Below are 115,343 nucleotides of genomic sequence, written 5' to 3'. Positions count from 1 at the left end.
TGGGGCCACCCGACTTTACGAACGGCGCTCCGCTTCCTGGTCAACTTCTGATCTACGGACGCGACATGTACCGACGGGCGGTTCATGAGACGACGGACTATGAAGGTTTGCGCGACTATGAATTCGCCGTCGGCAACGAAGACACGAATCTTGTTGAAATCGCCTTCCCGGCGTCGGCGACCGTATCGGGCAACTTCCGAGTTTCGCTGACGGCAACGATCAACAGCGGCGGCAATGTCTTTACTCGGACTCTGACGTCGCAAATCGTGACGATCGGTACGTCTACGACGGGCTACGTTGTGGTACCGGTGGCGTCGATCCCGGGTGTGCTAGGCGGCGGCGAGAATCTTGTCAACGTCGAAGTTAATTCAATCAAGATCGCTCGGCTTTACCGCGAAATTACTACGGCGTCGGCTTGGGATCCCAACGAAATCTTCACCTACAAGGTGATTAACCCACTGATTGGTGAGGTGTTGTTTAACCCTGGCCTCTACAATAAATACGAAGAACGAGCAGGCGCGACGCGGCAGCCTTATGTCGCGCGCATCGACTACGACGTCCGCGACTGGCGAATCCTTCACGAAGATTTTCGCGTGAGCTCCAGCAGTCCGGCGGGCCTGCCGAAAGTTCTGAAGCTGGCGGTTCCGTCCATTCGAACCAACTCGGTCAACGGCCCAGACGGTAAGTCGGCCCCCGATCACGATTCGATCGCGGTACCGCCGCCCACGCCGAACCAAGGCATGGAAGACATCTGCTTCGTCAATAACACGCAGGTGCCAGGCGCTAACACAAAGGATGCCGACAACGTTCTGATCATCGATGTAGAGACGGGCGGGCAATTGCTTGAGTCGTACAACGGCAGCCCGACGATGAAGATCGACAAGACGAACGGCTACGTGACGTTGTTCGATATCGATAATGACGACACGAACGGCCTGACCCAGGCAGTCGCGACGGCGGGCGGAACTGTGATGACGAACGTCACTGGTCGTGTACTCCGAATTTTTTACATGGGCCGAGAAGAGTGGGCGGTGCAGATTGCGCGTAACCCGTCGCATTATGACTTCACCTACAATATTCCCGGCGCGGCTCAGTATTACGTTGGCGGATCGTCAGCCTTGGGTGGACTTCCGACTCGTATCTACTTCCCGCCGATGGATGTGAACCGCAAGGTTTCGATCGGCAAAGTTCGATACTACAACGGCGCGACAGCCGAAACGCTTGAGGGGGCGGAATTCATGATCAAGTACCGATCGGGAGACGGCATGGCTCAGCCCTTGCCTTCGATCGACCTGAACGACCGTGTGGCGGCGACCAACATCGCGCAGGATACAAGCAGTCCTGAGTCGATGGCCTATGCGGTCACTGACGTAAAGGGCGTCTCGGTTCTGGCTAAAGTCTTCTACAACATCAACTCCTTCGCTTTGGGTACCGATCCGGTTGTGAACTTGAACACCGGTTTTGGCAACTGGGCGAAAGAGTGGAGTGTCACGACGAAAGAAACCTACCTTCACCGAGGGGATGCAATCCAATGAGAAACCGGCGACAGTACGCTTTCACCCTGATCGAGTTGATCACCGTCATGGCGATCACGGCGATCCTGATGACCATCATCACGATCCCGATGGTTCAGACCTTCAATGCGACGCGAACGGCTCAGGCGTACTCCGACGCGCAAGATAAGGCTCGAATTCTCACCGAAGAGTTGTCCAAGGAAATCGGCGAAGCAGTTGCCGTACGCGATGTGGAAGGGGTCAAGGGCCGAGTTAGTATCGTGGCTCCGATTCCGACCAAGGGCATCGACGACACCGGCGCGGTAGTCACCACTCCGGGCGGCTATGTCAAGATCGGCATGAACTACACCAAGCTCGATCTGGTTCTGCCCCAAAAGGTTGGTCAGCGTGGTCCTGGCGGCGGCTTCATCGATCCTGTCACGGGCAAAGAAGACCCGACGCTTCAGTCGGCCAAGGGGCAAGTCCAGCTTCCTCTCGCGGCGGGAACGACGATCAAGCGCTATTGGATTGGATTGCGCGATCCGTTCAAGAATTACAACAACCCTTACGACGGGCTTCTGATGACCCGCGGCGGCGGACGAGACAACCTTTTCGTTCTCTATTCGGCCGAGGTTCAGCCGGTTGTCATGACCGAGGTGCCTCCGGGAAGCGGAAACTTCATCCCTCAGGTCAATGCTAAGTTCTTCGACGCGACCGACGCAACGAACCGAACCCCGAACCTGGATGATCCCGACTTCTTCCTCGCCACCAATGCAGCAGTTGGCACGCCGGTCAATAACGACTCGAAGGCGATGCGCATTCAGAACTGGCTGAAGGTCGCTAAGGTCGAAACGGAAATGACCCGCTACGACCTGATCCAACCGCAGATCGACAAGGCACAACGGCTCGTAAAGATGACGAATGCGGCGGGCGTATGGTCGCCCCGCATCACTCCTCTAGTGCTCTTCCGTCCGTCGCACGTGGAAGGCGATGGCGTGGATGGTGAAGCTGCGGCAGCGCTGGGTAGCGAATCGGAGAGCGCCGATCAGATCGGCTCCGAGGTCTACGCCGGACAGTTCTCGATGTGGAGCAACGTGGTGGTCCGGTCCTATGGTTCCAACTGGAACAACGGCGGTGGAACCGCTTACCAGGTTGGCCGGACGGACAACGCTAATTTTGCAACGTTCTACGTCGATCCTAATACGTCGGGAATTCCCGATACCACGGCAGGTAGCGGTATCGAGACCTTCGATATCACCGCCTACACAACGGCCTATAAGAGCCACGGATATGATCCGAATAGCCGATACCCGTTCACTGCCGGCCTGAACGCCGCCAACATGGTGAGCGGCTGGCTGAGCTCGGCGAATGCAGACGTATACGCGAAGTTCATGCCGTTCTTCACGAACAACCTTACCGGACGGCTCATCGGCAGCTTCAATAACTGGGAAGTGGGTGATGTCACCAAGGACCCGAACGCCTCGGCGAACCTCTTTAGCCCGCTTGACTTGAACAGCCTGAACCTTCCTCAGGTGCCGGCACAGAGCACGGTCTCGAGCGGATGGGTGAATACAGATACGGGATTGACGCCTTCGACAGATACTGGTCTAGCGACCGGAGTCTTCTCGGACTCCCCGTATTGGGACAACACATTCGGTCGGTTCAATATCAACCGAGTCTTTGACAAGATTTGGGATGACGCTAAGTATGGTCGAAACGGTGTGCCTTCTCAGTTAGGTGAGACGGGTGGCGCCCATCGATTCATCGACCTGCGCACGATTCCGCAGGGCGACGGCTCGATGAGTCCGCTGGCGATGTTCCCGCGAGCCATCATTGTTCCGGGAAGCGAAGAAATCTATGGTCCCGACCAGAATCCTGGCCCGAACAATGGCTTCGAAGTTCGATACCACCGCGTCAACCACGAGCCGGGTCCGAACGAGTACCGCATCAACTATGCAAACATCGCTGAACCGACGCCGGCAGGTTATGCTGCCCTCGGCTTCCCGACTCCGCCGGCCGTGTACGACCGAACGAGCTTGGTTAGCGCGATCTTCCAACCTCGGTTCAAGGTGGGCTACGTGCAACTCTGCTCTGCGCCAGAAGTCCCAATTCCGGCGACTATGAGAATTCCTGGAACAACCAACGACGTTCCCGGTCGAATACGTGTAGCGTACAAATTCCAATTCACGGCGCCCGACGACGTGGTTCGAGTTGAGTACGACACAAGGCAGTTGATGCAGGTCATCATGACGATTCGCAACTATCCGCAATCCGATGTGCCGTTCCCGCAGACTGTCACGATGAAGGCCACTGCCAACGTCCGCAACTTTATAAGGTAATCCCCGATGAAGAGAAGAAACTACCGTCCACGAATGCAGCATGGTCAGACGCTGATCATCGCGCTCTTGGTTCTGTTCGTCCTCTTGATTCTTGGCGCGGCCTTCGCGTCGATCTTGAGCCGAACGATTCGCGGCGCCTCGAATGCGAAAGCTCGTGGTGTAAACAGCGACTTCGCCGAGTCGGGAGTCCGATATGCTCAGTCCCAACTCGTCAATTCGGACCTCGGTGCCGACTGGCGTGGGCAGGCGACGCCGCTGACTCAGCTCGTTCCAGACACCACTCGCGACCCAGACGCTTACTACCTGCGTCCTCCCGCGACGGCTGGCGGTGTTCCTCTGAACTTCCCGGGAACCACTCGAATCGATAACGGAGGCCCGGACGGCCTTGGCCCATTCTTCCGAATCGACTACAAAGGTGGTCGAGCATTGGTGCGCGTGACCTACGCTCCGGGCGACCAAAGCATCTTCTCTAGCACCGGTGTTGGGACATTTTATGATCCCGGTTTGGCTCGAAATTACTTGAAGATCGAATCAATCGGTCGACAAGGCGAGGTGAACGCCAAGGACCCGACGACCGTGGCAGCCAATGCGACAGTTCAATTCCAGAACTTTGCCGACCAAGCGGGGTTTGACGCAGCCTACGCCAAGATGAAGGACTACGACGGCAAGGAAACATCTAGTCGTAAGCTCCTGGCCCTCGCTCAAATCGGCCTGATCGACTACGCCCGGTTCGAAACCAACAAGTATAAGAGCACTCACCCAATCGAGATGGGCTTTGCTACGGACAGTGGCGCGATGTATCGAGAGACTCCGGGTGCCGATGGTACACCGGTTGATGCCCCTCGCCAGGTTGGCGATACGCAGGATGCCTATAACCTTTCTCCGACGGGCGCGGGCGCGGCAATCATGGGACTGCCGAGTGGTGGTTCGATGCGCGTGAATGGCGACCTTCGAGTTTATGGTCCGATGATCGCTGACCTGAACCAGACGATGGGCGACGGAATCGAGGCTTCGGGCGCGATTCAGTCGGCTTCGGGTGGAACCCTCACGGTCAATAAGTCGTGGTGGGATCGAACGACGAACTCCTGGCAGGTGACGTCGGCTAACATGGTCCTCGACAGCTACAATCCGGCCTTTTCGACGTTTGGCGGCGTGTTCCGCGACGGTTTGTCGGATGCAGACGGCTCGAACGATGTTCGAGGCGTTGGCTACCTGACGCCGGCTTCGATGCTCTCAAGCGCGGATGTGGCCGAAAGCGCCAACACCAATCGCTACCTGAAGCTGACAAAGGATTCGGGCATTCTCGGTCCGTCGGGCAACACCGGTCTCTTTGGCCACGGCGAAGGCCCGTACGTCGATAACTCCAGCGACTACCAGGTTCCTGACGACGAACAAGGCCGCCGCATCGCCGGTGGGACTTCCTCTCTCGTCCAGGACTGGCTCAGCTCGTTCGGCGACGCTTCGTCGAGCTCGAACTTCCGAACCGGATGGCACGGACCGTTCTATATTCCGGTCGGCGCGTTCCTGCTCCTCACCAAAGACGGCTTCGTTATTCAACGCAACGCCCACCCCGACCAGGAGCCAGAAGAGCGAACCTGGAAGCGGGCGGACGGTACGGATAGTGGTTTGACCTCGATGCGATACCGAGTGGGTTATGGCAACGATGGTCGAATCCACATTATCAACACCCTCACGCAGGGCATGTCGGCCTCGATCAATGATGCGCTGACGCCGAGCGACTTCAGTCTCGGGCCGGTATTCAACGGTGTTGTGTACTTCGAAGGGAACGTCCGCGTTCGTGGTGTGATTCCCACCGACGTTCAGATGACCGTCGTATCGAACAAGACGGTTTACATCGAGGGCAGCATCCTGAAGGGTGTTCAGGCGAACGATGTCACCGCCGCTTATCCGGCTGTCATCACGAACAACCGCTTGACCCGTCCGAGCCGATCGGCCCTGATGCTGATGGCGAAGGATTACGTTACGCTGAACCCGACCATGTTCGTTGGCCCGTCGTCTGAGACAAATGCTCAGGTCGAACAGGGTGGCATTGGCATCAACGGCTACAGTCCGGATCATCTCAGTTCGCCCGATGGTGAAACCAATCTTCAGGTTGACTTCCCGCTGAGCGACCGCGATCCGGCTAACTCCAATAACACGCTGCCTTACCAGAACTGGCTCCCGGCTCCGCTTTCCTACAAGGAATTCAATCCGGCCAATCCGGCTGATGCAAATGGTACGGGTGTGACGGAGAGCACGAACCTCCTGCTGACCCAGGCGCTGGAGTATTCCAACCCGGGACCCTCGAACTCCTTCTTCAACATCAAGGTGAACCGTGGCAGCCAATTGTTCGGGGGCAACGATCAGTATCAGTTTGAAGTCCTCAATTCGGTCACCAACTCGGCCAAGCTGATTTGGGCGGCCATCAACAACCCAGCACCGCCTCCTGCTTTCGGAGATATTTACGGATTGGGCACCGAGGTCTTCCAACAGTCGCCGAAGTTTGAGTCGGTCGCATTTCCGCTCGTTGACCCGACGGCGGCAACCGCGAGCATCGTCAACAACCGGTTCTTGAACACGTTTAACACGAACAACTACGAAATGTTGATTCAAGGTTCGAACAGCGTTTCGCTTGGCCTGACCCAGTTCGGTACGCAGGCGAGCGGCAACTACCTGTTGGCCCGAGCCGCAGCCGTTCCGCTCGATGTTAAGATCGAGGCCTCAATCTTTGCAGAGGAAGGTTCGTTCTTCGTGATTCCGGGCGACTGGTACAACATGGACCCGAACGATCGCCGAGACACTTTCGAGAATGAGGTCGCCAAATTGATGTCCGGTGGCGCATCGCTGGTCGATGCAAGAAACCAGGCTGCGAAAGATCGACTTGAGAACTACGGCAATATGCCGAATGCACCGTTCTACGGCGAACCGATCGATGTTCGAATCGACATCGTGGGTTCCATCGCCGAGAACCTGCCGCCACCAATCTCAGTTCAAAACGAATGGCTGAAGAAGTGGGGATGGATTCCCACCAAGCAGGCGGGCACCTTCGACGGTTCTACGGGCAATCCGCACTACATTCCTTACAGCCACGTATCGGCTTGGACCAAGGCGAACCCTGCGGCCCGACCCTACACCTCGAACCTGACGATCTCCTACGATCCGACCCTCGCAACTGGTCGAGTAGGTGGCGTGTTTGGTTTCGATTCCACGGTGACGGCGGCCAATCCGGCGAATCCGAATGCGATGATTCGCACGAGCACTGTGAACGGAGTCACTTACCAGTTGCCGCCAATGCCGCGGCTCCCGGTCAGCCCGACTCTGGCCTACTTTGGAGAATCTAAGTAAATGAAGAGACTACTTACAGTCGTCAGCCTAGCGGTCGCGGCGGTTTCCGCCTACGCACAGCAGGCATACGCGAGCCGGAATGTTGACATTCGGGCCGCGTATCTGCATTTGAACGGCGACCATCAGCCGACTGGAGTGGGGCAAAGCTTAACGGGCCCATTCGTCTGGTTCAATTTGGATTCCAACACGTCGGTTAAGCCGGCCGGCTGGAATATCTACAATCCGCTGGCTCCGGGCTGGTTGGATGCAAGCGAAACGGCATTTTTCGCGGCGCGATATAACAACACTCCGGCAGCAGGAAGCGCCGTCAACAAGCGAACCGTACGCTATTGGTGGGTAAACGTCGCAAACATGACGGACGACGACTTTGCCAAGCTGGATGTTGCTCTTTTGCAGGTCACGACTCCGAATTTGGCCGTCAGCCCTTCGGATCGTGAGAAACTGCGACGATTCGTGGACAAGGGCGGTGTGCTGTGGATCGACTACACCTATGGTTGGCTCGACCAAACTCAGGGCGGGCCCATTTCCTTCCAGGTTTACGATCCGCCCCAAGACAGACTGATTGTTCAGGCAGACTTTAACAGCCGATTGGTGCGATATCCGTTCCGTCTTGCGTCATCCGAGGTCGGCATGCTCACGGTGGGGCCGCTTTTCCTGAACCAGCCAATCAATAACATAAGCATGGCGCCAAGCGATCCGGCAAGTGAAGGAGCCGGCGCAGTCGCACCGCTTATGTTGGACATTGTCGGCAATACGAGTTCCTACAGTCGACTTCAACCTGTCACAAGAGCCGGGCAGAATGTACCGCCCACTACTTCTGTCGCCAACATCGGCGACGGCTATGTCGTGGTGACTACTCGCGGTGTTAGCGAAGCGCTCAATCGAGTGGGATCCAATTTGAACCGCGAATACTTCGCCGCCGACCCAGGTGGACAAACGGCAGGGAAGTCAGTGGCTGGCCAGTACGCCACAGCCGCCGCCAAGTTCGCCGTCAACGCTATTTCGCTTGCGAATCAATCGCGTCAGGCTGGTGCTGGATCGCGCCGCAACTATAGTAGCTTCATCGATGAGGGCGCTCCGCTCCTTCAGTCGTGGGCCGCTCCCTACGCAACCCCCTCTTCGTCTGCGACCTACACGGCCCCAGTCGAGGACTATCGACCGCCGGTTATCTATAAGGGAATGTCCTTCTCGGTAGCCGACGACCGAGTCTTTTGTCACGACGTCAACCCGCGGTCCGATGTGGATCGAGACGGCAATCCTGACGATGGATTCCAAGATGCGAACCTCGGAAATGAGGATGACCTAATTTTTGCGACCTCTCCGGTTGCAAGTGGAATTTCGAGCGCGGTGTGCGCCGAGATCCCGAACCCTGCGACTGGCGTGCCGACCGACCAGCTTCTTGTAACAACCGGTGACGGACGACTGTTGGTTTATCCGATCTTTGATCCGGTGACACGCCGCTGTCCGGCAACCGAAGCTCTTACGCCGGTTGCAGCCTTGACTCCAGGTCTGGGCGGTACGGCTGGTCTGGCTCCAGGCGAAGTGCCGAAGGCGCCGACTGTTCACGAAGGTATCGCCTATGTGGTGGATACCGTTTCGACGGCGGGAACCTACATCGGTCGCGTTTGGCAGGTCGACCTGCGCACGCTTCAACTCGTGCGATCGACCTCGGCAAGCTCGAACCCGTTCGTCTTTGGCGGCACCGGCAACGCGATTCAGCGAATCTCTAGTTCGCCGACGGTTGGTTACATTCCGATTTTGGATAACTCCGGTGGTCTGGATAAGGTCATGTACCTCCCGCTCACGCCGCAAGCGTCGCCGAATCTGGCGAATGCAGGAATCATGAGTGTGTGGCTTGGGGCCAAGGGCGAGCATCCTCGTCTGGTCAGCGAAGCTGGCGGAGTGGTGACGATCACGACCCGTGCCTCAGATCAAGGCGGTCTTCCGGTTTACATCGGTAACACCGGCGATCCGCTTTCAGTTCATGTTTCGCTCGTCCGAACGGACGGAACAGTCTACACCGCTGCGCAAATGGCGGCCGTCTTCTCCGGCGCGATATCGCAGAGTCAAGGAACGCTTTCGCTAACCTTGGCACCGGCCGCAACCTGGCCGCCTGCCGATCTCGATCCCGAGAATCCGGTCCGAGTCGATTACACGATCGACTGGGGTGCTGCATTCCCGACCACGATCGGTTCGGTGGAACGAGGACGACTGCAGTTCCCGACTCCCGCGACCGCGCAACGGCATATCGTTGACGGCGTCGCGCTTTCGCCGAACGGCACGATTTACGCAACGTGTAGCACGCAGAATCTTTCTCCGGGAAGCTCTGGTACCAACGATTATCTTGGTTCCTTCTTTGCGCTTCGCGAAGAAGGACGCGGCATCTTCCGAATGGTGTACCGCTGGGATCTCTACCCGCAGCATACGTTTAGCTATAGCGGTGGTACGCAAACGGTTCCGCCCGTCCTGCCCGATAACGATCCGGTTCAATACCTGACTTTTGGCGCCTTGAGCCTGAGCCAGTATCTCGGTGGCAACTTCATTAAGGCTAGCTTCCAGGGTGCTCCGGTTGTTCGCGATGGCAACGTCTTCGTCACGGTCAGCGGCAGCAAGTTCACTCCGGCCGGTCTGACAGTTCCTGCGTCGGCCCTTCTGTGTTTCAAGGACGACACCAGTTCTCGCGAGATCAAGATTGGTCGAAGTGTGAGCTCGAACGCGGCGATCGTCCAACCCGATTTTGCTCGTTCATCCGACCCGACGTTGCCGAACACGTTCAGCGTTCTGCCGCCCGCATCCTTCCGTATTGAGCAGGAAGCAGGTGATGTCGGCTCCACCATTCGAATCGATAACATGATGACGGCTCAGCGTGGCCAGATCATCGATAGTATCAATACGAGTCAGCCCATCATTCTTCGTGAATCGGGTCGACCAGATACGATCATTGACCCCGCCCAACTTGGCGACCGATGGAACCCGCTGAAATGGTACGTCATCCTCCACGGCATGACCGTGCGCAGCAGTGCCTACGCAAGTGGTAACACGGTGTTTGTCAGTGGTTCCTCGATTCTGCCTCAGGCTTTGGAATTTACCGGATCGGTTCCTGGACCGGATGGCTACGTAACGGCTCTCCGAACAGACTTTGATCCGAGCGTGGCGCAGAAGACCAGCCAGACGCACTTCCCGTACGATGCGAATCCGTCCAACTTCGTGCCTGCTCAGATCGTTGCCGATGACAGCCGTCCGTACATGCGACAGGTCATCTCTCTGGACTACCTGCGCGCAGCATCGGGCTGGACTACCACGGAGAACGACTTTACAAACATGTATCCGAACCAGTTGTATGTTTGGCCGCAAGTCCCCAAGAATTCGGCTGAGAACGGACGCACTTCGTTTGACGACTTCAAGATTCGTGTCAACCAATGCACTCTTCGGTCCAGCACCGGCGCTCACGACGCTAGCTACGGCGTGGTTGGCGGCGATGGCGCAGTTTTGGCCTGGAACGATCAGAACGTATTCTGCTTCCGACGCTCCGATATGTGGGTGGCGGATGAAGGACGAATTGCGGCGTTCGACCCAAGTGGCAACGTCATCTATGACAGTTCGCTCCAAACGCTGACCGGGCTCACCGCTGGCGACACTGGAGGGGCCGATCTGACGAAGTTCGACCGCCCGACCCGTGTGTACACAGTTGGCGACAGCAACGACCTCTTGGTGGTGGACAGCAATCAGAATCGTGTCCTCAGGATGAACCCGAACGGCAGCGTAAGCCGAAATATCTCAGAGTTCCAACTGGATGCAAACTTCGTTCCGAGCGGTTACGCAAGCGGCGAATCGCTGAAGCTCGCAAATCCGAGAGATGCGGCAACATTCGTATCTGAAGTTTCCGCTGCCAACAACCCGTTTGCTGTAACTTGGCCAGAGTATTGGGTGCATTACCTGATCGCCGACCAAGGTAACGACCGATTGATCGAAATCGTCGATCGTTATCAAGAAGATCCGGCAACGGGCGATATCGTCAAGCCGCTTGCGGCGGGCGTGTTGCTCTGGCACTCCCCGACGGCAATTTCTGGCAAAGGATTCGCCTATAACTCGCTGTCGAGAATCCAAGTGGGTACCGGTCACTTCGTCGTGGTCGCTGGCGTGGGCGGAAAAGCTCCGTCGCGCATCGACTCGGGTGAACCGAACACCGGAAGCTCGGTGATCGGCGACACGAATCCTGACGATCAGCGCACCTCGAACACTGGAAACGGCGGCGTGGTGATGTTCGATGACACTCTTCCGGGTGGCTACCGAGTCTTTAGCCAGTTCGCTACTCCGGCAGTGGATCACAGTCGAGTCTGGGACTTCAACACCGGCAACTGGTCGACGAGCACGACGGCCGACATCGCTCCGCGCGTCCACGTCATGAACAATCTGCAGTCGGTGACGGCTTCGCTGGTTCCGGCCGCGACTCTCGGAGGCACACCGCAGATGACGATCATGATTACGGACGGAACCGGCGTCTATGAGGTTGTCACGGACCCCACGAACCCAACCGTTCTCACGACTCGGTGGATGTTGCCCAACTGGGCCTTCCAATCGATGCGACGAACCGGCGGAGTACCGACTAGCGATAATCCGCTCCGATTCTTCGCCACGTACGCGCGACGGCTCGACACGGACAATGTCGTCGTAGTGAACGGATACTCTGGCAAGACCCTGTACTACGGCAACAACTACACCGGTGAAGTACTTCAACTCGACGGACGACTGGACCCGGTGAGCGGCCTTCAGGGCGCCGCCTACGTCAGCCAAGGCTTCTCGACCAACATCGTGAACCTTGGATTCAACACCCGCAGCATCAAGCTTCGCTACGGTCCCATCGAAGGAACCCGAGGTTTGAGACTGCCCGTCTTCGCAGATCGACGCTAATGAGCAGCTTGAGGCAAAGCATGCATAGGATGAAATTAATTGTAAGCGCAATCGCACTCGGAGTCGCGACGCTGGCCCTGGGTCAGTCGACCACCGACCACCCGAATTTGAAGAGCAACAATGGCAGAACCGGTGTCAATGGTGATGTCATTAACTCCGATCCTGGACGTTTGACGACGGCTAACGGACTGACGGCGTCTTCTTTGCGCTGGTACCTTCCGTTCGTCTCGAATACGCCGGTTGAATCGCTTCGCCTGAACGAAATCAACCCGATGAAGACGATCATCGACAACACCGATGCCGGTGCAACCATCAACTTGGATGAGTTCGGCAACGATGTTGGTCCATACGATCCGCTGCCGAACGGTGCCGTTGCCTCCACGGGTACCTGGTTCGCGCCGACGACGGATGAAGCCGCACAAGCCACCTATGTTCCGGTCATCCGCCGCAACGCAAATGCGGCGAATGCCGCGCCTTTCCAGGGTCGAAACCCCAACCTTCGATGGCCAGCCCATCTTTGGGCGGCAACCACGTCTTCGCTCGGCGGGGTCGGTGGCGACCCTCGACAGGCGATTGTGCCCGCTAACCTCAGCACGTTCTCCTGGGTTTTCTCTCCGAGGATTTCAACTCTTGTCGCTGGCAACTATGTCGTCACCAACGACGCCACGCCGAAGGGATATGCCCTTTACGTGTGGATTCCTGCCGGCCTGGTATCGCCCGGCGGCGTTTCTCGTCCTCGTCCGCGATACATGTCCTATGAAGTCACGTACGGCATCGGCCAGAAGTATGTCGACGTAGTTGACACCGAAGCGTCTGGCTTTGGTTGGGTACGCCTCGGTAATGGTGGACACCCGACCAACCAGCTCTTCCAATACGCTGGTCTGGACGGACTTGGAAATCCGTATCCAATCACGATCAAGCTTTACAACACCATCGTCCGAAACAGCCTCGATCAGTTGACGGAGACGGTGGATGCGACTCACCCCGACAATCGGTTCTCCGTATTAGCGGATGCAGCCCTGTTCTCGGCCGAGACGGATAGCTATGTCGCGACTCCAACTTCCGCTGGCTTTGGCACGACGGACATTCGAGTCATCGGTGCGCGAAACGAAGTCCAGATCGACCCCAACAGCATTCCGTCGGTGACTTCCACAGACTGGACAGCCAAACCGCTGAGCATTGGTAACGGAGTTGTTCGTAGCTATGACTACAACACCGGCACCGAGCGATGGCGCTACAGCCCACTTGAGGAAGGAACCAACACAACGTCGTTTGAAGACACCAACGTGCGGTTCATCGCTTCCCCAGGATTCACCTCAGCGGCCGATAACGCGAATGCGCGTGGCGGCGAGTATTTGAAGGGAACCGTCGATACGGTAGCTGTATCGCAGAACGTGACGGTCGATCCGCAGACCGATCTCGCCGAAGGTTCTTACGATGTTTACATGTACGTCGGCGGCGATGTGGCGGGCGTCAACTACGCTCAGTCCGCTCAATATGAAATCTTTGAGGGCGGCGTCTCGGCGGGGCAGTTCACACTCGACATGAGCAAGGGTGGCTGGGTCCGCCTTGGTAATCGTCGTTATGTACACTCGGTCGCGAATCCGCTGACCGTCATGATGACGAACCATAGTGCCAACGCTACGGACGCGGGTAAGAGCATCTACGTCGACCAATTCCGCTTTGTGGGAGCCGTCGGTACGCAGATCACTTCGACGCCCGTCGAAGCCGAGGCCTATGTCCGACAGACTCCTGGCGTCGATCCGGTTTTGACGAAGGTGGTCATCGTCGCCGATGAGCGCGGTTACCTCCACTGCCTGGACGCAACCGGCAATGCCGATGGAACGACGACCTGTTACTGGACATACCCCAGCTCCACGGACGCAGCCAATGATCCGAACCTTCAGCCGGGCCAGGATCCGACTGACCCGAACGCGGGCGGCGTGTATCAGAAGTTTGATGGCGAATCCGACACGCTCGAAGCGACGATGCCAACGGACTTCGACCTCAGCACTGCCGTCGTCCAACGCCTTACGGTGACGACGCCCGGTGGACCAATTGACCGTGACTTCCTCATCATCGGAAGCAAGAATGGCCGTATCTACAGCATCGCGATGGAGGGACGTGGCGACTTTTCGGCTACGAACCACACGCCCGGAACAACCTTCCGCTCGTGGACCTATCCCGAGACATTCCCAGCGGCCAGTCCGCAACCGACGCTGCTCGGATCGATCGCATCGGTCGTCTCAGGCACAACAACCGGTGGACAGAACGTCATCTACGTAGCAACCGAACAGGGACGAATCTACTGTCTGGATGCAACGGGTGACTTCAACTATTCAAATGGCAAAGAACTGAAGACGAGCGTCGTATGGCAGTACCCGCCACAGACGTCCGATACGCTTCCGGCGATCTCGGGTGCACCGGTCCTCGACCAGGTGAACCACCGGCTCTTCTTCGGTACGCATTATGTGGACGGCAATCCGTCCCGGTTCATGGCGCTCAACGCCGATACCGGAGCGACCCTGTGGGCGACGACGAATAATTCGATCAACGACGCAATTGGTACTCCGCCAACCCAGCTTGACTGGTTCAGCGGTGCCTGTTACGTTTCGGCGGCTGAGTTGAACACCAATCCCACGGCGGCAGCTCAGGTTATGCCGGACACCGTCTTCGCGATGAACGAGAACGGAAACGTTTACGCCATCAACGCGGGTACGGGTGATGTGCTTTGGCGAACCAACGAACTCCAGTCGGGTGGCCTAGGTTCGATCGTTTACACGAGGATCATTACCTACGACACCACGGGTGCCCCGGCCGAATTCCCGGTCATCATGGTCCCAACCGACAGCGGACGCTTTGCTGCCCTCTTTGCCCGACTGGGTGAAGAGACGCGATTCGGAAACCGCCTGGCGTGGGGCTACGAAATGGATGCCTCCATCCAGGCGACGATGACGGTTTCGAACAAGTGGCTCTTTGGCGCGACTACCAACGGTTACCTCTTGGCTTGGTCTGACCTTGCCAACGCAGGTTCGACGCTGACCGGCCCTGGACCAGGTAACGAAACTGCCGCCGACAACGACCCGGCATACGATGAGTATCGCAACTGCGAAGTCGCGTTCCTCAGCCGAGCTGGATTCGTTGCGTTGCGTCAGAATCTTTCGGGTGCCATTACCGGAACCGAGCCGTATGCAAACGTGATTGATACGGCCCTGCCTTACACGAAGCCGTACGGCCGACTGAAGGCACCGTATAAGAGTACGCACGGAGCTGCGTTCGAATGGGGTGAGACGATCTACCTGATCGCCTACAACTTCCCATACAAGACGCAGGATACGTCGGGTAACGATGTTGCTCCGCCGGTGGTCGAGGCCACGGTTACGACCGAGGGTCGAGCCAGCCGACCGATCGCTGCCGAAGCGCGGCTGTTCTCCGACAAGACTTCCGCCGACTCAGACGGTGGATACGCCATTTTCCAAATCCCGCTGACAGCGGGTGGCGGAACGGCGCAGACTCCGGGCCCTGGTTCGATCCGCGTTCAGCTTCGAACGAGTGCGGTGAATAATAACAACACCCAGCAGTCGATCACGCTGAATCCGGCGCTGACGAACCTCGACTACCAAGTCGCTAATCCGATTGGCATTTCGGTGGAGAACACCTTTACGACATCGGGCACCTCGACCGAGCAGCTTGGCTACACCAATGATCCAACGCGAGAGGATGCTCTGGCCAATGGTTCGCCGAACCTGACGGTTACCGGTGTCGGCTTGGTCAACGGACTGCTCTTCGGCAAGTCGGTCGGTACCACCGCACACGGCTCGGCCAAGAAGACGAACGTTTATGTGTTCGACCGTAGCTTGGTGACCCTCCTTCGTGGCGAGGGCCGAGGCATCGACTTGGTGAAGGTCGATCGTAAGGACCTCCGATGGCAGGGCGGCACGGCCTCGATCTACAAGCCGTTCGCGTTAGTGCCAGGACTCGGCGCTCTCCTCGGTAACTTCGAGGACTTGCCGGTCAACTTCCCGAACAACTCGCTTGACTATCCGGACATCGCTCGCGAAGACGTTCAGGTTCGTAAAGAGCCAAACGGCAACGTGGAGAACCCGGTCTTCAACCCGGTTTCCCTGAAGGGTCCTCTCACCGCATCCGGTATTGGATTTGTGGATGAATCCAACGCGTCTACCCGTGTGATCGTGCCGACGACCTTCGAATTCGAAGTCGACGTGCCGAAGTATCAACCGGCGAACGCAGGCAACATCTCGATCCCGAATCAGAATGGTACGTTCTGGCAGGCGGGCTACGCAGGTCGGTTCACGGTCTACGTGGACAGCGACCAGAGTGGTTCGTTTGGCGGTTCCTCGAGAGAAGCCTATCGAACCTTTAACCTCGGCGCGGCTGTCTCGCCTGACGAGAAGATCACGATCGGCACGCCAAATGTCGATCTAGGCTCGCTGTCTGCGGGTGCTGGATACGATACTCGGCTAACCTACTCGCCAACCTTCCCGTATCGCACGCTCTCGCCAACGACGTTCTTCAGCCCCTACCAGGCCGAGTACTCGAACATGTTCAAGCCGTTCTCTGCCTATAACGATGGCAACGTGAACCTGTGGAATGTCCGACTCGCCAAGGGGACGTACGACGTGACCGGCGGCCTCTACTGGCCGTGGGAAGTCAAGTCGGGCGGCAACAACGACGACATCTGGCTCGATTCTGCGGCGGACGTCCAATCCAATATCGATGGTCGGTTCTCGCCGGTCCTCGGTGGCGGTGTGAACACGATCTTCGCCGCAAAGCCTCGTGTTGGTGATTCAAGCGGAAAGCAGATCTTTGTCAACCCGTCTTCGAGAATCAACTCGAACCTGCCGGGCTCGGGCTTCCCGCTCGTTCCGAACAATGCGAACTCACCGACCATTGTCTCCGTCACGCCTCCGCTGGGTACGCCGATTGGCAAGTACTCGCAGCTGATGCGACTGGTCGAAGATACGCAAGGTACCGGACCTGCGATCGGTGCGAACGACGAAAGTCTTTCGCTTGGATACACGGCCTCGGGTACGGTGGTCCCCTACGAGTCGTTCAGCGACCCGACCTTCATTCTGTCCTTCACCGTGAAGGAGACGCAGATGACAGGTGGTACGAGCGACTACACCGACGCGATTGTCGATAACGGAAACGCCGTCGATGCCGCGCACACATCGCAGTGGGCCGATATGCAGCCGTCCGGTCTCCGCCTGACAAGCGGTAGCCTGATGGTGGCGTTCGCCTCGAACCGACCTTCGTTCTATCCGGCCGCCGGAAACACGACGCCGAATAGCCGCAATACCCACATCTTTGTTGGGCTGGTGGCTGGCGGTCAGTTGGGTGCAAACGACTCGCGTGGCCAAGACTCGCAGATTCGGGACCTCAACAAGTTCGTTCCCGACGATCCGGCTAACCGACGTTGGATGCAGGCTCTTGCGATGTTGCCAACAGTGGCTGACACGACCATCTTCGGCAATACGCTGACGAGCGGTGTCGCTTCTCAGACAAACATCGGCGGAACGCTGACCAGCGACGTCAGCTATGGTAACCCGGTCTTCTCCACGAACGGTGATAAGGACCTTGCGGGACTCTCGCAAGCTCGAACCTACGTGGTGTACACCGGTAAGGCCAAGCGACAGACCGACTCGGGTGTCGTTGACGATTCGCGCATCATCGTCACTCGCATCAACACAAGCGGTCCTCCAGGACAAACCTATGTCCTCGATGCCGATCCGTTCTCGCTGAAGGGGCGACCGACGATGGTGCAGAACGGCAACAACGTCACGATCTTCTACCCAGCGTTCAGCAACGGTGTGTGGTCGATCTATGCGACGTCGTTCAACGAGAGCACTGGATTCACCGTCCCGCAGATGCTGCAGTTCGGAACAGGCTTCGAGACGGTATCCAGCCCGTCGGTCGTTCTCCGCAATGCAGTCCTGAATGGAACGGCGACGACCGAATACGACCTGACCTTCACGGGTCGCCTGCGAAACAGCAACGTCGACGAAGTCTTCATGGCTCGCCTCGATCCGAACCTGAACTACCGAACCTTCGGTACGACGGCAACGAACGGCGCGCTGGTCGAGACTGGAGTCTACGATGCTCGCTATGGCGCTTACCGCGTCCGTGGCGCGGCTTGGAGCGGCGACTTCGACATCACCGTCAACGGCTCCTCGATCATCACGTCGACGCCGGTTGAAGATCGTCAGACTGGAATCCAGGCTGCGACCACGATCTTTGGTGGAAGAGTTGTTGTGGACCCGATGCTGGGAACCGTCAAGCTCACCGGTGCGACCCTACCGAAGTCGGCTCAGCTCCAAGTGACCTACACGCCAACGTTCCTCCGACTCTCGGATACGAGTGTTGCGGGCTACAACAGCACCTCGGCGCTGTTCGACCGACGACTGGAAAGCTCCAACACGGCGGCCAGCTATGCCTTCTGGAAGACGCCATCTGGTAATGACGAGCCGGCAACGAGCGCGAATACCTTCGCGGATCGGCTGGTGGTCTCGGCTGTGCGAAGCGCAACCTCCGCTGCGGCGTCGGCCCAAGTCTCGCGACCGGCCATGTCGACTCTCCGCCTTGGAATCCGGGTCGGACGCTCGATCTTGGTCAACGCAGACGGCAGTCTCGCCGAAAGCGTGACGGTAACCGGTAACACTGGCTCCTACCAGATCGATCCAGCCGCAGGGCGCATCTACTTCACTCGCTACGACGAGGATAAGGTACTGCGTATCCAGTTGGGTGGCGGTGGCTCGGCGGCGGCTGTGGACATTTCGCGACCGGTTACGTTCATTGGAGAATCGGCGGAGAACTTCATCACCATGGACGCTCCTCTGAACGAAAGCAATCTGTTCTTGTTCCTCGATCCGGTGGGTACAACCACCAACCGACGAGGCATGATTTGGATGCTTTGGTCGAGCACTCGAAACGGCGCTCCGTCCATCTTCATGCAAACGATGGCCCGCAAGATCGTCCCAGTCTTGCCACCGAACTAGTCTCAGACTGAAAAAAGCCCGAAAGCCCTAGCATTTCGCTAGGGCTTTCTTGTTGCGGTGGTGTACAATTTTCGCGGCAGTAAAGTTGCTACGAATTGTTTCATTTTCAAGTTGACAGAAGTCAGCGGAGAATGATAACATGAGTCGCCTCTGCAGCGGCAGGTATCTCATCAATGGCTAGTAAGCTCAGTAGTGTTCTCGGGATCGACATCGGGAGCCAAAGCATTAAGGTGTGTGAAGTTAAGGCTTCCGGCGGCAGCGCTACAGTGACTGCCGTTGGCGTCGTTCCGACTCCCGAAGGCGCGGTAGATTACAGTGGTGTCTACAACAGCGAAGCGGTCGGAAATGCCCTTAAGCAGATCATCTCTCAAGTTGGCGCCTCCTCTTCGTCGGCGGTGGTTACCATTGCCGGTCAGCATTCCGTCCTAGTGCGGGTGATCGACGTTCCTCGTATGGACCCGGACAAGGAACTGAAGTCGCATATGGAATGGGAGATCAACAAGAACATTCCGTTCGCAGAAACGACGATCATGTCGGATTACAAGGTGCTTCCCAGTGCCGATCCGAACTCGGCCAACATGGAGGTCGTCATGGCGATGGCTCCCCAGTCGGCGATCGATACGATTTTGGACTGCATCAAGCGGTCCGGCAAGAAGCCGGTCGCAATCGATGTCGAGCCGCTCGGCATTGCGCGATCGGTAGCTGCTAGCTATCCCGAGTTCGCCAATGAGAGTGGTGTCGTAGTGGTCGATATTGGCCATTCTACGACCTGCATCAACGTTTACGAGCGAAACAACCTGGTTCTGCCGCGACCGGTGCCAGGCGGCGGAGAAATGGTCACCAAGGCCATAGCGGACGCTATGCAGACCGGCGTACAGGAAGCCGAGACGTATAAGTGCACCAGTTTCTCTGTTCCGGACTCCGCGACGTCAGGCGGTGGAGGGATGGATCCTTTCTCCGTAGGGGGTGCAACGCAAGCGTTTGATGCCGGATTTGGTGGTACTTACCAAGCTGGTGCTCCGATGGCCGACACCGGCGCTACAACGGGCATGCCGGCTCAGCCTGACTTGGACATCGACCCGGTGACTGGGCTGCCTGTAACGGGGGCTTCACCAGCCTATACAAACGATCCTTTTGCGGTGGCGGATACGCCATCAGCGCCTAACCCGAACGAGACGGTTGCAATGTCGTCCGCTCCGGTTGTGCAGCAGCCAGCGGGCGATCACGTTTTTTCTGCGGTTCAGGGCATTCTTGACGATTTAGTTGCAGAATTACGACGATCTATAGACTATTATAATGGTCGGGGAGGAACGGTTTCGAGAATCGTACTTTGTGGAGGGGGCTCCAAGCTGAAAGGTCTGTCTGGATTCATTCAGCGCTCACTCAACGTACAGTGCGAAGTCTACGATCCGTTGAAGAATCTTGGATTGGCCCCGAAGAAGGTCGGAATTGACTACATTAACGAGTACCGTGAGCAACTCGCAGTGGCAGTCGGCAACGGTCTGCACATCATGTTCGATTGAGGGAATGTATTGAAACTAAATCTTCTACCTAAGATCGTCGATACAACGGGTCGCGCCAAGCGGGCATTCTTTGGCGGCCTTCTCGTTTTTGTCATCTCGTGCGTTGCCTTCTTCTTGATGGTCAGCATTTCAAGCGCTCGGGTTGCAAAAGCGAAGGCATCTGTCGAAGAAGCTCAACCGCTTTACCAAAATGCGGTTAAGGTTGCAAACGACGCCGATGCGATCATGACTCAGCCTGCTGTCAAGCAGCTGGTGGTGAACGCCGCGCTTGCTAAGGCAATGATCAAGGCTAACAACCTTTATCCTGACCTCTACGATTTCGTGAAGCCGTACATCCCGCGCTTCTTCCGCATTACCAGTCTGGCGGCGACTCCGATCGACGATAAGACTTGCTCGGTGAATATGACCGGTGCCGTCAAGGACGCTCAGGAGTACGCCGACCTTCAGTTGGCTCTTCTGCGAATCCCTGGCGCGTCTGGAGTTTCGCGAGCGGGGTATCAGAAGGAAGACATGGTTGTTCCCTCGCTGGAGGCTATCGATAACACTGGTCGGCCACGACTGGAAAGCAAAGGTGCAATCCCCGACGATCCGCTCGATCGCCTGACCTACTTCGAAAACAATGTCGACACCACGGGCACCGGCTTCCTCAACAGTGGTGGCTTCGGTGATACCGAAGTTGGAACCGTGAAGACGGTTCGACCTGGCGAGTCGCTGATTACAGTTTCTGTGATTATTCCGCGTGACATTCAGGTGCCGGACCCGCGTCAAACGATTCAGGGTCTTGCTGGTACTGGTACAAGCACTGCCCCAACTGGAGCACCGGGAATCCCGACTTCGGCCCCGAGTGGAGGGTCGTCGGCTCCTAAAGGACAAGGAGACTAAATGTTTAGAGCGCTCTACCCACGAACGATTTGGCTGATCTTTCTCTCGTTCTCGGCAATCATTCTCTGTTTGGGACTGTTCTGGTACTGGCTCCCGAATCAGGAGGAAGCAAAGTTTAACGTCACACAGGCAAATAGCCTGTACGACGAAGCGAACAAGCTAAAGCAGGCTGTCACCAAAAAGAACAAGGCTATTCAGGCCGTAAAGGATGCGGAAGCTGCTTGGCTTCCAACCGTAGTCAGCCGAACGCCTTCTGAACAGACCGGCAGTGGTGGCATCAATGTTAATGTGAACCCTTACCAACTTCTGCTGGACACTAAGAAGTTCCGCAACGACGTGCAGCGAGCTGTGAACAAGCAGCTTATCTACGGCGGCGTGAAGGTAATTGCTGGTCCTCGTGTCCCGGGTGTCGATGATAACGACGCTCCGAACCAAGTGATGGCGAGCTACTATAACTATCCGGCTATTCCGTTCCCAGTCGTGATCTACGATCTCGGTCAGGTGCAGATTCAAGGCACCTACGAGCAGATCATGAAGAACGTTCGGGCTTGGGCTGGTTTCCCGCACTACCTTGCGGTCACGCACAATCTTCAAATCAACGGTACGGCGCCGCTCTTGTCGGCTACGTACGATCTCTCAGTCGTCGGCTATATCCGATACGATGGAATCTTCGGCCCAGTGCCGGACCTTGGCGGGGCGTCTTCGTCGAGTGGTTCCGGTGGCTTCGGTGCTGGAAAGGCTGGCTTTGCTGCCGGTCTCGGTGCCGCCGGTGGTCGCGGTGGTCCTTCGTTCGGTCCTAGCGGAGGCCCTGGTGGCGCTCCGAGAGGTGGGCCTTCTAATGGCCCTACAGCTTCAGGAATGTCGGGAAGGTAATGAAAAAGAATTCCACAACTCTCTTGATCCTTGGTTCAATCGTCGTTGGCGTCGGAATGGTCGGTTGTGCCGACCCGAATGCTGACCTGGTGACTACAACGCCGAGCGGTGGCAAGATGTCGAAAGACTATGTGCCGATGGCTGCGGCTGGCATCAGTAAGGACATCTCCAAGTCGCAGGATCCCAAGCGATTGGCTACCCTGGTCTCTTCGACGGTTCGCTTCGGTCATCGAACGAATCCCTTTGCTCTCGACGCGGGCGAGGTTGCCTTTGACCAGGCTCAAGCCGCCGAAAAGATCGTCATTGATGGCGGTTCCTTTGGTCAGATGTATCAGTTGCCCGAAGATAAGTTGCCGGAAGGTGCTGGCGTCCCTGTGGAGCCGCAGCCGTACCGACGTCTCTCGGGAATCCTGATCGGCGACTCGGTGCTTGCAATTTTGGAAGAGGAAGGCAAGTCGACCATCATTCGACCGGGCATGCGCATTCCGGATACCGAATGGCGAGTGGTTTCGATCGACCGAGACAAGGCTATCCTTCGACGCGATGGAAACACGCTGCCCAAGGAAGTTGAAGTCCGTCTCGAAGTTGGTCTGCCAGGTGCAAACGGTGTGCCGACCGGACCGGGTCCGTCCCAAGGTGGATTCCCCGGGCCTGGCGGTGGCCGCCCTGGTGGTGGAAAGAAAGGCGGAGGCGTTTCGGCAGGAGCCGACTAGTCCGCTTTTTTCAAAAGCTTCGTAACATTGAGGAAAAGAAACGATTTAATTAGAGGAACGTCCAAATTTTGAGGTCAAAGAACATGAAAATCAAAAACATGATGATGGTAATCGCGCTTGCGATGACAACTGCTTGCATGGCTCCGCTGGCACACGCCCAGGGAGACATTCTTGATCACGAAATCAAGTCTGCTGAATATCAGAACGCTGATCTTCGCGAAGTCCTGAAAACCATCTTTAAGGAAGTGAATGCGAGTTACAGCATTCCGCCGGACATTCAGGGTTCGATTACGCTCAGCATGAAGAACGCGAAGTTTGAACTCGTTCTTCAGAACGTTCTGGGACAGGTCGATGCGACGTACCGATACGAGGGTGGCGTGTTCGTCATCGTGAAGCGAGAATCGACGAATCCGGTACCGACTACGCCGGACGAGAATCTTCCCAACTCGAAAGACAAGGGCAAGATCATTCGAAAGATTTACATCCGATCGGCCGATCCGGCTCTGATCGCGATGCTTCTCTCCAGCAGCAGCCAACAGTACAACGGCAGCCCGGAACCGACGAGCATCTCCCGAATGGGAAGCAGTAGCGGTTTCGGTGGCGGCGGCTTCGGCAGCGGCTCCGGCGGATTTGGAAGCGGCTCCGGCGGCTTCGGCGGTGGCTCTGGCTTCGGTGGCGGCGGCTTTGGCGGCGGCTCCGGTGGCTTCGGCGGCGGCGGCTTCGGCGGCGGCGGCTTTGGTGGCGGCGGCTTCGGCGGCGGCGGTGGCGGCCGTGGAGGATTCGGCGGCTAGTCCGTCGGTCTTCCGATAACTTTAGCGAGGTGATTGTAGGAGTTCAAATGCAAAACATTAAGATGAAGATGGTGGCAATGGCGATGGGCGCAGTTCTGGCTGCATCCTTCGCCTTTGCCCAGGACAAAGATACACGGCTCAATGTGAATCTCAAGGATGCGGATCTCGTGACCGCAACCAAGATGGTCACGGAGAGGACTGGCCTTCAGTTCATTTTCAAGTCGACTAAGTCGTTCAATAAGGTCACCCTTCAACTGAAGGATCAGACCGCCGACGATGTCATTCGGTACATCTGCGACGCAGCGGGTGCCTATGTGACGCGAGACGATAATGGCGTCTACGTGATCACGGACGAGGCTCCCAAGGTCCCGGTTCCAGAAATTACCAACGTCGCCAAGCCAGCGGCCAAGATCTTCCGTAAGATCAAGCTGCTGCACGCTGGTGCCGATGAAGTCTTCGCCCAAGTGGTGCTCAACCGCGTTCTCGACCCGCTGACCAAGCATGCCGAGATGTATCGAGCGCTCAACATGGCCAAGATGATGGTTTCGGGTAGCACCGACTACAATAGCGCGGGACGCTCGACGAGCCAAGTTCTCAACAACTTGAGCACGGTCAACAGCTATCAGCCTTCGTCGACCATTCCCCAGACCAATCAAGAGGTTTCCGGTAATTCGGTCGCCCTTCCCGGAACGGAAAGCGGAAACCAGCGCGGCGGCTTCGGCGGCGGCAACCAGGGTGGCGGTTTCGGCAACCCCGGCGGCGGTCAGGGCGGCGGCAACGGTGGTAACGGCTTTGGCGGTGGTCAGGGCAACGGTGGCACCAACGCTCAGCTCCAGCCTGGTCAAGGTCTTGTTCCGGATACGATCGATCACATTTCGTACGATCCGACGGACAACAGCCTGATCGTTCGAGGTTCGAGCGAAGAAGATATCAACAACTTGCAGAACATCATCGCGCAGTTCGATGTTCGCCCCCGACAGGTGCAGATCAAGGTCGAGTTCATCACGACGACCGAGAACCTGGACCAATCGCTCGGCTACAACATCAACTACACGCGAGGAACGGTCGTCGCCGGTATGTCCGGTTCCGACTTCCTGCGAGCTTCGGACCCGGTCTTCCTCACCTATGCGACGGGCGACGCGGTTCTGCGACTCCGAACGCGCCTTTCCGAAGGTACCGGTCGAGTTGTGACGGCTCCGATTCTGCGAACGATGAACAACACGCCGGCTACGGTTGCAGCGTACACGCTCGACTGGATCCTGACCTCGACCACGGTTGCGACGAACGGCGGCTTCTTGACCACCGTTAACCCGCAGCAACAGGTTCTTGGTACGCAGTTGACGATCACCCCGCGAATCAACGCTGACGATACGATCACGATGGGTCTTACCCCGAACGTTTCGACTCCGGTCGGCACGCGATCGGTCAACTCGTCCAGCGGCACGTCGTTCGATCTTCCGATCAACAGCATCCAGTTCGCTCAGTGCGTCGTCAACGTGAAGAACCGAGACACGATCGTCATCGGCGGTCTCAACTCGGAAAGCACGAACACGACCGTGAACCGAGTTCCGGTTCTCAGCGATCTGCCGATCGTCGGTCAGTTCTTCCGCAAGGTTGTCAAGGGACGATCTGCTAACGAACTGCTGATCTTCGTGACTCCGGTCATCATCGAGGACGACGACACGTCGATCACTCCGTAACCAAACAAACTCCTACAATCACACTGTCGGGTAGCGTTTCCAACGCTACCCGCTTTCATTTCAAACCATGCAAGCTTGGATACTGATCGGAATGATGGGGGCAGGGAAGTCCACGATTGGTAAGCTCCTGGCCCAAGAAACCGGTCGGAGATTCATCGACACCGACCATCTGATCGAGAAGCGTGTCGGGCGCCCCATTGCTCAGTTCTTCAAGCTATATGGTGAAGAAGCGTTTCGCGATCACGAAACGGCCGTTATCGAGTCTCTTGAACCTGCTTCGATCGTGGTGGCTACCGGCGGAGGAGCAATTTTGCGAGACGCAAATTTCAATCACCTTCGCAAAATCGGAAAGGTCATCTACCTAAAGTCGGAACCCGCAGAACTGATCGAACGCCTACAGATGAGCAAGAAAAAGCGACCTTTGCTCCACACCGACGATTGGGAGCAACGCATAGTCGATCTGCTGGAATCCCGAAAAGATCGGTACGAAAGTGCAGACTTCGTTATCGAAGTCGACCAAACTGATCAAAATAGTATTGTCGAAGAAATCGTTCGGCTCATGAGCGACCAAGAATGATCGTCAAGCACGCTACCGGGGAATACGAAATTCGCTTTCAGCGCGTCGAGCTACCCGAAGGCGTCGTGATCACGGACCGAAACGTGGCCGAGGCCCACCCCGATCTTCTCAAATCAAGAGAGGTCATCGTGTTAGAGCCGGGTGAGCAGTCAAAATCCCTCGATGTCTACGGCCAAATGTGCCGCGATCTTATCGGTCGAAAAGTCACCCGCAAATCAACGCTCGTCGCCTTGGGAGGCGGAGTGCTGGGCGATCTGGTTGGGTTCGTCGCCGCAACCTACATGCGCGGTATTCGCTACGTTCAAATTCCGACTACCTTGCTCGCGCAAGTCGATAGCTCCGTCGGAGGCAAAACCGGAATCGACTTGCCCGAAGGCAAGAATCTTGTCGGCGCTTTCTATCCTCCGTCATTAGTGCAGATCGACACCGTCCTGTTGAATACCCTGCCTGAACGTCAGTTCCGTTGCGGCATGGCCGAGGTCATCAAGTACGGGTTCATCCAGAGTCCGTCTCTCACCGACAGCCTGGAAGGAAATGCGCTTCAGCCGGGAGACTTTCGTCTGCAAAGCGTGGTTGAAGAGTGCATAGGGATCAAAGCGCGAATGGTGCAGGAAGATGAGTTCGAAACGCTCGGAATCCGGGCTCAACTTAACTTCGGACACACGGTCGGGCACGCCCTTGAGCAAATGACGAATTACGAAAAGTACACCCATGGCGAGGCAATTTCGGTCGGAATGGTCGTCGAAACTAAGATCGCCGAAAAGCTCGGAATGGCACAAAATGGTCTGACGGAACGCGTTGCCAACTTACTTTTTAAGCACGGTTTGCCTGTCGACGCGGTAGAGTTGAAAGAAATCGATCAGGTGGTTTCGGTCATGAGAAAAGACAAGAAATCATTGCAAGGTGAACTTTCGATGAGTCTCGTGCGCGAGGTGGGGGACTGCGTGTTGGCTTCCAACGTCGAAGAAGGCGTCGTCCGGGAGGTGCTCGGTGAATTTGGCCAAAGTTAGGGTCCTTTTCGGCGTTCTTGTCGCAGCCTTCCTATTCCTTTGCTACGCGGCTTACCTCTTTGCCTACTCTCAGGGCCGACAGGTTCAGTTCGCAGCGCAAATGGACCAACCACCCATCCAAATCTTGTCTCTGCTTTTGCTAGTTGGCATCGTCGCGCTAGCGGCCATAAAGACCGACAGCGAGGAAGGTAGCCCGTGATCGGTCAGACCCTGGCGGTCAAGTACGAAATCCTGGCCCAAGTGTCCGATGGCCCCATTTTCGTGATGTTCGCAGCCAGGGACCGCCTCAGTGGTCGTAACCTCGGTATCCGGCAGGTGAAAATGCCCTTCAATGCCGAGGCAGACTTCATTAACACGCTTGTTGAACTCCTTCCTAACCTCCAGATTTCCCATCCAAACGTCGAATCACTTTACGAAATTGTCGAAGATTCGGGCCAACACTACCTGATCTCCGAGCTCCCAAAGGGCTCGCTTCTCACCGAGCGAATAAAGCGATTCGCTCCCTTTACGGTGCCCGTCTCCCTGGCAACCGTTATCGGAGTCGTCGAGGCGCTCGACGCCATCCACACCCGCGGTATCGCCCACGGCGACGTAGGACCGCACAATATCATCGCCATGCACGATGGCAGCGCCAAACTCCAGTTGGCCGGCGTATGGAAGGCGTACTCGTCCAGTAGAACGGCCGGCGTGGCCGTCCTTAGCCAAATGGCGCCTTATCTCGCGCCCGAGGTCTGCACTGGCCAAAAGCCCAGCCCGCAATCCGATCTCTATAGCGTGGGCGTTGTCCTTTTCGAGCTGCTGACCGGACGAGTGCCGCACCTTGGCGAAACGCCGACGGCAACGACGGTTAGGCACCTCACTAGTCCGGTGCCGAGCCTCCGCGGCATCAACGCCTCGGTCCCCGCCGCCGTCGAACAGGTCGTAAACAAGCTTCTCGCGAAGGATCCTGAGTCGCGTTACCAATCAGCCCGAGACCTGCTATCAGAACTTCGCACCATCCTCGATCAACTTCGATTTGGTCGAGTGCCGACGGCCAAGTCGCCGGAAGTCGGACAACCCGTGGTGGTCGAGCCTGCCCAACCGATCCGAACACCGTCGAAGAAAGCAGAGCTGGCCCCAAAGCGCACCGACGACGAAGCCGTGAAAGAACGAAAAAAACAACGGAAAGAGCGGGATGTACCCGTCTGGGTCCAGGCCATCCTCGCCGTCTTCGTCCTCTCTGCCGTTGGCGCGGTAGTAGCCTTCTTCGCCTATATAGCCCAAAAGCCCCGCGAAGTGAAGGTGCCAAATCTCAAAGGCGTTCTCACCAAGACCGCGATGGATCAGGTCAAGCAGCTAAAGCTCAACCTGCGGGTCGCGGGTAAAGAGTCGAACGAGAGAATGGAAATCGGTAAGATTTTGCGAACCAGTCCGGCGGCAGGCGAGACGATCCGCGAAGGAGGCACGATTACGGTTATCGAAAGCTCTGGTACCCGACTCGTCAAGGTGCCGGACCTGAAAGGCATGACTGCCGACGAAGCTCGGATCGCCCTTGAAGCTGAAAACCTCCGGCTCGATGGCAAGCCGTCACGCATTGTCGACTACGACGATGCAGAAGGATCGATCGTCAAGCAAGTTCCCGACCCCGGCGAGACCGTGGTCCGAACCAGCAAAGTTCAAATTTGGATTGCCGCCACCAACGAAGCCCCTACCGGCAGTCTGCCGGGCGAAAACGGAGAACCAACCGACAACCCCGCCCATAGCTTCTCGTTGGACTACAAGATCAAGGACGTTAAATGGTCGGTGACGGTTCGAGTAGAATTCGAGGACCGCAATGGCATCAAGACCGTCCTTGAGCGTGACTGCGAGCCTGGCGAGCACATCACAGCCCGCCAAATCGGCTACGGCGACAAGGCGACGTTCCGCATCTTCTACGATGGGGAACTGAAAGACACTATCGAAGTCCAGCCAGGAGTAAAGAGCAGCAATTGACGTACCATCTCGCGCCCTCCATCTTATCGTTCGATATCACGACGCTCTCAAGTCAGGTTCCCCGCCTGATGGCCGCTGGCGCCCACATTGTTCACCTCGACGTCATGGATGGGCAGTTCGTGCCACCAATCACCTTCGGCGATGTCATCGCGGCAAATCTACGCAATCACACCGACGCTCCGATGGAGGCACACTTGATGACCTTGACGCCCGAGAGGCATTTCGACGCTTTCATCAAGGCAGGGTGCCGACGAATCATCTTCCACGCCGAGGCCACGCCGCATGCCCACCGCCTAATCCAGGACCTCAAGTCCAGGGGCATTGAAGCGGGAATCGCCATCAACCCCGGTACGCCGGTCGAAGCTCTATCGGCGGTTATCGAAGATATCGACATGGCTCTGGTGATGACGGTTAACCCCGGCTGGGGCGGTCAAAAGTTCATCGACACAACCCTTGAAAAGATTCGGACGATCCGTCGGTGGTGGCCAGACGTCGATATCCAAGTCGATGGTGGGATCGATCCTGAAACCCTCCCGGTGGTCATCGGGGCCGGGGCCAACGTCTTTGTCGTCGGAAGTTACCTGTTGCGGGCACCGTCACTCGAGGAGGGAGTGCAATCGATCTTAAGCGGATTCCCCTCAAATTCCTGACGAGTCTGTTCGTGGTCGTCGGCATCGCCGTTGCCTTTGGTTGGCCCTGGATCATCGGTCGTCGTCCGTCCTCCGAAGCCACCTATGAGGTGAAGCTCGAGTTCCTGAAGCGTGGAGTCGCCCTGGTCGGCGTATCCGTGCTCTGTTTTGCTTTGGCGGTCATCGGGGCGCTGTTGATTGTGCGACAAGCCCGCGAGGAATATAACGACGCGCGCACCGAGAATCTCAAGGAATTGATCGAGGGCACGCAGGAAGACATCAGGAAGAAGCAGGATGTCGAATCCTGAAGCCTTCATGCGGGAGGCCATTGAGCTCTCCCGGCTCGGCTACCCCTTTTTCGCTCATGTAGGTTGCGTCGTCGTGAAGCATGGCGAAGTGGTGGGGCGGGGCTTCCACGACTACACGGGCGGCCCTCATGCCGAGGTCGTCGCCTTGCGCGACGCAAAAGACAAAGCCAAGGGGGCAACCGCCTACGTCACGCTTGAGCCGTGCAACCATCACGGCAAGACGCCGCCCTGCACCGACGCCCTTTTGGAATATGGCATCGCGAAAGTGGTTATCGCCGTGCGCGACCCAAACCCACGGGCCGCGGGCGGGCTCGAAAAGCTCAAGCAGCATAGCGTTGAAGTCGTCCAAGGCGTTTGCACTCGCGAGGCCGCCGAAGCGAATCGCCAGTTCCTGTTCGCCTTCACCCAGGGACGTCCGATGGTGACCGTCAAGGCCGGAATGACGCTGGACGGCAAAGTCGCACTCCCCTCCGGTGAGAGTCAGTGGATCACGAGCGAAGAGTCCCGGCGCGACGCGATGGAGCTGAGGGCAAAGATCGGGGCCGTGCTTGTTGGTCGAAAAACGGCCGAACTAGACCGGGCCAGGCTCAACGTTCGCGGAATCGATCTCCAAAATCAGCCGCTTCGCGTAGTGCTCGATCCTCGAAAGGTTCTCGACCCCGAACTTCCCGTCTTTGACGATTCGGCTCCAACCCTACACCTAACCGACTTCGACGGTCCTCTCGACGTCCTCGAAAGAATCCGTCAGGAAGGCCGAACTGGCGTACTGATAGAGGGCGGTCCGACCACCACCGCATCGTTCTTGAAGGCTGGCCTCGTGGATGAACTTGTCCTCTATGTCGCACCGAAGGTCTTTGGCGAGGGGATGGCTTGGTGTGGGGCTTTTGGTTTATCAGAACTTGCTTCGGCGCCCGAGTTCGAACTTATCGAAGTCCTGCCAGTCGGCCAAGACATCAAAATCCGTTACCGATCACGGAACCTTGGGACATTCCTGGCGTCCTACAACCTGTAGGTCGCGAGATCTATAACTGACAGCACTGAATAAGTGGGCCATTAAGCGATGGCCTAATCTCCCTCCCCAAACGCCCCGCGCCATTTCCCCCAAAGGCCGGGGCAATTCCTTTCTTAGAGAGTCAGAAACCAGCGGTGAAGGCGAAAGTCGTCGGTCAGTTCTGGATGGAAGCTGGTCCCGATGATCTTTCCCTGACGCACCCCGACAACCTGGCGGCGATACTCGCACAACACATCGGCGCTCGGTCCCACTCGCGTCACGACTGGAGCGCGGATGAAGACTCCGGTCACCGGCTCATCCAAACCTCTTACTTCGACCTCGTCCTCAAAACTGTGGATTTGGGCTCCGAAGGCGTTGCGGCGGACGGTGATATCCAAGAGCCCCAGCGTGTACTGTTGGCGATCTTCGATGTCCGTCGCCAGCATGATCATGCCCATGCAGGTTCCCCAAAGCGGCATCCCTTCCTTGCCTGCTCGCTTTAGCGCATCGCCCATGCCATACCGCTCCATCAGGAGCCCAACTGTGGTGCTTTCGCCGCCAGGGAGGATGGCACGGTCAACTTTGGCCAGCTCCTCAGGGGTGCGAATTTCTCGGATTTCGAGGCCATTGACGCCGGTTTGACGAAGGGCTTCGGAATGCTTCTCGAAGTCGCCCTGAATTGCGATAACGCCAACGCGCATGGAAGTATATAGGGTACCAGGAAGGACTATAGCGGTGAGAGCGGGGCACCCGATACGAACCAGCGATGGAGATTTGACCGAAGTGCCCGCTCGCACTACACTGTACAGCAAAAACGTTTTATCTAACAAGGCGGGAAGGGTCTTTTGTCTTATTAGATTCTCATTAGAGGTACCCCGGATGGGCTACACAAACGGTGGCAAACATGATAATTTTGTCTGGTATGAAGGGGTGGATACTTTTAGTGGGGGCTGGTACGTTCGCGACCGGCATCTTCATGAGCGGATGCGCTGGCACGCTTTCTAGCTCAACGGCAAGCAAAGAAGATCTAGGCAAAGCTTTGTTCTTCGATACAAGTCTCTCTAGTCCTGGTGGTCAGTCGTGCGGCACATGTCACGACCCGGGCAGTTTCTTTACCGATCCGAGGGGAACGGTCACTGCGCAGGGCGTTCTTCCCGGCGTCTTTGGTAAGCGCCAGGTGCCGACGGCAATGTACATGTCGTTCTCGCCAAAGTTTGGATTTAGCGCGGAGGAAGGCGACTACATCGGCGGCCAGTTCTGGGATGGGCGTGCGGCCACGCTTGAGGAGCAGGCCAAAGGGCCGTTCCTGAACCCGGCGGAAATGCACAACGGCTCAAAGCAGGAAGTCATCGACAAGATTCGCACGGGCCCGCTGGCGGAGCAGTTCCGCAAGGTGTACGGTAGCGACGTGTTCTCCGACACCGAGAAGGCGTACGACGACTTGGCCGACGCGATCGCGGCGTTCGAACGAACGGATGTCTTCCATCCGTTCAGCTCCAAGTACGACCAATATCTGAAGGGCAAGGTCCAACTGACCGACGCCGAGATGCGTGGGCTGCACGTCTTCGAAGAGCCGAACAAGGGCAACTGCGCGGCATGCCATCCGAACCGGCCTGGCCCGCACGGCGAGCCGCCGCTCTTTACCGACTTCTCGTATGACAACATCGGCCTGCCCAAGAACACGAACAATCCGTTTTACAGCCAGCCGTCGTGGAACAACCCTGACGGCAACAGCTTCGTGGACCTCGGCCTGTCGGATACCACAAGCCGACCCGGTGACCACGGACGGTTCAAGGTCCCAACGCTGCGCAATATCGCGATGACCGGTCCGTACTTCCACGATGGCGTCTTTACCACGCTGGAAGACGTGGTTCGCTTCTACAACCAGCGCGACCTCGGCGGATTTGGTCCTCCCGAGTGCGACGAGGGCGTCAATGACGAAGAGCTTGGAGACCTCCACTTGACGGCTCAAGAGCAGACCGATTTGGTGGCTTTCCTCAAAACTCTCACCGACGGCTATCAGCCATAAATCAAAAAAGCCCGTCCGATTCGGACGGGCTTTTTCACGCTGGGTTAACCCTTCTTCTTCTTGGTCGACTCTTTTGGAGCCGGAACGCTGGGTGAGTCCTTGAACTTGGCCGGGTCCTTCAGGAACTGCGGCTTGCACGCAGCACAGCAGAAGAAGTATCGGCGGCCCTTATAGTCCGCGTACATCTTGGTCTTCAACGCCTTGGCGATATTGACCTTGTCGCCCTTCATGACGGCGCAAGTGATTTCCGTCGGGTCCTTCTTGACAGGTTTCTGGGCGAACGCCGGAACCAACAGGCTGGCGGCGGCGAGGGCCAGGAGAATCTTTTTCATCGGTGTTTCCAGTATATTCGTATTGCTCGATCCTCGGTCATGAAGCTTCGATTTCTGCATACGAACGATTTCCACGGCAAATTAGACGAGGAGGTCGCGGCCAAGCTGACGTCCCTCCGGGACGAAGCGGATTTCTATTTCGACTCGGGCGACGCCATCAAGGCCGGAAACCTGGCAATCCCGCTAGATGCCGACCCAGTATGGGGCGCTTTCGCGTCCCTGCGATGCACCGCTTCCGTGCTCGGCAACCGAGAAACCCATCCCCTCCGCTCGGCGTTCGAGAAGAAGATCGAAGGGCACACGCATCCCGTCCTCGCTGGCAACATGGGGTTCAAAGGCGGGAAAGAAGTGCTCCCTCGAACCCTCCGCCTCGAAAAGGATGGCTTCAAGATTGGTGTGATCAGCACGATGGTGGCAATGGCAACCGACAAGATGAAGACGTCCGGCGCCTGGTTCTGCCGCTGGACCAATCCCATCGAAACAGCCATCAAGTTGGCTCAGGAAGTCCGACCCCATGTTGACCTTTTGATCGCCCTCACCCACATCGGATACAGCCAGGATCGCCTTTTGGCCGAGCAGTGTGGAGATATCGATATCATCTTTGGCGGTCACTCGCACACGGTTCTGGAGCACCCAGAAAAGATTAATCATACTTGGATCGTCCAAGGCGGCTCGCACGCCCGCTTCGCTGGCGTTTACACCTACGAAGACGAAATTCTGAGCGGCGGTCTGGTTCCCTTGGCCGTGAAGCCAAGTACCTAAGTTTCAAAAGCTATTGCTCCGCACCTGTTAAGATTGCCAGCTAGTAATTTTGTCGGGTTCGAAAAATCACGGTGTTTTTACCAGGTAAAGAAATTTCAGCCAGGTGGAAATGCTTCAGTGTGCTGAGGGTGGGTCATCCCAACGGTACCAAGTCCTGGGGAGGATTTGAACCAAAGCTGAGACGCTGAGGAAGTGGCCCGACAGTCACGGAGGATCGAATGTCATTTCAGATTAACAACAACATTGCAGCTTTGGGCGCTTACAATAGCGTTTCCAATGTCTCGAACTTGATGAGCAAGTCGATGAATCGACTTTCCAAGGGTCTTCGCATTTCGGATGCGTCGGATGACCCTGCGGGTCTCATCTCCTCGGAGCTTTTCCGCTCTCAGATCGCCTCGATGGATGCTGCGACTCGCAACAACACGGAAGCCATGAACTACGCCAAGACCGCTGAGAACGCGCTTGGTGAAATGAACCAGCTTCTGGACGATGCGCGAAGCCTCGCCGTCGCCTCGGGCAACTCGGCAACTCTGACGTCCACGCAGCTCGCTGCGAACCAGGACCAGCTCAACTCGATCATCAGCTCGATCAACCGAATCGCTAGCTCGACCAGCTACTCTGGCCGAAAGCTTCTCGACGGTTCCGCTGGTGTCACGACCCAGATTTCGAACACTTCGAAGGTTGCTGGCTTCAGCTTCGGCGGTACGGCCAACAGCACGACGGTTACGCAGACTGGTCTGATCACGATCAACCAGACGACGGCAGCCACCTCGGCTCTGTACACTGCGACGGCGCTTCTCACCACCGGTGCAGCTGCGTCGGGTTCGATCAGCATCAACGGTGTGAGCTTCTCGATCTCTGCCGGTACTTCGGGTGCCAACGTCGCTTCGATGATCAACGCGGCTTCGGGCCAGACGGGCGTTACCGCTTCGTTCAACTCCTCGAACCAGCTGATCTTCACGCAGACTCAGACGGGTACCAACCGATCGATCAACTTCGTCGATACGTCCGGCGCAGTTTCTTCGGCGGCGAACACCTCGGCGAGCGTTCAGGGAACGGACGCGGCAGCGACCATCACGGTCGGCGGCCAGAACGTCCTCTTCACCGGCGGTCGAGCCGGAGCCGATGGTCTGACTCTGTCGGATGCCAACGGCAACAAACTCGTCATCACCCAGGGTGGCAACACCACGGGTACCGCCCTCATGGGCCAGGTCATCGCAGCGGATTCGGCCTTCCAGATCGGATTCCTTGCGAACACCACGGCTAACCTCGCTCTGCGAAACATGAGCGCCAACCAGCTCGGTTCGGGTGTTTCTTCCGGTCTTACGGTTGCTAACCTCGACATCACCACCTCGGCCGGTGCTACGTCCGCTCTGTCGGTTCTCGACAAGGCGATCGACGAAGTCAGCCAGATGCGAGGTCGAATCGGTAACTTCCAGCGCAACACGTTGGAATCCAACAACCGATCGCTCCAGAGCATGAAGGAGAACCTCTCGAACTCTGAGAGCGCGATCCGAGACCTCGACGTCGCGTCCGAAATGACGAACTACACCAAGCTTCAGGTCATGCAGCAAGCCGGTATGGCGATGCTGGGTCAGGCCAACCAGGGTGGTCAGTCCGTCCTCTCGCTGCTCCGCGGCTAAGAGAAGAATCTGGGATAACAAAGAAGCCCCGCTTAGGCGGGGCTTTTTTCATATTTGGCCATCGACCGCCACTTCTCCGGTTCGCCGTGCCACAAGGCCAGGTCGAGAAAGAGCTGGTCCGTCCGTAGCTTGCTCATGTGCATAGTTGGGAACTTCCGGCTCTCGAATTTGAACTCGGAGCCGTTCTTGAGTTCCAGTACGATCCAGCCGCCGAGCAGAAGCACAGAATGGATGTTGTATCGTCGGTTGAGGGCCACGATATCGCTCCGATTGAGGACAATGCCACCCCGCTCCGAAGAGATCTCCAAGTAGCTCTCTGCCACGGTCAGGATGCCGACCTCGGCGTGGGCGTCGTACATCGTTGGGGGCTGAAGATAGACGAACCCGATCAACTCTCCGTTGGACTGGGTGAGCTTGCGCAACTCCCGATCGATCTTCTCATTTTCGTAGAAGCCCCAGACATTGATACCAAAATAGGCAGCCGCGATTCCCGCCACAATTCGCAGGGCCAGCGGGAGCACGAACATAAAGACCCCGACGACGATGCCGAAGAGAAGGGGAATAACGTTTCCTAGCAGCTGTCGTCGAAGATTCCAAATGCGCGGAGGCACTTGCTCATGTTACACTTGATAACGCCATGCCGAAGGGTCGTTTGGACGTGATTAGCATCATTCCTGGGCCCAAAAACGTAACTCGACTGGTGCAGAGGTTCGGGCAAAACGAATATGGCCTTGTGACCTCCCTAAACGACTCTCAGTTGCCGATGCTCCGCGCGCAGTTGGGCGACCAAACGATGGTCGACGTCAAATCGTTCGGCGAAGTCGTTCGCCAGGTGCACCTCCTCACCGGAATGCCGCCGCGTCTCATCGCGACTTCGCGCCAAATTCTCACCGCCATTTCCATCGTTTGCTCAGAAATTGGGTCGGATAGCCCGTTCCGCAAGGTGGCAGATATGCCCGGCTTCCATGAGTGCCTGCTGGAAGCTTTTCGCGAACTGGGGCACTGGGGCGTTATCGGCGCCAACACGGTGGACGTCCAACGTCTGGCGGCTCAAACCGGTCTTGCCAAGATCGGCGAGCTGATCGAAATCTTCAACGAGGTCATCTCTTTGCTGGAACGCGCGAACGCCACCATCGTCGCCAAGATGATCGCCGAGTGCCTGGATACAAATATCGATACCGACGGCCAGGATTCGCGCCTTCAGTTCTTCATGGGCAGTACGGTCCACCCGATGGCGATTCGCTGGATCAAGTGGCTGGTCGAGGAAGGGGCGGAGGTCGAGGTTATCCTCGACCGTCACGCCACCGATGGAGACATCTTCCAACTGTCGAAGGTGGTTGCCGCAGAACTGGAAGTTAGTCCCGCCGAGCCGGGAGAGGGAAGTCGTCTCATCAACAACCTTTTCGCCAAAGAAAAATATTCGGGGGCAGACCTCGACTGGGTCGAGCTTCACTGTTGCGGCGATCCGCTCGCGGAATGTGAATGGGCATTGCGGCGGTGTTTAGAGATCGGCGATTACGCCGCGACCGCCATCCTGACGCGGAATCTCGACAAATACGGCCCAATCCTGCTCCACGCTGGCGAGAGCTTGGGCGTACCCGTCGAGAGCCGACGCCGAATCCCGCTCCTCGCGAGCGGCTTCGCTAAGGTCACGCTGGCTGCACTCAAGGCGGTCGCGTCGGATGACGTTCGCGTCCTCGCGACGCCACTCAGGACCTCCTACTTCGGTATTGACGATCTCACCCAACTCCTTAATGAAGTTCACCACGGACCTGAGAAGGACTGGGAAGCCCTCGGCAACTACCTCGACCATTCGACCGAGATCGACGACAGTGTCCGCGTCGTGCTGAGCCACTTTCGCACGTTCCGCACCACTTGTTTCGAGAAGGCACGAGGACCGGCAGATTGGCATTCAGAGCTCAAGACCTTCCTTGAGTCCGCTCCATGGCTTGACAACGCCCAAGAGCGTGACCTTCGTGCCCAAACCTCAATGCTCTCCAATCTCGCCCAGGATGCCACGATTCAGCTCATCCAGACGCCCGATCCAATGACGTATCACGACTGGCTTTCCCACGCTGAGCGCGTCTGGGGGATGAGCGACGTCAGCGTCCCCAGCACTGGCGATGGGGTGCTGTTGGTTTCTTCGCCCGAAGAGCTGAGCGACATCGATAATCTTTTCGTCCTCGGCATGCTCGAAGGCTCATTCCCGCGCCGCCGGTCAGAGGACGCGATTCTCAGCGACGACCTCAAGCGCCGCTTGTCCGAACTGATAGACGGCCCCCCCATGAACGACTCCTTCGACATCGCGCGGAGTGAGCGCGACCTCTTTTACCGAGTCTGTGCCTGCCCGGCAAAGGCCCTCTACTTCAGCTATCCGATGTCGGACGGTGAATCCGACAATGTTCCCGCCTTTTACCTGGAGGAGGTTAAGCGCATCTGCGGAATTGAGGGGGCCGTCGTCCATCCTCGACGGTTGCTTACGCCGCCGGTCGATGAGTGCCAATCTCCCCGCGACATCGCTATCGCCGAACGAATCCAGCATCCCACTCTGCAGTCGGTCGATAACGTGCTGAAAGACGAGCGTGCCGTCGAGACCGTTCGCTTCGACATGGCTGACGTCAACCCGCGTTCCCTCCGCTCGCTGGTCGAGTGCAACTACAAATTTTCCGCCGAACGCCTCCTCCCCGAGCAACAGCAGGCAAACGACCATTGGGGTTGGCTCCTCGAAGTCCCGCGAAGAGCCCAACTGCTGACCATCTCTGATATCCGCGCCGCGAGGGCGGAGATAAAGCGCGTGCTGGACGAATACCTGGACGAACTTCGGCCCCGCCTGCCTGCGTGGGAGTTTGAGATGATGTACCACGGCTCCACGCGGCTCGTCGAAGGCTTGGTCGAACGCGAATTCGCCTCCCGCGACCTATGGGGTCGCGATCCCAGAAACACGGTCCTCGATGTCAAGTTTGGTGATCCTCAGCTCAATCCTGAGCGCTTCAAGTACCGCTTGAGCGGCAAGGTCGAAGGTATCACCGACCAAGATGGCGTACGGATCGTCCACCTCTACCGCCGCACGCCGCCAAAGGACACCAAGGAGGCCGCCATCGACCTCTACCTGTCCGAATACGGGATGTATTTTGCATCCGCCTGGGAGGGTGTCTCCGAAGTTCGACTTGAGATCGATGGCCTGAGCGATCACCGCACCACCCTGCTTTTCTCGGAGTTCACGCACCTCAACAAGCAAGGAGAGCAGTTCCTGGTCCTAAATCTGTCGCGGCAGTTTGGCAACAAAATCGAACTCGCTGACCGCATGAAGGACCTTCTTCGAAACCCGAAAGCGATCGCGGTTTCAGGGCAGATGACGACTCGTGCCGGCGACCACTGCACCTACTGCTCCTACGCGGATCTGTGCCGCCAGTCACTGGGCAGCTCGGACGACATTTTCGACTTCGGTGGAGGCACAAGTGGCTAATAAGCCCACCCAAGAACAGGTCGACATCATCGCCCAAAACGAGGGTTCCTCGGTCGTTGTGGCGTCGGCCGGCTCAGGCAAGACGTTTGTCGTCGTTGAACGCTACCTCCGCCTCGTGCAGGAGTTCGGCGTTCGCCCTTCGCAGATTCTCACCATCACCTTCACCAACAAGGCGGCCGCCGAAATGAAGCGGCGAATCGTCGACCGGCTGTTTGAGAAGGAGCTGTTCGAAGAGGCCCAAGAGGCGGAAACTGGTCCGATCCAGACGATCCACTCGTTCTATGAAAAGCTCCTGCGTGAGAACTCAGTCGAGGCGGGAATGGACCCGAAATTCGAACTGGCCGGAGGCGGAGAGTCGGATCGACTCAAGCGTGACGCCGTCCGGTTCGTGATCAATTCGGCCGAGGATGACGATAACGAACTCATCGCCATGTTCGTTCGTGCGACCGTGGGCCGCGCCGAATACGGACAGATCGGTGCTTACGAAAAGCTGGAAAGCGAGGCGATCAAAATCCTTAACCAGATGCGATCTAGTGGCCACGAGCCGTCGTATTTTGAGGACCTCTACCAGTCCGGTGAGCACTTTCTGGAAGTGACCCAAGAGGAACTGATCAAGCACCTGCCGGAATACATGCGCAATGCCATCGCGAGCACCATCGGCGTCCCTTGGCGGGACGTCGCCTACCAAGAAGCGGGGAAAATTCGCGGCGAGAAGACGAAGTACTCATGGTTGCGAACCGTGCAGGACGACGAGTTGACCATCGCGAACCTGACCTGCGGCCTCGCTCAACTCGCCCTCTACGCCTGGGCCGGATACGAGCGGATGCTGAGCGCCGAGCGGATGATCGACTTCGACGGGTTGGAGAGTCGCGCGGTACGTCTGTTGGAGACCTCACCGCAAGTGCGCCACCGCGTTTCGGATCAGTTTCTCCACGTTATTGTTGACGAATCGCAAGACCTCAACCGCAATCAGTTTCGCCTCTTCGATGCCATCGACAGCCAATCGAAAATGCTGGTCGGAGACGGCAAACAGTCGATCTACGCATTCCGCAATGCGGACGTCGCGATGTTCAAGGACCGCGCTCGTCAAGGGTTCCTCAAGCTGTCGCGCAACTTCCGGTCCGACAAAACGATCATCAACATGGTCGATGTCGTCTTCAGTCAGGCGTTCGGAGCCGACTACTTCTTGTCTGGCACTTACGAGGACTTCGACGAAGACGTGACCTACGACGCCGTCGAGCGAATCCATCTTACGTCGAAATCGAACTGGCATGAGTTGGCGGAATACGTGGCTCAGCAAAAGGCGAGCGGAGTAAATCTAAACTCCATTTGCATCCTCATTCGTCGCCATCGCGAGGCCGAAGCCATCGAGGCTGCGCTGAAGCGACGAGGCATCGGCGTCCGTATGAACGCGGGGCAATCGCAGTTCTTCGCCCGGTCCGAAGTTCGCGATCTCGTCAACGCACTCCTTGCCGTCTCATCGCGGCATGAAAACTTTGCATGGTTGGCGACGCTTCGCAGTCCCATCGTCGGGCTCTCGCTCGACGCCATCGTCCTTCTCGCCAAGCCGCAGCAGGACCAGGAGTTGGACCCCGAGGACCAGCAAAAACTAGATCGATTCATGCCCTGGTTCCTCGACCTGCGAGCACAGGTAGACCACGTCCCCGCGTCGGAAGTCCTTTCCAAAATCATCAATAAATCCGACCTGTTCTTGAACCTTTTGTCGCTTCCCGAGGGGCGGCGTAGAATCGAAAACGTCCGCAAGCTCTTGCTCCTAGCGATGGATTCGCCCGAGCTTTCGGCTCGCGAGTTCGCCGAGTTGATCCGCAACATTGAGCGCCTGCGCCACGACGAGGGTGACGCCGCTACGACCGACGAATCCGAAGAGTTGGTCACCCTCATGACCATCCATAAAGCCAAGGGGCTCGAGTGGGATACAGTCATCATCGCCGACGGAATGGACCACAAATCGCCCCCGATTTTCTCGCCGATCTTCGATGCCGACACGGGCTGGATCGGCTACTGGCTACGCGGCAAATCCACTTACGCTGCCGAGTACCTCCGCACACAAAAAGCCGCCAAAGAACGCGAAGAACTGGTCCGATTACAGTACGTGGCGATGACACGGGCCAAGAAGCGTCTCGTCCTCACGACCTGGGGTGACTCCAGCGCGGGCATGATCCAACTGGTCCGAACCGCAGTCGGCGGCTCGGGTTTCGACCGCCTCGCCACTTGGCATCCAAGCGAATCGCCGTAGCTCATTTCGCGTCTGAAACCAACTCCCGAATATCTCGAACTGGTATACAAGAGGTAGCGTGTCAGTCAGCGTCGGTATTGTTCAATTTTCTCCGGATAAAGGCAAACTGGAGGTCAATCTTGATCGCATCGCCGACCACCTGGTGCAGTGTGCCTCCGAAGGTATTCAACTGGCCCTCTTCCCCGAGACCAGCACCACTGGCTATTTTCTTGAAGGCGGCGTGGTCGAACTCGCGCTAAGCGCCGAAAGCTTGGTGCAAAAGCTTCAGAACCGGGTCGAGGGACGAATCAAGTCTCCGCTCGAATTCGTAGTCGGATTCTATGAAGTTCTGGGTGGCAATATCTACAATTCGGCCGCCTTTTGCCGCTTCAATGGCAGTCGCATTCAGCTCATCAAGGCATACCAGAAGTTCTTTCTGCCGACCTACGGCGTGTTTGACGAGGACCGGTTTGTGTCGAAAGGCACCGACCTCTGCGTCCTCGATTCCAGCGTTGGCCGGACTTCGCTCATGATCTGCGAAGATGTGTGGCACTCCGTGTTCCCAACGCTGAACGCCGTCGCCGGGGCGACCGCCATGATCATTCCGTCGGCCTCGCCCGCGCGTGGCTTTCGGAGCGAGCATATCGAGAATCACGAGCGCTACCAACGCCTGGTGCGAGCCATCTCCGAGGAGCACGGTGTGTTCACTTTCCTCGCCCAGTTGGTGGGCCACGAAGGCGGCAAAGGGTTCATTGGCGGCTCCATGATCTGCGACCCACTTGGTCGAGTCTTGGTCGAGGCGCCGGTCGGCGTCGAGGCTATCATCGCGGCCGACATCGACCTAGAACTCGTCCCCATCGCCCGTGCCCAAACCCCGCTCATCTCGGACCTCCAGTCGAGTTGGCACAATTTGCTGAAGATCGCCAATCAGATCGATTGACTTGAAAGTCGCAAGCCTCTAGCCAACTCTCGGAGCGAAGCGGAGACCCCGATCTATCGGGGCCAACTCCCAACTCCCGATCTCAGGTATACTCCTCGTCTACCGCTCGGGGCGCAAGCCCCCGCCTGGAGACCACGAGCATGAGTGAAGATCTGAACAAAGCATTGACGGTTGAAGCCGCCATGAAGGACAAGGACGCCGACGTTTCGTCGAAAGCACGTCCGCGACGCAAGCGAAAGGTGAGCTACCTCACCCTCAACAAGATTGAGGTCGTCGATTACAAGGACGTCGCCCTTCTCCGAAAATTTATTAACGATCGCGGCAAGATGATCTCGTCGCGACAGAGCGGTACCACCGCCCGCCAGCAACGACAGGTTGCCAAGGCGATCAAGCGAGCCCGAGAAATGGCGCTGATCCCGTTCGTCGTCACCGAGATGAACACCGAAAAGCGTGAATCTCGACGATCCGAAGCTCCGGCTCCGGCACCAGCCGCTCCCGCCGCCGAAGAATAAACTACACGATTCCGGAACGCAAAAGGTCCTTGAGCATCAAAAGCCCAAGGACCTTTCTATTTTTGACCACCGGCATTTCACCGATTTTGAACGGAGAGTTCTGAAACACCTCAAGCGCCTCGATGGCGAGCAGGTCCGGCTCGATTACCGACGGCGTCGTATTCATGAACTGCTGAGCCTGGGTCTCAATCTCGATTGGTTGCTTCAGCAGTTGGCGGCGGATGTCGCCCTCTGTGATGAACCCGATCAGTGCCTCGCTATCGTCGACCACGCACGCCGCGCCCACGCCCGCGTTTGCGATCTTCTGCATGATCTCCAACACCGTGTTACTTGGCGAGGCGATCGCGATGTCGTCGTGAGAGCGCATCACGTCCTCGACTCTCAACAAGAGCCGCTTGCCCAGCGCGCCCGCCGGGTGGTACCGGGCAAAATCCTCTTTGCCAAAGCCGCGCGCCTCCATCACTGAGATTGCGAGCGCATCGCTGAGGGCGATCATGACCGTCGTGCTCGTGGTGGGCGCTAGGTTGTTCGGACATGCCTCTTCGCGGACTCCCGTGTCGAGCACCAGGTCGGACAGCCTCGCGGCAGTGCTGGTCGGCCTACCCGTAATCAAAATCGTCTTGGCGCCCGACGCCTTAAAGCTTGGAAACAGGCGCACGAGTTCGTCGGTCTCGCCGCTGTGCGTGTAGACCAGCATGATGTCGTCTTTGGTGACCATCCCCAGATCGCCATGAACCGCCTCCGCCGCGTGCATAAAGAACGCAGGCGAGCCCGTGCTGGCGAGCGTCGCCGCCGTCTTATTGGCGATATGACCCGACTTCCCGACCCCGCAGCAGATCACGCGGCCGGTGCAGTTAAGAATCCACTCCGCCGCCGTCTCAAATCCGCCATCCAGGTTCGCTGCGCAGTGCAGAACCGCCTCGGCCTCCTGCTTCAGAATTCGCTTGCCGTTCTCAATCATCATCCTAAAATGCTCTTGCCGAAGAGCGACGCTACCCACTCCGCCGCCACCGTCGCCGTCTCGTTGTTCCGGTCGTGGATCGGGCTCACCTCGACCACATCCATCCCTACCAGTATGTACCCATCTGGCGTGTTCAACGATTGGCAGATCAACTCCGCCAAGAAGTGCGCTTCGCGATAGGTCAGACCTCCACGCACCGCTGTTCCGGTGCCGGGGGCCAAAATCGGGTCCATCGCGTCCACATCGAGCGATATGTAGAGGTACTTACAACCGTTCTTTCGGAGCCGTTCGTCGATTTTGCCCCAGCATCCCAGCACACCGTACCGGTCAATTTCATGCATGGTGATGGGGAAGCCTTGCTTTGCCAACTGCTTCTCGCCAGGATCGACGTCCCGCAAGCCGAACCAGCAAACCTGGTCGAGCTTAAGAGTGTGCCCGACCACGCGCTCCTTCAATTCGTTCCAATCCTGGTCGACCGCGCCCGACATCCCACTGGAAAGGCCAGCCAAGAGCGCCAACGGCATCCCGTGGATATTCATCGATGGGGAAATTCCAGGGTAGTTCAGGTCGGCGTGCGCATCGATCCACAGCACCGCAAGTTCGTCGCCGTATCGGTCCAGAAGGGCCGCGATTGGACCGGCGGCCATCGAATGCTCTCCTCCGAGCATGATTGGGAAGCTGCCACGATCCACGATTCGAGACGTGAGTTCTTTGATCTGCACGATGACATCGCCTGCCGCTTTGGCGAAGGGGATTCCCGGTCCCGCTTCCGCGTGCAGGTCGGTGGGTAAGTTGCCGAGGTCGACGATTTCCGTCTGACCCGTCGAAGAAAGCGAAGGAATGAGGCCCGCAAGCCTCAGTGCGTCCGGTCCGAGCCGACTCCCTTGTCGAGCGCCGCCGAGGTCGAACGGAGCGCCATGAATCTCGATCACGGTGTAAGGGTACCTGGCAGTCCGGGGCGGACTACTTGTTGTTCGCGGCCGCCGGAGAGTTCGTCGAAGGCGTCGTCGCGGAGGACGTGGAAGCCGTCGAGTTAGAGGACGGAGTGTTGGATGCAGGCGTGTTGGCGGCTGGCGTATTCGTCACCGGGGTGTTGACGGCCGGAACGTTATTCGCAGGTGCCGTGATCGGTGCAGATGGCATAGCCTCTTGAGCCTGAACCTTTTCGGAGACGACGTTGTAGAGCAGAACCAGCCCCATAAACGCGATGCCGGAATAAAGCGCCATCTGCGACATGATGTCGTCGAAAGTGGCTTTGCCCTTATAAGTCGTGCGGACGCTGCTGCCACCGCCCATCGCGTCGCCCTTTCCCGTAATGAGGACAATCAACGAGAAAAAGATTGCGACCAAAATCGCGAGGGCAAGGACGATAGAGCTCAGAATAGCCACAGCAATCTCATAGGATACCTAAAACGTGACAAGGACCACTCCGGTCAGCATCCCGATTAGCACCGCTATTAATAACGCCGCCGTCGAACCAGCCATTACATGCAGGAGCCCGCTCGTGTAAATTCTTTGAAATGGACTAGGCGTTCGGCTCGGCGCGACCTCGTAGTTTGCCAGTAGTTCTTTGGCCGCTTCGATCGCGCTGGCAATCTGTTTGGCGTTCGCTTTCTTGGTCGTGATCCAGTACTGCGCGAGGGATCCGAGCGGTTTCCAAAGCATAATCGTGAAGAAAAGGCCAAGGAAAACCGCACTCCGGTCGTTGCCGAACCAAGGGTTAAAGGCGAGGGCCGAAAAGATTGCTGCGGCGACCGCGAGGTTGGTTCCGCACCGTGGATGCACCCGGGGCATCCGCGCCACAACCTCCGGCGTAATCTCCTCGTCCCGCTCGATGGCGTGGACCACCTGGTGTTCGGCCGCGTGGTATCCGGCGATGGGATGAATGCGAAAAGCCAGCACCATGACAAGAAACGGAACGATATTAAGGAACGTATTCCAAAGCGTCGTTTCTGGAACATACCGACCGATCAGGTCAGTAAGAAAGTCGCCGACAAGAAAGATCGCGATAAGGAAGAAGCCGGTCGTGACCAGGTACCACCCCTTCTTGCCACCCATCACCGCACCGTTGGTCAAATACACGCCAAACGGCGTCGCCATCCCCCCCACCATCGGCGGTCGAGGTTTCTCGGGAACCGTGCCGACAAAGTTCGAAGCGGCTACTAAGCCGCATACGACATCATGGCCGTCGACCACCACTAAGATCGGCGTCGCCTCCAACTGCCGCAGGGCTTCCGCACCCGTGTTGCGATTGAGGATCGGCGTCGTCGGCGACATATAGTCGCTAACAGCGTCATTGGGCGAGGCCCCATCGCCCACGTAGCGCAGAATTCCCGCTTCGGTCAGGAGCCCAACTAGGTGTCCCTCGTTCACGACCGGAATCACTTCCTGGCCGGACTCGCGCATCTTTTCGATGGCGAGATGGATGCTCATCGACTGTTCCGCGCAGACGCACGGGCGCATGAATCGCCCAACTGGTTGCGCAAGCCGATCCGAGATCACGCGAATAGTATGGCGCGTTTTGGGCATAATGAACTGGTACGTGAAGCGAATTGGTGTGATTACGAGCGGAGGGGACGCGCCTGGAATGAATGCGGCGATTCGGGGCGTGGTTCGAGCCGCGCTCTACCGCAACACCGAGATCATCGGCTTCGCGCACGGCTGGGAAGGCGTCATCAACGATGAGTCTCAAGTGATGGACTCGAAGGTTGTGGGCGGCATCATCGACCGCGGCGGCACCATCCTTCGCTCGGCCCGAAGCGCCGAATTCCGTACACCCGACGGCCGAGTCAAAGCTCTCGATAACCTTCGCAAGAATAAAGTTGAAGGGCTGGTGGTCATCGGCGGCGACGGCTCGCTGACCGGTGCGCTAAAGCTGCAAGAAGAATTCCAATTTCCGGTCATGGGCGTGCCTGGCTCCATCGACAACGACATCTCCGGCACCGACTTCTCTATCGGCTTCGACACCGCCGTGAACATTTCCGTCGAGGCGATCGACCGCCTGCGCGACACCGCCTACTCCCACGAGCGCGTCTTCGTGGTCGAGGTCATGGGCCGTCGCAACGGATTTATCGCGATCGAGTCAGGTTTAGCTGGCGGCGCAGAGGCCATCCTGATCCCCGAAGTCCCATACTCGCTTCTGGATATCTGCAAGAACCTGCGCTCGGCGGCGGATCGAGGAAAGAAAAGCTCGATCATCGTCGTCGCCGAAGGTGCCGCGCGAGCCAGCGACGTCAAGCTGTTCATCGAGAAGAACACCGGCTTCGACTGCCGATACCTCGTACTGGGACACCTCCAGCGGGGTGGAAGCCCGACCGTCTTCGATCGCGTCCTAGCCCTCCGCCTCAGTGCCCTGGCCACCAACCGACTCCTGAGCGGATTCCGAGGCGAAATGGCCGGTGTCGATGGCAGTAAGCTGGTCTCGCACCCACTGACCTACGTCCTCAGCACCGAACGCACCATCGATCCCGAAAAGCTCCTCCTGGCCGAAGTCATGGCGCAGTAACTTAGTTGGGAGTTTGGAGTTGGCGGTCGGCGGACCTATCGTGGCTCTCTCTGATCTCCTAACTTCCAACTTCCAACTCCAAACTGTAAACTAAACAGATGGTCCTCACTGTCACCCTCAACCCCTGCGTCGACTACCTGCTGAGGGTGGACAAGTTCCTGCCGAACGACACCAACCGCGTGCTCGTTTCCGAAAAGGACGCTGGCGGGAAGGGCCTCAACACCTCGCGTGTCTATGCCCATCTCGGCGGCGAAACCATCGCGACCGGCTTCCTCGGTGGAGCCACTGCCGCCTTCATCCGCCACGTGATGGAAGAAGAAGGGGTCGAAGATGGCTTCGTGCAGATCGCGGGCGAGACCCGCACCAACTTCTCGGTGGAAGACAATTCCGACGATCCGCCCACCACTTTCAATCAAAAGGGCCCGACCATCTCCGACGACGAATGGAAAGCGCTGGTGGAGTCGGTAGAGATTCTGGCGACCAAGGCGACTTGGGTCTCATTCGGAGGCTCCTTACCGCCCGGCTTGAGCACGGACGCCTTCTACCAACTTGCCCTCATCGCCAAAAAGGCGGGTGCCAAGGTGGTCATCGATGCCGACGGAGCCGTGCTCGCCGAGGGCCTGAAGGCTGATCCCGACTTCATCAAGCCCAATAGCAAGGAGGCTGGTCGCCTTCTCGGGCGTCCGATCGAATCCGACGAGGACGTCATCGCCGCAGCAAAGGAACTCTACGCCAAGATCGGCGGCGGGCACCGCTATGTCGTCATCAGCCGGGGAGAGAAGGGAGCCGTGATGGCTTGCCAAGAAGGAACGTTCCTTGGCAAGAGCCCGAAAGTCCATCCGAAAAGTACCATCGGGAGCGGCGACTCGATGATCGCGGGAATGCTGTGGGCGTTGGTGGAAGGGAAGTCTGCCGAGGAAGCCCTTCGCTGGGGTCTCGCCGCGGGGGCCGCAACCGCCCTCACCGACGGAACGGCCATCGGTGGCAAAGCGACCACCGAACAACTCTTTCCCGAAGCCCTGGCCACCCAGATCTAACTACTTGTGGTTCGAAAGCACGCAATGAGTCACCTTGCCATGCTCAATGGTGATCGTGATTTGCCTGCCGATCAAAGCGCAATCATCCTTCGGCACCCGCTTCTCGTCGCCGGGGAGAGAGACTTGGAAGCCCGTCATCGTATCGTCCGACCATTTTGGATTCGCCTTTGGTCCAAGGCTCTGCAGGAACTTGGCCAGTGTCTGTCCGGCAAAGGGGTCGTCGTATTTGATCCCCACCCGCTTGCCGTTCCTGAACGGCACAAACGGCATCTTGATATTGCTCCGCGAAGTCCACACGACGTAAACCATGCCGCTGAAAGTCTCCCGTCGCTTCTTGCTGAGCGAGGAAATGGTCGGGAATGACTTCTGGGACCGCGTGACGGTGTACTGCCCCGGAGCCTTAACGCCGATTTGGCTAATCGGCGATCCGATCGGAACCGTCGGTGTGACTTGCTGAAGAATGAGAAACGCAGTGAGCATCTGGTAGTGAGTGCCGTGCTGGAGGCGGATTGTTCAAAACAAAGATGGGCTCCGGCAGAATCCGCCGGAGCCCGCAAAACGCCGAATCTCTACTTTGTCTTGAACTTGTAGATCGTCGTGGACATGTACGGCTTGCCCGGATACACATCGACCGGCGGGAAGTCCGGCTGATTCACCGAATCCGGGAAGTGCTGGGTCTCCAGACAGAAACCGCCGCGTCGCGGATAGACCTTGCCGCCATGGCCGTGAAGCGTTCCATCGAGGAAGTTGCCGCTGTAGAACTGCACACCCGGCTCGGTGGTCCAAACCTCCATATACCGGCCGCTTGTCGGCTCAAGAACAGCGCACGACTTTCGTAGCTGTCCCATCTGACCTCGCAGAATGAAGTTATGGTCATATCCGCCGCCAAACTCGATCTGCTGGTTGCTGATGTCCTCGATTCGGTCGCCGATCCGCGTGAGCTTGTTGAAGTCGAACGGCGTGCCACGCACGGCCATCCGTCCGTTGGCCGGAATCAGCGTGCTATCCACCGGCGTAATCGCGTCGGCCATGATCTGCATCTGATGATCGAGAATCGTCGACACTTTCGGACCGCCGAGGTTCCAATACGTGTGGTTGGTCAGGTTGGCGATCGTGTGCGCCTTCGCCCGAATGTCGTAGTCGATCCGCATCGCATTGTCCGGCGTCAGCGTGTACTTCACCACCGCCGTCAGCTCACCCGGATAGCCTTCTTCGCCGTCTGCGCTCACGTACTTAAACGTAATCGACGGGTTCATAGCCGAAGGCTTCGAGATCACCGACCAAATGCGCTTGTCAAACCCCTTCAGGCCACCGTGGAGGCTGTTGGGACCGTTGTTCACCGCAAGGGTGTATTCCTTGCCGTCCAGGGTGAATTTGCCGTTGGCAATTCGGTTGCCGACTCGGCCAACGATCGCGCCGAAGTAGGGACTGCTGGTCGGATACGGGTCGAACGTGTCGAAGCCGAGCGTAACCTCCTCATACTTGCCCTTGCGGTCGGGGGCGGTCAGGGAAACCACGGTCGCGCCGTAATCCATGATCTTGGCGACCATGCCTCGCTTATTCTTCAGCGTGTAAAGCGTAACCGGCTTTCCTTCGTACGTACCAAAATGACTTGCCTGCATAACCATAGCCACAGCAACACTCGTGAGCACCATTGCAATCGTAGGTTATCCCACCTGGCCCCGAAATGCAACTCTATTCAAGCGGGACAACGCATACGATCGTTCCGTTGATGACGATTGGCCTAGTTTCGTCGAACACCTTGGCCATTTCGCCCGCAAACGATTTGAAGGTTGGATACTTCGTTCGGTTACTCTCGTATTGGATCAGCTTTCGGAGCGTGTAGGGCAGCCAACAGAACCCTCGGTTGTAGATATAGTAGCTGAGAAGCTGCCGAGCCCACTTCGGATTGCCTCCAAGCGATACGAGGTGAATCTCGTTGGTCCGATCGAAAAGTTCATAAACGACGGACTTCCAATCGCCATAGGCCTGCTGAGCCATGACGGATTTTACGATTGGAAAAAGGGAGTCACCCTTGGTTCCCCACGCATGATTGGCGTCAACGGCCGGATTCGAAAACGAATGCCCGAACTCGTGGTAGATCATAGACTGAAGCACATTGGGATCGTAGGTAAATTTGCCATTCTCATACGAAGGGGCACCGACGTTGAAGATTTTCGGACCGGTCGGCTCCTGGACGATAATGCCGTAGTTTCCCGGACCAAACATCGGACAAATGACGGCAGTGCCCGACTGTTTGACCTCGCCATAGTGCTCCATCACCAGCCGAAGCGCAGGGTCTCCCGGCGAGTTGGTCCGGTAGTTCTTGATGAGTTCGTCATAAAACGACCGATGGGCGCGAAAGAACTCTTCGAAGTGCGAGTCCTTTGCGAACTGCACGAGGGACTTTCGTAGGTTCTCTATCTTTTCGGCTCCTCCTCCGCGTCGAACGATCCCTTCGGGGATGGGAGACATGACGGCTAAATCGGGAGGGGAGCCAAGATGAAGAATCCAGTTGACTGGACCATCGAAGGCAAAATTCGTTCCGCCATCGAGAATGGACTCGTAGAGTTTGACGGCGGGGTGGTCTTTGTAGGGGCTGAACCATCGAACGATGTCTCGCTTGTAAGGCTCATCGACGGTTGAAAAAGCCCCGGATGTCTCCCAACTGGTGAAATTCTGTACAACAGCGAGGAGTTCGGTGCGAGGATCGACCTCGATGTTAAGATGATCGGCGCCAGCGGGAAAAGTCATAGGTGGTGGCGCGATTGCTGCCATTACCGACGGCTCGGATGGAGTCTGAACGGCCCCGTCGCGGAAGGAATAGCGGTGCGACTTCTCGTGTTCGGAGATGGTCCAATTTCCTTCGGGCACACCCATCTTGTAAGTGCCGGCGGCCGTGACTTTGCCATCGCTCGACCAAAACTGCGAAGGACCGTCGGGCATGTCGTCCCTATACCCCGACGTCTGAATCTTCCGCCCTTCGTCATCCCAGGTGGTCCATATCCCGTCGAATTTGTCGTCTTTGTAGGTTCCTTCGCGCCACTTCTTGCCCGTCTCGTGCCACCACGTTCCCTTGCCTTGCCGTGCGCCGTCTCGATAAAACGCGATGGTTCGGGGCTTTCCCGACTTAAACCAGCTATGATAGACCCCCTGGATCTGTTCTTGACCATCCTTGGTGGCGACGAAAAAGCGACGGAATACCCCGCTATCGTCATCGGTGGACTCCTTTAGCTTCCACCCCTTAGCCAAAGCGGCCTTGAGTTCCTTTGGATCGACAGGCGGGAAAGGCGAAGTTTGGAGATGCAAGCAGACGACGGCTAAATAGTGAATCATTTTGAACTCAAAGATTAGTACAGTATTGTACTTTCACTTTGTTCCAAAATCTCTCTAGGGGTCGATGCGGATGCAGAGAATACGTGTCGGAAGCTCCGAATCTTTCGCAGGGGCATAGCTGTGGGGCTCCGATGGCCAAAATCCGATTGACTCGCCCGCAGCTAAATCGAATTTCTCGTTCCCGATTATGATGGTAAGCGAGCCAGAGAGGACATACACAAACTCCTCGCCTGGGTGTGCTCGAGATCGGCTTGGTCCGTAGAGTTCGATAAGTCCTGGCCACAACTTGCCACCGCTCGGACGGCTTTGAAACAGAACCATTTGGGTTTCAATGCCTTGCTCGGCATATTGTCGTCGCTCGGCTTGGGACAGTGGGGTTTCGGCATCGCCGATTGGTCCCTCGACTAGACCCTGAAGGTCGAACCAACGATCTTGTTCGTGGCGATGAACCGCCGAGGACGTATCGGTGCCTTCATCACCGCGACAAAGACGATCAAGGTGGATTCCGAGCGCTTCGCAGACTTTGATGATCGTGCTGGGATAGCCCAAGTGCCCGGCCTCTATCCGCACAATCGAGTTCTTGTTGAGGTTGGCCATCTCGGCCAGCGCCCGTACAGAGAGACCTTGGCGAATTCGCAGACGTTTGAGGCGCTGTCCAAACGTGGCCGCATCGACTTTCTTGAGGAGGCGCTTGGCCTGTTTTTCGGCTTTGGGGTCGCGCTCCTTCATGCGTGGCCCAATTATGCCCTAATCGAGGCGCTTGCGCAGGAAGACGGTGGCTTGCGGATTGTCGTTGTACCGTTCGCACGGCTCGTACCCTCGCTTTCGATACAGATTGATCGCCGCCTGCAATCCGTCGTGGGTATCGAGGTACACCCACTCGTACCCAACCTCCTTCGCGAAGTCCTCCATCTCGGTCAGCAAACGGTCGGCAATACGCTTGCCTCGCCCCTCAGGGCGAACATACAGGCGCTTGCATTCGCTGGCGTTTGGCACGGAAGGCAACGGGCGCAGGATCACGCACCCAACCAGCGCACCGCCGAGCGACGCAACCCAGAACCCCGACTTCGTATCCTCGACGATCTGCGTCAGCTTCTCGTCCGGATCTCGGACGATGACATCCACGGCATCGTAGTATTCGTGAATAATAGCGACGGCGTCGGGATCAATGTTGGTGAGCTTTGTGATTTCCAATGTGTCCTTACTAAGAATTGACTGAATGGTTGAAACCGCATCCGTCAGTTTCTTTCGGTCGCTGGGGCTCACTGACGACAATATCATTTCGACTTCCTTGGCTGATTTTTGATCAATTGCCTTAACCGCTTCCAAGCCTGCTTCTGTGAGTGAAAGATGCTTTTCGCGTCCATCTATCTCGGACTGCGTTGCAATAACGAGGCTGCGCTTTGTGTGAGTGGCAATGACACGGCTCAAGTAGCCAGGATCGAGATCGAAACGCTCCGCAAGGCTCCGTGCCGTGGTCTCCGGCGTCAAACCAATTTCGAACAGCACTCTTGCCTCCGTGAGCGAGAATTCACTGTCGAGGTGGTGCTTGCGAAGCAGCCCCAGTTTAGCCGTGTAGAAGCGATTGAACTCGCGAATCGCTGCCACTTGACTAGAAAGTTTAGTCTTCGACATATTTTGAAGATATGATAGATCAGATTAGTTGCTTAAAGCAACTAATCTGATCTGAGTGCCAAATCTGCTCCTTACCCAGTTTGGCGTCTGGTAAGTAGCCTCCTACCGGTTTCGCATTCCACGCTTCGATTCGTGAACGGCGTAAGGCAGTAGGCCAGTCTTGAGTTAGCCTACTTCGTGGTTCTGCTTTGCCAATTCCTCATCCCACTCCGGCAACCAATCCGGCTTCAGCTTCGTGCGAATCACGCTAAACCGCGTTGCATCGAACTGGCACAGCAGGAATTTGCCGAGATTGCTTTCCGTGTGAAGCACGTGCTCTTCCAGAATCGCCTTCAACTCGATCTCATCGTCCGGCGTCAAAGCCGACGCCTGCGCGTACTTCGAATTCACATTCGAAAGCGTAGGATCGAGGACGAAAATCTTTCCTCCGCTCATGCCCGAACCAAGGTTCGGACCAAACGGACCGAGGATCACGCCGACGCCGCCCGTCATGTATTGGAATGCGTTCGCGCCGACCCCTTCTACGACCAACAGCGGACCGCCGCCCTCGTGGTTCTTTCGCATGCAGATGCCAAAGCGATTGCCCGCTTTACCCGCGATGAACGCCTTTCCGCCCCGCGCTCCGTAACCGAAGCAGTTTCCGACCAGCGCCAAGAACGTCCGCTCATGGGGCGGTGAAATCGCCACCAAGCCGCCGTAAGCGGCGGTGAAGCCCGAGTCGGCAATGGTTCCGCGCATGTGGAACTCCAACCCATTGACCGCATAGGCTCCGTAGAAGTGGCCCGCGCTGCCGCGGTTCAAGAAAGTCAGCTTCGCATCCGCCAACCCGGCGTCGCCCTGTTTCCGCGCCAGCACGCCCGCCGCCGCCACACCGACGCATCGGTTGGCGTTCGTCAGCGACCGCTCGAGTTCGAGCGACTTTCCGTTGCAAACGTACTTCGCGCCCTGAATCTCCTGTTGGTCGATGGTCGGCATGTTCATTCGCGTCTGAAGCTCGTAGTCGCGGATGCGGCATCGCTCGCCCGGCGCGTTCACGAGGTAAGAAAAGTCCATCATCGCCGCCTTGCCCTCCAGGTTCGGCTTGACCTCCAGCAGGTTTCGCTGTCCGATCACGTCGTCCAAGCGTCGAATACCCGCCTCTGCCATTCGCTCGCGAACCTCTTCGGCGATGAACCGCAGGAACCGCGCAACGTGGATCGCCTTGCCCGTAAATCGCGCGATGAATTCGGGATCCTGGGTCGCCACGCCCGGCGTGCATCCCAGCCGTCGCTTGCCCGTCGGATCGTTCGGATCGGGGCCGCTCAGGTTACATTTTCGAAGCATCGAACACCCGATAGCGATCAGCAGACTGGTTCCAAATCCGACCTTATCCGCGCCAAGCAGGAAGAATTTCAGGGCCTGTTCGCCGCTCTGAATTCCGCCGTCCACGCTCACTTCGACTAGGTGCCGAATGCCCTCTTCCACCAGCATGTCCTGCACCGTCGGCAGGACGGAAACCACCGGCAAGCCAGAGTGCTTTTGGTCCACCCGCTTCGCCGCGCCCGTGCCGCCGCATCCATCGCTAATGTGGATTCGGTTCGCCCCGGCGTTCACGCCGCCTACCGCGACCATCTCCACGCCCGTCGTCGCCACGTACTTCAGCGCGCAGTTCACGCGCGGATTCAGGTGTCGCCACGCCTCAAGCTGAAGCTTCACGTCTTCGATGCTGTACAGGTTATGGTTGATCGGCGGACTGACGAGCTCAAAGCCCGGCTCGCAACCGCGTCGAACCGCGACCATCGGTGAAACCTTTTTTCCCGGAAGCTGTCCGCCTTTGCCCGGCTTCGCGCCTTGGGCAAACTTCACTTCCGCTTCGTCCGCCGTCGAGGCCGTCCAAGGCGTGATCGTAAAGCGTCCACCTGCGTACTGCACGCTTCGGTTGCCATCCGACTTCAGCATTCGGCCCTTGTCGAAGCCGCCCTCGCCAGAGTTCGCGATAGGCCCGATCCCGCGCCCGGGCTTGCCATTGATCAGGCAGTACCGACGCAGAATATTAAACGCCCGCGCGATGGCTCGGTGAGCCGGCTCGCTCAGTGCGCCTTCGCTCATGCCGGGAGCCATGAACCGCCACAAAATCGATTCGACGCTGTCGACCTCGTCGATCGGCACCGCGTCGCCCTTCTTGATCTGAAGCACGTCCAAAAGCGTGATCGGCCGCCGCTCGGCAACCAGCTTGGCGTACGACTCATAAGCCTCCTTCGTGCCCGGCTTATGTTCGTGAATCTTTCGCGTGTAGCCGCTAGCCGACTGAAGCGATCGCACGATCTGCGCGTTGTTGAAGTGCGGTCGTCCGTCCCGCGTATGTCGAAACTCGCCTGCGTCCACCAGCGGCTCCTCGTCCGCAAACGCTGCCGCGTGGAACTGCTTCCACTCACCGTTCAGAATCCCGCTACCGATGCCGGAAACGTGCCCTGGCACTCCGACAAATTCTTGTCCGAGAAATTCGAAGTCCAAGCCGACTGCCTCGACCAGTTTCGCGCCGCAGTAGGCCGACGACGGCGTCACACCCATCATCGACATCGCCTCGACCACACCGGCCCGAAGCGCCTTCAGAAGGTTAGCCTCGCAGTCCTTGCCGACCGACGCAATGCCAAGCCAGGGGCACACCGCGTCCGCGCCGAGCGTCAGGTGCAGAGCACAGTGGTGCACATCCCAAATGCCGACCTCGGCCACCAGGCCGAATCGGTGTCGTTGGTTCGTCTCGACCAGCGTATTGTGCAGCCGGGACAACACGCGCAGGCTTGGCAAAGCGATTTGCTCAGCCGTAGGCGTCCGGTCCGAAAGAATGATGACGCCCGAAGCCGCCGGCAACGCCACGATCTCATCGACTTTCGCCTGAATCGCTTCGTCGAGGTCTGAATCCGAAGGCACCAAAAGGGAAACCGTGCGCACCCCGGTGCGATGCTGGAGCCAGTTAATGTCGGCCAGGCCAAGCACCCGATGCGAGAACTCGAACAACGGGCCGCTGGCGTTCACCCAAAGGCCGCTTCGGTCGCCAAAAGTTGCGCTTTCGTCGAACACCCAGGCATCGCGAACGGGGTCGATGGGCGGACTGGTCTCCTGGGCAAATCGAAGCTTGAAGTGGTCCTCGATGCGGCGCGGTAGCACGTCGAGCATCGCTGCCGGAGAGGTGTCGTTACCCATCGCGCCGACCGGCGGATAGCCCGTCTCACCCATCGGGCCGAGGAGCACTTCGACATCCTCCTTGCCCATGCCAAATGACTTCTGCACCTGCGTCAGGTTCTCGACCACGTACTCCAGCTTCTCGCCGGACGGCTTGGCTCGCTCGATTCGCGCGAACGGCATCGGATACGGCTCGCGGCTGACCATCTGCTTGACCTCATGCTCGAACGCCATGCGCCCGTTGCGAAGGTCGATCAACATCGTCTCGCCTGGGCCGAGCACCCGCTGGTCCTCAATTTCGCCGAGGTCGATGGTGCCCGTTAGCTCCGATACCGCCAAGACATACTCCTTGGTGGTCAGCGACCAAAGCGGTCGGAGGCCGTTGCGGTCGAGGTGCGCGCAAGCGACGTCACCATCGCATCCGACGATCGCCGCCGGTCCGTCGCACGCGCCAAGGTAGATTCGCGAAGCGGCAAAGAAATCGCGAAGCGGATCGTCTTCCGACAGAGCCGACTCAGCGCTAGGCAACAACGCCAAAAGCGCTTGTGGAAAGCTCATGCCACCGGCGATCAACGCAATCGTCATGTCGTCCAGGTTGGCCGTATCGCTACCGCCCGGACAAATGATCGAATCGACCTGCTTCGATAGCTTGGTCAGTTGTGGGAACCGCTCGGTGAGGTTGCGGATCAGGTCTCGCCCGATTGCTTGCATCCACGAAACGTTGCCGCTGATCGTCGAAACCTCGCCGTTATGAGCGATGCCCCAAAATGGCTGGGCGCGCCGCCACGCGGTCGTGGTGTTGGTGCAGTAGCGGCTGTGGAACAGCACGAACCGAGACTGAAAGTCGCGGCTCATCAAATCGGGGTAAAGGTCGCCGATCTTCGAAAGCTCGGAAAGGCCCTTGTAAACGACCGTTCGGTTCGAAAGCGAGACGACCGCAAACTCGTCGCCCGCCAACTGGTACATCTTGTCCTCGATGGCGATTCGCAGCAGGTAGCGGCACGCAAACCAGCCCTCTTCGCTCATGTGATCGGGCCGCTTAAATATCGCCTGTCGAACCTTCGGAAGCGTGCGTCGAGCGCTGGAATTCTCGGGCAAGGCCGACGGATCGACCGGAACATCGGCCCAATCCAGACAGGTCGCGCCCGCGAGCGCGGCGATTCGCTCGACTTCCTCAATGCATTTCTGGCGAAGCCGCGGCTCAAACGGAAGGAAGAACATGCCTAGCGCCACATCGTGCTGAACGATCAGCTTGCTATGGTTCGGAAACCGATCAACCAGGAGCGCCCACGGAATATCGAGTTGGAGACCCGCGCCATGGCCAGGCGCACCACGATGGTCGAAGTGTTTGGTAAGGGACAAAGCTTGCTCGACAAGCTCGCGCTGAGCAACCCCTTTTCGGGAAGCCAGGAATCCGATGCCGCAGGCGTCGGCTTCGTAGATAAGTCGTCCGTTTCGTTCAACCTGATACATAGTTCGCCATCATGAGACTCCGACAACATTGCGGAATCCGGCGGCGACTATGCAAACCGGATTCCCATTATAGTGGTTTTTTGCCGAAATTGCAAAACTTAGGTCCCAATTCCCTCTCCAAATTATCTAACGGAAATTTGGAGAGGGTGCCTCCTGACTTGTGTCAGGAGGCGGGAGGGGAAACTCCACTTAAAGAGAATGTGTCATTGCCTCACCAGAATTAGCCGACGAGGTTCAAGGATGGCGGCTCAAATCCCTGGCAACGATCTGGCACCCCAAACACAAATAGGCCCCCAGCAAAAAAACCTAGCAATACGTTTCCATCACATCCCTAGACACGAAAACCAAAAATCGTTCAAACTTAAACGATGTCCAAATTCCCGGCTTGGTCTGGCGTTTTTCCTGCGGTCACAACACCGTTTCACAAGGACCTTTCGATCGATTATGTTGCCCTTGAAAAGCACCTTGAAGCATTGATCGACTCGGGCGTGACCGGCCTGGTCATGATGGGCTCCCTTGGCGAAAACCTCGCCCTCACTTGGGAGGAGAAGTTTGAAATTCTGAAGGCCACCAAGCGCATCGCCAATGGCCGTGTGCAGGTTCTCAGCGGCGTCGCCGAATGCTCCACTGCCCAAGCCGTCGCCTACACGGAAAAGTGCGCCGGGCTGGGTATCGATGGCATCATGCTGATGCCGGCCATGGTTTATAAGGCCGACCACGACGAGGCTCTAGCCCACTACCGAACCGTCGCCCAAAGCACCGACCTGCCCATCCTCATCTACAATAACCCGCTTTCCTACCACGTCGATCTGACGCCGCCCATGCTCGAAATGCTTTGCAATGAGAGCGAAAACTTCATCGCCATCAAGGAATCCGCAGGCGACGTCCGTCGCGTTACCGACCTCATCAACCACCTCGGCGACCGGCTAACCATTTTCGCTGGTGTCGATGATCTCGCTCTCGAATGCGCCTTCCTTGGCGCGAAAGGCTGGGTAGCCGGAATCGGTTTGGCGTTCCCATACGAAAACCAAAAGCTATGGGATTTGGCGATGGCCGGGCAGTGGGACGAAGCTCGCGAGCTTTACCGCTGGTACACGCCGCTTCTGCACCTCGATGTTGGTCTGAAATTTGTACAAAACATCAAACTTGCGACGCAAGCAACCGGGTATTGTCCCGAATGGGTGCGCTTGCCGCGCCTCCCGCTAACGGGATCCGAGCGGCAAAGGGTCGAAGCGGTCATTCAGGAAGGTTTGGCGAAGCGACCCAAGGTGTAGGTCATGCAGATCGAAGTCATCGATTCTCACACCGGGGGAGAACCGACACGGGTTGTCGTCGGGGGCTGGGATATTCCCCAGGGCGCCACATGCGCCGAAAAGCGAGACGACCTTCGTAAGAACCAAACTCACCTACGCACGGCCGTCATCCTTGAGCCGCGCGGTTCCGATGTCGTGGTGGGCGCTCTGCTTGTCCCGCCGAGCGATCCGTCCTGCTGCACCGGAGTCATCTTCTTCAACAACGTCGATACGTTGGGCATGTGTGGTCATGGCACCATTGGCGTCGTCGAAACTCTCAGACATCTGGGGCGAATTCAGTCCGGTACCCACAAAATTGAGACGCCGGTTGGCGTCGTCGAAGTAAAGCTCGATGATGACGGGAATGTTTGGGTAACGAACGTTCCTGCCTTCGTTCATCAGCTTGGGGCGACCGTCGAGACTCCAAACTACGGAACGATCACCGGCGACATCGTGTGGGGTGGTAACTGGTTCTTCCTGATTCAGCGCAACGCATTCATTCCCGAAATTCTGTTCGAAAACCGAACGAAATTGATGGATTTCACAACCGAAGTTCGCGAGTCGCTGGAGGCCGCTGGAATCACCGGTAGAGGCGGTGACCTCATCGACCACATCGAAGTCTTCGGCCTTGCCTTGGTCGAAGGAGCCAATAGCAAGAACTTTGTGCTGTGTCCCGGCATGGCCTACGACCGTTCGCCATGTGGCACCGGCACCTGCGCCAAGATGGCGTCCCTTGTCGCCCGAGGCAAACTATCGCCCGGAAAGCGATGGATTCAGGAAAGCATCACTGGATCAACCTTCACGGGCTACGTCGATATTGACGGCGAAACTGTCATTCCGCACATTTCCGGCCGCGCCCACATCACCGCCAAATCGACGCTGATTCTCGACGAAAACGATCCGTTCCGATGGGGAATCGTTTGAGTCGAGATGTCGTAGTGATCGGCGCTGGCATCATCGGACTCAGCTCCGCCTACTACGCCGCCGAAAAAGGATTCAAGGTCACCGTCGTGGACCAAAACCCTGAGGGTGCCGATAGCTGTTCGACCGGCAACGCGGGCATGGTCGTCCCGAGCCATTTCGTCCCCCTTGCCGCGCCCGGAATGGTCGGCATGGGCCTGCGAATGATGCTCAATCCCAAGTCGCCGTTCGCCTTCCGAATCCCGCCATCCGCCGAGCAGGTCGCTTGGTCCATCTCCTTCATGCGCCATGCCAATGCCAAGCATGTAGCCGACAGCGAAACCATCCTCCGCGACCTCAACCTCACCAGCCGAAAACTGTACGAAAGCATCGCCGAAGACCTCGGCATCGGCTACCAGCTGGTCAAACGCGGGCTGCTGATGCTCTGCCGAAAGCAAGAAACCCTCGACGCTGAGGCCCACCTCGCCGAGCGTGCCCAGCAGATCGGCGTTGGCGCCAGCATCCACGATCTCGATGGCCTCAAAAAGCTCGATCCCGATGTCACGATGGATGTGATCGGCGGAGTTCTCTGCGAGGATGACTGCCACCTCACGCCCCAGAACTTGCTTGCCGCTCTTCGCACCAAGCTAAAGGAAAGCGGAGCGACGTTCCTCTTCAACGAAGCCGTAACCGCCATCGAACCGAAGGCCGACAAAACCGAGGTCAAGACCAAGTCAGGCAAGACCCTTGCTGCCGATCAAGTCGTCATCGCGGGAGGAGTCTTCTCAAAAGATCTCGCCCAGAAACTCGGACTTAAGCTTCCGATGATGGCGGGCAAGGGCTACTCGATGACCCTTGCAAACCCGGTCGAAACCCCGCGGCTCTGCAGCCTCCTCATCGAAGCGCGTGTAGCGGTCACGCCGATGCAGAACGGTGTCCGATTCGGCGGCACGATGGAACTCGGCGAACCCTCCAACGAAATTAATCGCAACCGCGTGCAGGGCATCATCGACTCGATCCCTCAATACTTCCCGAAGTTCAAACCTGCCGATTTCGAAAACCAGCCCGTTTGGTTCGGTTTCCGACCATGTTCTCCCGACGGCCTACCCTACGTGGGCCGCATCGCTCGTCACCCCAATGTTATCGTTGCCACCGGACATTCGATGATGGGTCTCAGTCTCGGTCCGGTTACCGGTATGCTGGTAGCCGAGATTTTAGGCAACGAGGCTCTATCTCTACCGATCGATCAACTCAACCCAAACCGATATGCCTGATTTTCCATCCGAACAAGCCGTCCAACTCGCCTGCCGCCGAGCGGCCGAAGCTGCGCCGATCTTGCGACAAGCAAGTCCGGAAACTATCGCCTCGCTCCTTGAGACGATCGCAGACAAACTGGCGGCAAAGGAATCGGAGATCGTTCCGCTTGCGGTCGAGGAATCGCATTTGCCCACTGCCAGATTAACTGGCGAACTCGGTCGAACCACTGGCCAATTGCGCATGTTTGCCAAAGATGTCCGCGCGGGTGCCTGGACGGATAAGCGAACAGTAGAGGCCCTGCCGGATCGTCAGCCCCTTCCCCGGCCGAAACTAGAGCGCTTCATGATCCCGGTTGGTCCCGTCGCCATCTTCGGAGCGTCCAACTTTCCGCTTGCGTTTTCGGTGCCGGGTGGTGACACCGCCTCGGCCCTCGCCGCTGGTTGCCCGGTCGTCGCCAAAGCCCATCCCGCTCACCCCAAGCTGTCCCAACTCGTCGGCGACATCATTTCGGAGGCTGTGAAGGAAGCCGGTTTGCCGGTCGGAACGTTCCAGCTCGAAGCCGGTGATGCTGCCGTGGGTGAAGCCCTCGTGCAGGATCCAAATATTAAAGGTGTGGGATTCACTGGTTCCCAGCGAGTTGGTCGTCACCTGATGGACCTCGCCGCCGCCCGCCCCAACCCGATTCCTGTCTTCGCCGAAATGGGAAGCATCAATCCGGTCTTCGCCCTCCCTGGTGCGCTAACGGAAAAAGCCCAGCAGTGGGGAAGTGGCTACGCCCAGTCCGTCCTGCTCGGAGTGGGCCAATTCTGCACGAATCCTGGCGTAGTGTTTGGCATCGCCGGTGACGAATGGGAAGCCTTCTGCGGTGAAGTCACCACACGCATGATGCAGTCCATCGCTGGTCCGATGCTCACCGATGCAATTGGTGCCGCCTACTGCGCCAATGCCGCCATCATGAACGAACAGCCCGGCGTCGACGCTCAATTGGAACCTGGCGAACCTGGACAAGCTGGTCTCGCCCGCGTCAGTTTCAAGGATTTTATTGCCAATCCCAAACTGCAGGAAGAGGTCTTCGGTCCGTTCTGTTTGCTCGTCACCGCCGAAAGCTTTGACGAACTTCTAACTCTTTTCCCTCAGTTGCATGGACAACTAACAGGAACTATATTGCACGGCCCGGGGGACGAAGCGCTCGTGAAGGTCCTCGCCCCGGCTATCGAATCCAAAGTTGGTCGAATCGTCTTCAACGGTTTCCCAACCGGTGTCGAAGTGTGTGAAGGTATGCAGCACGGTGGCCCTTATCCCGCCACAAGTGATGTGCGGTTTACTAGTGTCGGCAACCACGCAATCCTCCGCTGGCTTCGCCCGATCAGCTATCAGAACGCGCCCGACTATCTGAAGTAGATTCGGGGTACCCACAAATTGGTACCCTACGTGGTACTATGCTCGGTAAGTTCGAACCATGTCCGCTTCTCCATTTACGAATGAAGAAATCGCCCGGCTTCGAGATTCCTTTCTCGTTCTGATTCCGGTAACCGATGAACTCGCGGGTACTTTCTACAATCACTTCTTTGCAGAACACCCCGAGGTTCGCGTTCAATTCAAACCAGACATCCAGTCCCAGCAGGACAAACTGGTCGAAACATTCGCCGCCTTACTCGACGTGCTCCATCGACCCGACATGGCCGAGCCGGTGCTAATGAGCCTTGGCAAACAGCACGTTCACTACGGTGCCACCAACGAGCTTTATGACTGGGTCGCGAAGAAGATTCCCAATCTCATCGCCGATGAACTGACGCCAGGCCCTGAGGCTGACCAACTCGTCGAACTTTGGTCGCGACTGATGCTATTCGTAGTCGAAACTATGATGAAAGGAGCGGCCGAAAAGTCATGAGCAAGTCTTGGCGATTGTCGCTCTTCGGCCCCGTTGGTTTGCACTCCGAAAAAGGCTCCTACACAGATTTCGAGACGCGCCGCGCCGCGAAGATCCTCGTCCTTCTCTCCTTCTCGCGCTCGGGCCGATTGCGCCGCGAGGACCTAGCCGACCTCCTTTGGCCGGAAGACTTCATTGACTCCACCCGCCTCCGACTTCGCCAGGAACTCAGCCGCCTCCGTCGAGGTATTGGCGATGCTGGCGATCTTATCCAGGCGTCGACCGACGAGGTCATCATCAACAAAGAGTTGGTCTACAACGACCTCGAACGCCTCTCCCATCCCGACCGAATCTCCCCCGACGAGCTGATTGAGCTTCTGTCCGAATCATTCCTCGCCGGTTGGGACGACGCCTGGGTCACGCCGAAGCGCCGCGAGGCCGATCAATGCCGGGTCAACGCCGCCATCCAATGGGCCAGCAAACTGCTCTCGGAAAAGCATCCCGAAAGGGCCCTCGAAATCAGTCAAGCCGCCATGCGCCTATCCAAAGAAAACGAAGAGGTGGTCAAGCTCGCGATGAAGGCCCACGCCGAAATGGGAAGCGTCTCCGAGGCTCTCATCGAATTCCGCCGATTCAAGCGCGAGCATAGGGAAGCCAATTTCGAAGAAATCGAGATTACCGTTGCGCCGACTCCCGGCCACGTGGCCCTGCCTGAGCCGCCTCACCCGATCGACCGCTTTTACGGTCGCGGTCAGGAACTCGACGATGTCCTTAACCTCTTGACGTCCGACGAGGAATCGAGACTGATCTCCATCGTCGGCCCTGGCGGCATCGGCAAGACCCGCCTCGCCATCGAGGTTGCCGCCAAGCTGGAAGGTGATCTTGGCTATGTCTCTTTCGTCGAATGCCCAAGCGACGAGCGACCCGAACAGTACCTTCTCTCTCGTCTGGTCCATGGCCATGAAGTCATTGACGCCTACGACGCGCTCCACCGCATCTTCGAAAGTCGATCCTGCGTCATGGTTTTCGATAACCTCGAACACCTCAACGGCGCGGGAGAATTTGCGAATCGAATCCTCTCCGAAAATCCCTCGCTCAAACTCCTCGTGACCTCCCGTAGTCCGATGAAGATCGCAGGCGAGCGAGTTGTCGGTCTTGGCCCACTCGATCTCAGCCAGGAGGCGATTCCCATGCTCCAAAGCCTCGTGTCGAATTGGAAATCGTCTGACCGCGACCGCCAAGATTACGACGAAATCGTCAATCTCTGCGGCGGAATCCCGCTGACCCTCCGCCTTGCCGCTGCCCGTCTGCGCATGCTGGACCCCGAAGAGTTGATTCAGGATATCCGCGAGTCCGGAGCCGCCCTTCGCGCCAACCTGGCGGACCTTGCCGACCGCCACAAGAATTTCGACGAAGTCGTCAAAGTCTCCTGGAACTCCCTCGAACTCGATGAGCAGGAGGCCCTGCTCGCCATCTCCGTCTTCCCCGAGGGCGTCACCCGCGCGATCGCCAAATCCCTGATCGGTAGTCAAGTCGACGATATCCTCGAACGACTGCTCGATTCGTCCATGATCTGGCTCGATGACGAAGGCAGCCCCCTCCGCTTTCGGCTCCTCCAGCCCATCCAGCACTTTGTCGCCAAGGAAGTCGGCTCCGAAAGGCTCGCCACCGCCCAACATCAGTTCATCCGAACCATGCGCGAGGTCGCCGCAACCCTCACGCTGGGTTGGCAACTTCCACCCGCTTCTGACGCCATCGTTTACCGTCGAGAGGCCACCAACTTCCGCGCCGCCCTCTCGCTCGGCATCGAGATGGATCACGAGAGCGCCCACGCCATTTTCGAAAGAATTTGGGACCCCGAACTGGCCGCCGGACGCCGCCGCGAACTCGTCCAAATTGGCCGTCAACTGGAATCCTTGCCCAACGCCACTGCATTCCAAAAGGGCCAAGTCGCTCTCTGCAGATCGTGGTGCGAAGCTGCCGAAGGCAAGTACGCCGAATGCGCCGAGATTGCTCTCCAAGCTCACGCCCTCTTCGAGCAGGCCGACGCCCAACCCGAGGCCTGCTACGCGGCTACTTGTAGCTTCGAGGCCACCCGCTACGCGTTGCCTTGGGACCAAGTCGAGCCTCGCTACAAAGAGTTGTTGGAACTCGCCAACCGAGTCGCTCCCGAATATGCTCCCAGCATCCACGTCTCCCGGGGCATGGTCCTGGTCTACCGTGGCGAATGGGAGAAGGCCGCCTCCGACCTCCGCATCGGTTACGAGCGCTCTCAAACGTGCGGTCACCTCGCGCTTCAATGTCTCGCCGGAACCTATCTCCTCGGATACGACTATATCCAGGGTAACCGTGCCAAGGTCGAACAGTGGTTGACAGAACTCCCCGCCCTGCTCAGCGAACTCGACGACTCGCACTATTGGGTGATCTACTACCGCACTGCTGCCCTCATCCAACTCGCCCAGGGGGGCTGGCAGGCCGCCGAGCGAACCGCCCTCCTCGGCAAAAACGTCTTCAGTCTCGCCAAAAATCCGATGCACGAGGTCGAGATTCGCCTCGCGTTGGTTCGCGCCTTGCTCGGCCAAGACCGAATCGAAGAAGCCAAGTCGTTCTTCAACGAGATCGGGCCCGACATCTTCGCCTGTTGGCGACGCGTCAAGGTGATGGCCCTGGCCGTCCTTGCCGAGATTCGGTCGAAGGAAGGTCAAACCGACGAGGCAAAAAGACTTCTGGGCATCGCGGCAAAATACTTTGAGGAGCACAGCCTCAAGCTGTTCGCCCCCGAAATGAAATATTTCGATGACTGCCAAAACACCATCGGCGCAACCCCTTGCGAGGTCGCGCCGACGGATGCCGAGATAGACGACTTGGTCAGAGATTAGTGTGAAGGCGTCAAAACCATCCCGCAGCCACCGCTCGCATCGACCCCTTGACCAACGATCACACCACTGTCGCTCACACCAAAAGCAAAGCTGAAGGATTGTCCCGCGACCGACTGAATGCGGGTCGAGAGATCGATGGCTCCGTCATTCTTGGACCAAGCTACTGCCGTCGCTTGACCATGGTCATCTTGACCAACGGCGAGGTTGCCCTTGCTGACGCTTGCAAGCACAGCGTAATAAGTCGAGCCGGAGAAGGGCGATACCGTATATTCTTGGCCGTCGACGGCATAGTAGGCAAGAGTCGACGCCCCGACCTGCTTCGAGCCAACAATCGTCTGGTCGTCGTTAACGGAGCTGACTGAACCGAACGTAGGCGACCAATCGAGGGGCGTTCCCGCCGTCGCGTTCGACATAAGCCAAGCGTAAGTCTTGGTTCCTCCGGTTCGACCCATCACCAGGGCCATACCGCCCGGGGCGACCGCAAGGACCCAGGTTTCGTCCATCCCGGGCACCGTAATCGGCGTCATAGTTGTGCCGTCGTACCGGTAGGCCGTCAGCTTGTAAGACGAATCCCAACAGTTCACGTAAGCGTTGCCCGCCGAATCGCGACATTCTACCTCTCCTTCGTCCTCACCCGTCGGAAGCGCGATTTCTTGAAAACTCCCGCCGTGGGTCGTAAAAGGGATCGATAAGTTGCTTGAGCTCGTGACGTAGCCATCAATCGTTCCATCGTTGCTGATGGCGAGTGGATTGCAGTACTTATCTGTCGGAGTTTGGCGCACCGCAACACCGTTCACAACGGCAAAGCAGGCCTTATTCCCGCCGGTGAGCATATAAAATCCGCCCATCTTTCCGTTTCGACTCACAAGCCGCAGTTGTAGTCCGCTGCCATCGGCTGGCGCATCGATCGCGGTCATGGAATAGCTGGTCGCAAACGAGGTAGCGAAGTTCGAGCCACCGGCCGCACCGGATCCACCGCATCCGGTAAGTACGACTGCTGTGGCTGCGCCGAGAGAGAGAACTTTGACAAGAGTTTGAGCGTTTCGTGCTTTCATGACCATCAGTTTCATGGTCAAGCGTGACAACCCAAAGACATGAGCGTTACAAAAACGTGACATTTGGCGCGACGCCAAATGTCACACGTCTACAGCTATTCCGCTTACTTACCAGAAATGTACGACTGCAATTCCCAAGTCGCTGGATACTCGGAATTCGTCTGAAGCTTCACAACCCCGACTTCCGGCGAAATCCAAGCCGTTGAAGTCACTCGGCCAACCGCCTGCGAAGTCCTCGAAGTTCCGACTCGATAGCATCGGAATGTTCCTGCCTTGACGGTAACGTTCTCGATCGACTCAACTCGACTCAGGCAATCGTTGTCGTACTTCGAGGTGTCCGGTGCCTGACCATTCGCATCCATCATCACCTGGCCCCGAAACGGCTCAAACCAGGTCCACGTCGAGCCCTTCTTGGCCGAATTAAGAAGAACGGGTTCGGCATCAGAGAGCGTGTAGCCTGGACCACCGAGCGAGGTAATGGGGAGACCATAAAGCCCGCGCTTCGAGAGGCCCCGATACGAGTACGCCGCGCCGGATTCATATTTCGAAATCAGCTCAAACACCTTCATGTCCTTCTCGTCGATGATCTTATTGACCGAAAGCGTGTATCGCTCCGGTACCTGACGGGCCGGATGCGTCTTCAGGTCCGGCTTTTCGTGCTCAAGTTCATAGGTCCACTGCGCGCCGCTTCCCAATCCGAAGGTAGCCTCGCCACTTTCGAAAGAGGGAGCGCTAGCAAATCGAGGAGTGGCGGCGATGCCCGCCAAAACCGAACCGACAACGACGAGTGTTGCGAAGGGCCAGCGGCCCACTGGTTTGCGTTCCATAATCTTCTTCAGCCGCTCTTCCAGGTGGCGGCCATTGGACGTAGCCCCGGCCCCCAGGCCGGGACGATGGGCGAAGCTCGCGATTTTCACGAGCGCGTTTCCGAGGGATCGAGGTTCGACGGTCCGCAAGGCTTCGGCATCGGCGATTTCCTCCAACCCGAACTCATAAAATCGACTGGCCAGGTGAACGGCCGGAATCCACCAAAAGAAGCACCGGAAGCATTCGACCGCGACCCGACCGGCCACGTGCAGACCGCGAATATGGGCTCGCTCATGGGCCAACGCAGCCTCGACTTCCTCTGGAGTTAGGTCGCACGGCCAAGCCGTAGGCAACACCATCCGCGCGACCGGAAACCCCGCCACGACCGGCGAATCCACTTCGCCCAAACGAGCAAGTCGGTTCATGGCAATGATGGCCCGTACCAGCAAAAGCAGGCCAATTCCGGCTCCGGCTAGCCAAACGACCACGAAAATCTGTTCCCAATCCATGCTCCGAGTCTCAATCGTCGCCGCGACGTGCTGAGTGGCAATCGACTGCCCGCTTGGCGTAACCGCAATCTGAACGGGAGTCTGGATGTAGGTCGTCGAGTACGGAGTTTGGTGGAACGTGAAACCGATCGGCTTGGCAGCAGGAAGCAAATGCGCAAAAAACGGCAAAAGCGAACAAGCAAAGACCGAGAGGAGAAGGACCGTCCGATGCCGTGGCCGACGAAGCACGAAACGCGCGGCGATCCAGCCCATCGAAATGACGAAGAAAGCCCACATCGCCAGCGAGAGCCAAAAGCTCGTGTTGCTAAGGCTGAGATTCATTCTTCTCCTCCAAGTCGGCCAATAGCTGGCGCAGGCGGGCGATCTCTTCGGCGTCGACGTGCCCTCGACCAGCTAAAGCCATCATGAGGCCCGAGGCAGACCCATTGAAAAGCGTGTTCATCACTCGCTCTGCGGCCGAGACGGCACCATCTTCTGGGGCGGCGGCGGCGGAATACGCGAGACCATCGAGAGTTTCCACACGCCGTAGCCAGCCCCTTTTTTCCAGGCGTTGGACCCACGTCAACACGGTCGTTCTAGCGACGTCGCGGTTCTTACCAAGCTCCTGCCAGAGTTCTGTTACCGAAATCGGACGCTCAGATTCCCAAGCGATCCGAACGATGTCGTATTGTGCACCGGTCAATTCGGGTCTATTTTGTCTCATCGACTACACCTGTCGTAGCTATTCTACTACACATGTAGTCGATTGTGTGAAATTCTACAAAGAAATTGGCTTGAGCCCAGCTTTTTCGTACATCTCGCGGACGGATGTGAAGTGGAAGCGACCGAAAGCCGTTTGGCTCGACAAGATGACCCGCAGTCCAATATGGTAGGGAAGGCAATAGCAAAGATAACCCGAAAAATTGGCAGTTCCGTGCTTCCACAACCTCTCTAGGTCCTCCGAAAAGACATTGAAGGTCAATTCGCTGGGTTCTTCGGGTTTTGTAGCTGAAGCCAGCCGACAAACGGAGACACCAAATTCACTGCCATGTAAAGCCTCCTTTTTTCCCGCCCAACGACCAAAATGGAAATCGACGCACCGAGCCGCCAGAGGTGGAAACATGTCCTCGTTCGGTGGCCCGGAATGAATAATCCCACCGGCGCGGTAAGCCTCTCCATTTGGTTCCTCACCCCATCCGCCCTTCCATCGTACTCGCGTCTTGCCATAGAGGCGAAAGGAAACAATATCACCTGGGCTATAAACGTAAATGGCGTTCCCAGCGGCATCCAAAATGGCCGCTCCCGCACCCCACTCGATCATGTGGTCAAGATTATCGTTCGGCTGGGTGACCGCAATCACGCCAGCTTGCGGCAGGCGAAAGCCGAAGTATCGTATGCCATCCGGGCCAACAAAATAAGGTTGTCGTGCGTTGTGGTCGAACGTACTGACCAGAAATTCGGCGTCCAATCGGTCGTGCCAATCCAGGTCCCCGCGCTTTTGCGCACTGAGCAAGTTGGCCAACTCCTGCGTATGTCGCAACCCTTCCTTGGCGTCGAATGAAGGCCCATCCGATTCGAAGAGCGATGGCTGGGAATCATCTTCCGACAGGGGCAACTCATTGTCGTCCACGACCTGGTTTTACCGCCTATCCGCAACCACTTATGAGCTTCTGCCCAAGATGATGAGTAAGCGAGTCGTTGAACCAAGGCAGACCTACTACGAGGAACCCGATCGCCACCGCCGAAATCCATACGCGCCAACCATATCAATATCATAACCCCAATTCCAGTAAAGGCAGCATCAGCCTCGTTGGGAGTGTTCAAGCCTTCTTCGCCGATTCTGGTAACTGAGTTAACGGCACGAATCACGGTCCATTTCACACTCATCCGTGTGAGAATAGAGTTGTGAAGACGGTGGGCATTGTCGCCATCATGCTGAGTTGCGCTTGCAGCGCGCCCGCGCCAGTCGAGCATCCAAAGGCGATCCCGCTCGGGAAGAGCGATGTCGGGCAAATTGTGAATGCGTCGATGAACGAGTTCTTTGTCCGCAAAGATTGGGGGGAATGGGAAAAAGGCGATTTTGTCCTCCTCGACTCAGAGTGGGTTGGCAATTACCGGTCATTCGGATCGGATCAGTCCTATGAGTCCTTCGATAAGTTTCTTGCGAATGCGCTGGAACAGACGAAGCTGCCTCCGTCACAAGCCAAAAATATTCCCCCCGACGAGAAGCAGAAATTAGACGCTCAGATCGCGGCCCTTAACCGGATTCAAAAAGAATATAAGGAGGGGCCTAACATGGCTTCACCTTCCATTCCCAATTTGAAGGACTTGACTCTCGATCCAAGGATTGTTCTCCAACCGCTTGAGAAAGTGAAGAGCTTGCAGAGTTCCGGCATCTGGTTTGCTGGAGAGACTTCGATTGCAAATGCGGCGGGGAAAAAGGGAAAGCTACGAGTCTATGGGAAGCTTGATCCGCCGCTCTTTTCACCGAACGGCAAGTTCGCGATCTTGGTGATGGAATGGGTGCCATGGTCCATTCACTCGGCGGTGCTTCACTTTTATCTGGAGAAAAAGGACTCCGGTTGGAAAGTCGTCCATGTCGGTGAGATCTTCTTTGTCTAAGGTCTGCCGAATAAGTACAGGTCCGCGCTGAGAGTAGGGCAATGCCAACCGCCAGCATCTCTCTGGTGGATACAAATGCCGTCGACAATGGCGCCTCCACATGTAGTTTTATAATGAAGCTATGTGGAAGTGGGTGATCATCATTGCCACGATCTGCATTGCCTGCGTGGTGGCAGAGGAAACGTTCGAGGCGTTTCGCCCACGGCGGCCGGACGAGGAATTGATTCTGGAAGCCATTCTGAGTCCACAACCTTCGAGTATTATCGACCGCATTCATCCGCACGAAAAGTTCAACCCTTTCGACCGCGAGGTGGGCGTTTTCGACGAGTGGAGCAAGTCGAAAGGTACTTTTCGGCAAAATCTGGAGAAGGCTGTATCGGACCTCGAACACTCTTTACCGTCGTTCCGGGCCCTCGTGAGCGACCCCAGGCTCTCGGCGGAAGATCGTGTCATGTTACACAGGGATCTTGATTACGACGAGCGAAATCTTGATGAGTTGAAGCGAGTGCAACGGCAGCTTCCCCGCAACACCATGGATTCCCACACGCCCGTCCGTCCCATCAAGACGCTCAAATTACCCCCATCGTTTGTCTTTGGCAAGAACCGAAATACCATCGGCCCGACGAGTTGGATAATTCCAGCCGACCTTTACACCTTCGAATCGCCAATCTTCACGGCGGATCATGACTACGCGTTTGTCAAGTACTCGTTCGTGGGTGTTGCCTCTTTGCAAGAGTGGGCCGTGCTCGCTAGAAACCGCCACGGCTGGCGGGTGGTCGCCGAGGGCAGTGCCTTCTCCTGGTCAGAAGAGCCACAATAGGTAACGATGTCTATTCACCTCGCCAAGATTGGCGACGAAGCCCCCAACGTTTTCAACACCATTATCGAAATCCCCCGGGGTAGTACCAACAAATACGAGGTCGACCAAGAGACCGGCATCATCAAGCTTGACCGCGTGCTCTATTCGCCGCTGTTCTATCCATTCGACTACGGCTACATTCCTCAAACCCACTATCTCGACGGCGACCCCATCGACGTCCTCGTCATGATCAGCCATCCCACCGTCCCCGGCTGTCTCGTCGAAGCCCACGCCATCGGCGTCCTCGCCATGCGCGACGAAAAAGGACCGGACGAAAAGATCCTTTGCGTCGCCAACAAAGACCCGCGCTACCGCGATCGAAAGCACATCGACGACCTCAACCCGCACACCCTGGCCGAAATCAGTCACTTCTTCGAAGTGTATAAGTCCCTCGAAGACAAGGCCGTCGATATCACCGGCTGGCACGGTCCAGAACTCGCTCGCGAGCTCATCGAGAAGTACCGCACCGACCGCTAAAAGGAACCGATTCGTCCCCGACTCGCAGTAAAGTAGGGAAGGGAAGGACGATGAAGAAGACGATTGCTCTCGTAGTTTTGGCCGCTTTCAGCGCCGCCGCTTTCAGTCAAAATGACCCGGTCACCCTCGGCGACGCGGTACCCGTGGACGTCCATGTCCAGGACGCCGACTGGAACCCGAACGGCCATTCGCTCATCTACACCCGAAAAGATGAAGACGGCCAGAGCCTCGGTGCTTTCATGCTGGATAAGTACGAAGGCAAGAGCCTACTCAAGCTCACCCAAGGGCAGACCTACCGAATCACGTGGCTGTCGGGCTCCGATGCCGCCGTCGTGGTCGTCCACGGCCCCAGCCCCGACAACCCAAACGCCGAAAGCAAAGACAAGTCGATCCAAATCCAAATGTTTGTCGTCGACGCCAATCTCCAAAGCGCCAAGCGGATTCTCGACGAGACTTACGATGCTAAGCAACTTCCCGCTATCGATGTCGACGCCTCGCCCCTGCTCAAGCACGCCATCATCACCATGCGCCTCGGCAAGGAAACCCGCCATTTGGTTATCACGCCCGGCGGCGATCTGCTTAAATCGGCGGACCTCGACCGCGCCGAGCAAGAGGGCTTGACTGGCCCCACCTGGTCCATCGACGGCACCGCGATCTACTCCAATGCCCAATTTTCGGGCAAAACTCAGTACCTGGTCGCCAAGACAGGTCAGGCGGTACAAGACTCAAGTGGTCAGCAAGCGAAGGAGATCACCGTTAGAGCCGTGCAAGGCGAGGCCCTTACCGCCGTCGCTGCCGATTCGACCGCGCTCAAGCTCTCTATCGAGTTCCGTCGGGCGGTGCCCATGCCCGAGACCAATTCGCCAGTTTTCGAGCTCATGCCCTCGAATGCCTCACTCCGCCCCGTGCGTTTCCGAGGCCCTTTCGAGTCCAAGCCGCGCAACCGGCCAGTGCTCACCCCGAGGACCAAATCCATCGTCCTCCAGTACGAACAATCCGACGCTCAGGACAGCAGCGTGTGGATCAAGCGCGGCACGGAAAAGAATTCGCCAGCGACGCTTCTCGCCGTCCACGCCTCGCGCACATGGATGAGCCGGGACCAAAACGCAGTGGCGTACATCATCGATGGCGCCCTTTTCGTTAGGACCATTAAGTAAGTACTTTTTTCCGAGTTATAATGCCAGATAAGGCCATGGCACTGACAGTTCGGGATAAAGTTGCCCATCTGTACCGCCGCTTTTCCTTCGGCGGGACACTTCAGGAGATTGACGAGGGGACCCAAGTCGGCGTCGATGCGACGATCAAAAAGCTCGTCGAGTACGACACGATCCCCTACAACTATCCCATTCATCCCTATGAGTTCGCCTGGAACCTGGATGACAAGGATGCCGAGCCTGGAACCTACCGCTTCCGCCTTTGGTGGGTCCTGGCCATGGCCGCGACCAACCGACCCCTGCAGGAAAAGCTCGCCCTCTTCTGGCACTCGCACTTTGCCGTCAGCGAAAAGAAAGTCGAAAACGGCATGATGATGCTGGACTATGTCCAGGTGCTCCGCAACGGCGCGAACGGCAGTTTTGGCGACTTACTCAAGAACATTGCGACCCTCCCCGCGATGATGCGCTACCTCGATACCGAGCGCACGCTCCGCGGCCACCCCAACGAGAACTTCGCCCGCGAGGTCATGGAACTCTTCACGATGGGAATCGGCAACTACACCGAGACCGACGTAAAGGAGATTTCGCGTGCCCTCACCGGCTGGGGCATGATCGACACTTATTGGGAAAGCGGCAAGACCAACACGGAGCGCCTGATGGCCATCTACCGCGACAAACGACCGGCGTCCGCCTACTGCTACATGCCTGCCATGCGCGACAACGACGAGAAGACCATCCTCGGCAAAACAAAAGATTTCGATGGCTACGAAGTCCTCGACCTTCTCGCCAATCACCCCGCCACCGCCAAATTTATCTGCAAAAAGCTGTGGGAGTTCTTCGCTTACGAGGACCCAGAAGACGCAGTCGTCAATCGTCTGGCTTCGACGTTCACCAAGTCGAAGGGCAGCATCAAGCAGGTCATGTACGCCATCGCCCACTCGCCCGAGTTTTACGGCGATAAGTGCTACCTCAAAGGCTACAAGAGTCCGGCTGATTACATCATCGGTTCCGTTCGCCAAATGCATCTCGGCGACGAACTGATGAAAATGCGCCCGAAGGATTCCAACCCCACCACGCCGATTCCTCGAATGCTCATCGACCAAGCCGTGACCATGACCTACTTCATGGCCCGTGCTGGACTCGACATCTGCTACCCCGACGACGTCAGCGGCTGGAAGTGGGGCAAAGACTGGATCAACTCGGCCACCATGACCGCCCGCATGTCCTATAACGGCATGATGATTTGGGACAAAAAAGGACCCTACATCGCCTCCAACACAACCCAGGCGATGATGGCTGCCGCCAACCCCGCAACCCCCGAAGACGCCGCCAACCGATTCAAGCAGATGTTCGACCTCCATCTCTCGCCCGCTGCGGATGCCCAATTGCTGGGCGTCTTCCAAAAACACGGCGCAAAGGTTTACGAGAACGCCAACAACTGGTCGGGAATCTTGTATTACTGCCTAAAAATGTTGAGTGCCTGCCCGGATATGCACATCTGCTAGGCAGTAAACTACCGTCCTAATGAGTCCCCTCCGTGTCGGCATTGTGGGTGCCGGAAATATCAGCGCAATCTACTGCGAAAACCTGAGCAAGTTTCCGTCTATCGACTTGGTGGCAATCTCCGACCTCGACGAACCTCGCGCTCAGACGCAGGCCGAGAAGTACGACATCGAAGCTCGTTCCGTCGATGCTCTGCTTGGTGCATCCGACATCGACCTCGTCCTGAACATCACGATTCCCAAGGCTCACGGCGAAGTCGCCCTCGCCGCCCTTTCTGCAGGCAAGCACGTCTACAACGAAAAGCCTTTAGCCATTCACCGCGATGTCTGCGAGCAGATGCTCGCCGTTGCCGGCCAAAAGGGTCTTCGCGTCGGATGCGCCCCGGACACCTTCCTTGGTGCCGGTCACCAGCGCGTCCGCAAGCTCATCGACGACGGTGCGATCGGCGTTCCCGTCGCCGTCCATGGATTCATGACCTCGCGCGGCGTCGAATCCTGGCATCCGAACCCCGAATTTTTCTACAAGCCCGGCGCTGGCCCCATGCTCGATATGGGACCGTACTACCTGACCGCGTTCGTCAACCTGTTCGGCGCGATCTCCCGACTGGCCTCGGTCACTCGCACGACCTTCCCCGAGCGAACCATCACCTCCGAGCCCCACAAAGGCGAGGTCATCAAGGTCGAAACCCCGACCACCTTCGTTGCTGCCATGCAATTCGCTAGCGGTGTCGTCGGCCAGCTCACGACGTCGTTCGACACCCACAGCTTCCCGGGCCAGCCTAACATCGTGGTGTACGGATCGGAGGGCACGATGATCGTCCCCGACCCCAACTCCTTCAACGGCTGGAACGAGCCTTCTTCGAAGATCACGATCCGCCGTGGCAATGGCGATGAGGAAATTTACATTTCCGATCAGCCGTTCAAGATGAACTCGCGAGGCCTCGGAATCCTCGACATCGCTCATGCTATTTCCGAAGATCGACCACACCGGGCCAGCGGCGCGTTGGCGTTCCACGTGCTGGACGTCATGCTCTCCGCCATCGAGTCGTCTGACGAAAGCCAGTTCATCAATCCGCGAACCCAGCCGGATCGTCCCACACTCATCGGTGACACCGAATTCCTCGAAGAGCGCGACCTGATGGGCTGATGGGCGACTACCTGACGACCGTCGACTGGAAGGGAGGAATGGCGTTCGAAGCCGTTCCCCCCAGCGGTCGCAAGCTCCTGATGGACGCTTGGGAGGAGGACGGTGGCAATCTCACCGGCCCGACTCCGGTCGAAACCCTGCTCAGCGCTATCGCCGGCTGTTCCGCGATGGACGTCATCTCGATCCTCCATAAGAAGCGCCAAAAAGTCACTTCCTACCGCGTGGAGGTCGATGGTGAAAGAGGCCCGAAAGGGGTCTACCCCCGCCCGTTCCTCTCGATCACCTTGCGCCACATCGTCAAAGGTGAGAACATCGACCCTGCCGCCGTCGCGCGCGCCGTCGAACTCAGCGACGAAAAGTATTGCACCGTCATCACTACCCTCCGCGCCGCCCCCAAAGTCAGCTCGGAATGGGAAATCGAAGGGTAGAGCCCAGGGGCGAATGGGCGCCCCCAAGAATCCCTCTCCTATTTCTCGCGAAGCGAAAATGGAAGAGGGTTCCACCTGACTTATGTCAGGAGACGGGTGAGGACCAGTCCAACCAGAAAGTTGGGCGAACCTGTTTTACAAACCAAGCGAGCCCTCGCCAAAAAGGTAGAATCTTGTGTGCCCACCCACGTTTTTCCCGGCCCAAAATCCGCCTCGATGCTGGCCGAACTCGGCAAATACGTCATCGCCGAGCCGCACCCCTTTGTCCTCGATCTCGAGCGATGCCAAGGCATGACGCTCGTCACCGTTGACGGTCAAAAACTCTTCGACTGGGCGGGCTTCTACGGCTCAAAACTCCTTGGCCACAACCACCCTGGCCTATACGAGCCCGAATATCTCAAGCGGTTGTCTCGCGCCGCGAACAACAAGGTCGCCAACCCCGACTTCCTCACCCAAGAGTGCCTCGATTACTACCGACTGGTGTATGAAAACGCCCCCGAGGTCATGCAGAATGACTCGCTGGAGGTCTACGTCGTCAACTCCGGTGCCGAGGCGGTCGAAAATATGATGAAGTACCTGGTCGCCAAGTACAACCAGAAGTGCCTCCGCGCTGGACGAATGCCTGGCAGCCGAAGATTCCTCTACTTCGACCGCGCCTTCCACGGCCGCACCGTCTTCGCCCTCGGCGTCACCCAGACGATGGATCCCGTCGCCACCAAGGACTTTGTCGGCCTCGCTTCCGGCGGCAACATGAAGCTCTCGTTCCCTCAATACAACTCGGATCGCCCCCACGAAGAGAACCTAGAAAGCGTGAAGCGAAGTCTGGAGCAGGTCGAAGCCGTCCTCCAGCACATGGCCGACGACATCGTCGGCATCATCGTCGAACCGATTCAGGGCGCGGGCGGAAACCGCGTCGCCCTTCCCGAATTCTTCCGGGGCCTCTCTCGCCTGACCGAGGAGTACGGCGTCTACCTCGGCTTCGATGAAGTGCAGACCGGCCTCGGCGCGACCGGCAAGATGTGGGCGATCGACCATTTCAACCTGCCGTATCCTCCGATGGCCGTCGCCAGCGGCAAGAAGTGGGGCAACGGCCTCGTCTACATGCGGGAACCGCTCGACGACATTGGCGTGCTCGACTCCACCTGGGGCGGGACCCTCGCCGACATGGTCCGGGTCTGTCGCGAGGTCGAAATTGTCAAGCAAGAAGGTCTCATCGACCGAGCCGCCGTCCTCGGCGACCGCCTCAACCACGGCCTCAAAGAGGTCATCGCTCAGTTCGACTTCGCCTGGAACGTCCGTGGCATGGGGCTCTACCAAGGCTTCTCGCTCGATACCGCCGAACGCAAGGCCAAGCTCATCAAAACCGCCCGCGACGAGTTCGGTTTGCTCCTATTGGGGGCAGGAAATCGAAGTATTCGAACTCGACCCAACCTTAGTGTCGTAGAAAATGAGGTCGATCGATTCTTGAGCTTGCTCGCACAGGCGCTGGACAAGGTACGGTGAAGCCGATTCCGACGCGATAGGACAAAGCATGCTCTTCTCTCGACAGATGATTTTGGCTGGTCTCGCCGGCGTATTCCTCGTAGCGAATATCGTCTCGGGACTCCCCATCTTTGCCTACATCGCCATTGTCCTCGGCGCGATCGACGCAATTCCCGCCGCGTGGGAAACCCTCCGCGAACGGCGCCTCGATGTCGAAACCCTCATGCTCGTCGCTGCCGTCGGTTCGATCCTCCTCGGAAGACCAACCGAGGCCGCCGTCCTGCTCTTCCTCTTCTCGCTGTCCAAGGCGCTGGAAGACCTCACGATGGCCCGAACCCGCAATGCCATCGACGCCCTCATTCGACTGCGCCCCTCGCGCGCGACCGTCGTTCGTGACGGCAAAGAAATCGAAGTCGCCGTCGAAGAAATCCAACTGGATGACACGGTCTTGTTGCCCGGCTTCATCACCGCACCAGTCGATGGTATCGTTGTTGCCGGTGCAGGAGCCGTAGATAACAGCGCCCTCACCGGCGAATCTCACCCGATCTCGGTCGAGCCCGGCTCCACCATCCTTGCTGGTGCCCGCAACCTCGAATTCGGACTCTCGTTCCGGGCCACTTCCACCGTGGCCGACTCGACCTTACAAAAGGTCGTGGACCTCGTCACCCAAGCCCAGGAGAACCAGGGAAGCGGTGAGCGCGCCAGCCGCTGGTTTGGCGAGCGCTACACGTGGTTCGTCCTCTCCGCGAGCATTGTGATGTTCCTCGTCAAGCTCGCCTTCCACGTCCATCCTCGCGACGCGGTCTACTCCTCGTTAACTCTTCTGGTCGCCCTTAGTCCATGCGCCCTCGTCATCTCCGTACCCGCCGCCGCCCTTAGTGCGATGGGTTGGGCCGCCCGAAACGGCATCCTCGTTCGTGGGGGAGAGTTCATCGAGAAGGCCGGACAAGTGACCGCCATCACGTTCGACAAGACCGGCACGCTAACTAGCGGTAAGCCTCAACTCGTCGAAATCTGCCTGTGCGACGAGGACCCGTCCACCCAGTGTCAAGAAGCCGATGTCTGCTGGAGCGGCAAGGGCGAAATGTCCGATGAATCCAAGCGGATTCTCGCGCTGGCCGCCGCTGCCGAATCGCAAAGCGAGCACCCCGTCGCCCACGCCCTACGCGAATCTGCCGACCGCAACCATGTTCAAACCCTGGTAGCTGAGCAGGTTGAAACCGTTCCCGGTCTGGGTATCCGCGCCGTGGTCAGCGGTAAGCGAATCGAAATCGGCCAACCCAAGATGTTCGTGAGCGTGATGCCCGGCGAGTTCCGCCGCCACGTCGAGATCATCCAGAGCAACGGCTGGACCGTCGCCGTCATTGCGGTCGATGGCAAGCTCGCCGCCCTCGGTTTCGAGGACTCCCCGCGCGAAACCGCCAAGTTTGTTCTCGCTCTCCTCAACAAAATGGGCCTGAAAAATCTCACGATGCTAACCGGCGACAATGAGCGAACCGCCTCCCGCGTCGCGGGTGAGCTTGGCCTCCCGAACTATCGTGCCGAGCTAATGCCGGGCGATAAAGTGACGGCTATCGAAGAGATCGCCGCCGAAGAAAAGGTGATGATGGTCGGTGACGGAATCAACGATGCCCCCGCCCTCACCAAAGCCTACGTGGGTGTCGCCATGGGCGGACTCGGAAGCGACATCGCCCTCAACGCCGCCGATATCGTGCTCATGAAAGATCGCCTGGAATCCGTGCCCGAGGTCATCGCCCTTGGGAAGCGCACCAACGGCATCATCAAAGCGAATCTGTTCATCGGCGGGGTCGTCATCGCCACCCTGACTCTCACCTCGCTCATCGGCATCCTTCCTCTCCCCGTCGCCGTCGTCGGCCACGAAGGCTCAACCCTTGTCGTCATCCTCAACGGCCTCCGCCTCCTTAGCGGCCCAAAAATGAGAGCCGCCTAAGCTAGCAAAAATAGAAGACTCCACGCACGTCTCGCTCACACAAGCTCTTAGCCAAAGGACGTCTATTAAAGCCTGATCCGCTAACAGAATCAGTGCCCGTTATGCACGTCAGATAACCCACCAGCATAGGGCTGTAAGCCCGTAATAATTTAGCCCAGCCAGAAGGGCTGGGTGGAAAGAAAGAGTAAGCAAAAGTCCAAGGAGCGCCTCGTCCGCCATAGCCTCAGCGAAGGCGGAAGCGACCCCGCCATTATGGCGGCCACGAGACTACAAAACCTCGATCAGGTCAGGTTTCGTAATCCTATGAAACCACTTTCCCCAATATAATCGGCGTCTGAGGTTTCGCCGCCTCGACATTCTCGTCAGTCGCCGGACGGAAGTACGGAACCAGCGTAATCGTCCCGCTGTGGTGAATTTCGATCACCGCAAACCCAAACGTCTTCTCCGCAGGCTTCCAGTCGTCCTCCAATGGACTCCCGCCGTTCCCGGCGATGATCTGCCACGGTCGTGTCCCTCCCACTTTCGTCACATCCCAGGCGTGAACGTGAGCGCATAGGTACCCAATCACATTCGGGTTCGTCTGGATCTCCGCGATCATCTCACTGCCCGAATCCTTCTCAATCGGGGAGTCGCCTTTCGATGTCACGCCATCAACCAGGTTACGATGCCCGAGAATGAAGATCGTCTTATCGTGCTTCGTCGCCAAGTCCAGGTCGTTCTTCAGCCACTTGGACGGCACCGCCGCAATGCGGCCATCTTCGGTGTGTGTGTCCGTGTTCAGACACACAAAGTGAAGGTTCCCCTTGTCGAACGAATAGTTCAGCCGCGACTGATCGTCGGCAAGCTTGTCTTCGCCGCCGGCCATCGGTCCATTCGGCGTAGTTGGCGGTAGGTTGTTGGCCTTCAGCCAACTGTTCCACATCTCCGTCGTGTAAGGGCTCGAGACCTTTCCGTCCTTTGTTTTGCGAAGCATCTCGTGGTTGCCCGGTAGCGGAAACATCTCGACCTTCCCATTCAGCGGTGACTTCCGATACTCCGAAATCCAGGCGTCCAGCTGGCCGCGCGTCTCCTCGCCCTGGTCGTCCTTGTAGCCCAGCACCAAATCGCCGGTCATAAACAGCAGCTTGGGCATTGGTTTGATATTCGCGATGTCCTGAAAGCTCTGTTGTAGCTGAGGCAAATTGGCCGAACTGGGGTTCTTCTTCTTGTGCCAAGCATCCTTGTCAACCCGATTGCATCCAAAAAAAGCAAAAGAGTATTCGACGGGATCATCTTGAATAGGGGCAACGAGCGTAGGAAGAATCGCGAATAGGCCAATCATGACTTTCGTAAGCGATTGTGTGATCCAACTGTAAAGAAACCGTTAAGAAGATATGATGGTGAGATGCTCGAAATCCGATTGGTAACCGCCGATGATGCTGAAGATTACCAACGACTCCGGTTGGAGGCTTTGGAGACTCAGCCGCTGGCATTTGCCTCCGACGTTGAGTCTTTTTCGAAGAGATCCATCGAGGAGATAGGTGCCATGTTCACCAAGGAGCCTAGCGAAGGCTTCACTTTGGGAGCTTGGCTCGACGGAGAATTCGTCGGTACCGTCGCACTTAGCCGCCCGCAAGGGCCGAAATTTCGGCACGATGGTTACTTGGTGGCTATGTATGTTACCGACAAAGTCCGTGGAAAGGGAATCGGACGCCAACTAGTGGACGAACTGATCCAGCGGGCTCGGGCCATTGAGGGCCTAGAACGGATTTCCTTGTCCGTTTCAACTTGCCAAACGTCGGCCGTGCATCTCTACCATTCGGCGGGGTTCGAAACCTGGGGTCACGAAAAGCGCGCGATGAAGGTCGGCGACACGTATACCGATTTCGAACACATGGTCCGCTGGCTAACATAAAGTTCTACGGAGCCTAACGATCAAGGCAACAGCTTAGCCGTAGATTCATGACCACATGCAACGGCGACCTGCTTCGCGGTGAAGCCGCCATTAGTGACGGCCTTGGTATCAGCGCCAGCTTTCAGCAGAAGTTTTACGGCGTCGTCGTTTCCGAACGAAGCTGCTTCGATTAATGGCGTGAAGCCATCGACGTTTTTTGCATTGATCTGAGCGCCCCGGTCCAGTAATAGCTGGATACAACTTGTCGATCCATTTGTCGCCGCGTAATGCAAGGGGGTATTGAGCGCGCGATCGGACACGTTGGCATCGACTTTGTTTTTCACCATGGCAGCCAGCCCTCCATAGCTACCTGTGACTGCGCATTGGTAGACGGTACTGCACGAAGGCCGACAGGAAACCGCAGAATAGAATGCTAGCAAAATCAGACCGAGCCAAGTGAATCTTTTACCCATCTCCCAAAGGTCCACGAGAGTTTCGCCGTCCGTCTGGCCAAAGCAAACCGCTCCAACAAGTTGCCATTTCTAAGCATGGTACTTCGACTCGACAGGTTACTCGCTAAGCAGTATGCGCGCCTTTGGTTCTAGCTAACAGACTTTAAGCGACAAAACTCGCGCACCAAATGAGTGATCGTAAAGAGTTGTTTGAGGAGGTGGGACGACTGGGAGCTATGAGCGTCTCGCCCGCACAGCCAATTCTTGCCCCAAAAGGTCCATTGGGCCGCACGATTTCGGACGTCAGGAAAGCGAGGTGTTCAGCACATTTCCCCTCCAAAGATGGGAGGGGTGACGCGAAGCGGCGGGGTGGATGGCTAGAACTCCATCGAAAAGGAAGAACTGAAAAGGCAGAGGGGCCCCAAACGACTTATTCGAAAGTCAAAACTAACTTCGGACGCACGCTCTCGTCCTTGTTGTCTCTCGAATACAGCCGATAAACTCCCGAACGCCCTTGGTTCGAAGGATCATATTTGCTCGTCAAAGCAAAGTACATCGGCTTCTTATCCTTTGCCGCCGCCGCAAAAGCGTCGCCGAACTTCGACGTCTTGCCCATCAAATCGACCCGAATCTCTAAATCCTTCGCATCGGCCGAACCTGAAACCGCCCCAATGATGCCCGTTCCGAATATTTCCGGCATCGGCACCACGGTCGAAGCCACGTCATAAGACCATTCACGCTCCGTAAACGTCCCCTTCAAAGGTCGAACCTCAAGGGGCCAATCTTTCGCCGCAGGATTGATTTCCGGGCTTCCCATCGGCTTCAATATCATGGTTGCGCCCACAAGCTTTTTTCCGGCCGGAATCTGGTCCAAGCTGAACCGGAGATAGCTGTAGCTGCAACTTTCCGCGTCGTCGGGGTTATCCGCAATCGCTTTCCCGCCGACACCCCACGCCATTAAGTAAGGCTCGCCCGCCGCATCCGACGAGTGAGCATAGACCCAGACGTCCTGATCTGCCGTCAAAGAGACGGTGTCGGCAGGCACGCGCAGGTTCGAAAGCACGAGGGCAGCGGCAACGGAAATCATAATCTCTATCATACTTAACGAGTAGGAAATGCGAGAGGTACGCGCGCTCCGAATACTGGAATTCCAAACGATCCGAGATCGTTTGGTCGCGTGCTGCCAAACCGAGATGGGCCGAACCGCCGCCGAGTCGATCCTGCCCGAATTCGACGAGGAATCCGTTTGGGGGCTCCTCGACCAAACGCTTGAGGCCTTTGACCTCCTCGGCACCTCGCCGCCCCCTTCCCTCGCCGGCGTCTACGACGTCCGAAACTCGGCCAAGCTCGCTGCCAAAGGCGGTCTCATTCCCGGCGACCACCTCCACCGAATCGGCGTCGCCCTCTCCGCCACCAACGCGTTCAAGAGCTACCTCGACGCCACCGAAACCGCTCACCTGACGACTTTCGCCACTGGACTCTGGCCCGATGTCAAACTCGAAGGTGAACTGCTTTACAGCCTCGACGGCGACGGAACCGTGCGCGACGAAGCGTCCCCCACACTCGCCGACCTTCGTGTCAAAAAGCGCGCCGCCCAAGCCCGCATCGTCGAGCGCATCCAGGCGTACACGACCGGTCGCTTTCGTGACTACCTCAGCGACCCCATCTACACCATTCGTGATGGTCGCTACGTCATTCCCCTCAAAGCCGACCACAAGGGCAAAATCAAGGGCATCGTCCACGACACCAGCGCCACCGGCTCGACCGTTTTTCTGGAACCCGAAGATGTCCTGAATGCCGCTAACGCCGCCCGGCAGGTAGAAGCTCAAGAAGCCGAGGAAGAGAAGCGAATTCTTAAGGTTTTAAGTTCGAAAGTCGGACGAATCGCCGACGAAATCGTCTCGTCGGTAACCCAACTGGGACACCTCGATCTCATCTTCGGCAAGGCTCGACTTGGGGCCGAGATGCGTGCTGGCGTGCCAATTCGTGCCAAAGGCGCCTTCATCGAAATCAAAGGCGGCCGCCACCCACTCCTTGACCGAGAAACGGCAGTTCCGCTCGATTTGGAAGTTGCCGCGGGCTCATCGGTCGTCATCACGGGTCCCAACACCGGCGGCAAAACCGTCGCCATCAAGACCATCGGCCTCTTCGTGGCCATGCTCCAGTGCGGCATGCTCCCGCCCGCCTACCACTGCCGCTTCGGCGCGTTCACCCAGCTATGGGCCGATATCGGCGACGAACAAAGTCTCGAACAGTCGCTGTCCACCTTCAGCGCCCACCTCAAAAACATCGCCTCCGCTCTCAATAACCTCCAGCCCGGCGCACTGGTCTTGCTCGACGAAGTCGGTGCTGGTACCGACCCCGCCGAAGGCGCGGCCCTCGCCCAGGCTTTCCTCCTCGAATTCCACGAAGGCGGCGCGGCCGTCCTCGCCAGCACCCACTATGGTGAGCTCAAAGCCTTCGCTTTCTCCGCCGAAGGCTTTCGTAATGCCTCAATGGAGTTCGATTCCAAATCGCTGAAGCCGACCTACCGCCTCATTCTCGGTGCCGCTGGTGCCAGCCAGGCTCTCAAGATCGCCGAACGGTACGGCATCGACAAACGCGTCGTTGTCCGCGCCGACGCCTGTCTCAGCGAACAGCACAAGGACGTCGCCGAGATGCTCCAAAACCTCGAAAACGCCCAAAAGCAGGCGCGGGTCGCCCAAAGTGAAGCTGACCGACGTATCGCCGAACTCCGCGAGCTCGAAGCCAAAGCCGAACGCAAGCTCAGAGAAGCCGAGGACGTCCGCAAGCGTGCCAATGAGCGGGCCCACGACGCCATAGAAAGCACCCTCCGCGAGATTCGTATTCAAAGCGAAGACATCATCGAGAACCTCAAGAAGCAGGGCGTCAAGACGGACACTATCCAAAAGGCCCGCCAGGACCTGCGGGCCCTCGATGAACTCGGTCGTGGTGTTTCCAGCCAATTCCGGAACCAGGAAAAGGCCCAAGAAGCTCCCCAGAAGCATGTTCTCCGCAAAGGCGACATTGTGCAGGTCCTTGGCATGCAACAAAACGGAACCCTGCTCGAAGACGCCACCGGCAAGGAAGTGATGGTCCAACTCGGCGTGATGAAGATGAAGATCGACGTCCGAAAGCTCCTGCCGACGAACCTCGGCAACAAGCCGCCGACCGCCGGACGCCAGCGAGTCAACCTCGCCAAAACCCTCAACGCCAGGACTGAAATCACTCTGCGAAACAAACGCGCCGAAGACGCGCTTCAAGAGCTGGAGCAATTTATCGATGACGCCATCCTCGGCAACGTGCCGTTCGTCCGTGTGGTCCACGGCAAAGGCGAAGGTATCCTGCGTCAGATCACGCAGGACTACTTGCGCAAGCACAAAGACGTAAAGTCATACCGCGACGGCGATGCCACCGAAGGCGGCCAGGGAGTCACCATTGTCAACTTTAAGTAACGAAGCCGCGACCAATCTTCTTGAACTGGCCCGCGAGGCCCAAAGCCAGGCCTACGCCCCCTACTCAGGCTACAAGGTCGGTGCTGCCATCCTCGCCGCTTCGGGCAAAACTTATGTTGGGGCAAACATCGAAAACGCTTCTTATGGCGACACCATGTGCGCCGAGCGAACCGCCATTGGCGCGATGGTCATGGGCGGCGACACCGAAATTGTTGCCATCGCAGTCGTGACCAAAGACGAGGGCTACCCATGCGGAATATGCCTTCAGGCCATAAATGAATTCGCTCCTAATCCAAAATCCTGCCAAATTGTCGTACCATCTAAAGGCGGATTCTTAACCAGGTCTTTGCACGAGCTCGCACCCTACCTTTGGCGAAGCGATCTCGTCTCAAAAAAAGCGAATCTATGAAGAACCACAGAGTTGTCGCCGGCGTCTTGTTCGCCCTCCTCATCATCGTGCTCAGCGCTTGCGGCGGTGGCGGCGGAGGAGGCGGTACGACCGGTTATGTCGGACCTATCACCAGCATCCGCTTGGAAGCGATCGTCGAGGGCACCTCGACAGTGGTCGACCCCAGCAACATCTTTGTCAACGAACAGGTTCGATTCCGATTGACCGGAATCGACGAAGGAACAATTGGTCAGCCAAGGATTGTCCTGCCGTCTGGCGCATGGACTCTAACCGGCACCCCTGGCGGTACCCTCGCCAGCGACGGTCTCTTCTCCGCCAACTCGACTCCGACCGGCTTCTTTGGGACGGCGAAGGCCACCTTCGAATCCATTAACTACACCTCGTCGGTGCGCGTTGTCGCCCCCGAGGCCATCATGGTCGGCCACGGACGCCTCACCAACGGCAACCCGACCCCCAACGTTCAGATTCAAGCCCTCAATTCGTCGGGCACCGTCGTCGCGACCGGTTTGGTCGGCGCGGACGGCACCATTCGCATGAGCGTGCCGACAACTGCGGTCGCCTTCACCACAGCTTTCCCGAGCGATTACTACGTTCGCCAGTTCTCCTTTGCCGGAAAAGACTATGCCACCACCGTGAACGGATGTTTCGCTCCTCTGCCGACATTCACCCTCGGTCAAACGACTTCTATGTCGACGGATGTAGTCTTTTATTCGACTTTCGACACCTCGCCACCTCCTCCACCGGACGGCTGTAGCTAAAAAAGTCGCAATTCCTAGTACACAAACCGGCTTTTTCTTGGCATAATAAGGCGCGATGAAGCAATTGCGGATGCTTGGTGCGCTTGCGTTTGGACTCTACTTGACCGGTTGCGCAGGTAATGGAACGGCGGTTACCGGAGGGGCGACAGACCCGATCGTGGGTACGCCTCATATCGAAATGATCTACTCGGACGGGTACTTCCCGAATCTTGGTTTGCCAATCTACGGCGATCCGATGAACATCCGAACCGGCGAGCAGGTTCAGTTTGAACTCGTGGGCATCACGGCCTCCGGCGCTCGAAAGGTCGTCACCCCCGACTTCTGGCGAAGCACCGACACGACCAAGACCTTTGGAACGGTTTCTCAGAACACCGGAGTCTTTGTCGCATCCAGCCGACAGACGGACACGTCTCAAGTCATCACCGCTCGCTACAACGGCACCGACATCTCCACGTCATACGCCGTTCGACCCCGACAGATCCGCATCATCGGCTCGCTTCTCGATCGAGTGACTCACCTCCCGATCCAGGGCGTCACGCTGTACTTCTACGACGTGAACGGCAACTATCTTGGCCCGGCTACCACGTCCTACGACGGCTCCTTCCGCGCCGCCATGCCGAATACCGTCGCTCGATTCCAGATCGTGAACGACACGCTGCCGGATGGCTACTATCGAATTTTCCGATTCGATTCGACCCTTCCGATCCAGACGACGATCCCGAACTATCTCAGCAATCGAAATTCGAACGATATTCCGATTGCTGTGGCCTTCGATCAGACGGGTATGCAGTGGCGAGAGTCGGGCATCAACCGACCGTGCCTCCCGCTCCTTTCGTCGTCGTCCTACGCGAACACCGATTACTACCTGCAGAAGCCGGTTATCGTCGCTCCGCTGGGTGATGTTGACGACTTCAACAATCCGATCGACGTGAACACGTTGCCGGAAGGTTGTAGCGTCCCGTAGCTTCACATTAAGTCCAAAGCAACATACGGAATCGTATCAGGGATACGATTCCGTATTTTTTTGCGAAACCATGACGCGCCGCCAGCACGAGGGGTTACCGGGAGTACAATTCTAACATGGGAGAATCGCGTTCGCTAGAACGGGCTGATGCTCGCGAGATGATGCGTGATCCCATGGTCCTGCAAGCCTTGCAGCTTGCCGACCGTTTACGCGAAGTAAAAGGTGAAGCCCTCGAAACCGACGAATACTTCGCCATTTCCGAAGCCACCGGCGTCTCTGAGGAATACATCCGCTTCCTCGAGCAGGATCAGATCAGCCGGTCCGGCAAAAACTTCTTCGATCGCGTTCGCACCCAGTTCTTCTCGCTTGATAGCGACATGCGGCGCTACGTCAGTTCCAGCATCCTCGGCACCTTCTTTGCCCTCTGTTTAACTGGAGGATTCAAGCTCGATGGCCTGACGTCGATTTACCTTCGGTCGAACTACAGCGTTTTTCAAACGATCGCATGCTTGGTCGGGCTTGCCGCTACCTACATCGCCGCGACGGCAAAGAGTGGCCGGTCGGCAGCCATCACCGGTGGAATCTTCGGCGGCATGGCCTACCTGCTCAGCAGTCTGTTCGCCATGGTGATGATGATCCCCAAGATCTGGTTCCCGCCCCCTGTCATTTTCCTAACGACTCTCGGTGGGGCTCTGGCGGGTGCCTTGGTGCACAGTATCTTCTCGTCAACCAAAAAGGGTGACGCCACCCGCAACCGCAACAAGGCACGCCAAACCCTGCTCAAACAGTTGGTTGACCTCCAAGAACAGCTTCGCGAGGGCCAACAAGCTGCGACCTTCCTCAGCCTCGACGTCGTGGGTTCGACGAGGATGAAGCTGGATGCCGATCCTCTTGCCGTCGAGTTCACCTTCACCGAGTACCATAACTTTGTCGAGCGCATCGCCGAAAAGCACTTTGGGAAAATCCACTCCACCGCGGGTGATGGCATAACCGTTGCATTCGAACACCCTCAGAATGCCTTCAATGCGGCGCGACAGATTCAGACCGGCCTTGTGGAGTTCAACGCTTTCCGCAACAAGCTCGACCAACCGCTCCAGTTGCGGGCGGGCATCCACTCCGGTCAAGTGGTGGCTCCCGAGGCGGGCAACATGACGTCGATCAACTTCGCTTCGGTTATCGACATTGCCGCCCACCTGCAGAAGGAATGTCCGGTCGGCGGCGTGGCCGTCAGCGACGCCGCCAGTGGGGCGATTACCGGCGGGGCCTCCTCCATCGGGGCCGATCGAGTGTGCGTCCACGACACATGGGCCACGATCTGGCGTCGAAAGAAGAGTCTCGATCACTTCAAAATGCCCGAAGCCGCCGCCCAAGGCAGCTAGGAGTCCCTACCATGTTTGGCGTAGTGCAGCGACGATTCAAAACCCATCGAGAGTGGGATGAAGTCTGGCATACGCCTGTCGATGTGCCCGCTTTCGTGCGCGATCTTGGCGAGCCTGGCTCGCTTGAAGTCCAATCTACGTTCCATGGAGCCGTCCACTTCCTCGCCGGATATCTCCAGCGATTCGATTTTCGCCTGTTCCGCAACGGCGGTCTCCCCCTCATCGAGCGCCGCACAGGTGCCGTCATCGAAGAAGTGCTGGTCCGCCTCGGACCCAATTCGGTGCGTGGGGCATACCTGCCCATTTCGATGAACATCCACGTATGCCATGAAGGACTGAGACCGATCCGTGAGCGCTATTGGCCAACCGCCGGACGCCCGCCCGTATCGCTCGTGTCTGGCAACATCGGCTTGGTCCAGAATCCGCCGACCCACGACATCTGGAATGTCGCGACCGAAGACGCCCTCGCTGAGATCACCACGTCGTTCCGCAACGACCTCCTGCCGTACCTCGAACTGCTGGCCTCGCCCAACCAACTCCGTCGCGCGGTCTTCGATGGCGAAGCTCCAATGTTCGACCATGCTACCGCCGTCGAGTGGCTCCTGATGGAATTCGGCCGAAGCGACGCCCGCGAGTACATTCGCCAGCTAATGGATGCCGAGGACATCGCGATCCGAGACTTTTGGCATAAGCACGACAAACTCGCCAACCAAACCCAGATCGGCTACATGGCTGGCGACCTCACACACAACCTCGCCGTTATCGCCTTCTCCCACGACATCTGCAAGCGTTGGTTGTACTAGCTTTCAGCCTTCTGCCTTGAGCTGTCGGCCTATAGCATTCTTTCTCCCGCCCTTGCCCACGCTCAGCGCGAAGCGCGAGCCCTAACGAAGCGAACAATATTTTCAAGAAACTCTGAAACTTCGGCGGTAGAATAAACGAAGGAACGAATTGTGAGCATCGCACCAGAACGAATCGTTGGAGAAGAGCTGATCGACATCTACCGAAAGGTCGATAACGGCACCCGACTGAGCTTCGAAGACGGAATGCGTCTCTATAAGACCAAGAACCTGAGCGCGGTCGGCTACATGGCCAACATCATCCGCGAGCGACGCCACGGGGCCAACACCTACTTCGTCGCCAACCAGCACATCAACTACACCAACATCTGCAACAAGTTCTGCAAGTTCTGCTCGTTCTATGCCAAGAAGGGCGGCCCCGCCGCCTACGAAATGTCCATACCCGAGGTCAAAGAACGCCTCCAGTGGCACCGCGACGCCGACCTAACCGAGATCCACATCGTTGGCGGCATCAATCCGCGCCTGCCGTATCAGTACTATATGGACCTCGTCGCCGCGTGTAAGGAAATCCTGCCCGGCGTTCACGTCAAAGCCTTCACCGCCGTCGAGATCACCGAGATCGCCCGTCAAGGCAAAGTCAGCGTCGAGCGAGCCCTCGCCGATCTCATGGAAGCCGGACTCGACTCGCTCCCCGGAGGCGGCATCGAAATTCTCTCCGACCGTGTCCACCAAGAGCTTTTCGGCCGTAAGATCGACGGCGACGAGTGGAAGGAGGTCGCCCGCGCCGCTGCCAAGCTCGGCCTCAAGCAGTACGCAACCATGCTGTACGGTCACATCGAAACCCTTGAGGAGCGCGTCAACCACCTCATCCAACTCCGCGAACTGCAAGACGAAACCGGTCACTTCCTCACGATGACCCCGCTCAGCTTCCACCCAGAGAAGACCGAACTCGAGCACATCGCCAAGCCGACCGCCGAAACCGATCTTCGCGGCATCGCTGTTACCCGGCTTATGCTCGACAATTTTGAGCACATCAAGAGCTTTTGGATCATGAACACCGCGCCCGTCACCCAGATGGCGCTGTGGTACGGTGCCGACGACACCGACGGCTTCGTCCACGAGTACGAGATCACCTACAAAGACGGCGAGTTCGGCAACAAGAAGCAGGTTCTGACGCGCCAAAACATGGTGCGCCTCATCGAAGAAGTCGACCGAATCCCGATCGAGCGCGACTCGCTTTATAACGAAATCAAGCGCGATTTTGTCGCCAAAAAGCCCCTTGCCGGAATCCCCGTCGCCGCTGGCTAGTCGCCCCACGCGGAGGTTGTCAAGGCAGAAAAAGTCCCTTCCTCACTCCGGGAGGAAGGGTGCAGGGATGGAGGGGATAAAGCACCAGTATTGAGGTGAAGAAGCCTTAAGACTGGAGGGCAGGCGTCGCGAAGTCCCCCGAGCATAGTGACGAAGCGGTCAATGGAGGTCGAACACCTGGGAGTTGTGAGCGTCTCGCTCACAGAAAGCCAAATCTCTGTTGGCCCCGAAAATCCTAGCCTTTGGGACCCTATCGCGTGACCGACCACGAAGTGGTCACAGAGCTTAGCTCGGGGCCGAAGACCCCGGGAAAGTTGAACTAGAGAAAAGTCCAAGGAGTCCCGAGCATCGGGACGACCCCGCTAGTACGAACGCCCCCCTAACCGCCCTTCTTCCCCCGAGCAATCTCCTCACCCAACGCATCCAAACGCGCCACCCAAAATCCGCGAAACCGACCCAACCACTCGTCAACCTGCTTCAAAGGCTCCGTCTCGATGCAATACAGCCGTTTTGCCCCGTCCGGGCGCACCGACGCAAACCCAGAATCCCGCAACACCCGAAGGTGTTGCGAGACTGCTGCCTGAGTGATCCCAAATTCCTCCTGAATCACCTCGACAATGGAGCCAGAAGCCAGTTCGCCCCCGGTCAGCAATTCCAAAATGCGACGGCGAACCGGGTCGCCGAGCACATCGAAGGCATTCATGCCTCGCCGGTATAAGCCTTCGTCGTCCGCTCCGCCGCCGCATTCGCCTCGTCGGGAGGCGTCCCAAAGGCAATCGAGGCGTCCGCCCAGTACTGGCTGGTCTGCCGGGTGTAGCTCTTGCCCTCGTCCGACATCATCCAAGCCATGCCGTCGGCGCCCGCCACCATACCACCCGTCATCAAGTGCTTCGCTAGGCCATACAAACCGAATTCCCAGCCAATGCCGACCGCTCCCGGACCGTACTCCTTCCACATCTCGTCAGGCACGCACGCCGAATGTTCCAATGTTAGTTTAGTCTCGTCGTCCACAGTGGCCAACGTGATCACCACCCAACTGACCTGGCCGCCAAACTCCCACGTAACTCGGAAGCGGTTCACCGGATCGCATTCAAGGATTTCGCCACCTGCATTGCCCTCGAACTGGTACCGCCCACCCAACTCAAGATTGCCAGAAATCGGCAGGAACCAATTCGGAATCCGCGCAGGGTTGGTGAGCGCATCCCAAAGGTCGTCCCGCGATGTCGGATACACCCGTTCGATCGTCAGAACCCGAACGTCCTGACCCTCATAGGTCTGCGAGGTGATGCGCCGCGTGGCGTCGCCGAGAAACTGCGTGATGTCGATCTGCATGTCATCATGATACAAACGAGGACTTATATAAGTCAATACTTATATATCCTTATTTCGCATTTCCGAACATAGATGTGGTCACGGCGATTTCCATCCAATCGGCCGGGGCAAGGCCCGATACGATGCAACCAACACAGCCATAACTGCCCTCAACATCAAAGATTTCACGACCGCGAAGCTCTAGCCCAATATTCTCGCATTGAATTCAAAAATCCGTCGTATCATGCGATTGTTCACTGGGGTTAAAGATTTCCAAACCGATGACGAAGGCTCGTTCGTCTTACGAATTGAAATCCTGTCCCCGACCGAAATAGTTGGGAAGACGGACCTTCGTTAAGATAACGGAACGCACGCCATTGGGGACTGGATCTGTAAGTGTGTCCAAATGGCCATTGTGCTTCTGATCGTCGCTGTAGGGTTGTCGGTCCTTGCCAAATTCGTCGCTGACGGCAAGGAGTTTTCTCGTCTTGACTGGGGCCGCGTGGTCGGCCTCATCCTCGCGTTAGGGTTCGCCGCCGGAGTCGTCGCCAAATACGGCCCCGATGACTCCCGAACCGGCCTTTATGTCGGTCTCGTCGTCGGGGCCATCGCCGTAGTCGCTGGTTCCGCTACCGGTGGAAAGCTCGCCCCCCTCGGTTTCGGCGTATCTGCCGCTGCCGCCGCCCACCTGCTCGACGCCTCCCAGATTCCCTCGGTGCAGACTGCACTGCTCGTCGGCGCGGCTCTTGCCTCCCTCGCCATGGGACAGCCGGGTGGCTACCTCGCGTCGATTGTGTTGGCAACCGGCGTCGCCGCCGACTTCCTCGGCGCGATCCATTCGCCCGAGCCCGCCGCCGCCCTTCTCGGAACCATCCTTGGACTCGCCGCCCTTGTCGGCGCGATCCTCGGCTCGGTCCTGCTGAACAAAGCTAATGCCATCAAGCCGTTCCTCACCGCGACCGTCATCGCCATCGGTGCGTACCTTGGCACTCGGTCGCTCGATGAACCCAAACTTGCCATCGCCGTCCTCATCGCCTCCATTTCTGCCCTCGTCATCCACTTCGTTGTGCCCGACGAGGAAAGCGATCCCACCCGCCTCGCCCTCGCTGGCATCATCACCATCAGCGTTGCCACCGTTACCTTCGGCATGGCCAAAGCCACCGGCATGGCCCTCTCGCTCGGCGCAATGGTCGCGATCCTCGCCGCCTCCGGCAACCGCACTGGACTCTTGGCCGTTGGACCACTGGTTGGCATCGTCTTCTATCGCTTCCTAAAAGAGGTCGACTCCGATATCTCCCGCTCCCTCGATATCGGTCAGCACTACGCTCTCCTCGGCGTTCTTCTCGGTTCGATCGTCCCGCTTCTTCCGCAGGATTGGACCGACTCAAAGCCCCTCAAGAGCGGCCTTCGCGGCTTCCTCTGGGCCCTTCTCATCATCGCCACTCCGGCCTTCATCGCCGTCATGCTCGGCGAAAAAGGTTCGATTGGTTTCGTCGGTGGCATCGGCCTCTCTGGTCTTTGCCAAGCCCTACGAAAGGAAAAGAATCTCGTGCCCCTCGCGGTGGCTCCGGGCCTCGCTGCTACCACCACCGTCTGCCTAGATTGGTTCCAAGATTGGGGCGATCTCACCCGTGACGAAAAAGTGAAGTTCTTCCTCTACGCTGGATCCGCCGCCGTCGTCGCCGCCCTGATCCTCGCCCTCTTGTCCAAAGCCCCCAAAGCAGAGGAAGCTAAATGAAACGAATTCTCGGTCTAGTTGTTGGTGTCTTTTTCTGTGGGCTGATGCTCACCTACGGCGTCACCCAAGAGGTTCCGGTCGGAAAGGTCTCGGGAAACGTGACCATGAAGGAGAACGGAAAGCCGTTGCCGAACATGGTGATCGACCTCGTCCCCGTGGCCAGTGTCGATGACGACGAAGTCATCCGCACTCGCGGCGTCGAAACCGACGACAAAGGCAATTTCACCCTCTCCAACGTCGCCGCCGGATCGTACTATCTGGAGGGTTACGCCAACGTCCACAATTTCGAAAAGCGCATCGTCACCATCGAAGAAGGGAAGACGACCGTTTCCAACATCATCGCCAAGCCAGAGAATCCGCGCCTCAACCTCTACAACAGCCAGCGCGTCTGCACCCCCGATGAGGAACCAAAGTTCGAGATCAACGGCTTCGTCCCCTCTCCCGACAGCATCCAAATCGACATCTACGGCATCAAGCTCGACGAGATCGCCAAGAAGGGAAGCCTGCGCAACGTCCTTTCACCCCTCTCCAGCAACCGCGAAGCCGACATCAAAAAGCTGACCGACGCATCTGAACACATCAAATCCGTCAAGCAGAAGATCGAGAGCCCCGACGCCGAAGGCTCGTTCACACAGCGCGTCAAGCTGGGCAAACAGCGCGCCGGACTGTACTTCGTCATCTGCCGCGCGGGCGGAATGAAGGCCGTCACCTTCCTCAACATCACCTACATCGCCCTCGTCACCAAGTCGTACCAAGGCAAGATGCTCTGCTTTGCTGCCAATTTGGAATCCGGCCAACCAGCCACCGATGTCGAAGTCCTCTCGAACGACAAAGGGCAGCTCGACTCAATTGGCAAGACCGACAAGGACGGGCTCGCCAACGTCAACCTTCCCGTCCACACGCAGGGCGACGCCCTCGTTATCGGCCGCAAGGGCGATTCGATCGCCGTAGTCGGCTTCTGGGATGGTCGCAACAACGACAGCCCGATCCGAATCTCTGGCTATTGCGATCGGCCCGCCTACCGTCCGGGCGACGAAGTCCAGTTCAAAGGCATCGTCCGTCGCGCGACCAAGACTGGCTACGACCTGCCCGGGGTGGGCAAGGCTCAAGTCGTCGTCACCGACCCCGACGGAGCCCAGATTTCCAAACAGACCCTCGATATCTCCTCGCACGGAACCTTCCACGGCTCGTTCTCGACGAGCAAAGAAGGTAAGCCAGGCGGCTACACCATCGAGGTTTCCGCATTTGGCAAAAAGTCGAGTTCGATGTACGCCAACGTCGTCGCCTACCGTAAACCCGAATTCTCCATCGAGGTCAAATCCGACAAGGATTTCTACACGATGGGCGAACAGGCTTCGGCTACTGTCGACTGCAAGTACTACTTCGGCGGGCCCGTCGTGGGGGCCAAGGTCAAGGCGCGTATCTATCGATCCCCCGCCTGGCGATACGAGGACGAGGACGGCGAGCAATACAACTACAACAGCGGTGCAGGTGAGTACTCGCAGGAAGTCGAAGCCGTCACCGACGCCAGCGGACGTGCGAAGATTCAATTCCCGACGCGAGCCGAGGACGATCCCGTCGTCCTCACCAACGACTACACCTACAGCATCGACGCGTCCGTCAGCGAAGATGACGCCAAGTACTTCGACGGCAGTGGCCAGGTCAGCGTCGTCCGTGGCGACCACAACCTCGAGCTCGACGTGCAAAACCCGATCGTCGCGCCTGGCGAGCAGGTCGATGTCTTGGTCCAAACCACCGACGCCATCAAGCACGACAAGCCCGCACCCAACCGAACGGTCACCATCGAAATCGGACGCGAAGCCTGGACCGAGAACGCCTATGTCTTCGTCCCTCGCGAAAAGCGCCAGGTCACGACTGGGGCTGACGGCACCGCCCATCTGCTCGTAACCGCCACCAAAGGCGAATCCCTATCGTTCCAGGGCACATCCATCGATGATCGGGGAAACAAGATCGTAGCCGACGCCTCGGCGTACGTCACCGGCAACGCCAGCGATTACAATGAGTCCGACGCGGGCCTTCGCATCACGCTCGACAAGCGAGCCTACAAGTCCGGCGACACCGTCCGAGCCCTCATCGAAACCAGCAAAGCGGGCGGAACCGCCCTCGTCTGCATCGAGGGCGCAGGCATCCTTTCTCAGCGCATCGTTCCCCTCACGTCTCCTTCGACCATGGTCGAATTCCCGGTCGTCAAGGACTACGCGCCCAACGTCTATGTCACCGGCGCGTACATCCGTGACCAGGACTACTTCGAAGCCTCCAAGATGCTGAAAGTTGACCGCGAAGACCGCGATCTCAAGATTCAGATCACGAGCGACAAACAGGTGTACAAACCCGGGGATACCGCCAACGTCACCGTCCAAACCCTCAACTCCGATGGCAAGCCGGCCCCGGCCGAAGTGTCCGTGGGCGTCGTTGACGAAGGCATCTATGACATTGCCCAGGACACCACCAATCTCAAGGCGGATTTCTATCCGAGCCGGTCGAACCAGGTGCAGACCAGCTTCTCCTTCCCCGAAATCTATCTCGATGGCGGCGACAAGGGAAGCTCGAATGTGCCACTCCGCAAAACCTTCCGCGACACCGCCCAGTGGAACCCGTCTATCTGGACCGGCCCCGAAGGCAAAGTCACCGTGCCCGTCGTCCTGCCCGATAATCTGACCGAATGGCGAGTCACCGCCGTCGGCGTTACCGACGCCACCGAGGTCGGGATGAACACCGAAAAGTTCCGCGCTCGAAAGGACTTGATGGTTCGCCTGGAACTTCCGCAGTACCTGGTCGATGGCGACCGCCAGCGGATGACCGCAATCGTCACCAACGATACCGGCCAGGACCAAGACGTCAATGTCGAACTCAGCGCCACCGGCGTCACGTTGACCGATGGCGGCACGAAAAAGGTTCACGTTTCCAACGGGCGCCCGCAAACCATCGAATGCGAGATTGCCGCCGCTGGCCCCGGCGAAGCGGCCGTCACCGCCAAGGCGTGGGTCGATGGTGGACCCAACGACGGCGTTCGCCAATCGTTCCCCATCGAACCGCATGGTCGAAAGATGGTCGCCGCCAAATCCGGCGAGGGCCCCGGCAGTTTCGATCTCACGATGAAGCCGACCGTCGATCCCAAGTACGGGTCGCTGAAGATTTCCCTCAACCCCACGCTCGCGGGCGACCTCGTTCAGTCCCTCGACAACCTGATCGGGTTCCCCTACGGGTGCGTCGAGCAAACCATGAGCCGCTTCATGCCCAGTGTCCTCGTCGACAAAACCGTGCGCGACCTCGGCCTTCCGCGGCCCAGCAACCTCGACGACCTGCCCAAGATCGTGCGAGACTCGCTGGCTCGACTCAACAATATGCGCCACTCTGACGGCGGCTTTGGCTGGTGGGAGTACGACGACTCCGACCCGTTCATGACTGCCCTCGTTCTCGATGGCCTCGACCGCGCCAAGCGTGCCGGGCAGGATGTGTCGAGCGTCAACCTAGAGCCAACTTACGATTGGGCGCTGAAGTGGCTGAAGGAGGACACCGACAAAGACCGAGTCCGCGACCACTTCTATCTCGCCTACGCGCTGATGCGGCACGGAATCACAGACGCTGTTGCGGCCCTGAGAAACGAAGACATCACGAAGCTGAGTCCAGCAACCCTCGCCAATGCCGCGATGGCCTACCGCACCGCCGGGCAAAGTGCTCGCGCCGACGCCTGCCTCAACCAGTTGGAGAAAGTCGCCCAAGGTCGCGATGTCGCCTATTGGCCGTCGGAAGAAGACGCGTGGGGATCGGAGCCGACTGCGCTCGCGCTCGTCGCCATCATCGACGCTCGTCCGAACGATCCGATCATCCCCCGCATCGTCCGCCACCTGCGCGATACGCGCAACGGCGACATGTGGTCGTCCACCCGCGACACCGCCTACTCGCTGATCGGCCTCACCGCCTACCTCGCCCAAACCAAGGAACTGAGCGGCGAAACGACGGCCACGGTCCGCGTCAATGGCAAAGCCATCCGTACCGTGACGCTCAATCCGTCCGTGCCTAGCGACCCCACTTGGACCGTCGTCATCCCTCGATCCGAGCTTGGAAACGGCGATGTGAAGGTGGAGATCGATAAACAGGGAGCGGGCTCGCTCTACTACTCCGCCGAGCTTCGCACCCTCGATGCCGCCAAAGATCTACAGCCCGAATCGACCGATCCGGGTCTCAAGGTCGTGCGCAAATACTACAAGCTGGAGGCCCGCGCCCTCGAAAACGGCACGCTCAAGCTCCTGCCCAGCAAAGACCCGATCACGTCGTTCAATTCCGGCGACCTCGTGCGCGTCGAACTGACGATCACCGCCGATAAGCCGTACGAGTACGTGCTGATCGAGGAACCGACCCCAAGCTCCTGCCGTATCCAGGAGCGAGAAGAACTAGGAGCCGGCGAAGAGTGGGGCTGGTGGTGGTCGCGCACCGTCGTTCTCGATGACCACCTCGCCTACTTCGCGCGCTACCTCGATAAAGGTACGCAGAAGATCACCTACACCCTCCGCGCCGAGCAGGCGGGCTCAACCCGAGCCTTGCCGACGACGGTCGAAAACATGTACGACCCGTCGATGTCCTCCTCAACCGGCGACCAACTCATCGAGGTGACGAAGTGAAGCGGGCAATCCTCGGTGTGGTCGTTGCCCTTGCCGGTGGCGCCATCGCCCTCAAGGCCGTACCGACCGAGGAAACCATTGGCGCCTACTCGACCTCGCTCGCCGAGCGATCCGGTAGCCAACGGCATAACGCCCGCCTCGCTCTTGGTCGTCTTGTCGGCGCAACCGTCAAGCCCGGGGAGGTCTTCTCCTTCAATCAGCGCGTCGGCTCATTCTCGCGGGATCAGGGCTACCGCAAAGCCCCCGTTAGCTACAACGGACAACTCATCGACGATTGGGGGGGCGGCGTCTGCCAGACGTCCACGACGCTCTACAACGCCGCCCTGCTCTCAGGGATGCAGATCGTAGAACGCAACCGACACCGGTTCCAACCCTCCTACGTCCCGCCCGGCCGCGATGCCGCCGTCGCGTTTACCAACATCGACCTCCGGTTCAAAAACCCCTACCCCTTCCCGGTTCGAATCGAAGGCGAAATCGTCGGCACCCGACTGGCGATCCGCATCGTCGGTGCCCACCGCGATGGCCCTCGCCCCGAAGTCGTCTCCGTGGTCAATGGCCTCCAACTCCCCCGCACATTCCAATTCGGCGACGAATCCGGCCGCCGACGAATCCGAAACTCGGGCAAAGAGGGAATGGACGTCTCAGTCTTCCGCATCACCGGCAACCGCCGCGAAGAAGTCTCCCACGACACCTATCCTGTGATGAACCGGGTAGTCGAGATCAAAGCCCGTTCGAACTAGGTTTAGGAATTTATGCTCTAACAGGGAATTAACCACGCTCCGCCCCTGGAGGGGAGGTGGCGTCCCGACCATTCCCAAATGGCAAATTCGAAACGAATGGTCGGGACGACGGAGGGGGGAAGAAACTCCCAAGTAATGGCCCGCTAACTCCCAATTGAACCCTCAAGCCTGAAGCCTAACCCTAACCCCCCAGGTACCCTAATACTCCCAAATGATCCTCAAGATCAGCACGACGCACCAACCGACGGCCGACCTGGGCTACTTGCTCCACAAGAACCCGACGCGCCTCCACGAAGAAACCTTTCCGTTCGGAAAGGGCTATGTGCTGTTTCCCGAGATCAACGACGAAAAAGCCGAAGCCGCCCTGCTTCTCGACGTCGATCCCGTCGGCCTCGTCCGCGGCGGATCGACTTACGACCAATACGTTAACGACCGCCCCTACGCCGCCTCGTCGTTCATCAGCTCGGCCATGCTCGCCTTCTTCAGCACCGCGATGAGTGGCCGAAGTAAAGAGCGCCAAGAGGTCGCCGATCAAGCCATTCCGCTTCAATTCGAACTGCCCGTTATCCGCATGCGGTCCGGTGGAGACTTCGTGCGCTCCCTCCTCGAACCCCTCGGCTACGAACTCGAATTCCAGCCGGTAGGAGGGAAGTACTTCAACCTCAAAGGCTCGATCAGGACCCGCATCCGCGATTTCCTGACCCACCTCTACATCCTCATTCCGGTCATCGACGACGACAAGCACTACTATGTCGACCGCAACGAAATCGACAAGCTGACGAACCGCGCCAAGGACTGGCTCCCCAGCCACCCGATGAAGGACGCCATCATCCAAAAGTTCCTCCGCTACGACCGCATCCTCACCAAGGAGGCGATCGCGCGTCTGGCCGAATTCGAGCCTGATCTCGACGAGGTCGAGGTGCCCGGCACGGACCAGGAAGAGAAGATCGAAAAGAAGATTTCGCTCCACACCCAACGGTTGGAGCATGTCACCGCCAAACTCGCCGAACTCGGTGCGACGAGCGTCGTCGATCTCGGCTGTGGCGAAGGTCGCCTCATCCAGCTTCTGCTCAAACAGCGCCAGTTCAAGAAGATTCTTGGCATGGACGTCTGCGTCCGAAGCCTCGAATTCGCTGCCCGTCGTCTCCACCTCAGCGACGCCGGAGACGCCCTGCGCAACCGCCTTGAACTCGTCCACGGCTCGCTGATGTATCGCGACTCCCGCATCGCGGGCTTCGATGCCGCTGCCATCGTCGAGGTCATCGAGCATCTCGATCTACCTCGCCTCGCCGCCTTCGAGCGGGTCGTTTTCGAGTTCGCCAAGCCGCACAACGTCGTCCTCACCACCCCGAATATCGAGTACAACGCCGTCTTCGAGACCATGGCACCTGGTCAGCTTCGCCACAACGACCATCGTTTCGAGTGGACCCGCGCCGAGTTCCAAGCCTGGTGCGATTCCATCTGCCAGCGCTTCGGTTACCGCGTCGCCATCGAGGGCATTGGCGAGCCGCATTCCGAGTACGGCTCGCCGTCCATCATGGGGGTCTTCACACGATGAAGTACCGCCTGCCCGAAAAGTGTCTGGTCCTGCTCATCGGTGCCAGTGGATCAGGAAAGTCCACGTTTGCGAAGAAGTTCTTCGCAAAAACCGAGATCGTCTCCAGTGACGAGTGCCGCGGTATTGTCTCTGATGACGAGAACAATCAGGCCGCCACGCCCGACGCCTTCAGTCTCCTGCACACCATCGTCGATATCCGCCTCAAAAACGGTCGATTGACGGTCGTTGACGCTACTAACGTCCAGCCGGAGAGTCGAAAGAAGCTCATCCAACTCGCCGACCAGCACTACATGCAGACCATCGGCATCGTGTTCAACTACGACATCGACGTCAGCTTCAACCGCAACCAGAATCGCCCCGAACGTCAGTTCGGGCGGCACGTCGTTGCCAACCACGTTCGCGACCTCCGGCGCGGTATCCGAGGCATGCACAAGGAAGGTCTGCGCCACTGCTACTTCTTCAACGATCCCAACGAGACAGACGCCTTCGAAGGCTTTGATAGAGTTCGAATGTGGCCGGATCGAAGCGACGAAACCGGGCCGTTCGACATCATCGGCGACGTCCACGGATGCTTCGATGAAACGCTCGAACTCTTGACCAACCTCGGCTATCACATCGTCGAAAAAGATCGCAAAGCCAAGGTCGTCCTCGGCGACCGAACCAAGCGCGAAAAGATCAACGACCGCCCCGATCCCGACGTCAAAGACGTGCCGATCTTCTACGAAGCCAGCCACCCCGAGGGTCGAAAGGCGATCTTCGTCGGCGACCTCACCGACCGCGGCCCCAACTCCGTCGGTGTCCTCAAGCTCGTGCTCAGCATGATCAAGCAAGGGTGCGGATACATGGTGCCCGGCAACCATGACGAAAAGCTTTACAAAAAGATCCAGGGCCGCGACGTCCAAATGAAGCACGGCCTCCAGGAAACCTGGGATCAGCTTTCGAAAGAGTCGCCCGAGTTCATTGAACTGTGGCGGCGCTTCTACGAATCGCTCCCCGGTCATCTGGTCTTCGATGGCGGACGCCTCGCAGTCGCCCACGCCGGTGTCAAAGAAGAGATGATTGGCCGTGCCCACGGTCGCATCCGCTCGTTCGCTCACTACGGCGAGACGACCGGCGAAATCGACGAATTTGGTCTGCCCGTTCGCTACCAATGGGCGCTCGATTATCGCGGCCGCACCGCCGTGGTCTTCGGCCACACGCCCGTCCCCGAAGCCGAATGGCTCAACGAAACCATCGATATCGACACTGGTTGTGTCTTCGGTGGCAAGCTGACCGCTCTCCAATGGCCGGAAAAGACCTTCGTCAGCGTGGACGCCAAGCACACTTATGCCGAGGCAGCCCGTCCGTTCCCGGCGACTGCGCCGAACCTCAGCGCCCAGCATGAATACGACGACGTTCTCGATCTCCAAGAGATCGTGGGTCGTCGCCACGTCGTTACTCGCGACCGTGGAACCATTCTCGTTCGCGAAGAAAACGCCACCGCCGCGCTGGAGATCATGAGCCGCTTTGCCGCCAACCCGAAGTGGCTGATCTACCTCCCGCCCACCATGTCGCCCGTCGAGACCTCCACCGCCGACGGCTACCTGGAGCGGCCCGAGCAGGCGTATCAATATTTCCAAAGCCAGGGCGTCGAGCATGTTATCTGCGAGGAGAAGCACATGGGTAGCCGCGCCGTCGCCATCGTTTGCCGCGACCACGAGGTAGCTCGCCAGCGCTTCGGTGTCGCCGATGAGCAGGGGATCATCTACACCCGAACCGGACGACGCTTCTTCGACGACCTCTCGACCGAGCAAACCGTCATCGGCCGCGTCGCCGATGCCGTCGGAAAGGCTGGTCTTTGGGATGAACTCAAGACCGACTGGATCGCTCTCGACTGCGAACTCATGCCGTGGTCGGCCAAGGCCCAAGCCCTCATCGACCAACAGTACGCGCCGGTCGGTGACTCAGCCACAACCGCCCTCAATCAGGCGATGAACCTCCTCAGCCAGGTTCAAGCCGAAGGCATCGACGCCATCAAAGCTCGATTCGAACCCCGGCTCGGCAACGCCCAAAAGTACGTCCAGGCATACCGCAACTACTGCTGGGACGTGAAGTCCATCGAGGATTACCACCTCGCGCCGTTCCACATCCTCGCCACCGAGAGCGGAATGCACTTCGACCGCGATCACCTCTGGCACATGGACACGATCCGGCGCGCATGCGACCACGAGCCGATCCTTTTTGCGACGCCGTACCGCGTCGTCCATCTCGAAGATCCGCTTTCCAGTTCCGAGGCCACCGCCTGGTGGGAGGACCTGGTGGCGAAGGGTGGGGAAGGCATGGTTGTCAAGCCGATGGACTTCACCGTTCGTGGCCCGAAAGGCCTCGTCCAACCCGCGCTGAAGGTCCGCGGCCCCGAGTATCTGCGCATCATCTACGGACCCGACTACCTCGAGCCGGAGAACATCGTTCGCCTGCGTAAGCGCGGCATCAATGCCAAGCGCTCGCTTGCTCTCCGCGAGTTCGCCCTGGGTGCCGAAGGCCTGCGCCGATTCATCGAAAAACGCCCGTTGCGAAACGTGCACGAATGCGTGTTCGGCGTCCTTGCCCTCGAAAGCGAGCCCGTCGACCCTCGGCTGTAGTTCGATTGAATTGCGCTATCCTTACTTAATCAGTGGATGTCTTCTACCGACGAAGCCGGTTGAATCTTCTCGCGATACCTATTCGCGCGTTGTCCGCATGTGGATGGTGGGCGACAAAATGATGGCCGCATGTTGGTCGGCCACCGCGATTTTCGTCCTTTTCGATATCGGTCTTAAAGTCATTGACTCTCAACGACGCATCGAAGCCGATGCGGACCAACTCACGTTTTACGACGGACGCAAGATCACCTGTGTCCAATTCAAAGACGTTCAATCTCTCAAGCGTACGGAGTGCCGAGGTGGAGCAACCTGGCGGATCAAAATGCCCAACTTGGACGACAATATCGACTTGGATGATCGGTGGCCCAACATCAAACGCTTGGCAGAACTGGTTGAAGAGCGAACCGGAAAGCGGTTCGATATATAGGAAGTAGCAGCGGCAACGCTGGAGAATGCGTGTCGGAAGTCACAGTTGAACCTGAAGGCTGCCCACGAGAACAAAAACATCAAATTTCTAACCTCTTAGGAACTATATGCCAGAAATCTGGCATATAGTATTGACATGCGATTCGTCAAATGCCAGAATTCTGGCATGTCTTCCAAGAAGAAGCATGAACCAAGGCTCAGCCGCCGAGAAAAGCAAATCCTCGACGCGCTTTACGAGCTCGGCCAAGCCTCTGCCGCCGACATCCACGCCGCCATCACGAATCCGCCCTCTTACACTGCGGTTCGTACCCATCTGACCAACCTCGAAGAGAAGGGCCAGGTGCGCTTCCACAAGGACGGCACGAAGTACATCTACGAGCCAATTGTCCCCAAGGACCAGGTCGCCAAAAGCGCAATGGACAACGTCGTCAAAACTTTCTTCGAGAACAACGTTGAACTGGTCGTTGCCGCTCTTTTGGACCCCGACGAGTCGAGCCTCACCCAAGAACAGCTCGATCGCCTTGCCAAAATGATCGACGAAGCCCGCCAGAAGGGACAATGAACGCCAACGCTTATCTCACCGCTCTCGGCACTTGGACGCTCATGTCCTCGGGCGTCCTTGCCGTGGCCTGGGCGATCACCCGCCCGATCAAGGGGCGGGCCGCCCTACGCCATCTGGTGTGGCTGACCGCCTTCGCCGCCCTTGTGGCCATGCCGATCCTTACTCTGGTTCTTCCAGGTCGCATCCCCACCAAGCCGGTCGCCGCACCGACCGTCGATATTGACCCCGCCGTCCTTACCGAACTGCTCAAGGACGCAAAGCCCCAGCCCCAGCCGTTCGATTGGTCACCGGTCGCCCTTGGACTCTGGGTGCTGGGCATCGCCTTCATTGCCGCCAAAGCGGGTCTTGCCCTCGTTGAGGTTCGCCGCATGAAGCGCAACAGCAACCTCTGCCAACCGGAATCGTTCGGCCTCGACGACCAAAAGCTCCGCCGAAAATGGCAGTTGCGCGTCAGCCTAACCCGCAAGCCGCCTGCCGCCCTCACATGGGGCACGTTCCGACCGGTCGTCCTCTTCCCGCAAGACGCGTCAAGCTGGACCCCCGACCGCGCCGACTCGGTTCTCCTCCACGAACTCGCCCACGTCCGACGGCTCGATAGCCTCACTCAACTCCTCAGCCTCGCGGTGGCCGCTGTCTATTGGTTCAATCCTCTCGTCTGGATGGTCGCCAAAGCGCTTCGGTCGGAGGCCGAAATCGCCGCCGACGACTACGTTGTCAAATCTGGAAAGAAGCCCTCCGATTACGCTTCCGAGCTTCTTCGCCTCGCCACCGAGGTTGGCCCCCAGCGCCAGCCCCTGTCCCTCGTTGGAGTCTCCATCATGAAGCAAACCCAAATCGAACGCCGAATTCAATCCATCGTCGACCCAAGCAATCGTCGGCGCGGCGTGGCGGGCCTCGAAGGCATCGCCGTTCTCGCCGTCGTCGCATCCGTGACCGTCGCTCTCGCCTCCATGCGCCCTGCGCCGGTTCAAACGGAATCCAGTCTTCCGATCGCTCCCACTACCCTTGACAAGCAGACGGCTGTTCCTATCGAAAAGCCTATCGCGGAAGTGCAGCTAGGTTCGGGAAATCAGGAAAAAAGGGCGATCCTTGAGCTGGATCATTACACGCCACGTCGAAATACCCAGCCAAAAGAAAAGTCCCAAAAGCTGAATCTCACCCTAACTCCTTCACGCCAGCCGGGCGAGCTGCCGCGGATCAATCTTGAGCCTGCGGTGCTCCAAAGGTCGTCGAACGAAACTCTTGCCCGAGTCCGCGCTATTCTCGATCGCCTGACCGAACAGGGCAAGCTGACCAAGGAACAGCGAAAGCTCATCGAAGAGCAATTGGCGGCCACCAGGGACCAAGAGGCTCTCAGTAATCTCCAGCGAGCCAAGGTCGAACTCGAATATCGCGTGGCCAAAGAAAAGGCAGAGCACGACAAGGAACTGGGCGTGATCGAGCTGAAGGAATGGAAAGAGAAGGCGAGCCAAACCGAAGCCCAACGCGCCAAGTTCGACCAAGAACGAGATGCCGAACTTGCCCAGGTCAAGAAGACTCGCGTCACCGACCTCCAACTCGTCAAAGAGAAGCGCCGCCAAGAAGAATTGGCTCTGGTCAAACGCCTAAAGGAGAAGAAGGCGAGCGGAGAAGACCTCAAGAAGGCAGAAAAGCTCCGCGCCGACCAACTCGCCAAGCAGAAGGTTGACCTCGAAAAACTCGAACTCAAGAAACGAAAAGACGAACTCGAACAGCTCGAACTGAAAAAGAAGGCTGAAGAAGACGCTCAGAAAAAGAAGAAAGACGGCGGCTCATAGCCCCGCCAAAACAACCCTCTCCAAATTCTCCAAGGGAAATCTGGAGGGTCCGCAGGTGGAACTGCCACAAAGGCAGTTCCAACCGTGGATAGGTGTCTCTCGACTTGTGTCGGGAGACGGGAGGGGAAATTCCTCACTAGAACCGAGCCAATCCCGGGCCCTTCTTCACGGTTTAACCGCAAAAATACCGATTTCTCCCCTCACTCGGAACTCTCCAAAACCCTCTTTTGTTGTGAATGGATGCGAGAGAAGATCGATGGCATTTGTTGCAAGCGTGACCCTGGGAAAATCACCCCAGAACGAGTCGGTAGGTAGACTCAGCCGACCGATGTTATTCGGTAAGCGAGATACAAAACGGGATTCGTTCGAACGCCACGCTGAGCGGGTGTTTAGTTCTGTTTTTGGAACCGCTCTGCGCCTCACCCGTAGCAAGGAAGAAGCCGAAGATCTCACTCAGGAAGCGATCGTTCGCGCCTATGAAGCGTTCGACCGCTTCGATGGATCGAACTTTAAGGCATGGATCCTCCGCATCGTCACGAATCTGTACATCAATAAGTACCGGTCGCGACAGCGCGGCCCCCAGCTTTCGTCGCTCGAAGAAGACAACGTTGTTGAACCAATGTCGATCGAGTCGGAAATCCCCGACCGCCAACTGTTCGACGGCCTCGTTGGAGCCGAAGTCGAAAGCGCCCTCAGGAAACTGCCGGACGAGTTCCGAATCGCCGTAATTTTAAGTGACGTTGAACAGATGAGCTATCAAGAGATTGCCGATGCAACCGAAGTGCCTATTGGTACGGTAAGATCACGCATTGCGCGAGGACGTGCGATGCTTCGAAGATCTCTGGAAAGCTATGCCCTCAAAGAGGGATTTATTAAGGAAGGACACGATCTATGATCGAACCACGTTTGTTGCATGCCTATGTTGATGGAGAGCTAAGCGCCGAAGAGCGTCAGAAGCTTGAGACCGAACTCGCTGAGTGCCAGGATAGCCAGGCCGAGATCGCCGCAATCCGAAACCTCAAGTCGTTGCTCGGCAACGCTGAAAATGTCGAATGCGCCGATGTTTGGGCATCCTGCAAAAGCCGTCTGGATGCCATCGATCGTGTCAAAAAGTCCGGGAACTTCATCACGAAGTACTCGTGGGCCTTCGTAACTGGCGTCGCCATGTTCATCCTCATCGGCGGCGGATATGCTCGCCACACGCAGGCCGGATCGGTCGATAGCAGTTCGCTTGCAGGAATCCTCTCCAGTTCAAATCGAAACACACCTGAGACCCAAGTCCGCAACGAAGAGCTCGATAAGATTCTGGGTGTTGCCAACCGCAACCTTTCTCAGTTCAGGATCATCGGCCAGCAGAACGTGGTCATCGACGGCCAGCCGGCCCGTCGGATCGACCTTGCCGACGTGCAGGGAAGACTCTCGCTGATCGTCCTGCCGCAGATCACAAGCTTCGATGGCATGGACCCGGATCGGAACGCGCAGTACTTCTTCGGCCAAATCGACCCCGATACCAAAGCCGTCGGATGGCGAGTAAAAGACGCCGCCCTCGTACTGGTTGGCCAACGGGAATACAGCGAGCTTCGCGACTTCGCCTACAACCACCTCGTCCGACCGGAATAAAGTTCTGGCGCCCCCAAATCCAAGGCTGAGTTTTCAATTCAGTCTTGGAAACAGTCACTCAGTATCGAGCAAAGACGATTTAAAACTTAAAGCAATCCCTTCTGGCTCTGCCATGTGTAAGCGAACCATCGGCAAACAGATTTGAAGGCCCTTCCTCGCTTAAGCCCCAAAGGGGCCTTTTACTCTTAGCCCAGCCAAACAGCCTAGACTCGGCTCGCAGGGCTGCCTAAAGCCCCATCAGAGCCGAATCGAAAGTCGTTCGCCGAGTCCGATCCCGGAAGGCTCGCAGATGGTTGTACCCACCTTCGCCAAGAAGGCTTCGGCGGGTGTAATGGTATCGAAGCGAAGCAGAGGTCTCTGGAGAGTTCCGTAACGGTAGGTCAGTGCCAATCGATAGCCAAAAGTTTGTGAACGACCTCGGAGAGGTCGCAGAGCTTAGCCTGGGGGGCTTGCACCCCAGGAATGATCCGAATCCATAAAATTCCGAGGAGCGTGAGCGACCCGGCGCTTAGCGCCGCGCGAAATTCCAAAACCCCAAAACCGACTCCGCACAATTACCAGAAGTCCCAACTTTTAACATCCCTCACCGCATTTATGACGGCTTTTTGTTGTATGATATTAGTCAAGAATACGTATTCACAAGCTATTCTTGATTGAGTCTCCGGCTTGAGAGACTCATTTCCATCAGGGTACGGAGAACCGCACTCAATCTTCGAGGCGTAGATCGGAGAGCTTCCAGGACGGAAGAAAACCTGCGCGAAGGGAAAATATGGTCAAAAAATCACTTCTGGTGGGGGCGTTGATCGCTGTCCTGCCGATGGGCGCAGAAGCCCAAGTGTCCGTAACCATCGATGGTTTGCGGGATTCAACGTACGCCGGAGGTCAGCCCGGCAATGTCCAAACGATCAACACCAACTTCGGCGACAGCAATATGGGGACGGTTGGCCAGGCCAACGGCTCCGAGCTGGATAACGGAGTCGGTGAGTTCGGCTCCAGCGATTTCTTCATGTTCTTCGGTGGAAATCTCGAGTCGAATTTCAACAAACTCGAAGTCTTCATCGACGTCGACGGAACCGGCCACGGTCAAAACGCACTCCGCGGCGACAACCCAGATGTCGACTTCAACGGCCTCAATCGCATGGCCGGTCTCACGTTCGATAGCGACTTCGCTCCAGACTACTGGTTCAGCATCTCGGGCGACGGCACCAATCTTTACGGCAACTGGGCCCAACTCCTCGACGGCGGCTCCGGTGCAGGTGGCTACCTCGGAACCACCACCTACGGCTCCAACGGCGCCCTCTCGGGCGGCACCGATCAAGGCGTCCGCTTCACCGTCAACAACTCAAACGTTGCTGGCGTCGGCAGCGGAACCGGTGCCGCTTCGGGCTCACCTGGCGACGTGGCGACCGGCATGGAATTCGCCGTCCCGCTGTCCCTCATCGGCAATCCGACCTGGGGCCAAGGGGTCAAAATCTGCGCCTTCATTAACGGAAGTTCGCACGACTTCGTTTCGAACCAAGTGCTTGGCGGTATGCCAAATGGCTCCGACAACCCTGGCAACCCGACCAACGTGAACTTCAACCAGTACGCGGGCAACCAGTACTTTGTGGTTCCCGAGCCGACCTCCATCGCCGTCATGGGTCTCGGCCTCCTCGGTCTCTTCACGCGACGAAAGCGAAGCTAAGTCCTGTCGACCCGGCTAGCCACCGTCTGGCCGGGTCCTAAACCTCCATCCATTCATCATGAATAAGGTTCGTTTCGGATTCCGAGCGGCGGCGACAGCCTTCTTTACCGCTCTCTGCGCCATCAGTCTTGGCCAGCTTTCCTGGCTGGGCAACACCAGCACCTACGTGTCCGGCAATACCGAGCCGAAGCGCGGTGCCTACGTCCTGCCCGGACAAACCCTCACCGTCACCACGCAGACCTATCCGATCGCCTCGGGCCAGTCCGTCTCCGCCTTTGTCACCACCGACAACTGGAACACGGTTAAAGAAGTCCCATTCAATTTCGACTATAACGTCGGCAATAACACCCAGTGGTACGGCCTCCTCGGCCCCTATCCGGCCGGCTCCAACGTCCAGTTCTATCTTCGCGCTCGCGGAAACAACACCGACGATCTTTACGACAGCCTCGGCGGCCAAAACTACGGCTTCACTTGGCGTTACACCCCCGCCATCCGTCGCGGCGCGATCCTCCAATGGTTCGCTACCGACTACGTCACCATGATGAAGCGGCTTCCCGAAGTTGTCCAGGCTGGCTACGGCGCCATCTACCTGCCTCCGCCTTCGAAAAGCGGTGGCGGAACTTTCAGCGTCGGCTACAACCCGATCGACCATTTCGACCTCGGCGATCGACTGCTTTCCGGCACCGTGCGCACTCGTTACGGCACGACCGAAGAACTCATCGACCTCGTCAAAGAAGCCAAACGATTCGGCCTCGAAGTCTATTGCGACCTCGTCACCAACCACGCCGATAACCGCGCCAGTTGGGCTATCGACAAGTACCCGGCAATGATCCCTGAGGACTTCCATATCCACTCCACCGCCGACCCGACCAACGAGGAAATCGATTTCAATAACGCCGGACCTTTCGCCTTCACCACCCTCAACGGCGACCTCGTAGGCCTCGCCGACATCGCCCAAGAGAACGGCAACCAAGCTCAAACCGGTGCCTTCAATCTCCCTAGCTTCGCCAGCTTCAACATGTGGGGCAAGCCGTGGTTCGTGCGCCATCCGCTCACGCCGCAGTACTATCCCGGTGGCACCATCGCCCCCGAAGACGTTCGCGAATACCTGCGCCGCTACTGCTGGTACCTCGTCGCCGTCATCGGTTTCGACGGCCTCCGCATCGATGCCACCAAGCACACCACGCCCGCGTTCTTCATGAACACCATCCAGCACGCAGGCTATGATGTCAACAATGGCGACATCCTCCCCTACGTCTACAGCCTCAAGCCCAATGCGATGGTCTTCGGCGAGGTCCTCTCCAGCGACAATTACGAACTGCGCGAATTCGCCAAAACTGGCATGGACCTGCTCGACTTTCCCATGTCGTTCAAGTTCAACGACCTCTTCAACTCCAACGGCTTCGGCAACATCGGCTCGCTCGGCAACATGTTCGGCATCGACTCCGCCACCGGCCTTGGCTTCGAAGAAGGTGGACTCGATTCCCACGTTGGCGTCGGCTTCGTCCAAAGCCACGACAACGGACCGCCCACCTCCAACAACCTTGCCCACGCCTTCCTGCTGACCCGTCCGGGCTCCGCCATCGTCTACTATGACGGCAACAACCAGCAACCCGGCGACTACAGCCAGTTCCCTCGCCCTGGCCGCTTCGACTCGCTCGGCAACGCCGATGACCTGACGCTTCGTATGACCGACGCCCGGTACCGCTTCGCTCGCGGCACCATCTACAATCGCTGGCAGTCCGACAATCTCTACATTTACGAGCGCCACGTCAACGGCCAGTCGGTTCTCCTCGTCGGCCTCAACATTCGCGGCGATCTGACCTCGCTCACCCAATCCGTCGCCACTGCATTCGCCCCCGGAACCGTCCTCGAAGACCTCTCCGGTCAGGAGCCGAACGTCACCGTCGCCACCGATCAATCGGTCACCATCACCGTTCCTCCCAACTCCACGCCCACCAACAGCAACAATGCGACCGGGTACGTCCTGTACGCTCCCGTTACTGCCAAGCCGGTCAGTAGCACTCCCGTTGTGGTGACCGATGCCACCACTGGCCAGGATTACCCGCTTTCACCCGTCACATCCCCGGTCGGAACCTATGCCAGCGGCAACGGTACAACCTATAACGCCGCCACCATCACCGGCTCCAAGATCAATATCCTTGCGTCCACTACGACCGTCGGCGATTCCGCCTATCTCCAGCTCGATAGCGGCAACCTTGGACCCTGGTATCCCGGACTCAAAAATACCGACGAGGGTCTGATGGACGGCATGCTGGCCATGACTCGGACCGCCGCCGGCTCTTTCCATTTCGACGGCCTCGATTTGTCCTACCTCACCGACGGCCTTCATATGATCCGCGTCCGCGTGTTCAACGACACCGGCACCGCACCCAAGCTCTTCAACGACTTCTACTACTGGTTCAACCTCCAAAAGGGCCTCGGCACTGGCTGGACCATCGACGGGGACCTCACCGAGTTCGGCGCCAACGCCAATTGGTGGCAGGAGCGAACCCCAAGCTCCCAGTCCAACCGCCTCGACGGGCTCTTCGTCACCAACGACGACCTTTACGTGTATGTCGGCCTCGCGGGTCGAACCGATCCCACCGAGAACCTGACGAACGGCATGTCGCTCCTCATCGACCCCGAAGTTGGCCTCACTGGCGGTGTCACCGACCTCTCGCAGGTGAACGATGACAGCGGTCCCGCCACTCGCCTGCTGTCCAACACCCATCTGACGATGCCATCCGGTTTCCGCGCCAAATATGCCGTCGCCAGCTTCCGCAATCACGGCCTTGGTTCCAGCCCCGAGGCGACCTATTCTGGTTCGCCCGTCATTCCGGCGACGACCGGGGCCGAAGCCGGTGCATGGTGGATCAATACCAACTCACTCAGCCGACTTTCCGGCGTCCCTTCTGTCATCGCGGTCCAGCCGCGCCAGTCCCCAACCGGACCCCTGCTCGGTCTCGAAGCCGCCATTCCGATCCGCAACCTCTATCCAAACGGAGCCTCGGGTTACCAATCGATGGGCTTTCTCGCTTATCTCGGCACCACCGGCGAAGCGGGCACAACTCTCAACGCCTACGATCCCCTTCGTGCGTCCTTCGGCGGTTACCCCGCCGCCAACAGTTGGATATCCAACCAGTTCCTGCCCACGCAGTCCAATGTGGTGACCGACCCGGGCACCGCGGCCTTGTCGCTCTCGAAATACCTGACCTACACGCCCAAGCGGGCGGCCTACGTCGGGACGTTGGCTCCGAGCGCGGGGCCGCTGGTGCCACTGGGTGGACGCAAGTACTCTCAACTCGTGACCATCACGAACAACGGTGCATCGACTGTCAACGGTCCGATCTGGCTCACCATGAATCCCGGCCCGCACACCTTCCTGACCGTACTCAACAAGCGAGCCGACACCCTGTTCGGCGGCAAGCGCCCCTATGCACTGGTCCAGAACGCTGGACTTGCTCCCGGAGCATCGGCCAGCTTCAACGTGATCTACGATGGCGTGCTGAACGGAACCGTGAATGTGTCCTACACGGCCTACGCGGGTCCTGGCGCGCTCTAGTCTTCTGGATCATTGGACGTTAACGTTGTCATGGGGACCTAACCACGCTACTCACCGGGGGGAGTCGATGAGCCGGACCCTAGGGCGAATCGGTGGGGAGGTGTCGGCCGAACGGACAGTCCGAAAACTAGTCTCCCGATTCATGGACTCCATTTGTAGGTATTTCCAGAGCCTAAACGAAGCCGCCCAAAAGCCAAAGCGCGCATAGGGAAACTAATTCTGGTCCCGGTGCCCTCTAGGACGCATTGACTTTATCGGGTGAAGATGATATTTGTTTTATTCATCTTCACCATGGTTTCCTTCAAAACGAACATTTTGCCCCTTTTCCGACCGCAGGACATCTCCTGCATGAAGGCTCAGGGCGTATTTTTAGACAACTACAGCTATATGTCGTCGGCTAACCACGCCGAAATGGTGTACCAGCAACTCAGCTCAGGCAATATGCCCCCCGACGGCCCCTGGCCACCATCCAACGTCCAGCTTTTTAACGAATGGATCGAAGACGGTAAACAACCCTAATTGAGGCGATTGAAGGGTGGGCGGCTCATAGGATTGCTACCTCAGTACCGAGGCCATCGGCGCATTTCTGAAATTCCAAGCAGAGGTTCTGAGGTTAAAAAGTCACAAACTTCCTAACGGTAGGCACGAGCTACGCTCCGCCCCAGCGGGGAGGTGGATTTCGCTAAAAGCGAAAGACGGAGGGGAGCCGAAAAACCCTACTCGCCCCGAATCGGCTCAGGCACGATCAAATTAAACTCGTCGGGAACCTCCTCGCCAAGCTCTAGCGCCTGATGCACATGCACCCGCTGGTCGTAGCTAAGCGGATTCTCCTCGTTCCAAACAAACCGATACGCATCCTCGGCCGTGTATTTCCCGTCGTCGAGCTTGCTTCGCAACTGCACGATATAAGCACTCAATTCGGCTTCAGTCATATCCTTTACGACGTCATTTCCACGCCGCCGTGACCCCAAAAGGCTAGACGACCCACTGCAAAAGACAACTTAGATAGAACACAGCTGGTCTGGATAATGAACCTTTCAGTGTTCGCGTACCAATGGAGCCCTATTCAGTCAACCCATTGGCCGCGACGACCTCGGAGAGGTCGCAGACCTTAGCCAGGGGGTCGCAACGACCGAAGGGAGTGAAGACCCCTGGATAGATCCGCACCCGCAAAGCGTCCGAGGAGCGAAGTCGAAGCTTTGGCGAAGGTGGAAGCGACCCGGCGATTATCGCCGCCGAAGCGAAGCACCGTCCCACCCCCGCAATCATCCCTGGTTAAAAGAACCCATTCCCAGGAATGACAATGTGGGGTAAAATCACCCTTCCGTGCAGGGGTATAGCTCAGTTGGTAGAGCGACGGTCTCCAAAACCGTAGGTCGCGGGTTCGAGCCCTGTTGCCCCTGCCATTCC

The 115,343-nt window shown here is 57.9% G+C and carries 84 protein-coding genes, 1 tRNA gene and 1 pseudogene (1 of these 86 running past the window's edge); 63 read left to right on the top strand and 23 right to left on the bottom strand.

Going from position 1 to position 115,343, the window contains the following annotated elements:
* The 17 genes and pseudogenes from GC165_03740 to ribD form a co-directional block, all read left to right on the top strand.
* Window positions 1-1,535 carry the 3' portion of a hypothetical protein gene (locus tag GC165_03740; protein ID MBI1331972.1) on the top strand. It extends 490 nt beyond the left edge of the window, so 1,535 of the gene's 2,025 nt are visible here — the last part of the coding sequence; its start codon lies off the left edge, out of view; it ends in the stop codon at window positions 1,533-1,535.
* On the top strand, window positions 1,532-3,832 hold the full coding sequence (locus GC165_03735; protein ID MBI1331971.1) for a prepilin-type N-terminal cleavage/methylation domain-containing protein: 2,301 nt from the start codon (window positions 1,532-1,534) through the stop codon (window positions 3,830-3,832). Before GC165_03740 ends, GC165_03735 begins: the two co-directional genes overlap by 4 nt.
* 6 nt (window positions 3,833-3,838) lie before the next feature.
* A complete protein-coding gene (locus tag GC165_03730) occupies window positions 3,839-7,177 on the top strand; it encodes a hypothetical protein (GenBank protein MBI1331970.1) in 3,339 nt (1,112 codons plus the stop codon).
* Complete coding sequence (locus GC165_03725) at window positions 7,178-12,088, top strand: hypothetical protein (protein MBI1331969.1); 4,911 nt, start codon at window positions 7,178-7,180, stop codon at window positions 12,086-12,088.
* Window positions 12,088-19,104: a PQQ-binding-like beta-propeller repeat protein gene (locus GC165_03720; protein ID MBI1331968.1), complete on the top strand. Its 7,017-nt coding sequence runs from the start codon at window positions 12,088-12,090 to the stop codon at window positions 19,102-19,104. Before GC165_03725 ends, GC165_03720 begins: the two co-directional genes overlap by 1 nt.
* A gap of 173 nt (window positions 19,105-19,277) precedes the next feature.
* Window positions 19,278-20,627 carry a type IV pilus assembly protein PilM gene (gene pilM / locus GC165_03715; GenBank protein ID MBI1331967.1) on the top strand — a complete coding sequence of 450 codons (1,350 nt, stop codon included), beginning with the start codon at window positions 19,278-19,280 and terminating at the stop codon, window positions 20,625-20,627.
* 9 nt (window positions 20,628-20,636) lie between these two features.
* Window positions 20,637-21,509, top strand: a complete 873-nt coding sequence (locus GC165_03710) for a hypothetical protein (GenBank protein ID MBI1331966.1) — start codon at window positions 20,637-20,639, stop codon at window positions 21,507-21,509.
* Entirely contained in the window at window positions 21,510-22,382 is an 873-nt protein-coding gene (locus tag GC165_03705) for a hypothetical protein (GenBank protein MBI1331965.1), read from the top strand. It abuts the gene before it with no gap.
* Window positions 22,382-23,095, top strand: coding sequence for a hypothetical protein (locus tag GC165_03700; protein ID MBI1331964.1), 714 nt, complete (start codon window positions 22,382-22,384; stop codon window positions 23,093-23,095). The genes GC165_03705 and GC165_03700 overlap by 1 nt, the downstream gene beginning before the upstream one ends.
* 590 nt (window positions 23,096-23,685) lie before the next feature.
* Window positions 23,686-23,886 (top strand): annotated as a pseudogene (locus GC165_03695) (TIGR03016 family PEP-CTERM system-associated outer membrane protein).
* A 47-nt stretch (window positions 23,887-23,933) separates the two neighbouring features.
* Window positions 23,934-25,586: a hypothetical protein gene (locus GC165_03690; protein MBI1331963.1), complete on the top strand. Its 1,653-nt coding sequence runs from the start codon at window positions 23,934-23,936 to the stop codon at window positions 25,584-25,586.
* Between the two features lie 67 nt (window positions 25,587-25,653).
* Window positions 25,654-26,163: an AAA family ATPase gene (locus GC165_03685; GenBank protein ID MBI1331962.1), complete on the top strand. Its 510-nt coding sequence runs from the start codon at window positions 25,654-25,656 to the stop codon at window positions 26,161-26,163.
* On the top strand, window positions 26,160-27,173 hold the full coding sequence (gene aroB, locus GC165_03680; GenBank protein ID MBI1331961.1) for a 3-dehydroquinate synthase: 1,014 nt from the start codon (window positions 26,160-26,162) through the stop codon (window positions 27,171-27,173). Before GC165_03685 ends, aroB begins: the two co-directional genes overlap by 4 nt.
* Window positions 27,174-27,368: 195 nt before the next feature.
* The gene (locus tag GC165_03675) at window positions 27,369-29,144 is read left to right on the top strand and encodes a PASTA domain-containing protein (GenBank protein ID MBI1331960.1); all 1,776 of its coding nucleotides are present in this window, start codon (window positions 27,369-27,371) and stop codon (window positions 29,142-29,144) included.
* The gene (rpe, locus tag GC165_03670) at window positions 29,141-29,794 is read left to right on the top strand and encodes a ribulose-phosphate 3-epimerase (GenBank protein MBI1331959.1); all 654 of its coding nucleotides are present in this window, start codon (window positions 29,141-29,143) and stop codon (window positions 29,792-29,794) included. Before GC165_03675 ends, rpe begins: the two co-directional genes overlap by 4 nt.
* An 11-nt stretch (window positions 29,795-29,805) precedes the next feature.
* Complete coding sequence (locus GC165_03665) at window positions 29,806-30,081, top strand: hypothetical protein (GenBank protein MBI1331958.1); 276 nt, start codon at window positions 29,806-29,808, stop codon at window positions 30,079-30,081.
* Entirely contained in the window at window positions 30,068-31,093 is a 1,026-nt protein-coding gene (gene ribD / locus GC165_03660) for a bifunctional diaminohydroxyphosphoribosylaminopyrimidine deaminase/5-amino-6-(5-phosphoribosylamino)uracil reductase RibD (protein ID MBI1331957.1), read from the top strand. Before GC165_03665 ends, ribD begins: the two co-directional genes overlap by 14 nt.
* Window positions 31,094-31,206: 113 nt before the next feature.
* Here ribD and pdxT read toward each other — a convergent pair whose 3' ends face one another.
* Complete coding sequence (gene pdxT, locus GC165_03655) at window positions 31,207-31,773, bottom strand: pyridoxal 5'-phosphate synthase glutaminase subunit PdxT (protein ID MBI1331956.1); 567 nt, start codon at window positions 31,771-31,773, stop codon at window positions 31,207-31,209.
* Between the two features lie 275 nt (window positions 31,774-32,048).
* On the opposite strand from pdxT, the gene GC165_03650 reads away from it, so the two are divergent.
* Window positions 32,049-33,101 (top strand): c-type cytochrome, encoded by a 1,053-nt coding sequence (locus GC165_03650; protein MBI1331955.1) that lies wholly within the window; start codon window positions 32,049-32,051, stop codon window positions 33,099-33,101.
* A gap of 44 nt (window positions 33,102-33,145) precedes the next feature.
* Here the strand turns inward: GC165_03650 and GC165_03645 are convergent, their stop codons facing one another.
* Window positions 33,146-33,493: a YHS domain-containing protein gene (locus GC165_03645; GenBank protein ID MBI1331954.1), complete on the bottom strand. Its 348-nt coding sequence runs from the start codon at window positions 33,491-33,493 to the stop codon at window positions 33,146-33,148.
* Here GC165_03645 and GC165_03640 point away from each other — a divergent pair.
* Together GC165_03640 and GC165_03635 are read left to right on the top strand one after the other, a co-directional pair.
* On the top strand, window positions 33,473-34,195 hold the full coding sequence (locus GC165_03640) for a hypothetical protein (protein ID MBI1331953.1): 723 nt from the start codon (window positions 33,473-33,475) through the stop codon (window positions 34,193-34,195). The two genes, GC165_03645 and GC165_03640, sit on opposite strands and share 21 nt — an antisense overlap.
* 218 nt (window positions 34,196-34,413) lie before the next feature.
* Entirely contained in the window at window positions 34,414-35,838 is a 1,425-nt protein-coding gene (locus GC165_03635; protein ID MBI1331952.1) for a hypothetical protein, read from the top strand.
* Between the two features lie 32 nt (window positions 35,839-35,870).
* Here GC165_03635 and GC165_03630 read toward each other — a convergent pair whose 3' ends face one another.
* Window positions 35,871-36,449: a hypothetical protein gene (locus GC165_03630; GenBank protein MBI1331951.1), complete on the bottom strand. Its 579-nt coding sequence runs from the start codon at window positions 36,447-36,449 to the stop codon at window positions 35,871-35,873.
* A 26-nt stretch (window positions 36,450-36,475) separates the two neighbouring features.
* Here GC165_03630 and GC165_03625 point away from each other — a divergent pair, with 26 nt between their 5' ends.
* The 4 genes from GC165_03625 (at window position 36,476) to rpsR (ending at window position 42,992) form a co-directional block, all read left to right on the top strand.
* Window positions 36,476-39,304, top strand: coding sequence for a hypothetical protein (locus tag GC165_03625; protein MBI1331950.1), 2,829 nt, complete (start codon window positions 36,476-36,478; stop codon window positions 39,302-39,304).
* Entirely contained in the window at window positions 39,201-41,561 is a 2,361-nt protein-coding gene (locus GC165_03620; protein MBI1331949.1) for an AAA family ATPase, read from the top strand. Before GC165_03625 ends, GC165_03620 begins: the two co-directional genes overlap by 104 nt.
* 31 nt (window positions 41,562-41,592) lie before the next feature.
* On the top strand, window positions 41,593-42,480 hold the full coding sequence (locus GC165_03615) for a beta-ureidopropionase (protein ID MBI1331948.1): 888 nt from the start codon (window positions 41,593-41,595) through the stop codon (window positions 42,478-42,480).
* Between the two features lie 182 nt (window positions 42,481-42,662).
* Window positions 42,663-42,992 carry a 30S ribosomal protein S18 gene (gene rpsR / locus GC165_03610; protein ID MBI1331947.1) on the top strand — a complete coding sequence of 110 codons (330 nt, stop codon included), beginning with the start codon at window positions 42,663-42,665 and terminating at the stop codon, window positions 42,990-42,992.
* Window position 42,993: 1 nt separating this feature from the next.
* Here rpsR and GC165_03605 read toward each other — a convergent pair whose 3' ends face one another.
* Genes GC165_03605 through GC165_03590 form a run of 4 tightly spaced genes read right to left on the bottom strand, consistent with a single transcriptional unit; the run spans window position 42,994 to window position 46,482 of the window.
* The gene (locus GC165_03605; GenBank protein MBI1331946.1) at window positions 42,994-43,956 is read right to left on the bottom strand and encodes a KpsF/GutQ family sugar-phosphate isomerase; all 963 of its coding nucleotides are present in this window, start codon (window positions 43,954-43,956) and stop codon (window positions 42,994-42,996) included.
* Window positions 43,953-45,032, bottom strand: coding sequence for an arginase (locus tag GC165_03600; protein MBI1331945.1), 1,080 nt, complete (start codon window positions 45,030-45,032; stop codon window positions 43,953-43,955). The genes GC165_03605 and GC165_03600 overlap by 4 nt, the downstream gene beginning before the upstream one ends.
* The gene (locus tag GC165_03595) at window positions 44,917-45,342 is read right to left on the bottom strand and encodes a hypothetical protein (GenBank protein MBI1331944.1); all 426 of its coding nucleotides are present in this window, start codon (window positions 45,340-45,342) and stop codon (window positions 44,917-44,919) included. Before GC165_03595 ends, GC165_03600 begins: the two co-directional genes overlap by 116 nt.
* An 18-nt stretch (window positions 45,343-45,360) precedes the next feature.
* Window positions 45,361-46,482, bottom strand: a complete 1,122-nt coding sequence (locus GC165_03590) for a DUF1385 domain-containing protein (protein ID MBI1331943.1) — start codon at window positions 46,480-46,482, stop codon at window positions 45,361-45,363.
* 1 nt (window position 46,483) lies between these two features.
* Between GC165_03590 and pfkA the strand changes: the two genes are divergently transcribed.
* Window positions 46,484-47,458 carry a 6-phosphofructokinase gene (gene pfkA, locus GC165_03585; protein ID MBI1331942.1) on the top strand — a complete coding sequence of 325 codons (975 nt, stop codon included), beginning with the start codon at window positions 46,484-46,486 and terminating at the stop codon, window positions 47,456-47,458.
* Between the two features lie 98 nt (window positions 47,459-47,556).
* Window positions 47,557-48,495 (top strand): 1-phosphofructokinase, encoded by a 939-nt coding sequence (pfkB, locus tag GC165_03580; protein ID MBI1331941.1) that lies wholly within the window; start codon window positions 47,557-47,559, stop codon window positions 48,493-48,495.
* On the opposite strand, the gene GC165_03575 is transcribed toward pfkB, so the two are convergent.
* The 6 genes from GC165_03575 to GC165_03550 all read right to left on the bottom strand — a co-directional run bounded on the left by GC165_03575 (window position 48,496) and on the right by GC165_03550 (window position 58,101).
* The gene (locus tag GC165_03575) at window positions 48,496-48,975 is read right to left on the bottom strand and encodes a hypothetical protein (GenBank protein MBI1331940.1); all 480 of its coding nucleotides are present in this window, start codon (window positions 48,973-48,975) and stop codon (window positions 48,496-48,498) included. It lies immediately after the preceding gene.
* An 89-nt stretch (window positions 48,976-49,064) separates the two neighbouring features.
* On the bottom strand, window positions 49,065-50,117 hold the full coding sequence (locus GC165_03570; protein ID MBI1331939.1) for a galactose-1-epimerase: 1,053 nt from the start codon (window positions 50,115-50,117) through the stop codon (window positions 49,065-49,067).
* 73 nt (window positions 50,118-50,190) lie between these two features.
* Window positions 50,191-51,831, bottom strand: coding sequence for a DUF4932 domain-containing protein (locus GC165_03565; GenBank protein ID MBI1331938.1), 1,641 nt, complete (start codon window positions 51,829-51,831; stop codon window positions 50,191-50,193).
* Window positions 51,832-51,885: 54 nt separating this feature from the next.
* A complete protein-coding gene (locus tag GC165_03560; protein MBI1331937.1) occupies window positions 51,886-52,560 on the bottom strand; it encodes a cupin domain-containing protein in 675 nt (224 codons plus the stop codon).
* Window positions 52,561-52,578: 18 nt separating this feature from the next.
* Window positions 52,579-53,466: a GNAT family N-acetyltransferase gene (locus GC165_03555; protein MBI1331936.1), complete on the bottom strand. Its 888-nt coding sequence runs from the start codon at window positions 53,464-53,466 to the stop codon at window positions 52,579-52,581.
* Window positions 53,467-53,631: 165 nt separating this feature from the next.
* Complete coding sequence (locus GC165_03550; protein ID MBI1331935.1) at window positions 53,632-58,101, bottom strand: hypothetical protein; 4,470 nt, start codon at window positions 58,099-58,101, stop codon at window positions 53,632-53,634.
* A gap of 368 nt (window positions 58,102-58,469) precedes the next feature.
* Here GC165_03550 and GC165_03545 point away from each other — a divergent pair, with 368 nt between their 5' ends.
* The 6 genes from GC165_03545 to GC165_03520 are packed head-to-tail and all read left to right on the top strand — an operon-like array spanning window position 58,470 to window position 66,299.
* A complete protein-coding gene (locus tag GC165_03545) occupies window positions 58,470-59,375 on the top strand; it encodes a dihydrodipicolinate synthase family protein (protein MBI1331934.1) in 906 nt (301 codons plus the stop codon).
* 3 nt (window positions 59,376-59,378) lie between these two features.
* Window positions 59,379-60,317, top strand: coding sequence for a hydroxyproline-2-epimerase (locus GC165_03540; protein MBI1331933.1), 939 nt, complete (start codon window positions 59,379-59,381; stop codon window positions 60,315-60,317).
* A complete protein-coding gene (locus tag GC165_03535; GenBank protein ID MBI1331932.1) occupies window positions 60,302-61,567 on the top strand; it encodes an FAD-dependent oxidoreductase in 1,266 nt (421 codons plus the stop codon). The genes GC165_03540 and GC165_03535 overlap by 16 nt, the downstream gene beginning before the upstream one ends.
* Window positions 61,560-62,951, top strand: a complete 1,392-nt coding sequence (locus GC165_03530; GenBank protein MBI1331931.1) for an aldehyde dehydrogenase family protein — start codon at window positions 61,560-61,562, stop codon at window positions 62,949-62,951. Before GC165_03535 ends, GC165_03530 begins: the two co-directional genes overlap by 8 nt.
* A gap of 58 nt (window positions 62,952-63,009) precedes the next feature.
* Window positions 63,010-63,441: a hypothetical protein gene (locus tag GC165_03525; protein ID MBI1331930.1), complete on the top strand. Its 432-nt coding sequence runs from the start codon at window positions 63,010-63,012 to the stop codon at window positions 63,439-63,441.
* Complete coding sequence (locus GC165_03520; GenBank protein MBI1331929.1) at window positions 63,438-66,299, top strand: AAA family ATPase; 2,862 nt, start codon at window positions 63,438-63,440, stop codon at window positions 66,297-66,299. Before GC165_03525 ends, GC165_03520 begins: the two co-directional genes overlap by 4 nt.
* Here GC165_03520 and GC165_03515 read toward each other — a convergent pair.
* The 4 genes from GC165_03515 to GC165_03500 all read right to left on the bottom strand — a co-directional run bounded on the left by GC165_03515 (window position 66,296) and on the right by GC165_03500 (window position 70,279).
* Window positions 66,296-67,354, bottom strand: a complete 1,059-nt coding sequence (locus GC165_03515) for a hypothetical protein (protein MBI1331928.1) — start codon at window positions 67,352-67,354, stop codon at window positions 66,296-66,298. The genes GC165_03520 and GC165_03515 overlap by 4 nt on opposite strands.
* Window positions 67,355-67,458: 104 nt before the next feature.
* A complete protein-coding gene (locus tag GC165_03510; GenBank protein MBI1331927.1) occupies window positions 67,459-68,991 on the bottom strand; it encodes a hypothetical protein in 1,533 nt (510 codons plus the stop codon).
* Window positions 68,975-69,373, bottom strand: coding sequence for a MarR family transcriptional regulator (locus GC165_03505; GenBank protein ID MBI1331926.1), 399 nt, complete (start codon window positions 69,371-69,373; stop codon window positions 68,975-68,977). Before GC165_03505 ends, GC165_03510 begins: the two co-directional genes overlap by 17 nt.
* Before the next feature lie 54 nt (window positions 69,374-69,427).
* Window positions 69,428-70,279: a hypothetical protein gene (locus GC165_03500; protein MBI1331925.1), complete on the bottom strand. Its 852-nt coding sequence runs from the start codon at window positions 70,277-70,279 to the stop codon at window positions 69,428-69,430.
* 275 nt (window positions 70,280-70,554) lie between these two features.
* Here GC165_03500 and GC165_03495 point away from each other — a divergent pair, with 275 nt between their 5' ends.
* From GC165_03495 to GC165_03455, 9 genes are all read left to right on the top strand, one after another.
* Window positions 70,555-71,271, top strand: a complete 717-nt coding sequence (locus GC165_03495) for a hypothetical protein (protein MBI1331924.1) — start codon at window positions 70,555-70,557, stop codon at window positions 71,269-71,271.
* Window positions 71,272-71,392: 121 nt separating this feature from the next.
* A complete protein-coding gene (locus tag GC165_03490) occupies window positions 71,393-72,091 on the top strand; it encodes a hypothetical protein (GenBank protein ID MBI1331923.1) in 699 nt (232 codons plus the stop codon).
* Between the two features lie 6 nt (window positions 72,092-72,097).
* Window positions 72,098-72,607, top strand: a complete 510-nt coding sequence (locus GC165_03485) for an inorganic diphosphatase (protein MBI1331922.1) — start codon at window positions 72,098-72,100, stop codon at window positions 72,605-72,607.
* Between the two features lie 50 nt (window positions 72,608-72,657).
* Complete coding sequence (locus tag GC165_03480; GenBank protein ID MBI1331921.1) at window positions 72,658-73,764, top strand: hypothetical protein; 1,107 nt, start codon at window positions 72,658-72,660, stop codon at window positions 73,762-73,764.
* A 20-nt stretch (window positions 73,765-73,784) separates the two neighbouring features.
* Entirely contained in the window at window positions 73,785-75,266 is a 1,482-nt protein-coding gene (locus GC165_03475; GenBank protein ID MBI1331920.1) for a DUF1800 family protein, read from the top strand.
* A 19-nt stretch (window positions 75,267-75,285) separates the two neighbouring features.
* On the top strand, window positions 75,286-76,410 hold the full coding sequence (locus tag GC165_03470) for a gfo/Idh/MocA family oxidoreductase (GenBank protein MBI1331919.1): 1,125 nt from the start codon (window positions 75,286-75,288) through the stop codon (window positions 76,408-76,410).
* Window positions 76,410-76,838, top strand: coding sequence for an osmotically inducible protein OsmC (locus GC165_03465; protein ID MBI1331918.1), 429 nt, complete (start codon window positions 76,410-76,412; stop codon window positions 76,836-76,838). The genes GC165_03470 and GC165_03465 overlap by 1 nt, the downstream gene beginning before the upstream one ends.
* 216 nt (window positions 76,839-77,054) lie before the next feature.
* Window positions 77,055-78,341, top strand: a complete 1,287-nt coding sequence (locus GC165_03460; protein MBI1331917.1) for an aminotransferase class III-fold pyridoxal phosphate-dependent enzyme — start codon at window positions 77,055-77,057, stop codon at window positions 78,339-78,341.
* A 28-nt stretch (window positions 78,342-78,369) separates the two neighbouring features.
* Window positions 78,370-80,271: a heavy metal translocating P-type ATPase gene (locus GC165_03455; GenBank protein ID MBI1331916.1), complete on the top strand. Its 1,902-nt coding sequence runs from the start codon at window positions 78,370-78,372 to the stop codon at window positions 80,269-80,271.
* A gap of 301 nt (window positions 80,272-80,572) precedes the next feature.
* Here the strand turns inward: GC165_03455 and GC165_03450 are convergent, their stop codons facing one another.
* Window positions 80,573-81,592, bottom strand: coding sequence for a hypothetical protein (locus GC165_03450; GenBank protein MBI1331915.1), 1,020 nt, complete (start codon window positions 81,590-81,592; stop codon window positions 80,573-80,575).
* Window positions 81,593-81,655: 63 nt separating this feature from the next.
* Between GC165_03450 and GC165_03445 the strand changes: the two genes are divergently transcribed.
* Entirely contained in the window at window positions 81,656-82,165 is a 510-nt protein-coding gene (locus GC165_03445) for a GNAT family N-acetyltransferase (protein ID MBI1331914.1), read from the top strand.
* A gap of 20 nt (window positions 82,166-82,185) precedes the next feature.
* Here GC165_03445 and GC165_03440 read toward each other — a convergent pair whose 3' ends face one another.
* On the bottom strand, window positions 82,186-82,617 hold the full coding sequence (locus GC165_03440) for a hypothetical protein (protein MBI1331913.1): 432 nt from the start codon (window positions 82,615-82,617) through the stop codon (window positions 82,186-82,188).
* 409 nt (window positions 82,618-83,026) lie between these two features.
* A complete protein-coding gene (locus tag GC165_03435; protein ID MBI1331912.1) occupies window positions 83,027-83,683 on the bottom strand; it encodes a hypothetical protein in 657 nt (218 codons plus the stop codon).
* Window positions 83,684-83,711: 28 nt separating this feature from the next.
* Between GC165_03435 and GC165_03430 the strand changes: the two genes are divergently transcribed.
* From GC165_03430 to GC165_03400, 7 genes are all read left to right on the top strand, one after another.
* Window positions 83,712-86,051 carry an endonuclease MutS2 gene (locus GC165_03430; protein MBI1331911.1) on the top strand — a complete coding sequence of 780 codons (2,340 nt, stop codon included), beginning with the start codon at window positions 83,712-83,714 and terminating at the stop codon, window positions 86,049-86,051.
* Entirely contained in the window at window positions 86,005-86,460 is a 456-nt protein-coding gene (gene cdd, locus GC165_03425; GenBank protein ID MBI1331910.1) for a cytidine deaminase, read from the top strand. The genes GC165_03430 and cdd overlap by 47 nt, the downstream gene beginning before the upstream one ends.
* Window positions 86,457-87,218, top strand: a complete 762-nt coding sequence (locus tag GC165_03420; GenBank protein ID MBI1331909.1) for a hypothetical protein — start codon at window positions 86,457-86,459, stop codon at window positions 87,216-87,218. Before cdd ends, GC165_03420 begins: the two co-directional genes overlap by 4 nt.
* Window positions 87,219-87,273: 55 nt before the next feature.
* Window positions 87,274-88,182, top strand: a complete 909-nt coding sequence (locus tag GC165_03415; protein MBI1331908.1) for a hypothetical protein — start codon at window positions 87,274-87,276, stop codon at window positions 88,180-88,182.
* Between the two features lie 116 nt (window positions 88,183-88,298).
* Entirely contained in the window at window positions 88,299-89,561 is a 1,263-nt protein-coding gene (locus GC165_03410) for a hypothetical protein (protein ID MBI1331907.1), read from the top strand.
* A gap of 11 nt (window positions 89,562-89,572) precedes the next feature.
* Window positions 89,573-90,364 (top strand): hypothetical protein, encoded by a 792-nt coding sequence (locus tag GC165_03405; GenBank protein MBI1331906.1) that lies wholly within the window; start codon window positions 89,573-89,575, stop codon window positions 90,362-90,364.
* A 243-nt stretch (window positions 90,365-90,607) separates the two neighbouring features.
* Complete coding sequence (locus GC165_03400; GenBank protein MBI1331905.1) at window positions 90,608-91,669, top strand: CofH family radical SAM protein; 1,062 nt, start codon at window positions 90,608-90,610, stop codon at window positions 91,667-91,669.
* A 379-nt stretch (window positions 91,670-92,048) separates the two neighbouring features.
* Here the strand turns inward: GC165_03400 and GC165_03395 are convergent, their stop codons facing one another.
* Window positions 92,049-92,372, bottom strand: coding sequence for a metalloregulator ArsR/SmtB family transcription factor (locus GC165_03395; protein ID MBI1331904.1), 324 nt, complete (start codon window positions 92,370-92,372; stop codon window positions 92,049-92,051).
* Window positions 92,369-93,001 carry a hypothetical protein gene (locus GC165_03390; GenBank protein MBI1331903.1) on the bottom strand — a complete coding sequence of 211 codons (633 nt, stop codon included), beginning with the start codon at window positions 92,999-93,001 and terminating at the stop codon, window positions 92,369-92,371. Before GC165_03390 ends, GC165_03395 begins: the two co-directional genes overlap by 4 nt.
* Window positions 93,002-93,386: 385 nt before the next feature.
* Here GC165_03390 and GC165_03385 point away from each other — a divergent pair, with 385 nt between their 5' ends.
* The 13 genes from GC165_03385 to GC165_03325 all read left to right on the top strand — a co-directional run bounded on the left by GC165_03385 (window position 93,387) and on the right by GC165_03325 (window position 114,452).
* Complete coding sequence (locus GC165_03385; GenBank protein MBI1331902.1) at window positions 93,387-94,718, top strand: hypothetical protein; 1,332 nt, start codon at window positions 93,387-93,389, stop codon at window positions 94,716-94,718.
* A complete protein-coding gene (locus GC165_03380) occupies window positions 94,715-99,361 on the top strand; it encodes a hypothetical protein (GenBank protein MBI1331901.1) in 4,647 nt (1,548 codons plus the stop codon). Before GC165_03385 ends, GC165_03380 begins: the two co-directional genes overlap by 4 nt.
* Complete coding sequence (locus GC165_03375; protein ID MBI1331900.1) at window positions 99,358-100,101, top strand: vanomycin resistance protein VanB; 744 nt, start codon at window positions 99,358-99,360, stop codon at window positions 100,099-100,101. The genes GC165_03380 and GC165_03375 overlap by 4 nt, the downstream gene beginning before the upstream one ends.
* Before the next feature lie 211 nt (window positions 100,102-100,312).
* The gene (locus tag GC165_03370; GenBank protein MBI1331899.1) at window positions 100,313-101,659 is read left to right on the top strand and encodes a 3' terminal RNA ribose 2'-O-methyltransferase Hen1; all 1,347 of its coding nucleotides are present in this window, start codon (window positions 100,313-100,315) and stop codon (window positions 101,657-101,659) included.
* A complete protein-coding gene (locus tag GC165_03365; protein ID MBI1331898.1) occupies window positions 101,656-104,280 on the top strand; it encodes a polynucleotide kinase-phosphatase in 2,625 nt (874 codons plus the stop codon). The genes GC165_03370 and GC165_03365 overlap by 4 nt, the downstream gene beginning before the upstream one ends.
* A 118-nt stretch (window positions 104,281-104,398) precedes the next feature.
* Complete coding sequence (locus GC165_03360) at window positions 104,399-104,707, top strand: hypothetical protein (GenBank protein MBI1331897.1); 309 nt, start codon at window positions 104,399-104,401, stop codon at window positions 104,705-104,707.
* 135 nt (window positions 104,708-104,842) lie between these two features.
* Window positions 104,843-105,268, top strand: a complete 426-nt coding sequence (locus tag GC165_03355) for a BlaI/MecI/CopY family transcriptional regulator (protein ID MBI1331896.1) — start codon at window positions 104,843-104,845, stop codon at window positions 105,266-105,268.
* Window positions 105,265-107,064, top strand: coding sequence for a hypothetical protein (locus GC165_03350; protein MBI1331895.1), 1,800 nt, complete (start codon window positions 105,265-105,267; stop codon window positions 107,062-107,064). Before GC165_03355 ends, GC165_03350 begins: the two co-directional genes overlap by 4 nt.
* A 256-nt stretch (window positions 107,065-107,320) precedes the next feature.
* Window positions 107,321-107,959, top strand: a complete 639-nt coding sequence (locus tag GC165_03345; GenBank protein MBI1331894.1) for a sigma-70 family RNA polymerase sigma factor — start codon at window positions 107,321-107,323, stop codon at window positions 107,957-107,959.
* The gene (locus tag GC165_03340; protein ID MBI1331893.1) at window positions 107,956-108,684 is read left to right on the top strand and encodes a hypothetical protein; all 729 of its coding nucleotides are present in this window, start codon (window positions 107,956-107,958) and stop codon (window positions 108,682-108,684) included. The genes GC165_03345 and GC165_03340 overlap by 4 nt, the downstream gene beginning before the upstream one ends.
* A gap of 769 nt (window positions 108,685-109,453) precedes the next feature.
* Complete coding sequence (locus GC165_03335; GenBank protein ID MBI1331892.1) at window positions 109,454-110,368, top strand: PEP-CTERM sorting domain-containing protein; 915 nt, start codon at window positions 109,454-109,456, stop codon at window positions 110,366-110,368.
* Window positions 110,369-110,426: 58 nt separating this feature from the next.
* The gene (locus tag GC165_03330) at window positions 110,427-113,933 is read left to right on the top strand and encodes a hypothetical protein (GenBank protein ID MBI1331891.1); all 3,507 of its coding nucleotides are present in this window, start codon (window positions 110,427-110,429) and stop codon (window positions 113,931-113,933) included.
* A gap of 291 nt (window positions 113,934-114,224) precedes the next feature.
* Entirely contained in the window at window positions 114,225-114,452 is a 228-nt protein-coding gene (locus GC165_03325; GenBank protein MBI1331890.1) for a hypothetical protein, read from the top strand.
* Between the two features lie 197 nt (window positions 114,453-114,649).
* Here the strand turns inward: GC165_03325 and GC165_03320 are convergent, their stop codons facing one another.
* Window positions 114,650-114,865 carry a hypothetical protein gene (locus tag GC165_03320; protein ID MBI1331889.1) on the bottom strand — a complete coding sequence of 72 codons (216 nt, stop codon included), beginning with the start codon at window positions 114,863-114,865 and terminating at the stop codon, window positions 114,650-114,652.
* Window positions 114,866-115,263: 398 nt separating this feature from the next.
* Here GC165_03320 and GC165_03315 point away from each other — a divergent pair.
* Window positions 115,264-115,339, top strand: a tRNA-Trp gene (locus tag GC165_03315).
* The last annotated feature ends 4 nt before the right edge of the window (window positions 115,340-115,343 follow it).

It is taken from the genome of Armatimonadota bacterium (genome assembly GCA_016125185.1).
In the GTDB taxonomy this organism is placed as follows: Bacteria; Armatimonadota; Fimbriimonadia; order Fimbriimonadales; family Fimbriimonadaceae; genus Fimbriimonas.
The sequence above is the reverse complement of the archived record's forward strand: the minus strand, read 5'-3'. Positions and strand labels throughout refer to the sequence as shown.

Excerpts from the sequence above, each read along its gene's own strand:
- GC165_03735 (MBI1331971.1), top strand. The coding sequence starts at position 1,532 with ATGAGAAACCGGCGACAGTACGCTTTCACCCTGATCGAGTTGATCACC.
- GC165_03730 (MBI1331970.1), top strand. The coding sequence starts at position 3,839 with ATGAAGAGAAGAAACTACCGTCCACGAATGCAGCATGGTCAGACGCTG.
- GC165_03725 (MBI1331969.1), top strand. The coding sequence starts at position 7,178 with ATGAAGAGACTACTTACAGTCGTCAGCCTAGCGGTCGCGGCGGTTTCC.
- GC165_03720 (MBI1331968.1), top strand. The coding sequence starts at position 12,088 with ATGAGCAGCTTGAGGCAAAGCATGCATAGGATGAAATTAATTGTAAGC.
- pilM (MBI1331967.1), top strand. The coding sequence starts at position 19,278 with ATGGCTAGTAAGCTCAGTAGTGTTCTCGGGATCGACATCGGGAGCCAA.
- GC165_03705 (MBI1331965.1), top strand. The coding sequence starts at position 21,510 with ATGTTTAGAGCGCTCTACCCACGAACGATTTGGCTGATCTTTCTCTCG.
- GC165_03700 (MBI1331964.1), top strand. The coding sequence starts at position 22,382 with ATGAAAAAGAATTCCACAACTCTCTTGATCCTTGGTTCAATCGTCGTT.
- GC165_03690 (MBI1331963.1), top strand. The coding sequence starts at position 23,934 with ATGCAAAACATTAAGATGAAGATGGTGGCAATGGCGATGGGCGCAGTT.
- GC165_03685 (MBI1331962.1), top strand. The coding sequence starts at position 25,654 with ATGCAAGCTTGGATACTGATCGGAATGATGGGGGCAGGGAAGTCCACG.
- aroB (MBI1331961.1), top strand. The coding sequence starts at position 26,160 with ATGATCGTCAAGCACGCTACCGGGGAATACGAAATTCGCTTTCAGCGC.
- ribD (MBI1331957.1), top strand. The coding sequence starts at position 30,068 with ATGTCGAATCCTGAAGCCTTCATGCGGGAGGCCATTGAGCTCTCCCGG.
- pdxT (MBI1331956.1), bottom strand. The coding sequence starts at position 31,773 with ATGCGCGTTGGCGTTATCGCAATTCAGGGCGACTTCGAGAAGCATTCC.
- GC165_03650 (MBI1331955.1), top strand. The coding sequence starts at position 32,049 with ATGAGCGGATGCGCTGGCACGCTTTCTAGCTCAACGGCAAGCAAAGAA.
- GC165_03640 (MBI1331953.1), top strand. The coding sequence starts at position 33,473 with ATGAAGCTTCGATTTCTGCATACGAACGATTTCCACGGCAAATTAGAC.
- GC165_03645 (MBI1331954.1), bottom strand. The coding sequence starts at position 33,493 with ATGCAGAAATCGAAGCTTCATGACCGAGGATCGAGCAATACGAATATA.
- GC165_03635 (MBI1331952.1), top strand. The coding sequence starts at position 34,414 with ATGTCATTTCAGATTAACAACAACATTGCAGCTTTGGGCGCTTACAAT.
- GC165_03625 (MBI1331950.1), top strand. The coding sequence starts at position 36,476 with ATGCCGAAGGGTCGTTTGGACGTGATTAGCATCATTCCTGGGCCCAAA.
- rpsR (MBI1331947.1), top strand. The coding sequence starts at position 42,663 with ATGAAGGACAAGGACGCCGACGTTTCGTCGAAAGCACGTCCGCGACGC.
- GC165_03605 (MBI1331946.1), bottom strand. The coding sequence starts at position 43,956 with ATGATGATTGAGAACGGCAAGCGAATTCTGAAGCAGGAGGCCGAGGCG.
- GC165_03590 (MBI1331943.1), bottom strand. The coding sequence starts at position 46,482 with ATGCCCAAAACGCGCCATACTATTCGCGTGATCTCGGATCGGCTTGCG.
- pfkA (MBI1331942.1), top strand. The coding sequence starts at position 46,484 with ATGAACTGGTACGTGAAGCGAATTGGTGTGATTACGAGCGGAGGGGAC.
- pfkB (MBI1331941.1), top strand. The coding sequence starts at position 47,557 with ATGGTCCTCACTGTCACCCTCAACCCCTGCGTCGACTACCTGCTGAGG.
- GC165_03575 (MBI1331940.1), bottom strand. The coding sequence starts at position 48,975 with ATGCTCACTGCGTTTCTCATTCTTCAGCAAGTCACACCGACGGTTCCG.
- GC165_03570 (MBI1331939.1), bottom strand. The coding sequence starts at position 50,117 with ATGCAGGCAAGTCATTTTGGTACGTACGAAGGAAAGCCGGTTACGCTT.
- GC165_03565 (MBI1331938.1), bottom strand. The coding sequence starts at position 51,831 with ATGATTCACTATTTAGCCGTCGTCTGCTTGCATCTCCAAACTTCGCCT.
- GC165_03560 (MBI1331937.1), bottom strand. The coding sequence starts at position 52,560 with ATGAAGGAGCGCGACCCCAAAGCCGAAAAACAGGCCAAGCGCCTCCTC.
- GC165_03555 (MBI1331936.1), bottom strand. The coding sequence starts at position 53,466 with ATGTCGAAGACTAAACTTTCTAGTCAAGTGGCAGCGATTCGCGAGTTC.
- GC165_03550 (MBI1331935.1), bottom strand. The coding sequence starts at position 58,101 with ATGTATCAGGTTGAACGAAACGGACGACTTATCTACGAAGCCGACGCC.
- GC165_03545 (MBI1331934.1), top strand. The coding sequence starts at position 58,470 with ATGTCCAAATTCCCGGCTTGGTCTGGCGTTTTTCCTGCGGTCACAACA.
- GC165_03540 (MBI1331933.1), top strand. The coding sequence starts at position 59,379 with ATGCAGATCGAAGTCATCGATTCTCACACCGGGGGAGAACCGACACGG.
- GC165_03535 (MBI1331932.1), top strand. The coding sequence starts at position 60,302 with ATGGGGAATCGTTTGAGTCGAGATGTCGTAGTGATCGGCGCTGGCATC.
- GC165_03530 (MBI1331931.1), top strand. The coding sequence starts at position 61,560 with ATGCCTGATTTTCCATCCGAACAAGCCGTCCAACTCGCCTGCCGCCGA.
- GC165_03525 (MBI1331930.1), top strand. The coding sequence starts at position 63,010 with ATGTCCGCTTCTCCATTTACGAATGAAGAAATCGCCCGGCTTCGAGAT.
- GC165_03520 (MBI1331929.1), top strand. The coding sequence starts at position 63,438 with ATGAGCAAGTCTTGGCGATTGTCGCTCTTCGGCCCCGTTGGTTTGCAC.
- GC165_03515 (MBI1331928.1), bottom strand. The coding sequence starts at position 67,354 with ATGAAAGCACGAAACGCTCAAACTCTTGTCAAAGTTCTCTCTCTCGGC.
- GC165_03510 (MBI1331927.1), bottom strand. The coding sequence starts at position 68,991 with ATGAATCTCAGCCTTAGCAACACGAGCTTTTGGCTCTCGCTGGCGATG.
- GC165_03505 (MBI1331926.1), bottom strand. The coding sequence starts at position 69,373 with ATGAGACAAAATAGACCCGAATTGACCGGTGCACAATACGACATCGTT.
- GC165_03490 (MBI1331923.1), top strand. The coding sequence starts at position 71,393 with ATGTGGAAGTGGGTGATCATCATTGCCACGATCTGCATTGCCTGCGTG.
- GC165_03485 (MBI1331922.1), top strand. The coding sequence starts at position 72,098 with ATGTCTATTCACCTCGCCAAGATTGGCGACGAAGCCCCCAACGTTTTC.
- GC165_03480 (MBI1331921.1), top strand. The coding sequence starts at position 72,658 with ATGAAGAAGACGATTGCTCTCGTAGTTTTGGCCGCTTTCAGCGCCGCC.
- GC165_03475 (MBI1331920.1), top strand. The coding sequence starts at position 73,785 with ATGCCAGATAAGGCCATGGCACTGACAGTTCGGGATAAAGTTGCCCAT.
- GC165_03470 (MBI1331919.1), top strand. The coding sequence starts at position 75,286 with ATGAGTCCCCTCCGTGTCGGCATTGTGGGTGCCGGAAATATCAGCGCA.
- GC165_03465 (MBI1331918.1), top strand. The coding sequence starts at position 76,410 with ATGGGCGACTACCTGACGACCGTCGACTGGAAGGGAGGAATGGCGTTC.
- GC165_03460 (MBI1331917.1), top strand. The coding sequence starts at position 77,055 with ATGCTGGCCGAACTCGGCAAATACGTCATCGCCGAGCCGCACCCCTTT.
- GC165_03455 (MBI1331916.1), top strand. The coding sequence starts at position 78,370 with ATGCTCTTCTCTCGACAGATGATTTTGGCTGGTCTCGCCGGCGTATTC.
- GC165_03450 (MBI1331915.1), bottom strand. The coding sequence starts at position 81,592 with ATGATTGGCCTATTCGCGATTCTTCCTACGCTCGTTGCCCCTATTCAA.
- GC165_03445 (MBI1331914.1), top strand. The coding sequence starts at position 81,656 with ATGCTCGAAATCCGATTGGTAACCGCCGATGATGCTGAAGATTACCAA.
- GC165_03440 (MBI1331913.1), bottom strand. The coding sequence starts at position 82,617 with ATGGGTAAAAGATTCACTTGGCTCGGTCTGATTTTGCTAGCATTCTAT.
- GC165_03435 (MBI1331912.1), bottom strand. The coding sequence starts at position 83,683 with ATGATTTCCGTTGCCGCTGCCCTCGTGCTTTCGAACCTGCGCGTGCCT.
- GC165_03430 (MBI1331911.1), top strand. The coding sequence starts at position 83,712 with ATGCGAGAGGTACGCGCGCTCCGAATACTGGAATTCCAAACGATCCGA.
- cdd (MBI1331910.1), top strand. The coding sequence starts at position 86,005 with ATGCCACCGAAGGCGGCCAGGGAGTCACCATTGTCAACTTTAAGTAAC.
- GC165_03420 (MBI1331909.1), top strand. The coding sequence starts at position 86,457 with ATGAAGAACCACAGAGTTGTCGCCGGCGTCTTGTTCGCCCTCCTCATC.
- GC165_03415 (MBI1331908.1), top strand. The coding sequence starts at position 87,274 with ATGAAGCAATTGCGGATGCTTGGTGCGCTTGCGTTTGGACTCTACTTG.
- GC165_03410 (MBI1331907.1), top strand. The coding sequence starts at position 88,299 with ATGGGAGAATCGCGTTCGCTAGAACGGGCTGATGCTCGCGAGATGATG.
- GC165_03405 (MBI1331906.1), top strand. The coding sequence starts at position 89,573 with ATGTTTGGCGTAGTGCAGCGACGATTCAAAACCCATCGAGAGTGGGAT.
- GC165_03400 (MBI1331905.1), top strand. The coding sequence starts at position 90,608 with ATGCGTCTCTATAAGACCAAGAACCTGAGCGCGGTCGGCTACATGGCC.
- GC165_03395 (MBI1331904.1), bottom strand. The coding sequence starts at position 92,372 with ATGAATGCCTTCGATGTGCTCGGCGACCCGGTTCGCCGTCGCATTTTG.
- GC165_03390 (MBI1331903.1), bottom strand. The coding sequence starts at position 93,001 with ATGCAGATCGACATCACGCAGTTTCTCGGCGACGCCACGCGGCGCATC.
- GC165_03385 (MBI1331902.1), top strand. The coding sequence starts at position 93,387 with ATGGCCATTGTGCTTCTGATCGTCGCTGTAGGGTTGTCGGTCCTTGCC.
- GC165_03380 (MBI1331901.1), top strand. The coding sequence starts at position 94,715 with ATGAAACGAATTCTCGGTCTAGTTGTTGGTGTCTTTTTCTGTGGGCTG.
- GC165_03370 (MBI1331899.1), top strand. The coding sequence starts at position 100,313 with ATGATCCTCAAGATCAGCACGACGCACCAACCGACGGCCGACCTGGGC.
- GC165_03365 (MBI1331898.1), top strand. The coding sequence starts at position 101,656 with ATGAAGTACCGCCTGCCCGAAAAGTGTCTGGTCCTGCTCATCGGTGCC.
- GC165_03360 (MBI1331897.1), top strand. The coding sequence starts at position 104,399 with ATGATGGCCGCATGTTGGTCGGCCACCGCGATTTTCGTCCTTTTCGAT.
- GC165_03355 (MBI1331896.1), top strand. The coding sequence starts at position 104,843 with ATGCGATTCGTCAAATGCCAGAATTCTGGCATGTCTTCCAAGAAGAAG.
- GC165_03350 (MBI1331895.1), top strand. The coding sequence starts at position 105,265 with ATGAACGCCAACGCTTATCTCACCGCTCTCGGCACTTGGACGCTCATG.
- GC165_03345 (MBI1331894.1), top strand. The coding sequence starts at position 107,321 with ATGGCATTTGTTGCAAGCGTGACCCTGGGAAAATCACCCCAGAACGAG.
- GC165_03340 (MBI1331893.1), top strand. The coding sequence starts at position 107,956 with ATGATCGAACCACGTTTGTTGCATGCCTATGTTGATGGAGAGCTAAGC.
- GC165_03335 (MBI1331892.1), top strand. The coding sequence starts at position 109,454 with ATGGTCAAAAAATCACTTCTGGTGGGGGCGTTGATCGCTGTCCTGCCG.
- GC165_03330 (MBI1331891.1), top strand. The coding sequence starts at position 110,427 with ATGAATAAGGTTCGTTTCGGATTCCGAGCGGCGGCGACAGCCTTCTTT.
- GC165_03325 (MBI1331890.1), top strand. The coding sequence starts at position 114,225 with ATGGTTTCCTTCAAAACGAACATTTTGCCCCTTTTCCGACCGCAGGAC.
- GC165_03320 (MBI1331889.1), bottom strand. The coding sequence starts at position 114,865 with ATGACTGAAGCCGAATTGAGTGCTTATATCGTGCAGTTGCGAAGCAAG.